At 67.1% G+C, this 114,029-nt stretch carries 101 protein-coding genes and 16 pseudogenes (1 of these 117 cut by a window edge); 67 read left to right on the plus strand and 50 right to left on the minus strand.

The genetic code is table 11. The annotated features are described in order from the left end of the window. Positions 1 to 76: 76 nt before the first annotated feature. Positions 77 to 481, minus strand: coding sequence for a DUF6009 family protein (locus tag FHR33_RS48070; RefSeq protein WP_183662788.1), 405 nt, complete (start codon positions 479 to 481; stop codon positions 77 to 79). Then, positions 478 to 3,096, minus strand: a complete 2,619-nt coding sequence (locus tag FHR33_RS49560) for a phage/plasmid primase, P4 family (protein ID WP_221242725.1) — start codon at positions 3,094 to 3,096, stop codon at positions 478 to 480. Before FHR33_RS49560 ends, FHR33_RS48070 begins: the two co-directional genes overlap by 4 nt. Before the next feature lie 1,284 nt (positions 3,097 to 4,380). Between FHR33_RS49560 and FHR33_RS48085 the strand changes: the two genes are divergently transcribed. The 6 genes and pseudogenes from FHR33_RS48085 to FHR33_RS48110 all read left to right on the plus strand — a co-directional run bounded on the left by FHR33_RS48085 (position 4,381) and on the right by FHR33_RS48110 (position 9,617). Then, positions 4,381 to 5,268 carry an SAM-dependent methyltransferase gene (locus FHR33_RS48085; protein WP_183662794.1) on the plus strand — a complete coding sequence of 296 codons (888 nt, stop codon included), beginning with the start codon at positions 4,381 to 4,383 and terminating at the stop codon, positions 5,266 to 5,268. 159 nt (positions 5,269 to 5,427) lie between these two features. Next, the gene (locus FHR33_RS48090; protein WP_183662797.1) at positions 5,428 to 6,006 is read left to right on the plus strand and encodes an MBL fold metallo-hydrolase; all 579 of its coding nucleotides are present in this window, start codon (positions 5,428 to 5,430) and stop codon (positions 6,004 to 6,006) included. A 733-nt stretch (positions 6,007 to 6,739) separates the two neighbouring features. Continuing rightward, on the plus strand, positions 6,740 to 7,261 hold the full coding sequence (locus FHR33_RS48095) for an ArsR/SmtB family transcription factor (protein WP_221242726.1): 522 nt from the start codon (positions 6,740 to 6,742) through the stop codon (positions 7,259 to 7,261). Continuing rightward, positions 7,258 to 7,794 (plus strand): annotated as a pseudogene (locus tag FHR33_RS53620) (MFS transporter); the annotation flags it as partial. The gene FHR33_RS48095 and the pseudogene FHR33_RS53620, both read left to right, overlap by 4 nt. Before the next feature lie 40 nt (positions 7,795 to 7,834). Then, complete coding sequence (locus tag FHR33_RS48105) at positions 7,835 to 8,422, plus strand: MFS transporter (RefSeq protein WP_183662800.1); 588 nt, start codon at positions 7,835 to 7,837, stop codon at positions 8,420 to 8,422. Beyond that, a complete protein-coding gene (locus FHR33_RS48110; protein WP_183662804.1) occupies positions 8,403 to 9,617 on the plus strand; it encodes an aminopeptidase in 1,215 nt (404 codons plus the stop codon). The genes FHR33_RS48105 and FHR33_RS48110 overlap by 20 nt, the downstream gene beginning before the upstream one ends. Before the next feature lie 474 nt (positions 9,618 to 10,091). Here the strand turns inward: FHR33_RS48110 and FHR33_RS48115 are convergent, their stop codons facing one another. Genes FHR33_RS48115 through FHR33_RS48130 form a run of 4 tightly spaced genes read right to left on the minus strand, consistent with a single transcriptional unit; the run spans position 10,092 to position 14,887 of the window. After that, complete coding sequence (locus tag FHR33_RS48115) at positions 10,092 to 11,474, minus strand: purine-cytosine permease family protein (protein ID WP_183662808.1); 1,383 nt, start codon at positions 11,472 to 11,474, stop codon at positions 10,092 to 10,094. Further along, positions 11,471 to 12,898, minus strand: coding sequence for an aldehyde dehydrogenase family protein (locus FHR33_RS48120; protein WP_183662810.1), 1,428 nt, complete (start codon positions 12,896 to 12,898; stop codon positions 11,471 to 11,473). The genes FHR33_RS48115 and FHR33_RS48120 overlap by 4 nt, the downstream gene beginning before the upstream one ends. Further along, positions 12,898 to 13,869, minus strand: coding sequence for a Gfo/Idh/MocA family protein (locus FHR33_RS48125; protein ID WP_183662813.1), 972 nt, complete (start codon positions 13,867 to 13,869; stop codon positions 12,898 to 12,900). Before FHR33_RS48125 ends, FHR33_RS48120 begins: the two co-directional genes overlap by 1 nt. A gap of 13 nt (positions 13,870 to 13,882) precedes the next feature. Beyond that, complete coding sequence (locus FHR33_RS48130) at positions 13,883 to 14,887, minus strand: TetR family transcriptional regulator C-terminal domain-containing protein (protein ID WP_183662815.1); 1,005 nt, start codon at positions 14,885 to 14,887, stop codon at positions 13,883 to 13,885. Between the two features lie 519 nt (positions 14,888 to 15,406). Between FHR33_RS48130 and FHR33_RS48135 the strand changes: the two genes are divergently transcribed. From FHR33_RS48135 to FHR33_RS48145, 5 genes and pseudogenes are all read left to right on the plus strand, one after another. Next, on the plus strand, positions 15,407 to 15,928 hold the full coding sequence (locus tag FHR33_RS48135; protein WP_183662818.1) for a GNAT family N-acetyltransferase: 522 nt from the start codon (positions 15,407 to 15,409) through the stop codon (positions 15,926 to 15,928). A 254-nt stretch (positions 15,929 to 16,182) separates the two neighbouring features. Beyond that, positions 16,183 to 16,410 (plus strand): annotated as a pseudogene (locus tag FHR33_RS51425) (helix-turn-helix domain-containing protein); the annotation flags it as partial. Positions 16,411 to 16,413: 3 nt separating this feature from the next. Then, positions 16,414 to 17,495 (plus strand): annotated as a pseudogene (locus tag FHR33_RS48140) (IS630 family transposase). Between the two features lie 63 nt (positions 17,496 to 17,558). Continuing rightward, positions 17,559 to 18,017: pseudogene (locus FHR33_RS53730) on the plus strand (transposase family protein); the annotation flags it as partial. Positions 18,018 to 18,048: 31 nt separating this feature from the next. After that, complete coding sequence (locus tag FHR33_RS48145) at positions 18,049 to 18,204, plus strand: hypothetical protein (RefSeq protein WP_183662821.1); 156 nt, start codon at positions 18,049 to 18,051, stop codon at positions 18,202 to 18,204. A gap of 123 nt (positions 18,205 to 18,327) precedes the next feature. Here FHR33_RS48145 and FHR33_RS49570 read toward each other — a convergent pair whose 3' ends face one another. The 5 genes from FHR33_RS49570 to FHR33_RS48165 form a co-directional block, all read right to left on the minus strand. Further along, positions 18,328 to 18,834, minus strand: coding sequence for a pyridoxamine 5'-phosphate oxidase family protein (locus FHR33_RS49570; protein ID WP_221242727.1), 507 nt, complete (start codon positions 18,832 to 18,834; stop codon positions 18,328 to 18,330). Positions 18,835 to 18,874: 40 nt separating this feature from the next. Beyond that, on the minus strand, positions 18,875 to 19,060 hold the full coding sequence (locus FHR33_RS49575) for a hypothetical protein (protein WP_221242728.1): 186 nt from the start codon (positions 19,058 to 19,060) through the stop codon (positions 18,875 to 18,877). A 319-nt stretch (positions 19,061 to 19,379) separates the two neighbouring features. After that, on the minus strand, positions 19,380 to 19,961 hold the full coding sequence (locus tag FHR33_RS48155) for a dihydrofolate reductase family protein (RefSeq protein ID WP_183662827.1): 582 nt from the start codon (positions 19,959 to 19,961) through the stop codon (positions 19,380 to 19,382). Between the two features lie 159 nt (positions 19,962 to 20,120). Continuing rightward, the gene (locus tag FHR33_RS48160; protein WP_183662830.1) at positions 20,121 to 20,696 is read right to left on the minus strand and encodes a dihydrofolate reductase family protein; all 576 of its coding nucleotides are present in this window, start codon (positions 20,694 to 20,696) and stop codon (positions 20,121 to 20,123) included. A 50-nt stretch (positions 20,697 to 20,746) separates the two neighbouring features. After that, complete coding sequence (locus tag FHR33_RS48165) at positions 20,747 to 21,271, minus strand: pyridoxamine 5'-phosphate oxidase family protein (protein ID WP_183662833.1); 525 nt, start codon at positions 21,269 to 21,271, stop codon at positions 20,747 to 20,749. A 79-nt stretch (positions 21,272 to 21,350) separates the two neighbouring features. Here FHR33_RS48165 and FHR33_RS48170 point away from each other — a divergent pair, with 79 nt between their 5' ends. Beyond that, on the plus strand, positions 21,351 to 22,031 hold the full coding sequence (locus FHR33_RS48170) for an HxlR-like winged helix-turn-helix transcriptional regulator (RefSeq protein ID WP_183662835.1): 681 nt from the start codon (positions 21,351 to 21,353) through the stop codon (positions 22,029 to 22,031). Positions 22,032 to 22,671: 640 nt separating this feature from the next. Here the strand turns inward: FHR33_RS48170 and FHR33_RS48175 are convergent. Beyond that, entirely contained in the window at positions 22,672 to 23,322 is a 651-nt protein-coding gene (locus FHR33_RS48175) for a winged helix-turn-helix transcriptional regulator (protein WP_183662837.1), read from the minus strand. 176 nt (positions 23,323 to 23,498) lie between these two features. On the opposite strand from FHR33_RS48175, the gene FHR33_RS48180 reads away from it, so the two are divergent. The 4 genes from FHR33_RS48180 to FHR33_RS48195 all read left to right on the plus strand — a co-directional run bounded on the left by FHR33_RS48180 (position 23,499) and on the right by FHR33_RS48195 (position 27,983). Further along, complete coding sequence (locus FHR33_RS48180) at positions 23,499 to 24,194, plus strand: DUF899 domain-containing protein (RefSeq protein WP_183662839.1); 696 nt, start codon at positions 23,499 to 23,501, stop codon at positions 24,192 to 24,194. Then, positions 24,191 to 25,633, plus strand: coding sequence for an MFS transporter (locus FHR33_RS48185; RefSeq protein ID WP_183662841.1), 1,443 nt, complete (start codon positions 24,191 to 24,193; stop codon positions 25,631 to 25,633). The genes FHR33_RS48180 and FHR33_RS48185 overlap by 4 nt, the downstream gene beginning before the upstream one ends. Positions 25,634 to 26,132: 499 nt before the next feature. After that, positions 26,133 to 26,564: a hypothetical protein gene (locus tag FHR33_RS48190; RefSeq protein ID WP_183662843.1), complete on the plus strand. Its 432-nt coding sequence runs from the start codon at positions 26,133 to 26,135 to the stop codon at positions 26,562 to 26,564. A 1,221-nt stretch (positions 26,565 to 27,785) separates the two neighbouring features. Continuing rightward, positions 27,786 to 27,983 (plus strand): hypothetical protein, encoded by a 198-nt coding sequence (locus FHR33_RS48195; RefSeq protein WP_221242729.1) that lies wholly within the window; start codon positions 27,786 to 27,788, stop codon positions 27,981 to 27,983. Here FHR33_RS48195 and FHR33_RS48200 read toward each other — a convergent pair. After that, positions 27,978 to 28,484, minus strand: a complete 507-nt coding sequence (locus tag FHR33_RS48200) for a pyridoxamine 5'-phosphate oxidase family protein (protein WP_183662846.1) — start codon at positions 28,482 to 28,484, stop codon at positions 27,978 to 27,980. The genes FHR33_RS48195 and FHR33_RS48200 overlap by 6 nt on opposite strands. A gap of 478 nt (positions 28,485 to 28,962) precedes the next feature. After that, complete coding sequence (locus FHR33_RS48205) at positions 28,963 to 29,598, minus strand: winged helix-turn-helix transcriptional regulator (protein WP_183662849.1); 636 nt, start codon at positions 29,596 to 29,598, stop codon at positions 28,963 to 28,965. 68 nt (positions 29,599 to 29,666) lie between these two features. Between FHR33_RS48205 and FHR33_RS48210 the strand changes: the two genes are divergently transcribed. The 6 genes and pseudogenes from FHR33_RS48210 (at position 29,667) to FHR33_RS48230 (ending at position 32,922) form a co-directional block, all read left to right on the plus strand. Beyond that, positions 29,667 to 30,545, plus strand: coding sequence for an SDR family oxidoreductase (locus tag FHR33_RS48210; protein ID WP_183662851.1), 879 nt, complete (start codon positions 29,667 to 29,669; stop codon positions 30,543 to 30,545). A 176-nt stretch (positions 30,546 to 30,721) separates the two neighbouring features. After that, positions 30,722 to 31,036, plus strand: a pseudogene (locus tag FHR33_RS53625) (Gfo/Idh/MocA family protein); the annotation flags it as partial. After that, on the plus strand, positions 31,033 to 31,203 hold the full coding sequence (locus tag FHR33_RS48215; RefSeq protein WP_183662854.1) for a hypothetical protein: 171 nt from the start codon (positions 31,033 to 31,035) through the stop codon (positions 31,201 to 31,203). The pseudogene FHR33_RS53625 and the gene FHR33_RS48215, both read left to right, overlap by 4 nt. A gap of 168 nt (positions 31,204 to 31,371) precedes the next feature. Beyond that, a complete protein-coding gene (locus tag FHR33_RS48220) occupies positions 31,372 to 31,809 on the plus strand; it encodes a MarR family winged helix-turn-helix transcriptional regulator (protein WP_183662857.1) in 438 nt (145 codons plus the stop codon). After that, entirely contained in the window at positions 31,806 to 32,654 is an 849-nt protein-coding gene (locus tag FHR33_RS48225; RefSeq protein ID WP_183662860.1) for an alpha/beta fold hydrolase, read from the plus strand. Before FHR33_RS48220 ends, FHR33_RS48225 begins: the two co-directional genes overlap by 4 nt. Before the next feature lie 130 nt (positions 32,655 to 32,784). Then, complete coding sequence (locus FHR33_RS48230; RefSeq protein WP_183662863.1) at positions 32,785 to 32,922, plus strand: hypothetical protein; 138 nt, start codon at positions 32,785 to 32,787, stop codon at positions 32,920 to 32,922. Positions 32,923 to 33,474: 552 nt separating this feature from the next. Here FHR33_RS48230 and FHR33_RS53630 read toward each other — a convergent pair. The 6 genes and pseudogenes from FHR33_RS53630 to FHR33_RS48260 all read right to left on the minus strand — a co-directional run bounded on the left by FHR33_RS53630 (position 33,475) and on the right by FHR33_RS48260 (position 39,440). Beyond that, positions 33,475 to 33,882, minus strand: a complete 408-nt coding sequence (locus FHR33_RS53630) for a helix-turn-helix domain-containing protein (protein ID WP_350656716.1) — start codon at positions 33,880 to 33,882, stop codon at positions 33,475 to 33,477. Positions 33,883 to 34,202: 320 nt separating this feature from the next. Next, positions 34,203 to 34,500: pseudogene (locus FHR33_RS48240) on the minus strand (transposase); the annotation flags it as partial. Between the two features lie 37 nt (positions 34,501 to 34,537). Beyond that, complete coding sequence (locus FHR33_RS48245) at positions 34,538 to 36,409, minus strand: DUF5107 domain-containing protein (protein WP_221242731.1); 1,872 nt, start codon at positions 36,407 to 36,409, stop codon at positions 34,538 to 34,540. Between the two features lie 16 nt (positions 36,410 to 36,425). Further along, positions 36,426 to 37,205: a carbohydrate ABC transporter permease gene (locus FHR33_RS48250; protein WP_183662881.1), complete on the minus strand. Its 780-nt coding sequence runs from the start codon at positions 37,203 to 37,205 to the stop codon at positions 36,426 to 36,428. 16 nt (positions 37,206 to 37,221) lie between these two features. Next, the gene (locus FHR33_RS48255) at positions 37,222 to 38,154 is read right to left on the minus strand and encodes a carbohydrate ABC transporter permease (protein WP_183662884.1); all 933 of its coding nucleotides are present in this window, start codon (positions 38,152 to 38,154) and stop codon (positions 37,222 to 37,224) included. Continuing rightward, on the minus strand, positions 38,154 to 39,440 hold the full coding sequence (locus tag FHR33_RS48260) for an ABC transporter substrate-binding protein (RefSeq protein WP_183662892.1): 1,287 nt from the start codon (positions 39,438 to 39,440) through the stop codon (positions 38,154 to 38,156). Before FHR33_RS48260 ends, FHR33_RS48255 begins: the two co-directional genes overlap by 1 nt. 230 nt (positions 39,441 to 39,670) lie before the next feature. Here FHR33_RS48260 and FHR33_RS48265 point away from each other — a divergent pair, with 230 nt between their 5' ends. The 4 genes from FHR33_RS48265 (at position 39,671) to FHR33_RS48280 (ending at position 49,802) form a co-directional block, all read left to right on the plus strand. Continuing rightward, complete coding sequence (locus tag FHR33_RS48265; RefSeq protein WP_183662894.1) at positions 39,671 to 40,855, plus strand: ROK family transcriptional regulator; 1,185 nt, start codon at positions 39,671 to 39,673, stop codon at positions 40,853 to 40,855. A 226-nt stretch (positions 40,856 to 41,081) separates the two neighbouring features. Further along, entirely contained in the window at positions 41,082 to 44,534 is a 3,453-nt protein-coding gene (locus FHR33_RS48270) for a DUF8189 domain-containing protein (RefSeq protein ID WP_183662896.1), read from the plus strand. A 128-nt stretch (positions 44,535 to 44,662) separates the two neighbouring features. Then, positions 44,663 to 47,836 carry a discoidin domain-containing protein gene (locus tag FHR33_RS48275; protein WP_183662898.1) on the plus strand — a complete coding sequence of 1,058 codons (3,174 nt, stop codon included), beginning with the start codon at positions 44,663 to 44,665 and terminating at the stop codon, positions 47,834 to 47,836. A 511-nt stretch (positions 47,837 to 48,347) separates the two neighbouring features. Then, positions 48,348 to 49,802 carry a glycoside hydrolase family 43 protein gene (locus tag FHR33_RS48280; RefSeq protein WP_183662901.1) on the plus strand — a complete coding sequence of 485 codons (1,455 nt, stop codon included), beginning with the start codon at positions 48,348 to 48,350 and terminating at the stop codon, positions 49,800 to 49,802. A 437-nt stretch (positions 49,803 to 50,239) separates the two neighbouring features. Here FHR33_RS48280 and FHR33_RS49580 read toward each other — a convergent pair whose 3' ends face one another. Next, positions 50,240 to 50,677: a glycosyltransferase gene (locus FHR33_RS49580; RefSeq protein ID WP_221242732.1), complete on the minus strand. Its 438-nt coding sequence runs from the start codon at positions 50,675 to 50,677 to the stop codon at positions 50,240 to 50,242. Between the two features lie 380 nt (positions 50,678 to 51,057). Between FHR33_RS49580 and FHR33_RS48290 the strand changes: the two genes are divergently transcribed. From FHR33_RS48290 to FHR33_RS48300, 3 genes and pseudogenes are all read left to right on the plus strand, one after another. After that, positions 51,058 to 52,014 (plus strand): NAD-dependent epimerase/dehydratase family protein, encoded by a 957-nt coding sequence (locus tag FHR33_RS48290; protein ID WP_183662904.1) that lies wholly within the window; start codon positions 51,058 to 51,060, stop codon positions 52,012 to 52,014. Positions 52,015 to 52,162: 148 nt separating this feature from the next. Continuing rightward, positions 52,163 to 53,302: an SGNH/GDSL hydrolase family protein gene (locus tag FHR33_RS53070; protein ID WP_183662907.1), complete on the plus strand. Its 1,140-nt coding sequence runs from the start codon at positions 52,163 to 52,165 to the stop codon at positions 53,300 to 53,302. 463 nt (positions 53,303 to 53,765) lie between these two features. After that, positions 53,766 to 54,119, plus strand: a pseudogene (locus FHR33_RS48300) (helix-turn-helix domain-containing protein); the annotation flags it as partial. Between the two features lie 82 nt (positions 54,120 to 54,201). Here FHR33_RS48300 and FHR33_RS48305 read toward each other — a convergent pair. Then, positions 54,202 to 54,654: a group II intron maturase-specific domain-containing protein gene (locus tag FHR33_RS48305; RefSeq protein ID WP_183663221.1), complete on the minus strand. Its 453-nt coding sequence runs from the start codon at positions 54,652 to 54,654 to the stop codon at positions 54,202 to 54,204. On the opposite strand from FHR33_RS48305, the pseudogene FHR33_RS48310 reads away from it, so the two are divergent. After that, a pseudogene (locus FHR33_RS48310) lies at positions 54,610 to 54,849 on the plus strand (transposase family protein); the annotation flags it as partial. The gene FHR33_RS48305 and the pseudogene FHR33_RS48310 sit on opposite strands and share 45 nt — an antisense overlap. A gap of 288 nt (positions 54,850 to 55,137) precedes the next feature. Here the strand turns inward: FHR33_RS48310 and FHR33_RS48315 are convergent. Further along, positions 55,138 to 56,559 (minus strand): annotated as a pseudogene (locus FHR33_RS48315) (ISL3 family transposase); the annotation flags it as partial. 232 nt (positions 56,560 to 56,791) lie between these two features. On the opposite strand from FHR33_RS48315, the pseudogene FHR33_RS48320 reads away from it, so the two are divergent. Next, positions 56,792 to 57,337, plus strand: a pseudogene (locus FHR33_RS48320) (IS5 family transposase); the annotation flags it as partial. 19 nt (positions 57,338 to 57,356) lie between these two features. Here FHR33_RS48320 and FHR33_RS51435 read toward each other — a convergent pair. The 11 genes and pseudogenes from FHR33_RS51435 to FHR33_RS48375 form a co-directional block, all read right to left on the minus strand. Then, complete coding sequence (locus FHR33_RS51435) at positions 57,357 to 57,590, minus strand: hypothetical protein (RefSeq protein ID WP_246453907.1); 234 nt, start codon at positions 57,588 to 57,590, stop codon at positions 57,357 to 57,359. Beyond that, positions 57,515 to 58,594 (minus strand): annotated as a pseudogene (locus FHR33_RS53635) (transposase domain-containing protein); the annotation flags it as partial. The gene FHR33_RS51435 and the pseudogene FHR33_RS53635, both read right to left, overlap by 76 nt. A gap of 235 nt (positions 58,595 to 58,829) precedes the next feature. Next, on the minus strand, positions 58,830 to 59,261 hold the full coding sequence (locus tag FHR33_RS48335) for a roadblock/LC7 domain-containing protein (RefSeq protein WP_183662925.1): 432 nt from the start codon (positions 59,259 to 59,261) through the stop codon (positions 58,830 to 58,832). Positions 59,262 to 60,421: 1,160 nt separating this feature from the next. Next, positions 60,422 to 61,264 (minus strand): MBL fold metallo-hydrolase, encoded by an 843-nt coding sequence (locus FHR33_RS48340; RefSeq protein ID WP_183662927.1) that lies wholly within the window; start codon positions 61,262 to 61,264, stop codon positions 60,422 to 60,424. Between the two features lie 33 nt (positions 61,265 to 61,297). Further along, complete coding sequence (locus FHR33_RS51440; RefSeq protein ID WP_312896115.1) at positions 61,298 to 62,119, minus strand: HAD family hydrolase; 822 nt, start codon at positions 62,117 to 62,119, stop codon at positions 61,298 to 61,300. A 59-nt stretch (positions 62,120 to 62,178) separates the two neighbouring features. Beyond that, positions 62,179 to 62,877 carry an SDR family oxidoreductase gene (locus FHR33_RS48350; protein ID WP_183662933.1) on the minus strand — a complete coding sequence of 233 codons (699 nt, stop codon included), beginning with the start codon at positions 62,875 to 62,877 and terminating at the stop codon, positions 62,179 to 62,181. Positions 62,878 to 63,358: 481 nt separating this feature from the next. After that, complete coding sequence (locus FHR33_RS48355; protein WP_183662936.1) at positions 63,359 to 64,048, minus strand: alpha/beta fold hydrolase; 690 nt, start codon at positions 64,046 to 64,048, stop codon at positions 63,359 to 63,361. A 44-nt stretch (positions 64,049 to 64,092) separates the two neighbouring features. After that, positions 64,093 to 64,740, minus strand: a complete 648-nt coding sequence (locus FHR33_RS48360) for a DUF899 domain-containing protein (RefSeq protein WP_183662939.1) — start codon at positions 64,738 to 64,740, stop codon at positions 64,093 to 64,095. Positions 64,741 to 64,840: 100 nt separating this feature from the next. Continuing rightward, positions 64,841 to 66,454 (minus strand): MFS transporter, encoded by a 1,614-nt coding sequence (locus FHR33_RS48365; protein ID WP_312896116.1) that lies wholly within the window; start codon positions 66,452 to 66,454, stop codon positions 64,841 to 64,843. A 94-nt stretch (positions 66,455 to 66,548) separates the two neighbouring features. Then, complete coding sequence (locus FHR33_RS48370; protein WP_183662942.1) at positions 66,549 to 66,851, minus strand: hypothetical protein; 303 nt, start codon at positions 66,849 to 66,851, stop codon at positions 66,549 to 66,551. Beyond that, positions 66,851 to 67,894: a sigma-70 family RNA polymerase sigma factor gene (locus FHR33_RS48375; RefSeq protein WP_312896117.1), complete on the minus strand. Its 1,044-nt coding sequence runs from the start codon at positions 67,892 to 67,894 to the stop codon at positions 66,851 to 66,853. The genes FHR33_RS48370 and FHR33_RS48375 overlap by 1 nt, the downstream gene beginning before the upstream one ends. Before the next feature lie 216 nt (positions 67,895 to 68,110). Here FHR33_RS48375 and FHR33_RS48380 point away from each other — a divergent pair, with 216 nt between their 5' ends. Continuing rightward, positions 68,111 to 68,257 (plus strand): hypothetical protein, encoded by a 147-nt coding sequence (locus tag FHR33_RS48380; RefSeq protein ID WP_183662945.1) that lies wholly within the window; start codon positions 68,111 to 68,113, stop codon positions 68,255 to 68,257. Positions 68,258 to 68,488: 231 nt separating this feature from the next. Next, a pseudogene (locus tag FHR33_RS51445) lies at positions 68,489 to 68,693 on the plus strand (IS5/IS1182 family transposase); the annotation flags it as partial. A gap of 685 nt (positions 68,694 to 69,378) precedes the next feature. Here the strand turns inward: FHR33_RS51445 and FHR33_RS48390 are convergent. Continuing rightward, the gene (locus tag FHR33_RS48390; RefSeq protein ID WP_183662948.1) at positions 69,379 to 69,720 is read right to left on the minus strand and encodes a hypothetical protein; all 342 of its coding nucleotides are present in this window, start codon (positions 69,718 to 69,720) and stop codon (positions 69,379 to 69,381) included. A 176-nt stretch (positions 69,721 to 69,896) separates the two neighbouring features. On the opposite strand from FHR33_RS48390, the gene FHR33_RS48395 reads away from it, so the two are divergent. Together FHR33_RS48395 and FHR33_RS48400 are read left to right on the plus strand one after the other, a co-directional pair. Continuing rightward, positions 69,897 to 70,097, plus strand: coding sequence for a hypothetical protein (locus FHR33_RS48395; protein WP_183662951.1), 201 nt, complete (start codon positions 69,897 to 69,899; stop codon positions 70,095 to 70,097). A 142-nt stretch (positions 70,098 to 70,239) separates the two neighbouring features. Further along, positions 70,240 to 71,525 (plus strand): annotated as a pseudogene (locus FHR33_RS48400) (IS701 family transposase). 4 nt (positions 71,526 to 71,529) lie between these two features. Here FHR33_RS48400 and FHR33_RS48405 read toward each other — a convergent pair. Further along, on the minus strand, positions 71,530 to 71,859 hold the full coding sequence (locus tag FHR33_RS48405; RefSeq protein WP_183662954.1) for a hypothetical protein: 330 nt from the start codon (positions 71,857 to 71,859) through the stop codon (positions 71,530 to 71,532). Positions 71,860 to 71,983: 124 nt separating this feature from the next. Then, positions 71,984 to 72,325: a histone-like nucleoid-structuring protein Lsr2 gene (locus tag FHR33_RS48410; protein WP_183662955.1), complete on the minus strand. Its 342-nt coding sequence runs from the start codon at positions 72,323 to 72,325 to the stop codon at positions 71,984 to 71,986. Between the two features lie 299 nt (positions 72,326 to 72,624). On the opposite strand from FHR33_RS48410, the gene FHR33_RS48415 reads away from it, so the two are divergent. Further along, positions 72,625 to 72,981, plus strand: coding sequence for a hypothetical protein (locus FHR33_RS48415; protein ID WP_183662958.1), 357 nt, complete (start codon positions 72,625 to 72,627; stop codon positions 72,979 to 72,981). 104 nt (positions 72,982 to 73,085) lie between these two features. Further along, complete coding sequence (locus tag FHR33_RS48420; protein WP_183662961.1) at positions 73,086 to 73,226, plus strand: hypothetical protein; 141 nt, start codon at positions 73,086 to 73,088, stop codon at positions 73,224 to 73,226. Positions 73,227 to 74,474: 1,248 nt separating this feature from the next. Here FHR33_RS48420 and FHR33_RS48425 read toward each other — a convergent pair. The 10 genes from FHR33_RS48425 to FHR33_RS48465 form a co-directional block, all read right to left on the minus strand. Further along, positions 74,475 to 74,780 carry an MFS transporter gene (locus tag FHR33_RS48425; RefSeq protein WP_221242734.1) on the minus strand — a complete coding sequence of 102 codons (306 nt, stop codon included), beginning with the start codon at positions 74,778 to 74,780 and terminating at the stop codon, positions 74,475 to 74,477. A gap of 228 nt (positions 74,781 to 75,008) precedes the next feature. After that, positions 75,009 to 75,368 (minus strand): hypothetical protein, encoded by a 360-nt coding sequence (locus FHR33_RS48430; protein ID WP_183662964.1) that lies wholly within the window; start codon positions 75,366 to 75,368, stop codon positions 75,009 to 75,011. Positions 75,369 to 75,600: 232 nt separating this feature from the next. After that, a complete protein-coding gene (locus FHR33_RS52335) occupies positions 75,601 to 75,726 on the minus strand; it encodes a hypothetical protein (RefSeq protein ID WP_281388596.1) in 126 nt (41 codons plus the stop codon). Between the two features lie 58 nt (positions 75,727 to 75,784). Next, on the minus strand, positions 75,785 to 76,969 hold the full coding sequence (locus FHR33_RS48435; protein WP_183662967.1) for an MFS transporter: 1,185 nt from the start codon (positions 76,967 to 76,969) through the stop codon (positions 75,785 to 75,787). Further along, positions 76,966 to 77,943, minus strand: a complete 978-nt coding sequence (locus tag FHR33_RS48440) for an ABC transporter substrate-binding protein (protein ID WP_183662971.1) — start codon at positions 77,941 to 77,943, stop codon at positions 76,966 to 76,968. Before FHR33_RS48440 ends, FHR33_RS48435 begins: the two co-directional genes overlap by 4 nt. Continuing rightward, positions 77,940 to 78,734: an ABC transporter ATP-binding protein gene (locus FHR33_RS48445; RefSeq protein ID WP_183662974.1), complete on the minus strand. Its 795-nt coding sequence runs from the start codon at positions 78,732 to 78,734 to the stop codon at positions 77,940 to 77,942. Before FHR33_RS48445 ends, FHR33_RS48440 begins: the two co-directional genes overlap by 4 nt. A gap of 2 nt (positions 78,735 to 78,736) precedes the next feature. Next, positions 78,737 to 79,828: a FecCD family ABC transporter permease gene (locus FHR33_RS48450; RefSeq protein ID WP_376773333.1), complete on the minus strand. Its 1,092-nt coding sequence runs from the start codon at positions 79,826 to 79,828 to the stop codon at positions 78,737 to 78,739. Positions 79,829 to 79,974: 146 nt separating this feature from the next. Beyond that, positions 79,975 to 80,229, minus strand: a complete 255-nt coding sequence (locus FHR33_RS48455; protein ID WP_183662980.1) for a hypothetical protein — start codon at positions 80,227 to 80,229, stop codon at positions 79,975 to 79,977. A 46-nt stretch (positions 80,230 to 80,275) separates the two neighbouring features. Continuing rightward, complete coding sequence (locus FHR33_RS48460; RefSeq protein WP_312896118.1) at positions 80,276 to 80,761, minus strand: MFS transporter; 486 nt, start codon at positions 80,759 to 80,761, stop codon at positions 80,276 to 80,278. Further along, positions 80,695 to 81,096, minus strand: coding sequence for a hypothetical protein (locus FHR33_RS48465; RefSeq protein ID WP_183662986.1), 402 nt, complete (start codon positions 81,094 to 81,096; stop codon positions 80,695 to 80,697). The genes FHR33_RS48460 and FHR33_RS48465 overlap by 67 nt, the downstream gene beginning before the upstream one ends. 24 nt (positions 81,097 to 81,120) lie before the next feature. On the opposite strand from FHR33_RS48465, the gene FHR33_RS48470 reads away from it, so the two are divergent. Together FHR33_RS48470 and FHR33_RS48475 are read left to right on the plus strand one after the other, a co-directional pair. Continuing rightward, positions 81,121 to 81,894: a hypothetical protein gene (locus FHR33_RS48470; protein WP_183662988.1), complete on the plus strand. Its 774-nt coding sequence runs from the start codon at positions 81,121 to 81,123 to the stop codon at positions 81,892 to 81,894. A gap of 2,141 nt (positions 81,895 to 84,035) precedes the next feature. Beyond that, complete coding sequence (locus FHR33_RS48475) at positions 84,036 to 84,761, plus strand: MBL fold metallo-hydrolase (RefSeq protein ID WP_183662999.1); 726 nt, start codon at positions 84,036 to 84,038, stop codon at positions 84,759 to 84,761. A 350-nt stretch (positions 84,762 to 85,111) separates the two neighbouring features. Here FHR33_RS48475 and FHR33_RS48485 read toward each other — a convergent pair. Further along, positions 85,112 to 86,679 (minus strand): annotated as a pseudogene (locus FHR33_RS48485) (Tn3 family transposase); the annotation flags it as partial. A gap of 1,174 nt (positions 86,680 to 87,853) precedes the next feature. Between FHR33_RS48485 and FHR33_RS48495 the strand changes: the two are divergent. From FHR33_RS48495 to FHR33_RS48515, 5 genes and pseudogenes are all read left to right on the plus strand, one after another. Further along, positions 87,854 to 89,047, plus strand: a complete 1,194-nt coding sequence (locus FHR33_RS48495; RefSeq protein WP_221242735.1) for an ISAs1 family transposase — start codon at positions 87,854 to 87,856, stop codon at positions 89,045 to 89,047. A 423-nt stretch (positions 89,048 to 89,470) separates the two neighbouring features. Then, complete coding sequence (locus FHR33_RS48500) at positions 89,471 to 89,836, plus strand: LysE family translocator (protein WP_183663011.1); 366 nt, start codon at positions 89,471 to 89,473, stop codon at positions 89,834 to 89,836. An 11-nt stretch (positions 89,837 to 89,847) separates the two neighbouring features. Then, positions 89,848 to 90,689, plus strand: a protein-coding gene (locus FHR33_RS48505; RefSeq protein ID WP_183663014.1) for an IS5 family transposase whose coding sequence is annotated in 2 segments (ribosomal slippage) — positions 89,848 to 90,235 and positions 90,235 to 90,689 — 843 coding nt in all. Because the reading frame shifts where the segments join, the coding sequence is not laid out codon by codon here. 20 nt (positions 90,690 to 90,709) lie between these two features. Further along, a complete protein-coding gene (locus FHR33_RS53640; protein WP_376773338.1) occupies positions 90,710 to 91,000 on the plus strand; it encodes a LysE family transporter in 291 nt (96 codons plus the stop codon). 155 nt (positions 91,001 to 91,155) lie between these two features. Further along, a pseudogene (locus FHR33_RS48515) lies at positions 91,156 to 91,396 on the plus strand (transposase family protein); the annotation flags it as partial. An 81-nt stretch (positions 91,397 to 91,477) separates the two neighbouring features. Here FHR33_RS48515 and FHR33_RS48520 read toward each other — a convergent pair. Next, a pseudogene (locus tag FHR33_RS48520) lies at positions 91,478 to 91,576 on the minus strand (IS5/IS1182 family transposase); the annotation flags it as partial. A gap of 260 nt (positions 91,577 to 91,836) precedes the next feature. On the opposite strand from FHR33_RS48520, the gene FHR33_RS48525 reads away from it, so the two are divergent. The 23 genes from FHR33_RS48525 (at position 91,837) to FHR33_RS48635 (ending at position 113,930) form a co-directional block, all read left to right on the plus strand. Further along, positions 91,837 to 92,145 carry a hypothetical protein gene (locus tag FHR33_RS48525; RefSeq protein ID WP_183663020.1) on the plus strand — a complete coding sequence of 103 codons (309 nt, stop codon included), beginning with the start codon at positions 91,837 to 91,839 and terminating at the stop codon, positions 92,143 to 92,145. Next, entirely contained in the window at positions 92,138 to 95,305 is a 3,168-nt protein-coding gene (locus FHR33_RS48530; RefSeq protein ID WP_183663023.1) for a hypothetical protein, read from the plus strand. Before FHR33_RS48525 ends, FHR33_RS48530 begins: the two co-directional genes overlap by 8 nt. A gap of 361 nt (positions 95,306 to 95,666) precedes the next feature. Next, on the plus strand, positions 95,667 to 96,158 hold the full coding sequence (locus FHR33_RS48535) for a single-stranded DNA-binding protein (RefSeq protein WP_183663026.1): 492 nt from the start codon (positions 95,667 to 95,669) through the stop codon (positions 96,156 to 96,158). A 163-nt stretch (positions 96,159 to 96,321) separates the two neighbouring features. Then, complete coding sequence (locus FHR33_RS48540) at positions 96,322 to 96,948, plus strand: hypothetical protein (RefSeq protein ID WP_183663029.1); 627 nt, start codon at positions 96,322 to 96,324, stop codon at positions 96,946 to 96,948. Between the two features lie 197 nt (positions 96,949 to 97,145). After that, positions 97,146 to 97,700: a single-stranded DNA-binding protein gene (locus FHR33_RS48545; protein WP_183663032.1), complete on the plus strand. Its 555-nt coding sequence runs from the start codon at positions 97,146 to 97,148 to the stop codon at positions 97,698 to 97,700. 195 nt (positions 97,701 to 97,895) lie between these two features. After that, positions 97,896 to 98,492 (plus strand): hypothetical protein, encoded by a 597-nt coding sequence (locus FHR33_RS48550; protein WP_183663035.1) that lies wholly within the window; start codon positions 97,896 to 97,898, stop codon positions 98,490 to 98,492. A gap of 354 nt (positions 98,493 to 98,846) precedes the next feature. Next, positions 98,847 to 99,758, plus strand: a complete 912-nt coding sequence (locus FHR33_RS48555; protein WP_183663037.1) for a sigma-70 family RNA polymerase sigma factor — start codon at positions 98,847 to 98,849, stop codon at positions 99,756 to 99,758. A 213-nt stretch (positions 99,759 to 99,971) separates the two neighbouring features. Then, the gene (locus tag FHR33_RS48560; RefSeq protein WP_183663040.1) at positions 99,972 to 100,301 is read left to right on the plus strand and encodes a hypothetical protein; all 330 of its coding nucleotides are present in this window, start codon (positions 99,972 to 99,974) and stop codon (positions 100,299 to 100,301) included. 333 nt (positions 100,302 to 100,634) lie between these two features. Then, positions 100,635 to 102,074 carry a hypothetical protein gene (locus FHR33_RS48565; RefSeq protein ID WP_183663043.1) on the plus strand — a complete coding sequence of 480 codons (1,440 nt, stop codon included), beginning with the start codon at positions 100,635 to 100,637 and terminating at the stop codon, positions 102,072 to 102,074. 332 nt (positions 102,075 to 102,406) lie between these two features. After that, on the plus strand, positions 102,407 to 102,853 hold the full coding sequence (locus FHR33_RS48570; protein ID WP_183663045.1) for a hypothetical protein: 447 nt from the start codon (positions 102,407 to 102,409) through the stop codon (positions 102,851 to 102,853). After that, positions 102,850 to 103,650 carry a hypothetical protein gene (locus tag FHR33_RS48575; RefSeq protein ID WP_183663048.1) on the plus strand — a complete coding sequence of 267 codons (801 nt, stop codon included), beginning with the start codon at positions 102,850 to 102,852 and terminating at the stop codon, positions 103,648 to 103,650. Before FHR33_RS48570 ends, FHR33_RS48575 begins: the two co-directional genes overlap by 4 nt. Continuing rightward, a complete protein-coding gene (locus tag FHR33_RS48580) occupies positions 103,647 to 104,669 on the plus strand; it encodes a hypothetical protein (protein ID WP_183663051.1) in 1,023 nt (340 codons plus the stop codon). Before FHR33_RS48575 ends, FHR33_RS48580 begins: the two co-directional genes overlap by 4 nt. Positions 104,670 to 104,753: 84 nt before the next feature. After that, the gene (locus tag FHR33_RS48585; RefSeq protein WP_183663054.1) at positions 104,754 to 105,146 is read left to right on the plus strand and encodes a WGR domain-containing protein; all 393 of its coding nucleotides are present in this window, start codon (positions 104,754 to 104,756) and stop codon (positions 105,144 to 105,146) included. Positions 105,147 to 105,198: 52 nt separating this feature from the next. Further along, positions 105,199 to 106,155, plus strand: a complete 957-nt coding sequence (locus FHR33_RS48590; protein ID WP_183663057.1) for an AAA family ATPase — start codon at positions 105,199 to 105,201, stop codon at positions 106,153 to 106,155. Then, positions 106,152 to 108,050, plus strand: coding sequence for a hypothetical protein (locus tag FHR33_RS48595; RefSeq protein WP_183663060.1), 1,899 nt, complete (start codon positions 106,152 to 106,154; stop codon positions 108,048 to 108,050). Before FHR33_RS48590 ends, FHR33_RS48595 begins: the two co-directional genes overlap by 4 nt. A 79-nt stretch (positions 108,051 to 108,129) precedes the next feature. Beyond that, complete coding sequence (locus FHR33_RS48600) at positions 108,130 to 109,200, plus strand: bifunctional DNA primase/polymerase (RefSeq protein WP_221242736.1); 1,071 nt, start codon at positions 108,130 to 108,132, stop codon at positions 109,198 to 109,200. Positions 109,201 to 109,353: 153 nt separating this feature from the next. Then, complete coding sequence (locus tag FHR33_RS48605; protein ID WP_183663064.1) at positions 109,354 to 109,539, plus strand: hypothetical protein; 186 nt, start codon at positions 109,354 to 109,356, stop codon at positions 109,537 to 109,539. Next, complete coding sequence (locus FHR33_RS48610; RefSeq protein WP_183663067.1) at positions 109,536 to 109,994, plus strand: hypothetical protein; 459 nt, start codon at positions 109,536 to 109,538, stop codon at positions 109,992 to 109,994. The genes FHR33_RS48605 and FHR33_RS48610 overlap by 4 nt, the downstream gene beginning before the upstream one ends. A 512-nt stretch (positions 109,995 to 110,506) precedes the next feature. Next, entirely contained in the window at positions 110,507 to 110,878 is a 372-nt protein-coding gene (locus tag FHR33_RS48615) for a hypothetical protein (protein WP_183663069.1), read from the plus strand. A gap of 193 nt (positions 110,879 to 111,071) precedes the next feature. Continuing rightward, positions 111,072 to 111,395, plus strand: coding sequence for a DUF6011 domain-containing protein (locus tag FHR33_RS48620; RefSeq protein ID WP_183663072.1), 324 nt, complete (start codon positions 111,072 to 111,074; stop codon positions 111,393 to 111,395). Positions 111,396 to 111,636: 241 nt separating this feature from the next. Then, positions 111,637 to 112,008, plus strand: a complete 372-nt coding sequence (locus FHR33_RS48625) for a hypothetical protein (RefSeq protein WP_183663075.1) — start codon at positions 111,637 to 111,639, stop codon at positions 112,006 to 112,008. Continuing rightward, a complete protein-coding gene (locus FHR33_RS48630) occupies positions 112,005 to 112,289 on the plus strand; it encodes a hypothetical protein (RefSeq protein ID WP_183663077.1) in 285 nt (94 codons plus the stop codon). The genes FHR33_RS48625 and FHR33_RS48630 overlap by 4 nt, the downstream gene beginning before the upstream one ends. A 474-nt stretch (positions 112,290 to 112,763) precedes the next feature. After that, positions 112,764 to 113,930, plus strand: coding sequence for a hypothetical protein (locus FHR33_RS48635; RefSeq protein ID WP_183663079.1), 1,167 nt, complete (start codon positions 112,764 to 112,766; stop codon positions 113,928 to 113,930). Positions 113,931 to 114,008: 78 nt separating this feature from the next. Here FHR33_RS48635 and FHR33_RS48640 read toward each other — a convergent pair whose 3' ends face one another. Further along, positions 114,009 to 114,029, minus strand: the 3' end of a protein-coding gene (locus FHR33_RS48640) for a hypothetical protein (protein ID WP_183663081.1). The gene runs 405 nt beyond the window's last position; 21 of the gene's 426 nt are visible here — the last part of the coding sequence; the start codon falls outside the window, past its right edge; the stop codon is at positions 114,009 to 114,011.

The raw sequence follows: 114,029 nt of genomic DNA on the forward strand, positions 1-114,029 counted from the left end.
GTTCCGACTGCTCATCGGCCGATGAATCGGCGGCCACGACGCCGGGTAGATGTCCGACGGCGTGGAATCGATCGCTTTAGGCCTTGTCTAGGGTGATCCCGAGTTCGACCATGGCGGGGGAGGGTGGCCCGCCTTCCGAGCGTTCGGTCTTCCTGCCGGGCACACGCGGCGCGAGGGTGTGCGGATCGACCGCTTCGACGGGAGCTCCCGTGCTGTAGAAGCCCTGTGGCTGCTGATCGCGGTCATGCGGCGCAAGCCAGAACACACGCCGGAGGAAGGTCCCCGAGGTCGGTGATCCCTTGGCGGCCGAACCCAGGATGGCATAGCCCACCATCCTGCCGTTGCGGTAGTAGACGGGCTTGCGGCCGCGGCTTGGCAGTCGGTCGAGGGACTGGCGGACGTAGTCGAGGTCGCGGATGTCCTCGAGCCATACCAGCTCGATTTCGTGCGTGAGGTCGTCGGGTGTGATCGAAGCGCTCACCGCTGCAGCTCCTCACTGTCAAGATCGGAGATCAAGCCAAGCCCTGGATAGAACTTGCGAGAGTTCGACAGGAGCATCTCTCTCGGAGAGGCCATCCCCAAGGTGTCGCGCAAGCGGGCTGCGAAAGCCCGAGCCGAGACGGGGGTAGCTCCTTCGTGACCACACCAACGAGTGTAAGCGCTGTAGAGGCTCGCTTGCTCGGCCCGTAGGGTCGGATCGAGCTTGCACGCCTCGGTGATGAACCGGCCGACGACATCTTCTGTCGCCTCGTAGGCGTCGGTCGCCAGCTGCACGCGAGGCGGTCCGGACAGGTCCTTCCCACCCCTCAGATAGCGGCCGGCGCCTTCGATCAGCAAAGCCAGGATGCCCGGTCCTTCTTCCTGAACAAGGATGCGGGCGAGGTTGTCGATCTTGCGATCTTCGGCGACCACTCGCTCGAACGGGATCAGCCGGAGCCGACGCCAGAAGGCGAAACCACCGGTCGTCACCTCGGGACGATGGTTGCCGAGCAGCCAGAGGTGATGGGTGGGGTTGAAACTGAAGAAGTCCTGGCGCATCCGGCGGGCCTTGATCTTGTCTCCGCCGGTGAGGAGCTTGACGCGAGCCTCGTCGAAGCGGTCGCCGGGCTTGAGCTCCGAGCACACAATGACGCGCCGACCGTGCAGCTCCGCCAGCTCCGTCGGATGGCTGTCGAAGGTCTTGGCCATCAGGAAGCCGGGAGGGGCCGCGTCGGCGTAGTCGCCCAGCAGCTGCAGCATCACCTCGACCAGCACGGACTTGCCGTTCTTGCCCTGCCCGTACAGGAACGGCATGACCTGGGCGCCAACGTCTCCGGTGATCGAGTAACCCAGGAGTACGTGAAGGAAGTCAATGGTCTGGCGTCCTTCGTCGTCGTTTCCGAAGGTGTCCTGGAGGAATCGCTCCCATCGGGGTGTGGCTGACTGCTGGGGGGAGACGGTGGTGGAACGCGAGTGCGCCTGCTTCAGTGGATCAGGGGGCGAGATGGCCCCGCTGCGCAGGTCCACGACCCCCGCCGGGGTGCACAGCGCATAGGGGTCGGCGTCGAGCAGGGACGGCGCCAGGACCATGCCCGGAGCTGCCTTGGCCTGCGCCAGAAGGGCGTGCATCCCCGTGGTGGACAACGCGCGCCGCCGATGCCGTCGCAGCTCGGCGGCGCTGTATCGGCCTCGGGGGTCGAAGGTCGCGAGTTGCTCGGCCATCTCGCCCGCTGCCCACACGACGGCATCACTCTCGTCGAGCACCCACCGGTGGTGCGCCCAGCGGAACCAGCCCATGCCAGGGACGTACCGGAAGTCGCGGCCGTAGAGCTGCACGAACAGCTTGGCGTTGCCCCGGTCGGTCAGGCTGTCGGGCAGGAGACCCTCGCTGCCGACGATGGCCGGCTGTTCCGGGCGGCGCGGGGACAGCATTTCGGAGCCCGCCACATCGGACAGGTCGAGGATCTGCTGGGCGGCGACGACCGGGTCGAATTCGTTTCGGCTTTCGGACGGGATCATGGCCGTTCCTGAGGATGGAACGGTCGACGCTGCCCGGCGGCCAGGGCCGGAGTCGATGATGCGCTCGAACCGTCGCTCCTGGCCGGGCCGAGCGTGCTGCGCGGCTCGGGTGAGGATGGCGTGGGCGGTGTCGTGCGTGAGGTAGCCGGTGCCGATCAGCCCGCCGGCAGTGTAGGCGGCGCGGTTGAGCTTCGCGCTGAAGCCGGCTCCTTCCGGCACCAGATGGCAGGCCTCCACGTCCGCGACGAGGCGTCGTAATGCCCGGTCGCCGACAGTGCCCAGGCCGCCGCCGGCCTCCAGCACGGCCAGGCGGGCGCGCGGCGGCACGGCAGGTGTCCTCGGTGCGGGATCCGGGGAGGCCAGGTGCCCCGTTCTTGTCAGCTCGAGGCGCAGCCACGAGGGGAGGGGGGCGGGGTCTCTGCAATCGCCGACGGCAGTGTAGGCGCCGTCCTTCGTACGGGTCCCCGGCGCGATGATGTATCCGCCGGTGGCGCGAACATCAACTTGCCAGGCCAGTCCACGACCAGGTCCCGACCCGGTGGAGCACAGGTACGTCTCGCCGGGAGCCGCCCGATACCACGCATGCATCCCTCCCGAGGGAGTGCGTACCCGCAGGGTGGATTCGTCGTCGGCGGGACTCGGCTCGCCGCGCAGGGCGGCGAGCAGGGCGATGGTGTGGAAACCGTTGGTCAGCCCGGACAGGTTGACCCGGGGATCGATGGTGATGCCAGGCAGGAGGCGCTTTCGCTCGGGGACCGGGGTGGGATGGGCGTCGATGTCGATCACGACCAGTCGGGCCGGTCCGCAGGCCACCCCCACCCCGAAGCCAGGGGTATGTGTCCACCAGGAGGTGATGAGCTCCTGGTCGAGCGTCGCCGCGAGGAACCCGTGACACCAGCGGCCCTGCTTCAGACATGGGCATCCCCGTGTCGTGTGGCCCCGCTCGCTGCACGACGGGCAGTTTCCGGCAGGGGTTTTCGCGCCCGGCCGTAGCGGGTGCACCGGCCACGCCTGACCGGCGCACCACCGAGCAACGTCCAGCGGCCGGGGGAGAGGGAGCGCCGCGCGGGGACGGTGGTAGTCGGAGTGCAGCGCCACGCTTTCCCTCTCTGCCTCTGATCTGATGTCCGGCTGAGTCGCTACCCGTGGGGACGTCGCACTGATGGCGGGTGCGCCTTGCGGCGAAAGTGACCGTAGCGACTGAAGCGACTGAAGTTTGGTCCGGCGTCAAGCCTAGCCGAGACACCCACCTTGGAGAGGCGTCCACCTACGATGGCCGGCATCGTCGCGAAGCGCTTTTGGGCGCTGCTTCCCTCTGAGAGACCAGTCGCAGCACGAGGGGCGGGATTCGGCCGCATCATGAGCGACTGAAGCGACCACAGACGACCACTCATGTTTTGAGACAAGGGGCGGGGTGGGACATCGCTCTGAGGTCGCGTCGCTTCAGCCGCTCAACAGGCGTCCCTTTAGGGCTGACTGCAGCGACTGAACGGTGGAACGGTGCTCTCGCTGCTGCACTATGCCGGTCGCTGCTCGCGGTCGGCGATGGTGCGCTCTGCCCGGGATGGCTGGAGTGAGGGCTCCGCTCACCGAGCCCTTCTTGATCAAAAAGCGACTGAAGCGACTGTAATCCGCTATTGGCTCGGCGGCTGCATGCCAAAAAGTACGACCGGCGCATCTTGTTGGCAACTTGAGTCGCTTCAGTCGCTGCGCCGTCGCGTATGCGGCGATGGGATGTGGTTGGCGGCGGCCCCTTAGGAGGGGGCAGAGTGCCTCGCGAGGGGAGGCCGGCGCCAGCAGGATGACGGATCTAGGCGCTCATCATCTCCCCTCCGGAGTGGGGGATCCATGTCGTCGCGGATCACGGAGCCCCGCTTTGGTGATCACATCGGCGCCAGCAGCCTTCACGAGCGCGACAGCGCCTGCATATGTCATTCGCTCCCCCCGATCCGGTCGAGGAGACGTGGCTTCGAGCGCACTCGGGAGCGCGGTGCTGCATCTCCTCGCGCAATCGTGGATCGCTGGTGCATCGCCGTCATTCATCCCGTGTCAACGTTGAGTAGCGGGCGGTCTCACAGATAGGGACCAGACCCGGGCAGGAAAGGAATCGATGGCGTGACCTACGCGTCCTGTGGGATGAGTCACCCTCGTCCGTAGGATCGCGGCCGACCCTTCGTCGGCAGTGAGCCCCCCGCTGCTACGCAGCGCCACCGATTCTTTTGCTGCTCGCCGGTGGTCTTCATAGCGAGGGCCGGGTCACCCCGTCGCCCGAAACCGACCCGCAGTTAGCGCAGGCGGGGTGAAGCGCCCTCACGCTCAGGCGTCCGGGCGGTGTGCGTTCCATCCGCGCCACCACACGAGAACACATCAAGCAACGGAGAAATGCTCGCTGTGAACGTGCCGATCTTCGCGACGTCAGCCGGCCACCCAGGGTCGAACGTCGGCTACGACCCATACCCGCCAGTTCCTTCCATCCTGCGCCGGCTCGATTTCACCAAACCCAGCGTCGCCCGCATCTACGACCATCTCCTGGGTGGCCGAGACAACCTCGCGGTAGATCGCGCGGCCGCTGGGGCCCTGCTCAAGCAGGCACCCGGTCTGAAGGAGTCGGTCCGTGACAACAGGGAGTTCCTGACGCGGGCGGTCGAGCACCTGGCCGCTCAGGGAATCAGCTTCTTCCTGGACCTCGGCTGCGGACTACCCGCTGCCCAGAACGTCTACGAGATCGTGGCTGGCCGAACCTCTCAGGCGCGCGTCGCGTACGTTGACAACGACCCCATGGTCGTCATCCACGGGCGGGCGTTGCTCGATGTCGACGAGGCCACCACGATGATCGAGGCGGATGTGCGCGACCTAGCCAAGATCTTCGCCGACCCGTACGTCGTATCGATGCTTCAAGAAGGCAAGCCCGTGGCGGTGCTGGCCACGGATGTGTTCCCGTTCGTGGAGGAGGCCGACGACCCCGCCGCGATCATGGCGGAACTCGGCGAGGCCCTGCCCGCAGGAAGCGTGATGGTGCATTCGCACCTCAGCTCCGACGGCCTTGACCAGCGTCAAGTCGCGGCGATCGAGCGGGTGTACGCGGGTACGTCAGCCCGCTTGACGCTGCGCTCCTCCAAGCAGATTGCGGATTTCCTCGGCGATCGATGGCAAGTCGTCGCTCCAGGCGTGACCAACGTGAATCGATGGCTTGAGAATCTCGCGCCGCTGAACGACCCATTAAGGAGCGGGACGTATGTCGGAGGCATTGTCCAGGTGCGTCCTCGTTGACAGGAGCGGGCAGGGGCGCCCAACCGAGGCTCTCTGCCGCAGCGGCCCCAATCTCTGTCCAGTGGCAAGAAAAATGATGGAATAGGCAGAAATACCACTGTCGCTAGCTGTAGATAACCTCCATTCTTTATGGAATCTGAAACATGCGGGAGCAATGTAATGAAGGACCTTCCGGCCGACAGGACGGCGTCGTACACCGTGCTGTACGAGGGGTACGGCAGCGATGGTGTGGCGAGCACGGTCGGATATGTCCAGGACGGCGAAGTCCGCTTGGTGACTGACCCGGGCATGGTCAAGAGCCGGTCGCTCATTCTCGATCCGTTGCGGACGCTGGGCGTGGAGCCCGAGTCGGTGACCGACGTCGTCTTCAGCCATCATCATCCCGACCACACACTGAACGCGGCGCTGTTCCCAAACGCCAGATTTCATGACCACTGGGCGATCTACTTCGGTGATCAGTGGACCTGGCGGGACGCCGAGGGCTACGAGCTCACGCCGTCGATCAAGCTGATCAGGACGCCTGGGCACACGCATGAGGACATCACCACGCTCGTCGGCACTCCGGGCGGGGTCGTGGCCTTCACTCACGTATGGAACGACGCTACGTCCGCAAGCGACAGGCACGCCGTCGATCTTGACGCTCTGCATCGCGGCCGTGAGCGAGTATTGGCGGTGGCCGACATCGTGGTCCCCGGCCACGGTGCTGCCTTCATCCCTGGCATCGACACGCCCCGCTAAATCCTTGGGTCGAGGATCTGATCGCACCTCACCGACGCACAGCCCATAGCTGTTGACTGCATGGCGATCAAGGCCTGGTCCGGCGTTCCCTAGGGACGTGAGTAGCGACCAGGCCAGGCGGGCTCTGCGACGGCCTTGCAAAAGGCTTCGACCTGCAAGGCAACCATGATTCCGAGAAGGCCGGCGAAAGTCGCGATTGCGGTCTTCAGGTCCGTCCTGAAGTAGAAGAAGGCCCCGAGGATCGAGGAGATCGCGGCGCCGATGATCGTCGGTATCCAGTCCGGCGACCCGTCGGCGTGTCACGTCGACCACCCGTCCATCCGCAGTTCGACAGAGTTCAAGGCCGCACCCTAAAGATCACAATCTCAGGGATTGTCTGCAACGTGGCGAACAAACTTCCGAACCCCTCGGCGGCGCGGGCTCCGAGGCAAGGAGGTCAAATGGAAGCCGATGCCACGCCGATCGGGTGGCGGCCTCACGGCGTTGATGTCCGATCTTCCGCCCTCCATTGAGCTAGTGCCTCATACGCGGAGAGCGACCGATCTTGAGCGTGCGGGCAGCGTCCGTGACGGAGACGCCGTCGTCGCCCAAGCGGCGCAGCAGGGCCAGTTCGGCGGGGTCGATGACGCGGGGCGGCCGGTCTTCTTCTTGCCGGGCAGCACAGGACCGGTGGCTTGGCGGCGCTTGGCGGCAGCTATTTCCCAAGGGTTGTTGGATAACATAAAGTCCCAACATGTCTAGGGAAAATGGCGAGGGGCTCGTGCCACTACGCGCTCTGGCCAACCCGTTGCGGATCCGCATCGTGTCCTTGCTCACGGGAGCATCCATGTCGGCCACCGAGGTCGCCGAGGAATTGGGCATCGCGCACGCCTCCGCCAGCTACCACCTGCGTCAGTTGGCCAAAGCCGGATTCTTGCAGCAGGCCGACGGCGCGCCTCAGAGTGGCAAGGGCCGACCGCGACGTCGCTACCGCTACGACCCCTCCAGCGCGGCCCGGCTCGACCGTTCAGACGGCAGGCAACTGCTGCACCAGGCCGTGAGCACCGATCTGGCCCGGCGCTTGGCGCAGACACGCCACCAGCGATTAGCGATGGACGCCGAGGTATGGCTGGACCGATCCGTCTGGGAGGAGATCGTCGACCTGATCGACCAGGCGGTGGCGCTCCTCCACGACAAGGCCAGCCCGCCTCACACCGGCGACGCCGTCAAGGTCAGCATGACGGCCACGCTCCTGGAACTCGACGACCAGCGATGACCGGTCGCCTGCTCACGTGCACAGGCTTCTGCTTCCTGACGATCGGGCTGCTCATCCCGGCCGTCACCGGCCCGCTCGGCCAGAGCGCGAGCATGATCGGCATCTCGCTGGCCGTCACCGCGGTAACCGCGCTGCTCGCCCGCCCCGTGGCCGGATGGTTGAGCGATCACGCCGGTCGCGCGACAACCGTCAGTGCCGGCGCGCTCCTGCTGGCCGCCACTTCCCTTGCCCTGCGCATCACGGACTCACTGCCGCTCTTTCTCGCCGCCCGCGCTGTCGCGGGTGCTGGCGAGGCCTTGACCTACGTCGGTCTCGCGGCCGCTTCCAGCGATCACAAGCGCCCCGGTACGGCGATCAACCATTTCTCCGTCACCGTCAACGCCGGACTGCTCACGGGGCCGGTGATCGCTGAAGTCCTCTATGCCGCCGCCGGCTTCGCCGCGGTGTGGTGGTTCGCCGCTGGCATGGCCGTGGTGAGCGCCGGAGTCGGTCTGTCGCTCGGCGACGCCAGAAGAGCGCCTACGCTGCGCAAACACCGAGATCCCGGCGATCCCCGTCAGCCGCCACAGATGGGTGCACCCCGCAGGCCTGCGCGCCGGCTTTGGCTACCTGGCCTCGGTGTGGGGATACACCGCGTTCAATGGCTTTCTGCCCCTGCACATCGCCGCCTTCGGCGGCGGGGCCAGCGGCATGCACTTCGTCGTCTACGGCTGCATGCTCTTCACCGTACGGCTGGTGGCAGGACAGCGCCATCTGGCCGCGATGGCCCCGCGTCCGATCGCCGCCGCGGCCCTGGCTCTCACCGCAGCGGGGCTGACCCTGCTGGCGGCCTGGCTGTCGGTGAGCGGTGCCCTGTGCGCGACGGCGCTGATTGGTGCCGGACAGGGGCTCGCGCTACCCGCCATCCTCCGGATGGCCGTCGACTCTCTGCCCCTGCAGGAGCGCGGCTCGGCCGTGGCGACCACGACGGCGTTTTTCGACATCGGCTTTCTGAGCGCCGCCCTCGCCCTCGGCGTGCTGGCACAACATCTCGGCTACGCGGCCGGCTTCGCCCTCGCAGGCGCGGTGTCCGCCGGTGCCGCGCTGCTCTTCCTTTCCTTCCCCCACCAACGGCGTGAAGCCTCACGCGAAGGAGTCAACCGTGACCATTCCCCTCACTGACCTGGCTGGCTACGCCGACGTGGTCTTCGACGTCGCCGTCCCCGTGCTGGCCGGCGACCGGGTGCTGATCAACGCGGAGATCGAGCACGCCCCGCTCGCCCGCGCACTGACAGAGGCCGCCTACGCCCGGGGAGCACGCTACGTCGACATCTGGTACTTCGACCCACATGCCAAGCGCTCCCGGGTCCAGCACGCGGACATCGCCACGCTGAGCGAGGTCCCATTCTGGCTCGACGTCCGCAACGACGAGCTCGCACGGTACAGCGGCATCCTCGTCAACATCCGAGGTGCGGTTGCATCGGATGTCCTCGCCGGGCAGGACCCCCTCCGAGCCGGACTGGATCGCATGCCGCACCTGACCTCCCGGCAGCGGCTACAGCTCAACAACCTCGTTCGATGGACCATCATCCCGTACGCCACCCCAGAGTGGGCCCGAGCGGTCTTCGGCGAACCCGATCAGCCCAGGCTGTGGGGCCACCTGCGCCGCATCCTGCGCCTGGACGAGCCTGACCCACGCGCTGCCTGGCACCAGCGCATCACCGAGTTGCTCAGCCGGGCGGAGGAACTGACCAGGATGCGGCTCGATGCTGTCCACCTGGAAGGGCCGGGCACCGACCTGACGATCGGCCTGCTCCCGGACGCCCAGTGGACCGCGGCCCGGCTTCAGGACGTCAACGGACGGGTCTTCCAGGCCAACCTGCCCACCGAGGAAGTGTTCACCACTCCCGACTACCGCAGGGTCGACGGCGTCGTCCGTGCCACCCGGCCGCTCTCCCTCGACGGAACCGTGATCCGGGACCTGGAGATGGTTGTGGCCGATGGTGTGGTGACCGAGGTCCGGGCGAGCAGCGGAGCGGACGTCGTCCGCACCCATCAGGCGACCGACCCGGGAGCGGCCAGGCTCGGCGAGCTCGCCCTGGTCGACGGCTCCTCCCGGGTAGGGGAGTCGGGAGTCATCTACCTGGAGACCCTGCTGGACGAGAACGCCACCTGCCATCTGGCATGGGGAGCCGGGCTGCCTCCAGGCGTGCCAGCCCACCTGCAGTCGCCCGATCCGGCGAAACTCGACGCGGTTGGGGTGAACACCTCCCGAGTACACGTCGATTTCATGGTTGGCGGGCCGGACGTCACGGTCACCGGCCTGGGCCCCGGCGGCCGGACCGAACTGCTGCGCAACGACGTCTGGCAATTCTGATGACCAGTCATTCGACCGCCGCGTCGACGACCCTGGCCATGACGCACTGCCCATTCTCATCTCCGGCCTGAACCGCTACCCGACAGTGCTTACGAGGTCGATCTCGCCGATCTGGACCAAGGGCGAGCACGAGATCACCTCTGCGCCAGACGCTCTCCACCACGCTGGTGCGCGGCAGAACCGACATGGTTCTGGTCGCCGAGATCCTTAGCCGTGCCCGCCTGGAAACCACCCGCCGCTACCGCTTGCCCATCCGACAAGGACAACGAAGACGCCCTCAAGCTGATCACAGTTGATCGCTGACCGTCCATCTGCCTGGGGGAAACGAGCGTCAAGATCGACTCATGGCCGGTTCTACCCGCAGCTCGGCTGGACCTGGAGTCCAGCCTGCGCTCGAGCGCCAGGACCAGATCCATCAGCGTTGATCTGCCGTCGACACCTCAAGGACCTCCCACGAGCACAGTCAGGGGACTGTCAGGCAGCTCCCAAAGCCGGTTGGGCATGGGGTACGCGGCGCCGGGCGAGCGCCAGGTACAGCGGGATGGTGATCGCAAGGCTCACGATCCAACTGATGTCAGCCCCCGCCAACAGATCGGCGACCGGGCCGGTGTACAGCGCCGTGCTCATGAAGGGGATCTCCACCAGCACACCCACCGTGTAGGCCACGAGGGCGGGTGCGTCATACCTGCCGTATCGCCCGCCGTCTGCCCGGAACAGGTCGGCGACTGCGTAGTCGCCCTTGCGGATCAGGTAGAAGTCGATCAGGTTGACGGCCGTCCATGGGATGAAGACGTACTGGAGCATGATGATGAGGTTGGTGAAGCTATTGAGGAAGTCGTTCGACATGAGCGCCGCGCCTGCGGTGGCCAGCACGACGAGGAGCGCGCCGATGCCGGCCCTTCCCCGCGCCGTGGGCAGCCAGTCGGTGCGGAAGGTCTGCACCATGGTCACGACGGTGAGGGTCGCGCCGTAGAGGTTCATGGCGTTGAAGTGCATGATCACGGCGGCGAAACTGAAGAGCACGATCGTGCTCAGCGGCTGTCCGAGTACGGCGGGCAGCCCGGTGAGCGCGTCGCCGTCGACGGAGATGGCGACGATGACGCCGATCCCCATGGGGATCATGCCGCCCAGCACGGCTCCGCCGTACGTCCACCAGAACGTGGACTTCAGGCCCGCGGTGTGGGCGGGCATGTAGCGAGAGTAGTCGGAGACGTATGGCGCGAAGGCCAGCAGCCACAGCGCGCCGATCGCCATCGTGCCGAGGAATCCGCGGGCGGTCGGCACGCCGATGGCGAACACGTCCGCGCTGATGCGGCCCATCACGACCAGCCCGACTATCACCACGGCCAGGGACGTGATCGACACGGCCGTGATGATGTGACCGATCAGGTGGATGAGCCGGTAGCCGATGACCATGACCACGAGGCCGACCAGGGCGAAGACGAGGGCCAGCGGGGTCAGCGGCAACGACGGGAACACCGCGTGTACCGACTGTGCGCCGGAGACGATGTTGGCGGCGTAGATGCCTTCGTACATGACGAGCACCACGACCAGGATGACCAGGCAGCCGCGGACGCCGAACTGACCGCGGCTCTGGATCATTTGCGGGATGCCGAGCCGGGGGCCCTGCGCGCTGTGCAGCGCCATGAACAGCCCGCCGAGCAGTTGTCCTGCGAGCAGCGCGATGATGCTCCACCAGAAGTCGAGCCCGTAGATGACCGGGGGCAGGCCGCCAGTGAGGATCGTCAGCGGCCCGATGTTGGCCGCGAACCAGATGCTGAACAGGTCGCGCGGGCGGCCGGTCCGCTCGTCGGCGGGGATGACGTCGATGGTGCGGTGTTCGACGAAGGCGCTCATGGCAGTGTCCAGGGGGTCGAGGGTGAGCCGAGGTAGGCGACCTTGAGCTGGGTGAACTCGGTGATCGTCTCGAGCCCGCCCTCCTCGCCCTGGCCGGACAGGCCGTGGCCTTCGTAGGGGACGTGGGCGTGATCGCGGTAGGGGCAGTTCGTCCAGACGATCCCGGCGTCGAGGCGGTCGGTCAGGTCGAGCGCCACGTCCAGCCGGTGGGTCCACACTGTGGCGGCCAGGCCGTACGGCGTGCCGTTGGCGATGCGCACGGCCTCGTCGAGGTCGCGGTAGCGCATGACCGACACCACCGGTCCGAAGATCTCTTCCTGGGCCGCGGCCATGGCGGGGGTGACGCCCTCCAGGACGGTCGGTTCGAGGAAGGCGCCGACCGCGGATGGGTTCCCGCCGGCGATGATCGAGGCGCCCTCGTCGACGGCTCGGCTGAGGTGCTCCTGTACTTCGGCCCGATGCTGCTGGCTGATCAGCGCCCCGACCTGGGTCGCCGGATCGAGCGGATCGCCGACGGCGATCCCGGCGGTGGCGCGCAGGAACAGCTCCATGAACTGCTCGGCGATCTGCTCATCGAGCAGCAGGCGAGATCCTGCGGTGCACACTTGGCCCGCGTTGAAGAAGGCGTGGTGGACCGAGGCGCGCGCGGCGCTCTGGAGGTCGGCGTGCTTGGTGACGATGTTGGCCGTCTTGCCGCCGAGCTCGAGGTGGCAGCTCGCGGTGCTCGCCTGCCTGATGCTTCGGCCGATGGCGGTCGAGCCGGTGAACGTGATCTTCTTGACGCCGGGGTGGGCGGCCAGCAGCGCTCCGGTTCCGGCGTCGCCGTTGAGGATGTTGACCACGCCGGGCGGGAAGCCCGCCCGCAGGCACAGCTTGCCGTACAGGATCGAGGTGAGCGGGCTCTGCTCGGCCATCTTCAGTACGACCGTGTTGCCGGTGGCCAGTGCGGGTGCGGTCTTGGTGACGGCGAAGAAGAAGGGAAAGTTCCACGGGGCGATGGCCGCCACGACGCCGTACGGCTCGCGGCGCGAATGGGTGAGGTGACCGGGTTGTTCCGCGTAGGTGGCACCGCGGATGTTCTGTGGGAGGGTGGCGTAGTAGTCGAGGAGGTCGGCGCAGACCGCGACGTCGTCGCGGCAGTCGGAGATCGGGCGCCCGCTGTCGCGCGCCTCGAGTGTCGCGATTTCGGAGGCGTCGGCGCGGATCAGGTCGGCGAGACGGCGCAGCAGGGCGGCGCGTTCGGCCGCGGGCACGTGCCGCCAGGTGTGGCCGGCTCGGGTGGCGGCGTCTACGGCGGCGTTGACCTCCGCCTGGCCGCCGAGCGCGACGGTGTCCAGCACCTCGTCGGTAGCAGGGTCGACGGTCGTGAACGTCTCGCCCTTTTCCGAAGGCCGCTCTTCGCCGTCGATGAGGTGAGCGTTCATCACATGCTCCCGGCGACAGCGACGGGACCACGGGTGGTTAGCGACTCCTGTAGGGCCAGCGCCGCAGCGAGGGCGGCCCGCCCTTCCGGCCCGCTGACCAGCGGCGCCAGGCCGTTGCGGGCCGTCGCGACGAAGCTGGCCGTCTCGGCGGTGTACATGCCGGTGTTCATCGCGTCCGGGTACTCGACGGTCCCGGCGGCGTTGATGACCACGCCGTGGTCGCGTTCGGTCAGGTAGGCGCAGCCGTCCACACCGACGTACGCCAGGGCGTGGTCGCCGTTGGATAGCCTGGCTTGGTCGGGCAGTGCCCAGCTGGTCTCGTGCGCGCCGACGCTCCCGTTGGCGAAACGGAGCGTGGCAACGATCGACGCGGCACCCTCCAGGCCGGGGATCTTGGTTTCCGAGGCCACGCCGTACACCTCGACGATGGGTGAGCCGGTGATCCACTGGAGTGCGTCGAGGTCGTGGACGGCCAAGTAGAGCGGCAGCGTGGTCTGGCCCTGCTGGCGGCGTCCCTCGGAGGCGGGCCAGTTGCGGCGGGTGAAGGTGTGGACGGGAGCGCCCAGCACCCCCTCCATCGCTCGCTGCCGGATGGCCAGGTAGCGGAGGTCGGATCGCAGCGAATGCCCGATGACCAGGCGACCCCCGGGGTCGGCGGCGACCATCGCGTCCGCGTCGGCGAGCGTGGTTGCGATCGGCTTCTCGCAGAAGACGTATTTGCCGGCGTGCAGCGCGGCGATCACCGCGTCCGTGTGCAGCCCGTCGGGGGTGCTCACGAAGACGGCGTCGACGTCGGCCGCGGTGACGATCTCGGCGAAATCCGTGGAGAAGCGAACCCCATCGGGTAGCAGCTCGGCAGCGCCTGGATCGACGTCGCAGCAGGCGGTCAGCCGGGCGTCGCCGATGTCGTTCAGCGCGGCGACGCGGATCCGGCCCATCCAGCCCAGGCCGACGACAGCACAGTTGACCATGATGTTTCCTTCCTCAAACTCGACGGGCCGCGGGGAGCGCGACCCGGAGGCTGTTCTCGGCGAAGTCCCTGACGAGCTCGTGCATGTGCTCGCACGACATCCAGCGGCGGCCCATGACCGCCGCGATGCCGAGACCGTCGAGCAGCCCCAGTAGTTGCTCGACGATGTCCGCCGGTGGGTCCTCGGGGCGAAATTCACCCGAGGCGACGCCTTGTTCGATCACGTCGAAGAAGTACTGCCGGAAGCGGTCTGCCATGGCGGTGTCCGCGTCGGCTATCTGGCCGTGGATGGCGACCCGGAAGTACTCGAACCACAAGATGAACTCCTCGCGTTCGACCCCCGATTCCGGAATGGACAGCAGGATCAGGCGAGCGAGCCGGTCGGCGGCGCTCAATCCGGGGGTTGCCATGATCGCGTCGCGGCGGCCGCACGCCTCGTCGTTGGCTTGGCGTAGCGCTTTGACCAGGATCTGGTTCTTGTTCTCGAAGTAGTAGTGCACGACCCCGGTGGACAGTCCGGCGTGCCTGGCGACCGCTCTGATGGTGGTGGCGTCGAGGCCGTCGGCGACGACTATGGCCCGCGCGGCCTGCAGGAGCTGTTCCTCTCTGCTCTGGCTGACCTCGTCCGGCGCTGAGGTGAGGAGCTTCTCCTGCCAGGCGGGGGCGAGTGCGTCGATTTCGTCGCGGTGCTCGCGCACCTTCTTCAGCAGCCGCCATGCGGTGGCGTAGGACAGTCCCAGCTCGTCGGCCAGGGATTGAGCGGTCACGCGTCCGCCGGAGGCGCGCTCTTTGACGATCGCGGCGAACCATAGACGCAGCGGCGTCGAGGAACCGTGGAAGAGCGTTTTCGCGGTCGGGCTGAGCTGTTCGCCGCAGTGGGCACAGCTGTACACGCGGCGGTTGTGGAGCCGGTGGAAGGTGCGCTCCTCGGCGCAGCGCTGACAGCGGGCGTGCCGGCCGTCCGGGCTGAACCGGACGCGCCACAGCTGCTCCAGGCACGTGTCCTCATCCAGAATCATATCCATCTGACCACGTAATTCTGTGCGAATTGATTGGCTCGACTGGGCTGTAAGAACTCACAGCCCAGCTATACGTGTTTAAATGAATAAACACTTGCTGTTTGTTCAGGACCATAGATTCGTAAGAACGAAAATGTCAAGGTTGGACATATGGCCGATCTCTCATGCGCCGCTTCGTCACAGCCGTTTCACTGATCAACCGAACCAAGACGGGTTGCGTAGGTACTCGGGCGACCAGAGTCGATGTCCAACTGCGCGCGACAGGAGCACGGCAACCGTGGGCTCACCGTAAGACGAAGGGTGTGCTCCGCGAAACGAGAGACGTTGGTGCAACTGACACCGACAAGCGCCGCTCATCCTCACCGACGAGATCACCCAAACTCGGCGCCGACACCGGCTGAGGAAGGCCCGGGAGTTGTCTCCGCTGGATCACTTTGTTGCCCGGGGATGATCTCGTGGTCTGCGCGGGGGAGTATGGGACTCGCCCCGTGCGTCGAGAGAACGAGAAGAGAAGTTGCGATGAGTCAAGCCGGTTACACCCATGGTGACATCACGCTGCGCAGGGGAGGGGCTGAGTTCATCGGTCGGCTGGAGCCACTGTGGCTGGCGCTGCACGAGCACCACAAGTCCGTCCAACCAGGATTCGCGTACTTCTCAGACGAGCGCTCCTGGGAGCTGCGCCGTTCCTGTTATCGGCGTTGGATTCTGCAGGAGGGCTCGTTCATCCTGCTTGCCGAACGTCACAGCCGGGCAGTCGGTTACGCCTTTGTAGAGGTCCAGTCCGGGCCCGACGATACCTGGGTGACGGGTAGCCGTGTCGCGGAGCTTAAGACGCTCTCCGTTGCTCCGGCTGAGCGAGGCAAAGGCGTTGGCACGCTCCTGTTGGACGAAGTGGACGACGAGTTGAACAGGCTCGGCATCGGTGATCTGCTCATCGGGACCCTGGCAGCCAACTCCGGTGCCCAGCGCCTCTATGAGCGCCGGGGACTGCGCCCGGTCCTCATGCACTATGCCCGCTTCTCCGCCGACCCGGACAACTAGGTTGTTGGGAAAGTTGCGCCCGCCCCGTAGCCGTTCGAGCGCGGGAGGCGCCCCGCTGCGTGGTTGGGATCGCCAGAGTATGCCCAGCATGAAGGCGACGCTCCGCCTGGCCATCGCACGCACCAGATGCCGCGGCCCTGCCCTGTGGGCAGACGGCGATGCTTCCCGGGCACGGGACATGGGACCAGCCGCTAGGTCGGCACGGCTAGTGTCATGCGCCTGAAATTCGGCGGATAAGTTCTTATTCTTGGCATATGGGAAATTCAGGCCCGTCGGCCGTAGAGATCAAGTTAACGAGCACGGAGCGAGCTCGGTTGCATGGTCTGACGGTGGATGCGTCGGGACTGGCCGGCCGCGCGCGGATCGTGCTGGCCTGCGCCGAGCCGGGCGCCAGCAACGCGCAGGTGGCACGGGATCTCGGGATGAACGTGGCGACGGTGCGCCGGTGGCGCGCCGCTTACGCGCAGGGCGGGATAGATGCCCTGCTGGACAGGCCCCGAACCGGGCGGCCCAAGGCCGAGCTGACGGTCACCGAGGAAGAACGCGTCACGCTGCAGCGGTAGGCGCGCCGAGCGAAGTCGTCGCAGGTCCTAGCGATGCGGGCGAAGATCGTGCTGGGCTGCGCGGACGGCAAGGACAACCAGCGGATCGCTGCCGAACTGCGGGTGCATCCGGACACGGTCTCCAAGTGGCGCTCGCGCTTCCTGCGGCTGCGGCTGGACGGGCTGATCGACGAGCCGCGACCTGGCCGACCACCTTGGACCAGGTCGAGCAGGTGGTGGTGGCCACCTTGGAACAGACACCGACAGGCGCCACGCACTGGACGCGGGCCTCGATGGCCAAGCGCAGCGGGCTGTCCAAGTCGACGATCGGGCGGATTTGGCGCGACTTCGAGCTTAAGCCGCACCGGGCCGACACCTTCAAGCTGTCCACGGATCCGTTGTTCGTGGAGAAGGTCGTCGACGTGGTCGGGCTCTACCACCATCCGCCCGAGCGGGCCGTGGTGCTGTGCGTCGATGAGAAATCCCAGATCCAGGCACTGGACCGATCCCAGCCGGTGCTGCCGATGATGCCGGGCATGCCCGAGCGGCGCACCCATGACTATGTGCGTAACGGCATCACCAGCCTGTTCGCCGCCTTCAACATCGCTGACGGCACGGTGATCGGCGAACTGCACCGCCAGCACCGCGCCGCCGAGTTCAAGAAGTTCCTGGTCACCATCGACAAGACGGTGCCGACCGAGCTGGACGTCCACCTGATCTGCGACAACTACGGCACCCACAAAACTCCGGCGATCAAGGCCTGGCTGGCCCGTCATTCCCGCTTCCACATGCACTTCACACCCACCGGCTCCTCCTGGATCAACCAGGTGGAGCGCTGGTTCGGCTACCTGACCGATCAGCTGATCCGCCGCGGTGCCCACAAGAGCGTCCAAGCGCTGGAGATGGACATCCGCGCCTGGGTGACTCAGTGGAACGAAGACCCCAAGCCGTTCGTGTGGGTCAAAACCGCCGAAGAGATCCTCGAATCCCTCGCTAAATATTGCCGCCGAATTTCAGGCGCATGACACTAGATGGTTGATGCCAAGGCATAGCTGCGGAGATAGGGCGAGAGTGCCGATCCTCGGTGTGTGAGCAACGAGTTAGACACTCTCGCAACCGCACTGTACGTCCAGATCGATGACGCGTTGAAGGCCCAGCCGCAGCTGGCTCCGTGGCGGCCGAAGATCGGTATCACGCCCATGCTCAGCGATGCCGAGTTAGTCACCCTGGCGGTGCTGTCGGTGCTGCTGGGCTTCACCTCCGAACGGCGATGGCTGCGCTACGCCCGCACGCAGCTGAAGGCCATGTTCCCGTCCCTGCCTGGCCAGCCCGCTTACAACCGGCGGTTGCGCCACGTGTCCGGGCTGGTCATGCACATGATCCGGATGCTGGCCGCCGATACCACGCTGTGGAGCGATGATGTGTGGATGGCCGACTCCACTCCCATCGAATGCGGCCGCTCCCGCGAGACGGCCAAGCGGTCGCAGCTGGCCGGGTGGGCACAGTACGGCTACTGCGCCTCCCACTCCCGCTACTTTTGGGGATTGCACGCTCGCGCAGGGCCTGTCGGATTTCCTGATGCCGCTGACCTCCTCCGTCGGCGCCCTGCTCGCGGGTGTGGTCGTGGCGGCTCTCGGTTACGCCGCGCTGGCCGCCTCCTGGGGTGTCCTCCTGACGGTACTGCTTGCTGGTTGTCGTCGTGCGGTCCCGTTGCGGGACAGGAAGAAGAAATGACCGCGGATCGCGGTCACACCTTCTTTCCACCCGGGTCCTCAGCCACTCCCTGCGCCCGGCACGGGCGCCGGGCTCGGTCATCGGTGTGGTGTCCATGATCATCCTTTCCAGCGGTGGCCGTCGTCAGAAGCGCCAACGGGTGGGCGCGAACTTGTCGCTGGTCGGGAAGCCGAACACGGTGACCGGGTCGACCTCGTAAACGGCGAAGGGGCCCTCGCCCGCGGTCGGCGCCGCGTAGGGGGCGGTGAACGCGGCGCCATCGACGGTCACCGGCCAGTCGTACTTCGCCTTGTACGCGGCGGCGACGCGCTGAAGCCGCCGCGGGTCGGTGACCCGCTTGGCCTTGCCCTCGACCACCAGGTCCAGGTCGTCGCAGGACGTCGCGACCGAGCAGTGGGCGTCGGCGTCGAGGTTGCGGCTCTTGCGGGCGGCCGGGTCTGACGAGAGGTACAGCGCCTCGTCCACCCAGACCGCGAACACGGGCCGCACGTGCGGCCGCCCGCTTGGGTGGTTCGTCGCGGTCCAGTAGGCCCGCGACCCGGCCAGCCGCTCGCGCGCCTCTGCCCACGGCGCCGGCCTGCCCCCGTCGGTGCCCAGCACCTGCGCGGAGGTTGGCTCCTTGACATTCACTGTCGTTGCTCCTCTCGGACTTCTTTTCGGACGGGGAAGATCAGGCGGGGTAGGGAGACGCCGAGCGCACTTCGCGCAGCGCCGCGGCCCACCAGACAAGCTGGTCGAGGGTCGCGTCGACGGTCGCGTGGCACTCGGCTGTCGGTTTCGGCCACGTGCCGTCCGCGCTGAAGTGGGTCCAGTAGTCGGGCAGCGCCATGGTGTCGCGCACGGTCGTGGCGTGCATAAGAGGCCGAGCAGCTTCAATCCGGCGCGCGTACGACAGGCCCCACGTTCGCCGAGGTGCTGGCCCGGCGCGGAGTCCCGCCGGAGGTATACACCGTCCGCATGGGCAGCGACGTCACCGAAGACCAGATCGACACCCATCCGACCCCGAGATCGATGTCCTGCTAGAAATCTACGAGGTGCTCCGCCTGACTCCCGGCAATGGCCGCGATTATCGACAAGATCAGATTTTGTGCTGTCCGCCTGGTAGGCCCTCCAACGCGCATGGCCGCCCAGGCCGAGCGCTCCCGACGATGCCGTATCGCCGACCGCGCCGAAATTCAGGAGGCTGCGCGGTCGACCGGCCGGTACTTCATCAGGACGACTCCTGAGGTGAACGGCTCGGCGGAGATCAGCTCCAGCCGTTGCGGTGGTCGGCCGCCCTCGAACAGGGCCTTGCCGTCGCGCAGGAACACGGGATGTACCAGCAGATGGAACTCGTCGACGAGCCCGAGCTCCACGAGAGACCAGATCACTCCGAGGCTGCCGTAGACCACGATGTCCCCGCCGTGGCCGCGCTTGAGTTCGATGATCTCGTCCGGGTCGACGCGTTCGTGCCTGCGGGTGTTCTGCCACGCCGCGATGTTTCCCGAAGCGGAGATGACGATTTTCTCCATGGTGTCGACCCGTCGGGCGTATCTCCGCACCTCCTCCGCTTCCTCAGGGTCCTGCGCGGCCCGCGGCCAATGGCCGGCGAAGTCGGCGTGCGTGATCCGCCCCAGCAGCAGGCCACCGGAGCCCTCCACCAGTTCCCGCTCATACCTGAGCACCTGCTCGTCGATCTGCAACCAGTCCATCTCGTCTCGCGGACCGGCGACGAATCCGTCGAGCGTCGTCCACATCGACACAATGATCTTGCGCACTTTTCGTTCTCCGTCGGCGCGTTGAACTTGGCGTCTTGCCGGGCCGGTGTTGGCTTCCGAAGTCGTCTGCATGGGTGACCGTCGTCCCGTGCACACAGGCGGGCTGGGGCTGGCAAATGCGACGTGATCCCTCTTGCGGCACCAGGGAGGCGGCGTCGATCAGGTCCGTCGATAGGTGGAGATGACCACTCCGGTCCATGCCGTGGTGGTGTCGGTCAGTTCCAGGTCCATCGGGGTGCCGGCGTTGAACAGCCGCTTGCCGCCACCGATCACGGTGGGGTAGGTCAGCAGGACGAATTCGTCGATGAGTCCGGCGGGCAGCAGCGTGGTGAGCAGCTGGCTGCTGCCCCAGATGCTGATGTGGTCGTGCCGCTGTTTCAGCTGGGCGACCTGCTCGGTGACGTCTCCGCGCAGCAGGGTGGAGTTGTTCCAGTCGACGGTCCGCAGGGTGCGGGAGGCCACGTACTTGGGCTGGCTGTTGAGCTGGACGGTCCGCGGGTCTGCTGGATCGGCACCGGGCCAGTAACTGGCGAACAGTTCATAGGTTCGCCTGCCGATCAGCAGTGCGTCGGCGTCCAGCACCGATCTGGTGGTGCGCTGGTCCACCACCGGGTCGGCGTAGGGCTGGGTCCAGCCGCCGGACTTGAAGCCGCCGTCGCGGTCTTCGTCCGGGAGGCCGGGTGCCTGGATCACGCCGTCGAGGGTGACGAACGCCGTCACAACGATCTTGCCCATTCTCAGATCTCCTTGCTCAGTCGCGTCTGGGGTCTTGGGGGTGCGGGTTGCTATCGGTTGGCGCCGAAGGCGGCCAGGACGGGTTCGGGAGTCCGCTCCGGAAAGCGCTTCTGGAAGTCCAGGACGCCGACCCAGGTGGGGCGCAGTGCGATCCGGACCATCCGGAGGCCCGGCTGGTCGATCGCCGTCAGGTAGGCGGTTCCGGCCTCCTCGCCCATCACCGCGTGCTGAATCGTGGCGTACTCAGGAAGCACTCCTTCCACCTCGGTGAGGGTGACCTTCCCACGCAGCATGAGGGCCTGCGGGGGAGCGTCGGCGGTGTCGATGCAGATCGCCACGTCACGGCGGGCGCGCAGGTCGCGGATCTTGTAGGTGCCGGCGAACGCGCCGATGACGACCTCGCCGCCGTTCCAGAGGAAGTTGACCGGGATCAGCCGCGGTGTCCCGTCCTTACCGGTGTAGGCCAGCCGCGCCACCAGAGTCGAGTCGTTGAGCAGGCGCTGCGCGATGGGGGTGTCCAGCAGTCGCACGTCGCCCTGCGGCGGGTCCGCCGCCTGAGTGTCAGAGAGGCTCATGAGGCCTCAAGCTAGCGAAGCAACTCCTAAAGAACAAGTATCGCTCCTAAAGTGGGATTTCTGCTGTAGTCTGCAGGTTATGAGCGGCATGCGCAGCTATGGAGACCCGTGCGGTGTGGCCCGCGGCCTGGACGTCATTGGCGAACGCTGGGCCCTGCTGGTGGTGCGCGACCTCCTGCTGGGCCCCAAACGCTTCAACGACCTGCACGCCGGCCTGTCGGGCGTCAGCCCGAACGTGCTCACCCAGCGGCTACGCGACCTGACCGAGCACGGCGTCGTACAACGCCGCGACCTGCCACCCCCGACCCGCGTCCGCCTCTACGAACTCACCGACCGGGGCCGCGCGCTGGAACCGCTCGTCCTCCACCTCGGCCGCTGGGGCAGCCAAACCGCGACCGCCCCCGACGGCCTTCTCGGCATCGACTCGATCCTGCTCAGCATCAAGGCAGGCTTCGACCCGACCCGGGCCGCGTATCTCCATGGCATCTACGAACTGCACATCGACGCCGACACCTACTTCATCGAGGTCACCGACGACTCGCTCCACATCAGCCGCGACAGCGCACCCACGCCACCCCACGCCACCCTCACCACCGACCTCGACACCCTCCGCGCCATCTGCGACCACCAGATCACCCCGGCGGCGGCAGTGGACTCGGGCTCGCTGCACCTCGGCGGCGACGAACACGCCAAACAGCGCCTCACAGACCTTCTCTTGGCCTCGTTCATGCCCGCACCCCAGCCGGCCGACATGCCCTGAAGAGCAAGATCATTCTCGCCGCTGATGGCTGTTCCCGCCTTCCTCGCCCCCATCCCCAGGGCCGATACGCGGTGCCGTAGAGCCCGAAGAGATCTTCCAGCGTGAGGCCCTCGACCGGCACCAGCCGCCTGCCAGACGACCCCGGACATGCCGGACGCCGGCGGCCAGGACAGCGCCGATCCTGTCGCCGCGGCGGAGGCGGCCGCGATCGGGCCTGGCTGGTCGCGATGATCGCGGCCGCACCTGATGACGGCTGGTCCGCCCTCGCCTTTGCAGGTCTCACCGGAATACGGGAGACTCGGGCCGCCGAACCTCTGACCTGGGACGTTGCAAAAGGCCGGGCGCTCGTTGTCCAGAAAGGTTACGCATTCTCGGACGTCGAGCCACCTGCACGAATGCCGTCGGAAACCTGTGTCCGAGAAGTCCCTGCCGCTCGGCGGCCCATGCCAGCCGTGTTCCGAAGGCAACCCCCAGTGCCGCGCCTTGGGCAAGTCGATGTCAACGGAGGCGAAGGCGCTCCCGTGGAACCAGACGAAATTCGTGATCTCGGCCAGTGCAAAGGACGGCTTGTTTCCTTGACCTCCCGCCATTCCTCGACCCTGGTCCGGTGGTGGCGAGGTGGGCCGGGGCGCGGCCCAGCCTACAGTCCCACCGCCGCCAGGAACCGTCGGGCTGCCCCGACATCGCCGGCCAGGATCATTCGCCCTGATCCCACCGCCGTCTCCAGATCCTCCTCGTGGTTCACCAGCAGTCCGAGGGTCTTGCGGTCGGTGGTGATGGCCGCGTCGGCGGGCCCGGCCGCCTGGCCTCGCGCCATCTCCGTCAGCCTGCCGCTGATGACGCGCACGGCGAAGATGTCGGCGCCGATGCGGATCTCGTAGTTCGCGCTCCAGTCCGGCTCATCGGACGGGCTGAAGGTCGAGCGCAGCGAGAGCATGAGCGAGTTGGCCCGCATCTCACCAGTGCGGGGCATGATCGGTGTGCGGGAACCCCACAACCCCAGTGCGCTGACGATGGGTGCCAGCTCGGCTCCCCAGTCGGTCAGTTCGTACACCCGTGACGCCGCAGGCGGGGGAAGCGTGCGGCGCCGGAGCACGCCCGAGTCCTGAAGTTCACGCAATCGGTGGGACAACACGTTCGGGCTGATGTCGGGCAGGCCTGCCTGCAGGTCGACGAACCGCTGGGGACCGAGCAGCAGGTCACGGATGATCAGCATCGACCAGCGCTCACCGAGGACGTCCATCGCGAGCGCGACACCGCACCCATCGTCGTATCTGCGTTTTGCCGCCATGCCTCCAGGATAGCTCTCTATAACATTTAGGAGTAGTAGCTACTAAATTAGGAGTATTGCTGTTATCTTCGTTGGTAGAGCCTCCGGGGCGCTGCTGTGTCGGCAGGGCGGGCTGGCGCGTCGTGCCCGGCCTCCCGGACCCCGTGGGGGCGTGACGTCTGGATCAAGGAGATGCCATGAATCTTCCGCCGATCGTGTCGCCTGAGGAGTGGCAGGCCGCCAGGGACGAGTTGCTCCTCAAGGAGAAGGCCCTGACCCGGTCTCTGGACGCACTCGCCGCGGAGCGGCGCAGGCTGCCGGTGGTCGCCTTCGAAAGGGAGTACGTCTTCGAGGGCGCGGAGGGCAGGGCGACCCTGGTCGACTTGTTCGACGGGCGGCGCCAGCTGATCGTCTACCACTTCATGATGGAGCCGGGTTCGGATCACCGCTGCCCGGGATGTTCGAGCGTCGCAGACAACTTGGGCGACATGTCCCACCTGCGGGCGCGTGATACCAACCTGGTGCTCGCGTCCCCGGCGCCGCTGGCCCAGCTCCTGGAGTTCCGGGCGCGGATGGGCTGGACGCTGCCCTGGTACTCGACCCAGCACACCACGTTCAACGCCGACTGTGGTCTGGATGGCGGCTTCGGCCTGAGCGTCTTCCTGCGTGACGGCGACCGCGTCTTCCGCAGCTACTTCACGACCGCCCGGGGCGTGGACCGGCTGCGCGCCGACTTCAATCTGCTCGATCTCACGCCCTACGGCAGGCAGGAGACCTGGGAGGACTCCCCGCAGGGATGGCCGCAGACCCCCGCCTACCAGTGGTGGCGGCTGCACGACGAGTACGAGATCCACACTGCGATGCCGATGGCAGACGGGCAGGCCAGGGCATGAACGGCGCCTCCGCCTCGACGCACCGTCCATTTCGCCCAGGCTGGACGCTCGCGCTGGTGTCCGTAGCCGCGTTCCTGACCTCACTGGACGTGATGGTGGTGGTGACCGCGCTGCCCACCATCCAGGAAGAGCTGAACGCGAGCCTGGCCGACCTGGAGTGGACGGTCAACGCCTACAACCTGGCGTTTGCGTGCCTCATGCTCATCGGCTCCGCGCTCGGCGACCGTTTCGGCCGCTTGAAGAGCTATGTGCTCGGACTCGCGGTGTTCACACTGGCCTCGGCCATAGCCGCGCTGGCCCCCTCGGTGGAGGTTCTCATCCTCGCCCGCGTCCTGCAGGGGATTGCGGCCGGGGTGGCGATCCCGGTGAGCCTCACGCTGCTCGGCGACGCCTACCCACCGCACAAGCGTGGCCGGGCGATGGGGATCTGGGGCAGCGTCTCCGGCGCGGCGGTCGCCGCCGGGCCGGTGGCCGGCGGTCTCATCACCGAGGGCCTGTCGTGGCAGTGGATCTTCTGGCTGAACGTGCCGCTCGGGGTCGCCGCCACGATCCTGGCCGCGGCGCTGATGCGGGAGAGCTTCGGTCCACGGCCGAAGATGGACATCGTTGGCCTGGGGCTGGCTTCGCTCGGTCTGTTCGGGCTGGTCTGGGCGGCCGTCCGGGCGCCTGGGTTGGGTTGGGGGCACGCGGAAGTGGTCGTCATGGCGTTGGGCGGCGTTGTGCTGATGGTTGCCTTCGTGTTCTGGGAACGCCGGGTTGAGCACCCGGTGCTGCCGCTGCGCTACTTCCGGGCGAGAGGCTTCACCATCTCCAACGCATCCGCCTTCTTCATGCATTTCAGCCTGATCGGCTCGCTGTTCATCATCTCGCAGATGTTCCAGATCGGGATGGGAGCAAACGCTCTCGACGCCGGATTGCAGATCCTCGCGTGGACCGCGATGGTGCTGGTCGTCGCCCCGATCGCGGGCCGCTTCTCCGACAGGTTCGGCGCCCGTCCGTTCATCGTGGGCGGTCTGCTTCTCATGGCGGCAGGCCTGGCCTGGCTCGGTGCGGTGGTCGGCACGGACACCGGGTACCTCGTCCTGCTGGCGCCGCTGGCATTCGGTGGCATCGGAATCGCCATGAGCCTGCCGAGCACGATCAATCTGGCTCTCAGCTCGGTGCCCATGGAGGACATGGGTGTCGCCTCCGGTGCCAACAACGCCATGCGGGAGCTCGGAGGTGTCTTCGGCGTTGCCTTCCTCGGCGCGATGTTCGCGGCGAACGGCGGCTACGCCACGCCGGCGGCGGCCATCGACGGTTCTCGAGCGGCGCTGTTCCTGGGCGGTGCGATGGCCCTCGTCGGTATGATCATCGCACTGTTCGCACCCGGCCGCCGCCCAGCCGAGGCAGCGGCTCCGGCGGCCCCGGAACCGAAGGTCGCGAAGACCGGCGGATGAGCTCCGGCCCGTCTCCGGGCTGGGGATGTAGGCGCCAGGCCACGCTGCCACACCGCGAAGCCGTTCGCGTTCTGGAGCCGTCGCGGGTGTGACGGCTCCGCGCGACGGATGAAAAGGGGTCACTGCTGTCTTACCGGGAGCCTCCTCTCATCCGCCACTTCTCCGCGCCAACCCATCGCGATCTGCGCCGTCAGGATGGAAAGAGCTCATTGGTGAAGCGCACCGGACGATCATGCTGACCGACATCGCGCAGGCGCAGGGCGGCGCCGCGCACCTGTAGGTCGCCTTCCGACGTGTCAGTATCTTCGGACTCTAAACAGCTTGGTGCGGCTCGGGCTGAAAGAATGCGAAAGATGGCAGATTTAAGACTTCCTTCGCCCTGGAGAGCGTCCCTAAACTGCCCTACCTGGCCGCACATGGGGGCGTGTGATACTTGCACCACGTCGACCGCGCTCTCCATCGTAGGCGTCCACAGCGATATCTCCCGAGTATCAGAGGAATGATGATGGACCGCTGGAAACCAATCACTCTCATAGGTGGACTACTCGCCTTGACGATGTCGCTGGCTACCCCCGCCGCCGCTAATTCGAACCCGACCGCCTATAACACCAAGACCCAGTATCTGACCAACAGTCCGATCGACTCGATGCCTGGCTCATGTGTTCAGCGCCGGGTCTACCTGGCCAGCGGCCACTATAACTGGGCACTCATCATGAACAAGGCGGTGGACCCCAGGCGTTCGAACTTTTGGGTGGGGGCTGGCTGGTACTCCTGGGCGGACTGTCTCGACCCTATTAGCGGCGGACAATACCTCCATACCTCGACGCTAGATCCCGACAATGCTAACTGGCAGACGGTAGCTGTCTCCGACAAGTGGTTTCTCGGCAAATCGGGCAACACTAGTTGGGGTTCATATCTAGATCCCCAGTGAGATGATCTCTGCAAAAGACATGGAGTGCAGGTAAACAGCTCTCACCGCAAGACGCTCAACCAAGCGGAGGTGGAGTTGACCCGGTTTGGTGGACACCTGATTTATGGAAACCCCAGTTCCTGAAAGAAGGAGTTCGCTGAACCTTCGCGCGAACCGCCCCGATATCCGGGCCATCAGGGGCCTCGAATGCCTCCTGCCAGCGGGCAGGGTCTACGCTGTGGCCCGCGGCCACCGGCTGATCTTCGTTTGTCGACACAACTGACGATGATCAACGGTGGCCGCCTTCGTCCTTACGACGTCCAGCAATACAGGCGGTGGTCCCGCCCGCGGAGACCGTGAGCAAGCCGGGCCAGGTCGCTCAGGAGCTGGGTCGCGATCTCCTGGTCAAACACTTCGCCATCCGCCGCCCGCTCCTGGATCCACAGCTGGCTGACTTCGACAAGCCGGGGCCGGGCCGGCAGCGGCGAGTGCATTCTGAAGGGCTTTGGAGGCAGCGAGGAGCATGGGGCCGTCGCCATCGCCAGGATCCGCGACGACTTCTGGCTCATCAGCACCTCTTCAGCGTCGAAGTTGCCGTACGACAGCGACTCGAAAGTCCCGTCGGGGCCGCCAGACGACCGCAGCCGCAGCTTCGTGACCCGGTGCCACGAAGAACTTGATGATGATGCTCACCGAGGCATGGTGCCTGCCCGACCGCCCCTGGTCCACCCGCTGTCAGCGCGCAGACCGCGATCAGGCAAGCCGCTACCGCCCTCGATCGAGGCAACCATGATCACGATCTACGGCTGGAGTACTAAGCGCCGCATGGCCTGCATCTCTACAGGCCATGCGGTCTCGGTCGCCCCTCGCCGCTCCGACCTGCGGCAACACGTTGAAAAGGGCTCATTACTGGGAGGTCACTGGTGTGAGGTTGGTGCCGTCGCGCCGGGCGCGGTGGGCGACCTGCCGACACTTGTTCGTGCAGTACTTCCGCGGGCGGCCCCGAAGTCGCTGCGGGAGGCGAAGTTCCGCGCTCCGCGCTGCCCGCAGTTGGTCATGTTGGTCGGTCGCCGCTCGAGAAACCACGGGCCCATGCGGGTTGGTCGATGCTTACGCGGGAAGTCGAGGAGCTCGACCAGGTGGCCGCCGTCGTGGACGAAGAGCTTCTTCGTATTGCTGGGATGGCGCAGCTTGATCTGACGGATCCGCTCGGTCGCCTACACGCCCACCAACTCTTCGTGGATGAATCGCATCGAGGTCCAGTTCACGTCCCTGCGGGAGTTCACCCTCAACGGCACTGACCATGGCAGCCACCGCGAGCAGGGCAGCATGATCGGCCGCTACATCGCCTGGCACAACCGCAACAGCGACAACCACCGCCTACGGAAGATCGTCAACAGGGCGAACATGGCCTGGCGCGGCACTAGGTTAGAGTCATAGGATGCCCCCGAGAGGACTGGGGAGGCGGGTCTCGAAGTCCAATAGCCCTACCCAGGTAGGACGTACGGCAATGCGTGCCTGCCTAGTTCCCGGTCGCGCAGCGGATTGGAGAAGCGACGTGGCGGCCTCCTCTCCGAGATAGCGCTTTGCGGCGAGGGCGTACTCATCCGCTACGCCGTCGACCTCGGTTACATTAGCGCGTCCACGAATCGAGATGGCCCGTGGTTGAACGTCATCGGTTCCGATACTGATGTCGACATTCGGGTTCGCGCGGAGTACCGCCACTCGACGGGCGGGATGACGCACGCCGAGCTCAGGGCCGGCGAGATACGTCGTCATCACGATCTCCTCACCTGTCCAGTGGAACCAAGTTGGGACGACCCTTGGCCTGCCATCGGTCCAGATGAGGCCCAAGCGCGCATACAGCTTCGAGGTCAGCATCTGCCGTGCTAGATCAGTATCCAGGAGGCGCAGATCACCTTGCGGCAGTCCGGTAGTCATTAGCTTTCCTGTCTCGCGAGTGTTGTCACGACCACTCACATTAGTTGCTCTTCGTGGTGCTCCGCGATCTCACGGCTCTCGTCCTACAGGAAAATGCAAAGATTTACTCTCCGCATGTAACAAGCGGGATCGGGGAGCGAATATAACTAGTGTGATGCGCCGGAAGTTTCCTACTTAAATGACTGACTAGTTTTCGGTGGTCGGCGGATTGATCTTGGTGAGGTTAGTCGGCGAGGGTTTTGAGGATCTCGTCGGCTGTCTTGGTCTAGGTGAACGCAGCCCTCGGGACCTGGCATCTCGCCCGCCAGATGCCGACGTCACCTCCGGTTGGCGATAGAAGACCGGTGAGGAGAAGTTTCTAACCTCGATTGTTGAGCGACGGGGAAATCTTAGCGGCATGCGACAGGAATGTCGGTAACTCGCTGTAGCGGTCAGCCCAGGTCTTCCCACGTCCAGAGAATGGACGTGCGAGAAGGCCTCAGCCGAGTGCCTTGATCAGGCGGTCGAGCACTCCGCGGTCGCCCTCGACCGACAGCCGGTCGCTGAGTTCCGCCACGGGGATCCCGTCGATCAGCAGCGCCTTGAAGGTGGCGGGATCGGTGCGCAATGCGGCGTCCCAGCCAGGCGGTTCGTCTCGAACGACAGCAAGCTCGCCCTGAGCGATGTGGAGCGTGAAGACGTCCTCGCCGAGCGCTACCACAAGTGTGGCGTGGAGGTCACCGAGCCTGGCCGAGTCCAGATGGCTGCGCAGTGCCAGCATCAGCGAGTCGGCACCCAGGGCCATCGTCGTCTGGACAGCCGAAGTGGCGCGGCCCCAGCGTCCCAGGTGCACCAGCACAGGCTCGAGTTGCCGTCCCCAGTCGGTCAGCTCGTACACCCACGCGCGAACCGGAGCACCCAGCTTGCGTCGCTGGATCACCCCGCCCGAATCAAGGTCACGCAATCGCTGGGAGAGCACGGTGGGGCTGGCGTTGGGCAAGCCGCTCTGCAGGTCGCTGTAGCGCTTGGGTCCGAAGAGCAACTCTCTGACGATCATCAGTGCCCAGCGTTCGCCGACCAGGTCAAGAGCGCGGGCGGCGGCGCACGGGTCACCATACGAGCGGGCTGAAGACACGTAACCATCCTACACGCAACCAAGTTTCTACTTGTTTTTCCGTAGTAGCTGCTACTACTGTAGCAGCTATGATTCTTGTCACCGGAGCCACCGGACTCAGCGGTATGGCCGTCATACGCGAATTCGCCCGGCAGGACGTGCCGGTTCGAGCCCTGTTCAGAAACCCCGGCAAGGCCCAGCGGCTTCATGGCCTGCCAGGCGTCGAACCCGTCCAGGGCGACATGCTCCGTCCCGAATCACTGACTTCCGCCCTACAAGGGGTGAAGCGGGTACTCATGATCTCTGCCGCGCGCGAGCAGATGGTCCGGACACAATGCGCGTTCATCGACGCGGCGAAGGCGGCAGGCGTGCCCCACATTGTGAAGTACTCCGGCAAGGAGGCAGGCGTCGGCTTCAACCTCGACAGCTTCCGCGGGACGCGGGAGCACGTAGAGATCGAACGGTATCTCGAAGCGTCCGGACTGGCCTGGACCCACCTGCGGCCCAGCCAATTCATGGAGTTCTACCTGCCCGGCACCGTGACAGGGGTAGACCCGAGGCGGCGTGAACTGCGTATGCCGATCGGCGACACCCGCCTGTCTCCCGTCGCCGTCGACGACGTGGCCAAGGTGGCCGTCGCGCTAATGCGCTCCGACGGCCACGAGGGCAAGGTCTACGAGATGACCGGACCGGAAGCCCTGTCAATGGAGGACGCCGTGGAACGGATCTCCGAGGCCACGGGAACCAGCTTCCGGTACGTGCCTGTGTCGCTGGAGGACAAGCTGCGCGAGCTCAGAGAGCACGGCCTGCCCGAGCCGACCGTTCAACTCCTGGGCGAGCTGTTCGCCGAGCGCGCCCGCCGGCCCCGCTCGCACCTGTGGCTGGAGACTCACCAGACCTTCCAGATTGAACCCACGCCCTTTGTCGACTTCGCCCGCCGCAACGCCGAAGCATTCCTAGCCGCTTAGCGGCTCGCGGCAACTGCCCTAGTGGAGGCGTCTGATGGGCAGGGTCCACCCGCTCGGCCTCGCGCCTGGACGCGAGGCCGCCGCTGACCACCGACGCCGGGCAGACCGCGCGACTTGGTGGCCGACCGCGCGATCGGTGAGCCGAGGGCGCTCACCGCGGCCTTCACCATCCCCGGCTCCCACCCGGCGACATCCGCTTCCGGCCGAAGCTCGGCGGCGGCGCGCTACTGGACACCTGCGTGTATCCGGTGCGCGCGGCCATGCACCTCCTCGGGACGGACCTGCGGGTCGTCGGGGCCACGCTGACCTACGCGCCCGGTTTCACCGTCGACACCGCGGGAGCGGCGCTGCTGTCCACACCGGGTGTCACCGCGCAGGGGTCATCTTCGGGCTTGACCACGGCTACCGGTCGGTCTACCAGCTGCGGGGCACCGACGGCTGGCAGGCCGTTGAGCCCGGGTTCACCCCAGCCGCCGACCACCGCCCGGTGATCCGGCTGGCCCGGCGCTCTGGCACCGAGGAGATCGAGCTGGCGGCCGACGACCGGGTGACCGCCGCAGTGGCGGCGTTCGCCCGCGCAGTGGGATCGAGCCCTCTTATTGCCGTCGCCGGCGTTCTGGCCTGGCGCGAGTACGGTGGGCCAGGCCTGAATAGATGATCCTGGATTGCCCCGGACGTCGTGAGGAGAAGTGCCGAGGACGAGATCTTCGCCGCCATCGAGGAACAACCGTGTCGCCCAGCCGTGCGGCTCCCCGGATCGCCGCCTGTGTCAGCAAGCTCCGGATCGAGCCTTGCAATGCTAAGTTAGGATGCTAAGTTATAGGACGTGGAACGCAACCTCAGCCTCAACCTGCACGTGCTCGTCGCCCGCCTTGACCGGGCGGCCGACCGGATCCTGCGGGCCGAGCACAACATCTCCTACAGCCGCTTTCTCGCACTGGCCCTGGTAGGCGAGCTGGGCGTCTCAACGCAACGCGCCCTTGCCGACGGCCTGGGTGTGACCGAGCCGTCGGTGAGCCGCATGACCGCCGTACTTGCCACCGAGGGGCTTCTCGATGTCCAGCCCGACCCTGCGGGTGGGAACCGCCGGCAGCTCACCCTCACCGACGGGGGAAAGCAAGTTGTGGCCTCGCTCCGGCAGGAGTTCGAGGAAAAGCTGGCCGCCCTGGTCGCACACAGCGGTGTGCCCTACGCCGAGTTCGCCGAGCACACCGCGACGCTGCTCGCGACGTTGGACCGCGTGGAACGGGAGTCAACCAAATGAAGCAGGCCAACCAGATCCCGCAGACGCATCAGCGCACAGTCTCCTCAACCGACGGCACGCCGATCAGCTATCAAACGATAGGCGCAGGGCCGGGCCTCATCGTGCTCGGCGGCGCTCTGCGAACCTCGCAGGACTACCTGCCGCTGGCCTCCGCTCTGGCCCGCTCCTTCACCGTGCACGTCGTCGACCGGCGAGGACGCGGCGCCAGCGGCCCTCAGGGGCCCCAGTACACCCTGGGCAAGGAAGTGGAAGACCTCCTGGCCGTCCAGGCGGAGACCGGCGCGCGGCTGGCGTTCGGCCACAGCTACGGCGGCCTCGTCATCCTTGAGACCGCACGGTCGTTCCAGGTGTTCGAGCGCATCGCGGTCTACGAGCCCGGAGTTCCCGTCGGCCCCCTCTCCACAGACTGGATGGCCCCTTACCGGGAACGGCTGGCCGCAGGCGATCCCTATGGCGCGTTCGTCCATTTCATACAAGGCTCGGGCGGCGCGCCCGCCTTCGTGTCCAAGCTGCCGTACTGGTATCTGCGGATGGCGTTGCGTGTCGGGTTCCGCGGGCCGAGTTGGCAGCGGATGCGGCCGCTTCTGGAGGCCAACCTGGCCGAGCACGAGCAGATGGCGGGCCAACACGGCCGGCTTGCCGCGTTCGCGGCCGTCACCGCTTCGGTGCTGCTGCTGTGCGGGGGTCGTACGCCGCGCGCGACCAGAGCGGAGTTCGATGCTGTACGCGACACCCTTCCCCAGGCCACACTCGAAAGCGTGCCCGGCCTTGACCATTTCGGGCCGGAAGGGCAAACGGCCCCGGTTGTGGCCGAGCTCACCCAGCAGTTCCTCCTTCAGGTATGAAGAGATTGCTTCTGATCGTCATCGCGGTGCTTGCGTCGTTGTCCGCCTGCGGCCGTCAAGCAGTACGCGACCCGGGTGGCCGCCACTTCCTCGCCCAAGCCGACGAACTTTCGAGGGTTACGACCCAGCGGTGACCGACCCAGACGTGACGATCGACGGCATTCCCTACGCCGAACTGATCGACCTCGGCACGATCGCCAAATCGGAGGGCATCTCCTACGAGGAGGTCATCGACCGCTTCGGCTCACAGTCATCCAACGCCGGGTGATCGACAAACTGAACGCGGAGTTCCCTGACGAGATCTCCGGCGTCAGATACGTCGACGACCAGCGGGGGCTGCGCGTCGGCTTCAAGGGCCCTATCCCGGCACGCGCGATCGAGTTGGCCAGGACCCTCCCCATGGAGGTCACTCTGATCGGTGGCAAGGGATTCTCATCCGAGGAACTCCGGCGGGCCCAGGACACGGTCATCTCCTGGCTCCTATCCCGGCCTGATTGGTCATCGCGCATTCCGATGACGAGACCGGCCAAGTCAAGGTCACACTCCAGCCGAAGGTGATGCCCGACGATGCGGAAGAGTTCAAGCGCAGCCGACGTCGTCGCCACCGGATCCAGCTGGGCTATCCGACGCTCCAACGTCCCCCGCGACGGCACCGCAAGGCCACGCATCCGGCACTGCCGGACGACCTCCTTGTAGCGCCGACACCGTCCGCCGCTGCCTGGACAAATACCGCGACCGGATCGCCTCGGCCAGCAGCGCCTCGACCTCCTCCGGAATCCTGCCACGGCCCCGACCGCCACTCGACCGGCGCGGAAGCAGATCAGAGGCCCCCCGAACCCGCCCGCCACCGCTTCAACAGCCCATACACCTGGCGGCGCGAGATCCCCAGCTCAGCCGCCGCCTCATCCGCTTCCGCGATCCGAACCTGCGGCCCCCGCGCCAACGACCGATCACCTCGGCCCGCCGGACAGCCACCGCCCACTCCTCCGCCGAAGCCGTCAGCACACCCAGCTCCGCCACGCCGTCGACCACGCCGACCTCGCCGCAGTGAACACCAGTACAAGACAAAGATCGACGGTAGCGCACAGGAGTACAGGAATCCGGACTTTCCGAAGCCCTCCGCAATCAGCCCTATCACCGCAGGACGGCAGTGAACACGCCTACGGGAATCGACAGTCTGTCGATCTTGCTTCCGGCTGGTGTCGTAAAACGGAACGATTCTCAACATCCTGCGTGGACATCTCACCCACCGAAACCGGAACGGTGGATGGCGGCACCTCCGCCCGAATCGAATCGCTAACGCCACTGGCCGTTCCGCTGTCGATCAAGCCCCGCGACCACGAACGTTCACCGGCTTGAGTGATCAGGCTGCTCGGGCGAGCGGTCGGCCCCCGGGCGCGTTCGCGGCGTTGGGTGGCCAGCACGTCCCACCGGTCCGGCGGCATCAACGCCACCTCAAGCCGTGGTCGACAGATCAAACTAAAGACACCCTGGTCAGTCGTACGCGGGTCAGACCATGGCCCGAAGCGGCACGCTTTGATCCTCACAGTCGTAGCGCGTGGCCACCGCGCGGAACTGTTTACGCCGGTTGAAGCCCCCTCTCGACCTGGTTGCGGCGTTTGTAGTGGTCGGCGTCGAAGGTGAGTGGGCGCCCACCTGAGCGGCCGCGTCGCTTGCGGTTGGCCTGCTGGTCGCGGGGTTCGGGGATGGTGGTGCGGATCTGGCGGCGGCGCAGCAGGGCGCGGTTGGCCCGGCTGGAATAGGCCTTGTCACCGGTGAGGGAGTCGGGCTTCTTGCGCGGCCGGCCGATACCGCACGGTCGCGGCACGCGGATCCGGCCGAGCAGGGTGCGCTGACCATGAACTTGCCGTGGGCATCGAGACTCACGGGTGCATGCGGAAGTCGTACATCGGCGGGCACGGCTCGTCGGTGCCGAGCGCCCGCTGGCAGTCAGCCCAGAGCCGATGGAGGGAGTCCTCGCCTTCTCGCAGGTCCGGCACCACCAGACTGTCGCGCAGGATGGCGGCGGTGACTTCAGGTCGCCCCGCGGCGATGCCAGCCATGCAGCGCAGCAGCTGGATCCTGCCATGGGCACGATGCGCCGGCGACAGTTCATCCGCCATTCTCAGCGCTTCGTTCGGGCGGCCATCCAAGAGCAGCGCGGTCAGGGTTTCGACGATCAGTTGCCGGAGGTCAGGGGCCAGTGCCAACGCGCTCTGAAGCCGGTCGGCGGCGGTGGCCACGTCGCTGCCGAGCAAGTCGGTTTCGGCCAGGCAGCGTAGCGCCCAGGGGTTGTGCCCCGATGTCAGCCAAGCGGAGCGGGCGCCGGCGACGTCGCCATCCGCGTAGCGGAGCAATCCCAGGTGGTAGTGCGCGTGCCAGTCGGCTGCCGCGACCTCGAGCATGTCGCGCCACGGCTGACCGATCACCGGCGGAGCAGGCGGATCCTGAGCGGGCAGACGGCCGGTTTCCAACAACCGCAGCCATGGCTCCTGCTCGGTTCCCAGCGTCTCGTCCCCAAAGGGGATCGCCTCATCATCGGGTAGCGCCGACGCCCGCCGTTCCAGAGCCCCCCAGCCTGAGCCGCCCCAGCGAATGTCGGACGGGGCGCGCCTGGACATTCGTTCCAGCCGCTGATGCCACTCTTCCAGCATCGCCTCGGGCAGCAAGTCGGCCACAGCCTGCTCTACCGTGCTCCGGGCCTGAGGCCATGGGCCGTGCACGGCAACCGGATCGGCTCGCAGCAGGCCATACGCCTCCGTCCACGACCACGTGCTGCCTGCCGCCATCGGCAGGTGCTCCAGCTGGGTGCGGGCGAGTCCTGCCTGGATCTCCAGATAGCGTGCGTCTGGGCCGTTCAGCCATTCCTGCCAGCGCCTGCCACCTTGGGAAGTGCCCCAGTGAAAGAGCTTGCGACCGCTCAACCGGCGGGTCGAGGTATGGACGAGGCCGCTTCCCTCCTCATCAAGAGCAGCGATCCAGGGGCGCCCGGCGATATCGAAGAAGAAGTCGGCCGCCCCTGCGGTTCGGGTGGTGTAGCTGCGATCCGTACCCTTCCAGTCGGGGTAAGGCACGTAGTGCAGCGTCTCGGTGTAGTCGAAGTGGTAGGCGTGGTCGGCAGGTGTGACCACTCGGATGCCTGCCTCCTCGGGTACGGCGATGTTCGACCACCAGTAGACCGGTATGTCCGTCGTGTGCGGGTTGTGCAGGCTGATGTGTATCAGCAGCGCAGGCGATTCCGGCGGGAGCTGCACGTCCAGTTGCACGATCAGGCGGCGCATCCGCTCGTACTCCCACATGCGCAGGCCCTCGCCCACCCTGGCAGTGTGCAGGGGTTCGCAGGTCAACGGCCAGTGGCCGGTCGCGCCGAGGTTCCACTCGACCCCGCCGGAAAACCATGCACCCCTCAGCGCCAAGTTGGCCGGCTGCAGGCTGGGATTGCGAAACAGCAGCTCGCGGCCGGTGGGCCGGTGCACAAGCGACCACAACCGCCCGCCGAAATCGGGCAGGAACGTGGCGGTCAGCCACTGGTTCTCCAGGACAATGCTGTCCACCGAGCGCACCTGCCGGTTGCGCCCGTAGTCGTCCTGCATGCCGTATGGCAGCAGGCTGAACGGCTGGCCGTAGGCGATGCCGGCGGCCATGGCTGGGTCCGCGGTGCTCGTGTCTGCCCGTACCCCGTTGTCTCGCAGGATCGGCAGCGGACTGGCCGGGCCGGGCTCGGCGATGGGCAGCTCGAGACTCTTTCTTCTCACGCAGCAAGCTCCTTGATCACTTTCCAGTGCCGAGAGTCATGCCCTCGACGATGCGTCGGCCGAGCCAGACGTAGAGCAGCAGCATGGGCAGTACGAGGATGGTTACCCCCGCGAACAGCACGCCGTAGTCGGCGCCGCTGTACTGCTGCTTGGCCAGGAACCCGAGCAGGGCAAGCGGTAGCGTCTGCTTGTCGGTGCTCTGCACGAAGACCAGCGCGAGGAAGGCCTCGTTCCACAGCCCGATGGCGTTGAGGATCAGCGCGGTGATCAGACCGGACCGGGCCAGCGGTAGCATGATCGTCCAGAAGGTGCGCAGCCGGGAGGCGCCGTCGATCGCCGCGGCCTCCTCCAGTTCGGCGGGCAGCGAGGCGAAGTAGCCGGTCAGCAGGAACACGGTGAACGGCAGCGACACCGTGACGTAGAGCAGGAACAGTCCGAATAGGTTGTTCACCAGGGACAGCCGTTCCATGAGCACGAACAGCGGTATCACGATGACCTGGACCGGAACGCCGATGCCAAGCGCGAAGTACAGGGTGAGCGAGGCGGCGGCGCGCCCGATGCTGCGCCCCAAGGCGTACCCCGCGGGCGCGGCGACGACCACGACCGCCGGCGCGGCCGTTGCCACCAGCACCAGTGAGTTGGCTGCCGCTACGCCGAAGTCGGCGCTTCGCCAAGCTTCGGCGTAGTTGTCCCAGGCGAAGCTGGGCCAGGCGAAGGGGCTGGCGAAGATCTCGCGGTGCTCGCGCAGCGAGGTGATCAGCATCCAGGCCAGGACGGCCAGGTTTACGACCACCATCAGCCAGATGGCGCTTCTAGAACTGAATCGGATCACGGCGCATCACCCGGCGCAGGAGGAGAACGAACACGACGACGGACACCAGCGTGATCACCGCCGACGCCGACGCGTAGCCGAAGCTGTAGGCGGGCACTCTTCCGCCGAAGGTCTGGCCGTAGATGAACACCGCGGTGTTCCAGGTGTGAATTGGCGGCAGGTCGTTGGAGGTCCCGCCGAAGGCGTAGATGAAGTCGAAGACCTTCAGCGAGGAGATGGTCCAGATGACGGCGGAGATGGTCACCACGTCCCAGGTCAAGGGCATGGTGATGTGCTTGAACTGCTGCAGTGGCCCGGCTCCGTCGAGCTCGGCGGCCTCATAGAAGTAGCGGGGGATCCGGTCGGTGGATGCCATGAGGATGGTGACGTAGAAGCCGGTGTTGGTCCAGATCAGTCCGAGGAAGATGACCAGGAACAGGTGGTCGCCCAGCCAGTTGGGTGCATCGAGGCCCATACCGCCCAATGCCGCGTTGACCAGGCCGTCGGTGGAGAAGAGGAAGCCCCACAGCACCGACAGCACGATCGGCGCGATGATGTTCGGGAAGAAGATCACAGACCGAGCGAACCGCCGGCCGGTCATCGCGCGCATGCCCAGCAGCAGAGCGAAGCTGAGCAGGAAGACCAGCACGCCGCCGGCCAGCAGGATGGCCAGTGTGTTGCGGAAGGCCGCGAGGAACACCTCGTCCTCGAACAGCAGCGTGAAGTTGTCCAGCCCCCGCCAGCGCATCTCGGTGACGCCGTCCCACGCGTGCAGGCTCACCCAGAACGAGGCGACCGTCGGCCCGACGAAGAAGATCGTGTAGAGGACCACAGCCGGCAGGGCGAGGACGAGGAAGGCCCGCCGCCGCTGCCGGGTGATCGTGGGTCCCTGGCCTCGGTGGACCGTGGTGTGCTCTCGGACGAGCACGGCCATCAGGAGTTCTTCTTCCAGAACTCGGCCTGCTTCTCCCCGAGCCTGGTCACGAACTCGGTGGCGGTGATCTTGCCGCTGAGGAACTCCGTGTGCACCGGCTCGAACACCTCGATGGGGTAGGTGCCGAGGGTGTCGAGGCCCTCGTAGAAGGGGGTGACGGGCTTGTCGTTCAGTTGCCGGGCGATGTCCGCGAGCTGCTCGGGCGCGGGGATGTCGGGCCGGGTGGTGATGTTGAGCGCGACTGTGGCCAGGCCCTGCATGCGCTCCTTCTTCATGAAGGACACGATGAAGCGCTCCGCGGCCGCCCGGTGAGCGGCCCGCTTGGGCACTGCGAAGCCGATGACGGCGGTCTGCACGGCGCTCGCGCCGGGGAAGGGCAGTGCGCGGTACTGGAAGTCCTGCGGGGCGGACTTCTGGGTCTCGCTCGGGGCCCAGCTGCCCATGAGTAGGAAATCGGCCTGGCCGGCCGCCCACTTCTCCTGCATGGCCGGGAACTTGCTGCCGAAGGAGCCGGGCGCGAAGTACCCGCCCTTGGCCAGCTTCTCGATCCGTGCCAGGGCCGGGCGCAGCCGCGGGTTGCTCCAGGCGCGGCCGGTCTTGTCGGTGGCCAGCTCTCTCACCTTGCCCGAACCTAGTTCGGCGCCGAGGGCGTGGACGGTCCACAACGCCGCATACGAGCCGATGTCGCCGTCCAGCGCCAGCTTGGCCTTGCGGCCGTCCAGCATCGCGACGAAGTCGTCCCACGTCGCCGGCGCCTTGGTGGCCAGGTCGGGGTGTTTGGCGCCGTTGTAGAAGATGCCGTAGCCAAGGGCTTCGTAGGGCACCAAGAACGGTTTGCCGGCATTATCGATGATCAGGTCACGGTAGCGGCCCGGGCCGACCTCGGCCACCGTCTTGCCCTCGCCCGGCACTTGCGCGGACATGACCGCGGACAGGTCATGATGCTGGCCGTTGGCCACCATCGCGCCCCGGATGCTGTTGCCGTCCTGGTCGACCAGGTCCGGGACGTCGCCCGAGCGGAGGGCCGGGGTGAGCTTCTGCAAGACCTTGCGCCCCTGCCATTCCACCTTGACCTGGATGCCGGTCTCCTTGGTGAAGGCAGCGATGGCTTGTTTGATCACAGTGGCCTGCGGTTCGTTCTCCTCCCACATGCTCCAGTAGCTGATCGGCGCCCCAGGTTCAGGAATTCCCATTCTGGTGTTCTCGGTGCCGCCGATCCCGCAGGCCGAGACCGTGACGGCGACGACGGACAGGATGACCATGGTGCGGGGGAGACGATGCGACACTGAACGACGCATCATGGATCACCTCTATCTGTGACGGGCCGGCAGGCGGTACGGACGCCTCTGTTCGCGAGCGGTCGGGGAGCGTAGATGGACGACGAGGCATGAGGCGAAGTCATGGACGTTCTCGCCTTGGCCGAGACGGGGAGCGGCGCGCCGGACGTTGCCAGGAGGATCGCACGGAAGGCCAGAAGGAATCAATACCGAAGAAGTCCTTCGATAATATGGCGGACATGGTGACCAACGGGGCCGATCTTGGGCGGTTGCGGCGCATCAACGAACTAGCGGTGATCGCAGCCGTGCGAGAGTCCGGTGACCTGCGGGTGGCGCAGATCGCCGAGCGCATCGGCCTTGCCAGGACCTCGGTCGGCGAGGTGGTCCGAGGGCTGGTGGGCCATGGCTGGCTGGAGGAGAAAGTGCCCGTGGCCGCGGGGCGCGGGCGGCCGGCGCACCGCTATCGCTTCCGCGCCAGCGCGGGGCACGTGCTCGGCCTCGACATAGGCGCGCACAACGTACGTGCCATGCTCGCCGACCTTGACGGCACCGTGCTGGCGACCGTGCATCGTGTCAGCGACCCGGCCATGCCCCGTCAGGAGCGGTTGCAGACCATCGACAGGGCCGTGAGCGACTGCCTGCGACAGGCCAAGGCCACCACAGAGCAGGTATGGATGAGCGTCGCCGCCACCACCGGCTGGGTCGATCGCGAGGGCCAGATTCTCATGTCAGGTTCGATCCTCGATTGGGCGGGCGTCGACCTCGCCGGCCACTTGCGGGCCCTGCTCGGCGCCCCCGCACTGGTCGAGAACGACAGCCGCCTCGCCGCCCTGGCCGAGCACCGCCGTGGAGTCGGCCAGGGGGTCCGTGATCTCGTTCTTCTGCAGGCCGGCCGTCGCACGGGCCTGGGCATTCTCATCGACGGCCGCTTGCACTGCGGCTTCGGTTACGTGGCCGGTGACCTGTCGATGCACCGCGCGCTCAAATGGGAGCCGGCGATCGAATACCTGCTGTTCTGCGACGCCTCCCCAGCCACGGGGCCGACCGGCGACGCGGTGGCCGACGTGCTGGTCGCCGCCGCTGAGGGGCACGCGGGCGCACTGGTGGCCGTGCGCCGCTACGTCCGAGAGATGGCCATCGCGGCAGCCGCCATCGCCTCGATTATCGATCCGGAAGTCATCGTGCTCGGCGGCTCCATGTCCAAGCATGCCGGCCTGCTGTTGCCACTACTGAGCAGCGAACTGGACCTGTTGTGTCTGCGCACTCCCGAACTGCGCAGTTCCAGCCTCGGGGCCGATTCCGCCGCCCTCGGGGCCGTGTGCCTGGCCCTGCAGCACCTCGACGCCGCGATCCTCAACGAGCACGGCGGGCCTCTGGGGCCACTGCGTCGACCTGAAGCATTCTCAGCCGCATCTGACGCTTGACGCCCTTCTGACTGCGGAGCTTAATGTAAGGACTCCCTCAATAAAGCGTACGAGAGGGGCCGGAATGTCCGGTTCGCTTGAACGTTCTTCACCCCCTAACCACCCCACTCGCCGACAGCTCGTGGCCGGACTCGCCGCAAGTGTCACCCTCCCTCTCCTGCCCTCTCGTTCCGCTCGGGCAGCGATGGCCGCTCTGACCGTCTGGCTACCTTCGTCCACTGACAAGGTGCGCCGTGACCGGGCGATCCCGGCCGAACGCGCCACCCGGATCTCCTTACAGGCGGCGCGTAACGAGTACGAGTCCGGCCAGATCATCGTGCGCACCGCTACGGGCAGCGTCCAGATCGGCGTGTCTAGCACGTCGTTAAGCGGACCTGGCGGCGCCACGGTTCCCAACTCGCTGATCACCTTCTACGAGCAGCGCTACGTCGAGGTACCTCGTTCTGAGGACAATCCGAAGTACACCGCCGGCTGGTATCCCGACGCACTCGTGCCGATCACCCCTGGCGCGACGATCACCGTGACCGCCTCGCAGAACGCCGCCTTATGGTTCACCGTCAAGATCCCCAAAGGGCAGGCACCCGGCGTCTACTCCGGCACCATCACGCTGACAGGCGGCGACGCCCCCTTCACGATCCCGCTCAGCGTGGACGTGTGGAACTTCGAAGTGCCCGACGCACCCAGCTTCGACACCTCGTGCGCCATCTGGTACCCCCAGGTCGGCGCCGCACACGGCCTGACCTGGGGCACTGCGGCCTACGACCAGATGATGCGCGCGTACTGGGACTTCCAGACCGGCTTCCGCCTGGCGGGCGCCGACATTCCCGTCCGCGGCAACCCGGGCCCGCCCGTGCCCGGCTACCCCCCAGGCCCCGGACCGGACCCCAGCCCGGCGGTGTTCCTGGCGCACGCCGAGGAGCACCTGGCCGACCCGCGCATCCGCAAGTACCGCATCCCGCTTTACACCACAGGCGACAACGATCGCGGCTTCCAGACCGACACCTCCAAACTGCGAGAGGTCGTGGCAGGGCTGCGGGCCAAGGGACTGCTCGAGCGCGGATTCTTCTACTACGCCGACGAGCCGATGAATGACCAGCACTACCAGAACGTCAAGAACCTCTTCACGTTGGTCGACACCATCGCCCCCGACGTGCCCCACGTACTGACCCTCACCGGGCCGCCCCGGCAGGACCTGCTCGACTTCGTCCGAGCCTGGGCGTTCGTCGTCACCGCTCCGAAACCCGAACTGCCCAACGTCGTCCAGGCCCTACGGTCCCGAGGCGATCTGGTCTGGTGGTACACCGCCTGGGGCCACAATTATCCGACGCCGAGCGTGTTCATCCACGACAGTCTCGTGGGCACCCGCCTTCTACCCTGGATCCAGCAGTACATGGGCATCGAGGGCTACCTCTTCTGGTCGACCACGGTGTTCGGCACCTACGACGGCACCACCTACTACCGCTCCAGCCAGAACTGGCAGGACCGCTGGACCAACCCCAACCCGCTCTGGGACTTCTCCGGTGACGGCTTTTTCCTCTACCCGGGCAAGCAGGTGGGCGTCAACGGACCTGTCGGCTCGATCCGCCTGCACGGGCTCAGGGAAGGCTTCGAGGACGCCGAGTATCTCGTCCGCTACGAGAAGCGCGCCGTCGCCATCGCGCAGGAGTGGAACGTCGCCTTCGACGCCAAGAGCGCCTTGCACTCCTACCACGACGTCCTGCACGAGTGGCTGGAGCCCTACCAGGACGATCCCGCTCTGTTCGACCGCATCCGGGCACAGGTCGGCGCCGAGGTCGCCCAGCTGCACGGCGCCGCGCCAGCACTCGTCCACATCGGCAGGCCCACGGCGCACCACGTCCCCGTCACCGTGCACACCGCACGGGGCGCCACTCTCAGCATCGACGGCGTCACACGAACCCGGGCCGGCGGCAACGCCATCTCCGACACCTATGAGCTGATCCTCGGCCTCCCCCAGGGCAGGAGGGACGTGTCGTTGGCGGTGACAGCCAACGGCGTCACCAGCCGGTTCAGCCGCACCATCCAGGTAGGCCCGGTCGCCACCCCTCACGAAATCATCATCAACAGCTTCGAGTCCGACGTCGACGTCGGCCGCGTCAAGCCGACCAACGTGAGCATCACCCGCTCCGACCAGCACGCCACAGCGGGCCGCTCGTCGGCGAAAATGGTGTTCGCCGCGAACGTCGACAACGCCGGCGCGTTCTTCTACACCCGTCACGCCGACCACCCCGAATGGTCCATCGGCCGCAACGACTGGTCGACGTTGGAGGCGGTGGAGATGGACGTCTACAACGACAGCGACGACCTCGTAGTCATGCACCTCAACTTCTATGACCCGGTCCACTTCGGGGGAGACAACCCCTTCTACCTGTCGCCGCGTGAGCGGCACGCGGTGCGCGTACCGCTCACCAACCTGCCGAACAACCTGGCCGAGATCACCTCGATGGAGCTGCGGGCACCCCGTCGTGCCCAGCCGCTCACCTTGTACGTGGACAACGTGCGCTTCACCCGAAGCCGCACCGGCCTCCCATCGCCCGGCACCTGGCTACGACAGGACGGCCGACGGCGGCTGACACTGCACGTGGCCAGATCCGACGGCGGCATCGCGATGGCCCGGCAGACGGGAGCCGATCCGGCCGGCTGGGAGTTCACCAACGCCGCCGACGAGGGACTGCGCGGACCCGTGGCCGGCACGGTGGCTTCGGCCGTCGACCCGGGTGCCCGGCTGAACCTGATCGCCACCACCGGTGTCGGCCAGCCCCTCCAGTGGAGCCGCGAGCAGACGCCGACAGGGACCTGGCGGCGCTGGCTGCTCGACCTCACACCCGATAACGGAACCCGGCCGAGTCTCATGGGACACCCGGCCGCCGCGCTGGACGTCAACGGACGGCTCACCTACTGCTCCCGCACGACGGACGGCTTCCTCATCCTCGGTCAGCAGGACGCCCCCGGCAGCGAGACGTGGCGGGCGACGTACCTCACCAGCACCCGCGACGGCAGCCGGGTCAGGGTCGCCGGCGATCCCGCGCTCATCCAAGATCCGAGCGGCAAACTGACGTTCTTCGCGCAGGGCATCGGCGGGCAACTCCTGCACGGATGGCAGCTGACCCCCGGCAGTGCGCAGTGGAACAGCGACTTCCTCCACCAGAACGGGACCGGCGCGGCGGCCGTCATCACCGGCAGGCCCGCCGTTTCGCAGACCATCTCGGGACGTCTCACCTTCCATGCCCGCGATACGAGTGGCCGGATGGTGCACGGCTGGCAGTCGACCCCCGGCAACGGCCCGTGGCGCTGGGACTTCCTGCCGCTGACGACGAACGTCGACGACGGCGGCACCCACGTCACCGTCACGATCGCCGGAGATCCTGCCCTGACGCTGGACCCCAGCGGCCGCCTGGTGTACTTCGCCAGGACGGCCGACGGCCGGGTGTTCCACAGCTGGCAGCGCTACCCCGACGAGGGGCCCTGGGACGCCACGATCATCCGGACGTCGGGCTCGCCGATCACCGTGGTCGGCGATGGAGCGGCTGCCCAGGACATCACCGGCAGAGTGCACTACTTCGCCCGGACGGCCGCCGGCACGCTCCGGCACGCCTGGCAGGACGCACCCGGACTCGGCCCCTGGCACGCCGCCGAACTCGGCAGCGGCATCGCCACCTGACCTCAAACCGCAGCCTCTCTCCGGAAGCGCGACGCCAAGCCTCCAAAGCCAGGGAAGGAACCATGGGCATCCCATCGTTGAAACGTTTCACAGCCCTAGCGGGCTTGGCCTGTCTGCTCATCCCACTGTTGCCCGCCACCGTGCAGGCCGCCGTGCCCGTCGCGTGGGTGCAGAACTCCGCCGACCACGCCTTCTCCACCAGCACCCCGCCCGCGCATCCCGCGACCGCGATCGCCCTGTACGCGGCCCGAGGCGAGTACGAGGCAGCGCAGATCCTGTACCGGCCGTCCACGGCCGCAACCGGCGTCTCCTTAAGCGCCACCGCGCTGAGCGGGCCCGGCAGCGCCAGCATCCCGACGAGCGAGATCACCGTCAGACGGCAGTACAACCATCCGAACGTGGTCATGCACGGCGATAGCATCTGGCTCAAGGAGTACGAGGTGCCGCCCGCCGGCGGAACCTCCTTCTACGACGCTCTCGTCGACAACACGCCGATCTCGGTGGACGCGAACTACGCCCAGGCCTACCACTACAGCGTTCACGTCCCCGCAGGGCAGCCCGCCGGCGTCTACACCGGCTCGGTGACCGTCAAGAGCAGCGGCGGCGACGTGATCATCCCGGTCTCGGTGCGGGTCTACGCGGTGACCGTGCCGCCGGCCAACCAGTCGACATTCAAGCAGAACAACTGGTTCGCCTCGGTCGGATGGGATTACAAGGGCGCGGAGCTGGCGATCCCCGAACAGTACGCCGACGCCGCGGCCTACAGCCCCAACTGGTGGAAAGTCATCGCATCCCTCGCGAGGAACCAGGCCAAGCACCGCAACAACGTCATCTACACCGACTTCCAGGCGCTGCTGATCCCCAACACCACAATCGACGCGGCGGGCAACTACAGCTTCGGCTGGGCGACGTTCGACCGGTTCGTAAAGCTGTTCGAGGACGCCGGCGCCATGCAGTACATCTACACGCCAACCCTCCTGGAGCCGCACCCCAACAAAGACGTGGGCGGCAAGCGCCCGCAACTGGAGATGCTCAAGCGAGGACCCGACGGCAAGCCGCAAAAAGTACTGGTCGACCCGAACACTCCCGAGACCACCGCCTACCTCAACAAACTCTTTCCCGCACTGAAGGCCCATCTGGACGCCAAGGGCTGGACCGACAAGTTCTACATGAGCGCGCTCGACGAACCGACCGAGGCGGCTCAGGTCACCGCCGCCACGTGGTTCTACGACATCTACACCACCTACTTCCCCGACCCGCTGACCAACGAGGCCCACGGCTATACGTTCCTCCCGGGCGCGGCCGAGAACATCACCACCTTCACGCCGTACACCGACAACTACGAAGACCACACCGGCTACTGGCAGGACCAGCGACTCAAGGGCAAAGAACTGTGGCTCTACGTCTGCATCGTGCCGCAGGACTACCAGGTGAACCGGCTCATCGGCATGCACCTGGCCAAGTCACGGCTGCTGCCCTGGCTGGTCTGGAAGATCGGTGGCAAGGGCTTCCAGCACTGGGGCTGGAACTACTGGGCATACAAGCCCGACGACATCTTCCGCGGTTACGACACCTTCGACGGCCCCCAAACCGGCGACAGCTACATCGTCCGGCCCGACAAGGCGCGCTATGACGTCTACGACAGCGTGCGCAGCGAGACCCAGCTCGACGGTGTGGAGGATTACGAGCTGCTCAACCAGCTCGCGGCCGACAAGCCCGTGACGGCGCGGGCGATCGCCGACACGGTGGTCACCGATATCGCGACCTTCGAACGGTCGGGCCAGGCGGTGACCGAGCGGCACAAGCAGATCCTGGACGCGCTCGTTTCGGCGGACGCCGAGCCGCGGTTCCCGTACGCCGACGACTTTTCCGACGCCTCCTCCGCCAGGAACTGGCTCGTCCCGATCAATCGCGCGAGCGGTCAGCAGGAGAGCTCCTGGTCGGTCACCGGCGGAGAGTTCGTGCAGCCTCAGGTCGGCGCCGGCTGGGATAAGGCCGTCGTGAACCTCAAGGGCCGCGCCTACCGTGACGTCGCGGCCTCTGCCGACCTCAGGATCACCGGCGTGAGCAACACCGGAGGCCAGACGAACTGGGCAGGGTTGATGGTCCGCAACCTCAGCGGCACCGAGATGGACACCGGCTACCTCGTCGCCCAACGCAACAACGGCGAGGTGTTCATCGTCCGCAGCGAGACCACGCTGGCCAGGGCCAACGTCCCGGGCTACGTCCCCGGGCAGGGCTCCAGGCTGCGCGTTGTCGCCAGAGGAGACACCATCACCGTCTATGCGGGCGCGAACGCCGCCCCGCTGCTGACCGTGACCGACAAGGCCTACCAGGCCGGCGACATCGCCTTGATCACCGGAGGTGCGGCCGCTCGTTTCGACAACGTCAAGATCAACCCGGAGACCAACCCGGCGGAAGGCCGCTCGATCACCGCGAGCAGTTCGTACGAGGGCGACGGCTGGAGCCCCCACGGCGCCGTCGACGGCGAGCGCGGTTCGGTCGCGGGCAGGATGGGCTGGAGCAGCCACGCCGACCTGACCACCAACCACACCGAGTCGATCACCGTGGACCTGGGCTCCGCCAAGCCGATCAGCCGGGTGGACCTGTACCCGCGCGCCGACGCCGGCAACGTCGGGCGGGGCTTCCCGGTCGACTTCACCATCCAAGTGTCGACCGACAGATCCAACTGGACGACCGTGGCCACGCGCACCGGCTTCACCACGCCTGGCGCGGGCGCGCAGACGTTCCCATTCCCGACGATCGATGTGCGCTACGTGAAGGTCGAGGGAACCAAGCTGAACCGCGACCCGAACAACCACTACCGGATGCAATTCGCCGAGATCGAGGTGGCGGGCGGCAATCTGGCCGCAGGCCGGGCCGTCACCGCGAGCAGTTCCTACGAAGGTGACGGATGGTCACGGACCGCCCTCACCGATGGGCAGACCCGCTCGGCGCAGGGCTACTCCATGGGGTGGAGCAGCCACGGAACATCCACGGCGAACGCCACCGTGGACCTCGCCGGACCCACGCGCTTCAGCTCGGTGGTCCTACGCCCGCGCACTGACGGAGAGGCACTGGGGGCGAGCTTCCCGGTCGACTACACCCTGCAAGTGTCGGACGACAATGCCACCTGGACCACCGTGGTGACCAAGACGGGCCAGACGCGTCCCGGAATAACCGGCGAAACGTTGTCCTTCACTCCGCGCACCGCGCGCTACGTGCGGATAGCCGCGACGAAACTCTCCACTGACCCAGTCGGCGACCAGCGGCTACAGCTCGCCGAGCTGGAAGTCCGCTGAAGACCGTCCGGCCGGGGACGTGGGCGGCGGCCCGCGCTCCCGGCCGGACACCGCTGGACACCCCTGCGCGAAGCAGAAAGACATCGTTCGCCTGTCCCAACCAAGCGGCTGCTCAATCGTAGAGCGTGTCAGTCTTGCGGAAGCCGTGCAGGATGCCCACGAGCGGGTGGGCGACCTGGCGCAGGGCGGGCTAGCCGGTGCCACGGGCCCGCTGTTTGTCGTAGTGGGCGCAGCCGCCGGGCGAGACGCGGACCACGGTCGGCCTAGGTGATCAGGGCGACGATGAGCCGGTCGTTGCGCACTTAGCGGGCCAGGGCGGTCTTCTTCTTGCCGAAGGCCGGGTGATCGCGCTGCATGCGGGGCGGGCACGACTTCCCATCAGCGACCCACTCTTCCGCCCTGCCGACAGGGGCACGACTTCTGCAGGACTCGATGTCCAGGACCAAAGTGCTCCCCTGCCGACGACCACTACCCACTACGGAGTCTGCCGGATGGCTCACTCCCAGAAGTCATGAGGATCATCATGGGCCTCTTATCCCGAACAGGGGCGGCCTGGGCGGCCCTCTGCCTGCTCCTGTCTTCCCTGTCCGTCCCGCCCGCTGCCGCCGCGGAGCGGCACGGCCTGCCTGCCCCGGCCGTCGCCCAGACCTTCCGCAACCCGCTGAACCCCAGCGCCGACCCCAGCCTGCTCTACCACGAGGGCTCTTACTACCTGGCCACCACCCGCGGGGACCGGATCGGCATCTGGAGGTCGCACAGCCTGGCCACGCTGCTGGCCGCGCCCGAGCACGTGGCCTGGCAGGATAACGACCCGTCGCGCAACATCCAGATGTGGGCGCCCGCCTTCCGGCAGGTCGGCTCGCGCTGGTACATCTACTACACCGCCTCCGACGGCGTGGACGCCAACCACCGGATGTATGTGCTGGAGTCGGTCGGGAACGGCCCGATGGGTCCATACACCTTCAAGGCAAAGATCGCCGACTTCGGTGAGTACGCCATCGACGGTGAGCCGATCACCCACAACGGCCAGTCCTACTTCGTCTGGAGCGGGCCGGGACGGGGCCAGGGTGGACCGGCGCAGCTCTACATCGCCCGGATGAGCAATCCCTGGACGGTGACGGGAGAGCGGACGGCGATCCCCGCCGACGGCGGCTGCAGCGAGGTGCGGGAGGGCCCCACACCGCTCTACCGCAACGGCAGGACCTTCCTGACCTACTCCACCTGTGACACCGCCAAGCCCGACTACCAGCTGTGGGTGACGAGCATCGCCTACGGGGCCGACCCGATGGTAGCCGCCAGCTGGGTGCAGCACCCCGGGCCGGTGTTCTGGCGCGACGACGCGGCCGGCGTGTGGGGCCCGGGCCATCACTCCTTCTTCCGCTCACCTGACGGCACTGAGGACTGGATCGCCTACCACGGCAAGAACACCAGCGCCTACACCTACTCCTTCCGTACGACCCGAGCGCAGAAGTTCAGCTGGAACCCCGACGGCACCCCGAACTTCGGCCGGCCCCTGCCCCTCGGGACCACCCAGCAGCTGCCCTCAGGCGATCCGGGCGCGCCCACGGCCGCGATCAACGACTTCGATCTGGGCACCGGCCAGAATCAGGTTCAGTACAGCGCGACATGGCAGTCAGGGTCAGGCTGCGGGAATCAGTGCTTCCAGGGCAATGATCATTGGACTGGCCGGGCGGGCGCGACTGCGACGATCCGCTTCACCGGCACACAGGTGGCTCTGCTCAGCGTGCGCGACTGGGGCAACGGCATCGCCGCGATATCCATCGACGGCAGCGCTGAGCAGTACCTGGACTATTACAGCGGCATCCGCGTCGGCGAGGAACTCAATTACCTGAGCCCGGTCCTCCCGGCGGGGCCGCATACACTGCGCATCCGGGTGACTGGTGCCCGGAACCCTGCCTCCGGCAGCACGGTGATCAGTCTCGACCGCATCGAGGTGTACGGCTGAAGCGCCTCGGGGCGGGGCCGCTGGCACCCAGGCGGGCGAAGTGGCGCGTAGATGAACTGCCGAGGCGGGCACGGCGTGCCGTCCCGTCGGCATGGCGCGCCACGAAGGCCGACCTGTGTGGCGTCCGGTTGATCACTCGGCCATCTTCTGCGCAAGCCGGATCGCGGGCTCTTCACCCTGCTCTGGGGCAGGCCGGTGCGGGGCTGCTGCGCAGCGTCCAGGGGCCGGAAGAGCACGACGTTGCCTCCGCAGATGGCCTCCCAGCAGGTCGGCAGAGGCGGCTAGGGCGCGTAAGATGATCTTGAAGGCTAGTGTGACAGGGGGGCAACGGACAAACAACCGCTGTTGAGCGTCACGAGATGTCAGTGGGAGACGACACCAGCTGACAGTGGGGACGGCGCGAGTTGTCAGTAGTTCCGTCACTATCCGTGGCGGAACTACGTGTCAGCTTTCGCCGGTGTCGTCGAGCTCCACCAGCCACGAGGCATCGGTCGGGCGTGATTCGTCGATGTCGCTGCTGTACAACAGCTCTTGAAGATGCTGCTCATCGTCGAGGAACGGTCGCAGTATGCGCCCCGCCCGCCGTGTTCAGCGCCCGGCCCCCGGCCCTTGGCGGCCAGCCGGACCGAGCTGACCTCGGGCAGCTCGGCGGCCAGCCGGGCGGCGATGCGCGGCGTGGCGTCGGTGCTGGCGTTGTCGGCGACGGTGATGCGGAAGGCGTACGGGAAGTCGTGCCGCAGGTGCTCGTGCAGTCTGCGGACGCATGGCTCCAGGTCGATCTCCTCGTTGTGGACCGGGACGACGACGTCGAGTACGGGCGCGGGCGGCGCGGGCGTCCCGGCCATGCCGTGGGCGCCGAGTGCTGAGATGCTCATGCGATCACGTTCCGTGGTCGGTCTTTCCGTGGGACGTGGCGATGCTGTGGGCGGGCTGTGAGGTCTCAGCCGGTCAGGTCGTAGACGGTGACGCCGCCCACGGTCGTCGGGGTGTACGTGGCGGCGACCCAGGCGGCGATCCGCGCGGCATGCCGATATCGCGATTCTGTCTTTTGAGTGGTGGCGCGGAAACCAGCACGACTCGAAATTGTATTAGGTGGCAGGAATCACCCGGTATTGGCAGAAATAGAGCTCCAATGGGTGTTGCGCCTTTCGCTCCCTCTACGTAATGGGCTCACCCGTGCTGCTCGGCAATGGCCGGTATTGCGCTGGGAGTGAACTGATGAAGTCGACCACGCCGCATGGTCAAAAATGGGCAGATGCGAACATTGGTTTTAGGTGGTACGAGGTTCCTGTCCAGAGAGATCGCCCGGCAGGCGCGCGATCGCGGGCATGAGGTGGTGTGCGCGGCCCGTGGGCTGGCGGGCGATCCGCCGGCGGATGTCGAGTTCGTCAGGGTTGACCGCAGCGAGGACGGTGGGCTGGCTCCGGTGAAGGGGGAGTTCGACCTCGTTATTGACGTCGCCAGGCATCCGAGCCTGGTTCGGCGGGCCGTTGCGGAACTCGCGGGGCGCGTCGGGCACTGGACGCTGGTGTCATCGGGCAACGTCTACGCCGATCCAAGCCAGACCGGCCAGGCTCTACATGAGCCGCTGGCAGCCGATGCCGATGAGACCGATCCGGCGAACTACGGCCCGGCCAAGGTAGCGTGCGAGCAGATCGTCGGTGACGGAGCTCTCCTGGCGCGTGCCGGGCTGATCGTGGGTCCGGAAGACCCGTTCGACCGGTTCGCCTACTGGGTCGACCGGCTCACCCGTGGCGGGCTTGTGCTCGTGCCAGGGTCTCCTGACGATCTCGTTCAACTCGTCGACGTACGAGATCTGGCCAGCTGGGTGCTCGATGCGGCGGAGCGAGGGCTGACCGGGCCGTACGACGCGATCTGCATGCCCTTCGGCAGGGGCAAACTTCTCACGGAGATCGCCGAGAGCCTGAATGTGCAGTCCGAGTTTGTCTGGGCTGATCAAGAGTTCCTTGTCGAGCAGAAAGTGGCGCCGTGGATGGGGCCACGATCACTGCCGATGTGGCTGCCGTTGCCGGAATACGCTGGTTTCATGGCCCGCGACACCTCCGCCACGCTGGCGGCAGGCCTGCACATTCGCCCGCTCGCCGATACAGTCCTCGACACCCTTGCCTGGCTGCGCGAGTCCGGCCACTCAGTGAGCCGTGCCGGCCTCACGGCCGTAGAGGAGAAGGAACTGCTTCGCATGCTCTCCTGATCCGGCCCGGCTCGACGTAACGCCCTGCTATCAAGGCGCGAACCATCACCTCGGCCCTCATGTCGATCAACACCGGACGATGAACTGCGGAGCCGCAGGTCTCCCGTACATCGTTCACTGTGCCACACCCCTCCGAGAGGACCTGCCTGTGCAATCCGTCCTGCAAGCGGCGCTCGCCTGTGTCGTCGGCGCTGTGGAGACGACCACCGACCCGTCCGGTGTCACCTTCCACCGCTCGTCCAGTACGGTGCGAGCCCGTCTCGACGACATGGGTCTCGACTCCATGAGCGCCGTACCCGCCGGGATCCGGATGGAGGCCCTCACCGACGCCTCAGCTCTGATCCTCGATGTCCAACTCACCGAGTTCCTCATGCTGGGCGCGACCTCCTCCGGCAGCGCCTTCGATCTCGTACTGGACGGCGAGTTGCGAGACCCGGTGACCACCACAGAGCAGACGCTCGTCGTGATAGACCCCGTCACCTGGACCATGGAACACCAGCCGACCGGCCCTGCTACCTTGCGATTCGACCTTGGCGTATCCGAGGTCGAACGACGAGTCGAGATCTGGTTTCCCGCCGGAGCGATGCTGAAGCTGCTGGATGTCCGGATCAACGACGGGTCATCCCTGCGACCAGCACCGACCGCAGGTCCGCTTTGGGTGCATCACGGCAGCTCCATCAGCCAGTGTGCTGAGGCTGATCGCCCCACCGGCACATGGCCGGCGATCGTCGCCCGATCGGCAGGCCGATCCCTGCTCAACCTCGCCCTCGCCGGGCAGTCCCACCTCGACCAATTCACCGCCCGCACCATCCGTGACCTGCCCGCCACCGCGATCAGTCTCGAACTCGGCCTCAACGTTCTCAGTACCGACTCCATGCGCGAGCGAGCCTTTGTCTCGGCCTTCCACGGCTTCCTCGACACGATCCGCGACGGCCACCCGACCACACCCATCGTCATTGTGACTCCGATCATCTGCCCTATCGCCGAGCACCACCCCGGCCCCACACCCTTAGGCCGCGACCAGCAGATCCGCGTCATCGAAAGGCCGGCCGACCTGACCGCTGAGGCGCTGTCCCTCAGCCGGATCCGCTCCCTCCTCCACCAGCACGCCGCCATCCGCCGCAAAGAGGGCGACACGAACCTCCACACCATCGACGGGCTTGCCCTCTTCGGCCCTGGTGACGCTGGGGACCTAACAGATGGCCTGCATCCCAACGCGAGCGGCTACCGCCGCATTGCGGAGCGCTTCCTGCCTCTCGCATTCGGGGGCGACGGGCCGCTCCGGTGACCGAAAACCGTCACTTCAGGATGCCAGCCACCTAATCGCCAGGGTCTTGTGCGTGGCTTGGTCGCCGCAGTTCAGGCGGACATCCAGTTCGGCGGCGCAGTCTTGTCAGTGCTGACGAGGAACTTCTTGAACTCGGCGGCGCGGTGCTGGCGGTGCAGTTCGCCGATGACACGTCTGTCGCCGATGTTGAAGGCGGCGAACGGCTGGCGATGCGATGACGAGGTAGTCGTGGTGCGCCCGCTCGGGCATGCTCGGCCATCACCGTCCGCACCGGCTGCGACCGACCCAGCGCCTGGATCAAGGACTGCTCACCGACGCACGGCACTTCCGCGTGTTCCGGCGGGTCGGATAGATCCCCACCACGGCGACGACCTTCTGGCGCGAACAGCGGATCGGCCGACAGCTTGAACGTGCTGGTGCGGTGGCAGTCGACCAAGATCCGATGCCCCAACCGGGAGCCTCGTTGCTGTCTTATCGTGCCTCGATTCCCCTGTCCAACCACACCCTGACCCGCCTGGCCGACCTCATCCGCACCCAGCGGGCCGAACGCTGCTCCCGATGGCGGAAGTTAGACCCGGTCCGGCAAGCGCTGCTGGTCCTGGCCCACCTGCGCAACGGCGACACCTACACACGCCTGGCCGCCGGCTTCTCTGTCGGCACCACCACCGCCTGGCGCTACGTCCAGGAAAGCGTCGAACTGCTGGCCATCCTGGCCGACGAGGTGCAGGCCGCCGCGGCGCGCGCGGCCTGGCTGGCCTACGCCATCCTGGATGGCACCCTCATCCCGATCGACCGCCTGGCAGACGAGCGGCCGTACTGTCGAGTCGGCACGGAGCGCGGTGCTGGTGTTGCCACCGGTCCGTTTCTCCGTGCCGCTCACCGAACCCGGCGTGCGACTCTCACCGCACCGGGCTCTCCACGGTCCGTGCCGTTGAGGCGTGGTTCGCGGGCCAGGGGGTGGGGATCGTGTTGCCCCGGTAGCGGTAGCGGGTGACCGCGACCGATTGTGGGGCGAACAGTTCGGCCCCGTTCGCTGTGAGGGGTTTCCACCGGCCGTCGTGGTCGGTGAAGCGTCGGCGTAGGTCTTTCCAGCTCCAGCGGTGCCGTGTCATCCACCAGCTGGTGACCCGCCACCACACGAAGCGGTCGAGGGACTTCAGCGTGGTCTTGCACACCGCATGCTTGAAGTAGTTGACCCACCCGCGCAGGATCTGATTGATCCTCCTCAGCACGGTCCCCGGGTCCTGCTGCGACGTCCTGTTCGTGAGGGCACGGATCTTCTCCTTCACCTGCCGGATCGGGCGCTTGGCGATGAAGGCACGATCCGGACACCGTTCAAACGACATCGCCATCGGCCCGGGCTCTCCCGCAGGCGAGACGTCAACCGCGCCCACGCCCGCATCCGCGCCATCGGCGAACGCGCCGTCGCGATCTTGAAGAGTTGGAAGGTGCTGACCAAGCTGCGCTGCTGCCCGCATCGGGCGACCGCACTCGTGCAGGCCATCCTCGTCCTGCAGCTCATCGAAGAGGGCCGCTACTCAGGATGAAAAGGGCTCATCGAATGACCCGTCACCGGACCGTCGCAGGTGACCACCGCCGAAGCCCGGGCATGGGTCCTGGAACACCTGGACCGGCCGGTGACGCTGCCCCAGCTCGCCGGCTGGGGCGGGTTCGCCACCTCGTCCCGCTTCCGGCGGCGCTTCCGCGCCATCATCGGTGTCTCACCTGCTGCCTACGGCCGTACCTCCACGTCGTCCCTTTTCACTAACACTCCAAGGCAGTTGATCAGCAAGTGGCTCTCAAACCGACCGACATATGGCTCCCGGTTCCACCTGCATAGCCAGAGCGGCGTTCACGGCGTCGCGGTCGAGTTCGATGCCGTTGGCGAAGCCGTGCAGGTGAGGCAGATCAGCGGCGCGGACGGTGGTGATCCAGGCGGTGAGCTTGGCGTCGTTGCCTGCAGTTGGGGTGAGGAGTCCGGCGAAGCTGCGGACATGGTGGGCGAGTTCGGCCAGTTCGGGGCAGGCGGCGGTGAGCTCCTGCACCAGCTGGGTGTCGCTATCGCGCAGCCGATCGGGGTGGGTGAGCAGGAGGCGTGCCAGGCGGCGCGGGGTGATGACGGGCCGTTCTCCTTCGGCTCGGCCTTGGGTGATGTAGCGGTAGAGCAGGTTGAGGCTGCCGGTGTAGCCGAGTTCTTTGATCTCGCGAAACAGCTGCTGGACTGCAACAGCTGAGTCGGCGGCGCGCCGCTGCCGGAGGTGATCGCGGTAAGGATCGACCAGAGTGGGGCGATAACGCGGAGCGCGGCGCAAAGCCTCGGGCTTCTGGGTGCGGGCGTAGCGCTTGACGGTGTTGAGGGACAGGTTCAGTCGGCGGGCACACTCCAAGAGGCCGACGCCCTTGTCCAGTAGGTCGTGGATCTGCTGCCAGCGTTCGCGGGTGGTCTGTTCGTGGACGCCGGCGGGCCGGGGCGGGTTGACCGTGGCCCAGCAGGCGCTGTGGGAACGAACCTCGGCGAGGGTCTTGTCACAGAAATTCGCCCACAGGTGCCACCGGTCGCCGACCTGTACCGCATCCGGCAGGGCACGTCGAATCGCCTCGCCGTAGGCGCCCGACCCGTCGCGGCAGACGATCTCGACCCCCGAGTGGGATCGCAGCCACGTCTCCAGCACATCGGCACCGCGGCCGGGCAGAACATCGATCCGCTCGCCGGTCTCGGCGTCGATCAGGATGGTGGCATAACGGTGACGGCGCTTGAGAGCGAAGTCATCGACACCCAGCACGCGCGGGACCCGCAGCGGGGGCAGCGGCAGCCGCACCAGCAGCCGCAGCGCTGTGGACCTCGAGATCGTGACGGACAGAACCGCCGAAAGCCGAGCACCCGCACGGCCGGCCAGCTCTTTGACCACTGCCCCGAGTTGTCCGGTGAGCCTGCTGGTTCGACGCTGGTAGCGCTCGAGCAACCCGGGCACCTGCTCACGGAACGTCTGCCGAGGGCATCCCCGCGCCGGGCAGAGCAGACGCCGTACCTGTAGCGACACCACCACCGGCCGCCCGTCGACCGGGACATCGGCGACCGTCCGGCTCGTGTAGCCGTGCACCCGACCGGTCAGCGCCCCACACGCCGGGCACGGTACCGGCTCGTCGCGCGTACGGGCCATGACCCGAATAAGGTCGTCCTCGTCCTCTACTCCCTCGATGACCAGGGCAGACAGACCCGCAAATACCACACCCGTGAGATCGTCGATCTTCAGCACGGCCCAGCCTGGCAGGGATCACTCAGTGCCACCACCGATTACGGGCCAGACCCGTTGTTCTTACAGTCCCGGTGACGTTGTCGGCTGCGCGGCGATAACGGCGGCCCGGCTCGCCCATTCTCACTCCGAGCGGATCAGGCGGGACGTGGCGCCCCTAGGGCGCGTATTGGGTCGTGATCAATGTGTCGATTCGCCCTCACGGTGAGGCCTGGACCGGTAGAGCGAGCGGGAGGAGCGACGACGTGTCCGGCGCCGGCGAAAACTCCGGCTGAAGGCCGCCCTGCTGGGGCGCTCCAGGGGCGGGCAGAGCAGCAAAGTTCACCTGGCCGCCGACCGCAAGTGCCGCCCGTTGGCGTTCGTGCTGACCGCGGGCCAGGCCGCGGACAGCCCACAGTTCATCCCCGTGTTGGGGAAGATACGGGTCCGCGTCCCCGTCGGTCGTCCCCGCACCCGGCCGGACGCGGTCGCCGCCGACAAGGCCTACTCCTCCCGCGGCAACCGGGCCCACCTGCGCAGACGCGGGATCAAGGCAGTGATCCCGGAGAAGAGAGACCAGGCCGCCAACCGGAGGAAGAAGGGCTCCGCGGGCGGTCGGCCTGTCAGTCACGACGCCGACCTCTACAAGGAGAGGAACACCGTCGAGCGCCTGATCAACAAGCTCAAGGCCTGGCGAGGCGTAGCGACCCGATACGACAAGACCCCAGCCAGCTACCTCGCCGGCCTCCATCTGCGCGCCTCGATGATCTGGGTCAAGGACCTCACCCGGACCACCCGTTGATCACGACTCGATACGCGCCCTAGGTGGGCGGCGTCGTGTTCGGCAACCCACCGCCAGCGGCTGCAGCGGCCGCGGCCGCCGTCGTCAGTGCTCGCCCCGAGATCGCCAACGCAGCGGCCAGGCGCTCACGCTCGCCGTCGTCCAGGCCGTGCTCGCCGAACTGGCGGGACAGCAGCATCAGGTGAGCGGCGAAGCGGGTGCAGGCGTCGACGGTGATGTCGACTGGGTCCCGGGTCGGGCGGTCCGCCGACACAGGGGGAACTGGGGGAGCGGGGCGGGATCCTTCCAGGTGCGAGTGCGCTGGAAGGAGATCTTGTTCTCGCGTAAGTACTGGCGCAGCAGCTCCCGGCCGACCACGACGATGCGGGTGGGGTTGTCTGCCAGGCAGGCGAGGAGTTTGCGGATACTCCACCGGGTGAAGGGGCATGCTCGAGTCCGACAGGGTCGCCTGACCGCAGTATCCGCCCCTGCATGATCGCGTGGCGGAGCGCATAGTAGGCCGACTCGTGTTCCCATCGCTGGTGGTAGAGGCTGACCGGGGCGGCGGCCGGGTAGCGACGAGCGTCGGTCAATGTGGTGGCCAGGCGGTAGGTGCCGGCGAAGGTGGTGCCGTCCGCGCAGGTCACCGTCACGCGGGCCTCGATGATGCGGATCTGCAGGGTGCCGATCACCGATAGATAGGAGCCGTCGGCGAGCGGGGCCAGGATGGGGGTGCGCCGGTTGCTGCGCAGCCGGCCCAGGACTTGCGCCTCGGTGGCGGCGACCTGGGCGAGGAAGACGTTGCCGTCGAAGCCCTTGTCCCATAACACGAGCACGTCCGGCTTCAGCAGGTGCAGCAGGCGCCGGGCATCCGGTCTCGCCTTCGCCGGTGGGGCCGAAGACCGCGCCGATCAGGGCCCTGGTTCCGGTCTCGACGAGCGTCATCAGCTCCAGCAGGGGGTAACCGCCATGGCCGGGGCTGCCGAGCCAGGCTCGGTTACGGGCGGTGTCGGGGGCCTTGAGCGAGCTGCAGCCGTCGAAGGAGACCGTGCGGTAGGGGCCGAACCGCACTCCGGGAGTTCTGGGCTGGGCCAGCGGCCCGCACAGCACCTCGAACAGGCGGCGCATCGGCGCGCCGCCCACCCGGCGACGCAGGTCATGCAGAGCTTTGGCCGTGGGCGTCACTACCGGCAGTGCGGTCAGCGAGGCCGTCAGCTTCCGCCATCCCACCAGGTATCCGACCTCCGGGAACAGGCACATCGCCAGCAGGAAGTAGACCCCGACACGCGAGGCACCACGAAAGCCCTAACTACCTGGCCTTGACTCCGGCCCCGGCTTTGGGGACACAGCGCCGTCATCCCGCAGCTCGACCTTGCCCGTGGGGCGTGCGGTCGCCATCGGCACGGTCATCCCGTGTAGGCGGGGGAGCCCAACGCCGGCGCCCCGATCTCCTGCCGGGCCCACGCCTACCTGCGGCGGTTGGTTGAAGAACGCTTATTGATCGCCCGTGGACTCAGCCGGCGTGGTTGCTGTTCGCTCCGGCGAGCGTCTCGACGGTGCGTGCAGCCGAGGTCAGATATGAGCCCACGCGCGCGACGAGCATGGCCATCTCGTAGGCGATCAGGCCGATGTCCGCAGCCTGATCGCAGAGTATCGCCAGGCAGCCCCCCTCCCCGGCCACGCTTATGATGAGGAACCCAGAATTCCACTCCACCACCGTCTGCCGAACCGCGCCGCCACCCACGAGCTCAGCGGCGCCCCTGGCAAGGCTCTGCAGCCCGGCGGCCACGGCCGACAGGTGCTCGCCGTCGGTTCGCTGCAGCGCCGCCGAGGAGGCCATCAACAGTCCATCGGAGGAGAGTACGATGGCGTGCTCGGCCTCGTTGATCCGGCTGATCAGTTCATCCAGCAGCCAGTTCAGCCCTGCGCTCGCGCTGGTTGTCACGTATCGTCTCCCGACCGATCGTCTTGCATGAATCCGGCCCACTGCGGATCTAACATCTCGACCATGTCAGAGGGCGCTACACAGCGGGGGACGTACATAGTCCATATGTTCCAGCTCAGCCGGTTCCTTGCGTATCCATTGTGGCGCGAAACGGAAGGGGCAGCTTCAGATAGCCCTGGGCTTCGCAAAGTTGACCGAAATCAGTGGGTTTCCTGGCGGTTTACGCCCCATAGGCTGTATGGGGTGGCTCCTTGAGCTCGCTGGACACATCTCACAATGAGCCCCTTTCATCCTCGGGCGAGTTCGTAGTTCTGCAGGACAGTGACCCCGATGAGCAGGCTGGTGCCGTGTCGACCTGGATTGACTGGCGCTACGAGAAGGGAACCGAGCCGCCCTACCGGGAGAGACCGTGAGGATCGCGCCGAGTGGGTCGCAGCCCGCCATCTGCACACCAAATCCGCAGGCATTAGTGCCTTTTGTGGCGGCAAACCACCATATGTCTCATTGGCGATCTTGCTGATCTTGATGGGTGCGTTGGTGTCGTGCGGTCGTTGCGAGGTCCCCGTTTGACGAGCAACCATCACTACGTACCAGGGCCGAGGAACAAAGAGACCCGGAAGGAGACACGGCCGAACAGGCCGGCGGACTGTTACATGACGCCGACCTGAGCGGGACCAGCCGGGCGCGTTCAGCGGCCGATCCCGGAGCTTACAAGTGCTTCTGGACCCGGTCCATCATCGCGACCAGGCGTCTTCTGTCGTGGCGTGCCGACACAGCGTCGACATACTGGGCATAGTTGCCACTGGCGGGGCGGTGCCCCCCACGAGGTTGCGCACGCCGGGGAACGCAAGCCGACGATCGAGAAGCAAAGCTATCGTCTGCCCTAGAAGATATACCAGACAGAACTCTGTTTCTGTTCGGTCTAAATTCGATGCTTGAGGCCGAAGCGGCCAGGGCTTAATGCCCCTGCAGAGTGCACCTTCCACGCAGACCCGCCGAAGGCGTCGGATCGGCCGCCTTCTTCCTGAGCGTAAAGCGTGTCGTGTGAGCTCGACCTGATGGCGCTCGATCAGCCGCGCTACGTGGTCGTCAGCGGTGTTCTTTGTACAGTCCCGCTCGCCATTGGACCGCCCCCCAAGAGGAGCGCTTGAAGGCCTCCACTATGGCCCCGTTAGGGGGTGGCCAGTTTCGGCAGACAGGCCCGAGCGGAGAGCTGTGATCGCAGTGAAGACGCGGGGGTCGTGGGAGCAGACGATCTCCACGTTGGGGTCGGTGTTGAGCTGGGTGAGCCGGTGGTGGTTGGCGGCGATGGCACCGGGTTCGATGGCGGCCATCTGTTCGAACTGGCGGAGCTCCGGCCGGGGTTCCAACGGGCGTCCGGTGTGGTCTGTGAGGTTCGCGCTGCTGCCGTCGAACATCGCGTCGCCGGCATGAAGGAGCAGCCTGCCATCTCCGACGTCGATGGCGACGGCTGCGTGGCCTCGGGTGTGGCCGGGCATGGGAATGAGCGCGAATCGGTCGTCGAGTCCGTTGACCTGGTAGGCGCCGGTGAAGCCGCGCCACGGCTCCCCTGGGCCTTCGTAGGCCGACATGATGGGACGATGGGCCCATTGGGCTGGCCGGTAGCGTTGCTTCTCCATCTCGTCCGGGATGATCATGGCGGCCCGCTGTTCAGCGGCGGTGGTGTGCACGACTGCGGTCGGGAAGTCGGCCAGTCCGCCGATGTGGTCGAGGTCCATATGGGTCAGCACGATGTGTTTGACATCGTCAGCGGTGTATCCGAGCGACCGGATCTGGGTGATCGCGGTTTCGGCGGGTGAGCACGCCGGGTTCAGGAGGAGGCGGAGCGGCCCGAGCCGCCCGGTGGGGTCGGCGAGGTCGGCGGTGCCGAAGCCGGTGTCCACGAGCACCAGGCTTTGGTCGGTTTCGACGGCCAGGACGTGGGTCACGAGTTGGATGCCCTGGGCATCCATGGTGCCGCAGTTGAGGTGGTGTACGCGCATGTGTCGCGAGTCTCCTGACGCTAGAGGATGTGCTCAGAACTGGAAGTTTCGCCGCCGATGTGTGATCCCGGTGTCTCCTGCCGAGCCGGGTGGAGTGACATCCGTGGCCTCATGCCTGAGGACACGCGGCAGCTCGCCCAGCCCGTTGATGATCGCGTCGGGGCAGGCGGCCTGGAGGCGGGATTCCGCACGATAACCACCGGTGACGGCGATGGCCATATAGCCGGCGGTCCGGGCGCAAGCTATGTCGTACTCGGTGTCCCCGACGTAGACGAGCCTTGCGTGATTCGCGCGGTGGGCGTCCAGGTGTGCGATCTTGTCGTCGGCGTCGGTGACGACGATGTCCAGGTAGAAGGCAAGCCCGGTGCGGTCAAGGTCGCGTTGAACGGCCGAGGCGGCCGCGGCGGAGACGACGCCCACACGGGCGCCGGCACCGCGCAGGCTCCGAAGGAACTGCTCCGCCCCGGCGCGAGCGGGTGCCTCGCAGTGGCGAGAGCGCGGTTCCACTCCTCGAGCGCGATGTCGGAGTCGGCGACGCCCAGGTCGGTGAGGAAATCGAGCAGAGGCAGGCGGAACCGGTGGAGAAACTCCGTTAAGGACAGGAGGGCTATGCGCCTGCTGGAGAGGACACCATTGGTGGCGGCGTGCGCGCGGAGGGTGTCGTCCATGAGGGTGCCCTTCACGTCGAACAGCACGAGCATGTCGCTGAGGTGGGTCATGAGGTGGAGAAGCTGCTTTCGAGGAGGGGAAGTTCGGCGGCGGTGCCAAGGAAGCGGTCGTCGAGACCAGCAGATCACCGGGGTCGCAGGAGGCCGTGACCTGCTGGCCCGCCGACGGCGCCCGCGCGTCGTCCACTCAGACGGCGAAGCCGAGATCGAGATGAACGACATCGCAGGGGCCCGGACGCCGGCTGCTCAGCTGGCGTCCGAATACAGCCGAGAAACTCCGCCGGCCAGGTTCGACTGGACCTGCCGTGCGTCCTCGTCGGCGAGGATCTCGACGGAGCCTTCCTCCAGCGCGTCGAGCGACAGCGCGGCGACCACTGCGGGATCGCTCTTGGGAGCATCGACCGACGCGACCATGTCGGTGTCCAGGAAGCCGACGTGCAAGGCGGCCACGCTGGTGCCCTGTGCCGCGAGTTCGAGTCGCAGAGCATTGGTCAGCGACCACTGCGCCGACTTAGCCGCGGCGTAGCCGCTGTATCCCGGATAGGTCACCCATGACAGCACGGACAACACGTTGAGGATCGTGCCGCCGCCGTTGTCGGCCAGTTGCGGGGCGAACGCACGGCTAACCGCGAGCGTGCCGAAATAGTGGGTCTCCATCTCCAGGCGAATGTCTTCCAAGGAGCCATCGGACACAGACGCACCCGTGTATGAACCCGCATTGTTGATCAGCAGCGATACTCCCGATGTCTCCTCCGCCGCGGCGGCCACCGACGCGGCGTCCGTGACATCGATCGTGATCGGGATCACGCCAGGCACATCGAGCGAAGCGACGTTCCGGACACCGCCGTACACGATGGCGCCCCGGGCCACGAGCTGCTCTGCGAAACGCCGACCCAACCCGCGGTTGGCGCCGGTAACAAAAGCCGTGCTTCCGGCTATCTTCATTGATTCTCCTAGGCTTGATGGTGGCTCCGGCCTGGCAATTCGACAGACCTCGATAAGCCGACCGTGTCGTCTCCCTCGGAACTGCCGGGGTGCCCTGCAGCGGCCCTTGCCGAACCGACACAGAAGTGGTCGCTCCCTGTCGATCGTCGTAGTTCCGCCCCCTCTACAGACTCGGCGGCTCGACGAAAGGAATCGGATGAGCGGTGATGTCCAAAGAGTTTCGGCCCAGGTCCCTTGGTGATCTTGTCGGGTGATACAGGCGGTTCGGGGCGGGTGACGGATCCGGTGGGCGGTCGGCGCGCTGACATCGGCCGTGGCGCTGCTGGACCCGAGGCGGATGGCATGGGCGGCAAGGATCTATGTCATCCAGGCGCAGATGGCGGATCTCGCGGCTGGAGGCGCCGTGCAGCAGGGCGAGAACGAGCGGAGCCGACCTGAGCACCACCGAAGAGGACGTGCCGGCACGTGCTCCGCTCCCGCGCTAACGCACCTCTACGCGGTACTCCTCCAAGCGGTCGGCCACTTCCTTGGTGTGACCAAGCATCGGGCAGTGGTCGCCGGGCATCACGTCCGGCTCGATGCCCAGCCGGTCGCGGGCGACGCGGCGCATGAACTCCAGCGGGAAGAAGCGGTCGTCGCGCGCCAGCAGGACCTTGGTGGGCACGTTCGGCCACGCCTCCAGCGGCCACGGTGGCCCGAACGGGGTGCCCGACTGGTCGCGCTGCCTGGTGAGGAACTCCGTCGCGATCTCGTGTGGCGTGTCGTGCAGCACGAGGACCATCGGGTCGTCGGCCGCTTCGGGGCTCAGGCCGTTCCGCTCGTCTGCTTCGCTCCTCGCCTCGGGATAACCGGTGTTGCCCCACCAGTCTCCCGGAGCCTCGCCCGGCAACGGGATCTGGGCCTGGAGCATGACGAGCAGGTCTGCCGAGAGTCGTTCGCACACGAGCGGCGCAGTGAAGCCGCCGAACGAGTGCGCGACCACGACGACGTCATTCCGGTCGCCCACGGCGTCGACGACGATGTCCGCGTACTCCGCCAGCCCGGCGGAGTCGTCGTCAGACGGCAGGTCGACCGCCACCACGTCGTGTCCCCGCGCGCGAAGTTCGGCTTCCAACAGGTGCCAGCACCAGGAATCGACAGCGGCGGCGTGGATCAGGACGTAGGTGGCCATGGTTGGAGGACCTCCGGGGTGGTGGGCGGGACGGACGGGTCGGGTCACGCGTGGTGCTTGTCGTGGTGGCGCCACCACTGCTGCGGGTAGTCCAATTCGGCCTCCTGCCTGCCCAGCGGCGTGAGGTCGAGGTAGTTGTACGTGTTGATGAGGATGTCGCCCCCGCGGGAGAACGACGAGTAGGTGTGGAAGACCCGCGAGCCGTCGCGCAGGAACACGCTCAGGCCGGACGACTCGCCACCGTCGGCGTTGGTGACGCTGAAGTCCTGGTTGAACCGGGTACGGAACGACGAGTACCACGGCGTCGTCCAGCCCATCCGCTGCCGGAACGGCTCGATCTTCGCCAGCGGCGCGCGGGACACGAGCACCAGTGACGTGTCGCGGCCGTGCAGGTGCGCCGGGTGGCCCAGGTTGTCCACCTGGAGTGAGCAGCCGACACAGCCCTCGTCCCAGTCTGGGTGGAACATGAAGTGGCGCACGATCAGCTGCCTGCGGCCCTCGAACAGGCCGAGCAGGCTCACCGGGCCGTGCCGTCCGTCGAACTCGTACTCCTCCACGATTTCGACCATCGGCAGGTCGCGCCGCTGGGCGCTCACCTTGTCCCTCATACGGGTCAGCTCCTTCTCCTTGGCCAGCAGCTTCTCGCGGGCCACAAGCCATTCGTCCTGTGAGACGACATCGGGAGGGGTCATCAGCGTTCTCTCCTGGACTCTCGTTGTCGATCTGGAACTGGTCGCACCGGGGCGCACGGGAGACGTCGCTCCCCTGCTCCGGCACGGTGCGGCCGGGTCGTCACGTCGCGCGGATGGCCCCTTCGGGTGCCCCGGTGTCCTGGGAACCGTCGGCATCCTCGTCAACGGACTCCTCGGCGGCGACCTCGACCGCGCCGGTCGGCGGAACGTGCCGCAGCGTGGTGACCGCGAGGAGCGCGAGACCGGTGAGGAGGACCGCGCTGACGATGGCGACGACGTTCAGCCCGGTGGTGAACGCGTCGCGGGCTTGCGTCAGCAGCACGTCGGCCTGGTCGGCGGGAAGCTGCCGGGCGGCCTCCGCCACGCCGACGACGCCCCGCTGAGCGGCCTCGGACACCTCGGCAGGAGTGGCCGCGCTGGCCGTGTTGGCGAATTGGGCGCCGTAGACGGCGGTGGCGATACTGCCCATGACCGCGGCTCCGAGTGCCATGCCCAGCTCACCGCTGGTCTCCGACATCGACGCGGCCGATCCCGCCTTCTCCGGCGGCGCCGAGCCTAGGATGAGGTTGGTGGTCAACGCCGCCTGCGGCCCGGAGCCCGCGCTGGCGATGGACACGCCGATCACGACGATCACCAGACCGCCCACGGCGCCCACCTGCGTGAGCATGAGGTAGCCGAGGGCGGCGACGATGAGTCCCACCGCGATGACGTTGGCCGGTCGGAACCGCCGCGCGAACGCCGGCGCCGTCATGGCGGCGATGACCATCGCGAAGCCGGAGGGCACCATCAGGAGACCCGCCTGCAACGGCGAGAGCCCCGCCACCGTCTGAAGGTACAGGTTGACTACAAGGATGGTGCCGCCGCCGATCGCGGCACCGAACAGCATGATGACCAGTGCGCCGGTGAAGGACTTGTTGGCGAACAGGCGCAGGTCCATCAGCGGTTCGGCCAGGCTCCGCTGCCGGATCACGAACACGACGCCGAGCGCCAGGCCGACGACGATGGCGCCCACCGGCACCGCGCCCCAGCCGTCCTTGGCGAGCTCCTTGATGCCGTACACAACCGGCAGGATGACGCCCAGGGACAGCGCCACGCTGAGCGGGTCGAGCTTGCCCGCCTCCGGGGTCTTGAACTCGGGCAGGAACATCGGGCCCAGCACGAGCAGCAGCCCCATCACCGGCACCGCCAGCAGGAACACCGAACCCCACCAGAAGAACTCCAGCATGGCGCCGCCGACGACCGGGCCGAGTGCCATGCCGCCCATGAAGCAGCTGACCCAGATGCCGATGGCGGTCCCCATCTGCCTGGGGTCGCGGAACATGTTGCTGATCAGCGCCAGCGTCGACGGGCTCAGAGTCGCGCCGGCGATGCCCATCAGCGCCCGGGACGCGATCAGCATCTCCGTGCTGGTCGAGACAGCGGCCATCACCGACGCGAGGCAGAAGGCGACGGCCCCGGCCATCAGCACCTTGCGGCGGCCGATGCGGTCACCGAGCGTGCCCATGGTGATGAGGAATCCGGCGATCATGAAGCCGTAGATGTCGATGATCCACAGCTGCTCGACGCTGCTGGCGCTCAGGCCGGCGCTCAGCTGTGGCAGCGCCAGGTTCAGCACGCTCAGGTCGACGGACAGGAGGAGAGTGGGCAGGGCCAGCACCGCCAGCCCGATCCACTCCCTCCTGCCGGCGCGCGGTGGTGCCTCGGCAGAAGTCACGGTCTCAATCCTCTCGTCGTCGGGGCGACCCACGCCCGGGGCCGCACCCGTTGTGACGGGAGGTCGGCGGAAAACTGATCGGTCGCCGTGGGGCTCAGGCCCTATCGGCGTCCCGCCGGGACACCGCGACCAGCACGACCGGCTCGTCCCGCGTGTTGCGCATGGCGCGCACCGGCAGGCCGTCCAACCACATAACGTCACCGGTCTCGCAGACCCGGCCGCCGCCGGCGGAGTACACCAGTTCGATCACGCCGTGCTCGACGAGCACGATGGCGTCACGCCACTCGGCACCGTCGTAGGCGTGCACCCCGCCGGGAGCCACCACGACCACGTGGAGCTCGAATGCGGCCGGCAGCCTCCGCCCCAGGAAGGAGATCGGTTCCCCCTCGTCGCCCATCAGAGCGTCGGGGGCAGACCGAACGCCGGGAACAACCGTGGAGCGAAAGACGTGACCTCCACCACCACTCCCCCCTCGATGCGGAGTACGTCCAGACCCAGCGGCACGTAGTCCCCGCCGTCGCCCGCGCGGACGTAGGCCGCGACCGCAGGCTGCCTGTTGGCCGAGGTGACCAGGTGCTTCAGGTTGCCCAGGGCGTTGGGTCCGACGAGGCTCGGCGCCCAGCTCGCGATGATCGCGTCCCGACCCTCGTACCAGGCGGGCTCCGGTGGCATCGTGAACCGCGCGTCCTCGCGCAGGAGTGCGGCGAGCCCGTTCAGGTCGGCGCGCTCGGTGGCGTCCATGTAGCGGTGCAGCACCGCGCGTTCCTCCTCGCTCGGGTCGCTGGTCGGCGCCCAGTCCAGCCTGCGCTCCGGCAGGTGCTGCTTCAGCGTCGCCCTCGCCCGCTGGAGCGCGCTGTTGACCGAGGCCACACTGCTCTCAAGCAGCGCGGCGGTCTCGCTCGCGGGCCAGCCGAGCACGTCGCGCAGGATCAGCACGGCCCGCTGGCGAGGTGGCAGGTGCTGGATCGCAGCGAGATAGGCCAGCTCGATAGTCTCCCTCGCGACCACCTCGGAGTCCGGCTCCGCATCGACCGGGGCCGCCAGATCCAGCAGCCGGTCCGGGTACGGCTGCAACCAGGGGATCTCCGCCTGGGGCAGCGCCGAGCCGATCGGCCGCGCCACGTGCGCCGGATCGGGGTTGCGGGGATGCCGCAGGTGGCTGTCGAGGAAGTCCAGACACGCGTTCGTCGCGATGCGGTACAGCCACGCCCGGAACGTGGAGCGCCCTTGGAAGCTCTCGCGCTTGCGCCATGCGCGCAGGAACGTCTCCTGCACGAGGTCCTCAGAGTCCTCGAACGAGCCGAGCATTCGGTAGCAGTGCACCTGCAGCTCGTGACGATGCGCCTCGACGGCTCGGGTGAACGCCGCCTCGTCCCCCGCTTCCACGGCGACGAACGCGTCGCCCACCGCCCGGCCCGGCTTGGTTCCGCCCGTGTGCACGATGGGTCCACCGCCCTCCTGCTGACCTGCTGACAGTCCTCAAACAGTAAGACGGTCACGGGGGCGACAACTCATCGTTCACCCGTCCGGCGGGGATCATCACCGCAATCGTGAAGGTGCGGCGCCCTTCGGCCGGCAACCACGATGCAACAGAACCGGACGGAGCAGCGCACGGGCGCGACGACTTTCGCCGGGCGCCTGGCGGGGAGCGAGCCGATGAGCACGGTCGACCTGTCGAGCAGCGCGTTCAGGGCAGCCCCCTACCGCTACGCGGTCGCGCAGTTCACGTGCGGCGCCAGCCTCGGCCAGCTCAGCCCGATCGACTACGAAAAGACGACAGGTAGCCTGAAGTCTGCCGCCTGAAACCGGTGTCCACGTTGTGGGGGAAGCCCCAAGGCCAAGTAGTTTAAAGGGCCCCACGATCCACCGGAGCTCACGCTCTACGTTGCCCCCTGGCTGTAGCCATAGGAGTCCCGGTACTACTTTGCGGCTCGCCGGGGCTTCAGGAGTTCCAGACCAACCCGACGCGAACCGTCGCCATCCCACGCAAGATCACTCTCATCGATAACGGCTGTTCCCCGGTTCCTCAACCCCGGAGTGCGCGACAGTCCCCGGCACAAACCCCGGCGCTTGTACGTCGCCCGCGGCTACGACACCACCGTCGTCACCTGCACAAGCGAGGGATCACGCCGGTCATCGCCCTCCACGGCATGCCGCACGGCTCCTGGGCATCCAGTGGGTGGTCGAGCGGACCTTCGCCTGGCTCCACCAGTTCAAACGGCTACGTGTCCGTTACGAACCGTGCCTCATTCGGAGCAGGAACGACGGCTGTTCGGCTCGGGAGTTCGCCAATGGCTCCCCCACAGGTCATGAAGTTTGGGCGGTACCGGCGGTGGGCATGCCTGCTCGTTGTAGACGCCTCGGTACTGCCACTTGTCCAGGCCGGACCTGGTCCAATAGCGGGGTCGTGGTGATGGTGATCACGTAGTATTGATCGCTCGCCGGGGCATCGCCGTAGATCATTCCGTAGTAGATGAGTCCTCCACCGAAGTCACCGGCTTCTGCTGAAGAGTTCGCGGCGCGGACATCAGTGATCAGCTTCTGGCGGATGTGCCGGGTAAAACTGAGAGACGTTGCCGTACCGGCGGGCTTCCGCTCCGGCAGTTCTTCCTCTTCCAGGTTGTGTGGGTGCCGGCTCGCTCTCGGCGTTCAGCTATGAGGCCGTCCCCTGAAGAGATGTGGCCTTCGCCTGCGGGGACTCACACACCCGCCCGGAACTCCGGATCGAAACGCCGCCGCGTGACTGTTGCCACGATCAAACCTCTCGCAGCTATGCCCTGGCATCAATCATCTAGGCAACAACGCTGGGTCGTCGAGCAGACATTCGCCCTGCTGCACCACTTCGAACGACTGTGAGCGGTCTGCGCCGACATCCACGACGCCTTCCTCCAGCTGGCCTGCGCACTCACCTGCCAGGCGACGCATCACCTTATTGCGTTAGAAGCTCCTAGGCCGTAAGGCTTGATGTTCAGCCGGTTGATGTCGTGGATGTCAGCGTAGTCAGAGCCCAATATCTGGTCGATATGACGAAACCACTTGGCGATGTCAGAATCTAAGTGAATGTCCTCGGTGATCGATTCAGCCTGCGCACGATCAGCCCAAATAACCAAATCGACCCAACTGCCGTCGTCCAGCCTTGCCAGATAGGCGTCCATGTATATCGGATGCCGCAGCCGAATCGCACGAACCATCGCTGGACGTTCAGCGAGCATAGCCTGCTCGGCACCCTTTTTGACTGTGAACCGGACGATTTCGATAGCGTACATGTGAAAAGCATTCCCAGAAGAAAATTATGCTAATAACTCTAGACGATTTGCAACATGCAAACGCCGATCTCAACGGGGCGCATGAGGTGTTTAATACGCGTACCCTCAGCCTCGTCTGCGCACTCATCCGCTGGAGACCGTTCAACTTTTGCGTTAGAACTTCCAAGGCCAAGCAGATGGCGTACCCACTCGGCCATCCTGCGGATGCCGTCGCCTGCCTCGATGGCGTGCACGCAAATAAAGTTGAAATCTATGGTCAGTCACGCGGCTGGGGTGAGCAAGAGGAGATCCAGCCAATCTTCGACTGCTTCCTGCCGATAACTCAGCTGATCCCCGAGGACTACCACTGGCGGCGCTGGAGCAACGGCAGCGTCTAGTACTCCAGCCGTAGACGACGATCTTCCTGGTGGAGGCATGTAGACATGCGAACGGCCACCGCGATCATCGACTGTTGTGCTGACAAACGAAGATCGTGCGGTGGCCGCAGACCGTAGCGTAGCCGCCCAGCGATGGCAGTTGATGTTCGATGAACTCGTGAGCCGGATCGCCGGCAGGTTCTCCCGGGCCGAGCCACGGCGACGAGCCCGGGCCATGCTGCTCGGGCTGCTGGCGGAGCTACCGCGCTAGAACTGCTGGACATTGGCCGAACATGCCAGGGATGCCACTCCGGACGGGATGCAGCATCTGCTGTCACGGGCGGTCTGGGACACCGACGCCGTCCGTGATGACCTGCGCGACTATGTCGTGGGACACCTGGGGCAGGCCAGGGCGGTGCTGGTGGTCGAGACCGGTGACCTGAAGAAGGGCAGCGGCACGGTCGGGGTGCAGCGCCAGTACACCGGCACGGCGGGGCGGATCGAAAACAGCCAGGTCGCGGTCTTCCTCGCCTACGCCACCGACGCCGGACACGCCTTCATCGATCGAGAGCTGTACCTGCCACAGGCATGGACGGCCGACGCCGAGCGGTGCCAAGCCGCGGGAGTTCCGGATGGGCGGTCTTTCGCGACCAAGGGTGAGCTGGCGACCCGGATGGTGGCGCGGGCGTTGGATGCCGGGGTCGGTGCGTGCTGGGTGGCCGGTGACGAGGTGTACGGGCAAAGCCCACACCTGCGTACGGAGCTGGAGGAGCGCCAGGTGGGCTACGTGCTCGCGGTGGCCTCCAGCCATCGCGTCACCACCGGCGCGGGCCTGCGCAGAGCTGACCAGGTGACCTTCCAACTGCCGCATCGGGCCTGGCAGCGGTTGTCGGCCGGCGCAGGCGCCAAGGGCCACCGCTTCTACGACTGGGCCTTCGTCAGGATCGACCCTGAAAGGCAGGGCCGTCACTGGTTGTTGATCCGCCGCAACCGGCGGACCAGCGAACTGGCCTTCTACCGCTGCTACTCCCCCGCCGCGGTGCCGTTGGCCGTGCTGGTCAAGGTGGCAGGCCGCAGGTGGACCATTGAGGAGTCCTTCCAGAGCGGCAAAGGGTTGACCGGTCTGGATGAGCATCAGGTTCGCCGCTGGAGATCGTGGCATCGATGGACCATCCTGGTCATGCTGGTCCACGCATTCCTCGCTGCGGTAGCCGCCTCCGAACGCGCGGACCAGCAACCCGATACCGGACTGACTCCGCTGACCCTCGGCGAGATCAGGCGCCTGCTCGTTCGCCTGTTAACCGGCGCTGCTCCCACCCTGGCAGATGTGCTGGGCTGGTCCTACTGGCGACGACGCCACCAGGCCCGGGCCCGGATCAGCCATTACCGGCGACAAGCCGCTCAAGAGACATGATCAGCATCTGCGACTGGACTCGTCGTAGGTGGTGACGGTTCAACGCATAAGGTCGCTGTCGGTGACCCGACGTTGACCGACGTCCACCTTGTAGCGGGATGCCTGGTGCAGGCGGACACGGAGGGTGGCGCAGCGGGCAAGAACCAGGTCACGGTTCTTGGCGTCCTTCAACCATGCCGGAAGTCGGCTGGCCAGGCTTCCGTTGCGGTTAGGTTCCCGCTCACGGATGAATGCGCGGACATATCGCTCCAGGAAATCCAGATGCTCGGCGTCATAGGCCCACAGCACGTGATTTCTGCATGGCGTCTGCAGCCACAGCTCGAGTCCGGCATAGCAAGCCGCGTCTTCAAGCTTGTCTACGACAGTCACGCCGTAGTCATTCGCGCGACTGGTGCGGACATGATCGATGCCCTCATTGGCAGTTCACTCCTGGCCCTCGCCTACTCTCCATAGCGCGAAAGCCTCCTCCGAAGAGGGGGTCTTCGCGTCTGTCCTAGTGAGCGGCCTCGTACTGCTCGACCACGGCAGCGGAGATACGGCCACGCTCGCTGACCTGGAGGCCGTGTTCCTTGGCCCATTGGCGGATCTCAGCGGTCTTCTCCCGGCTGATAGCAGCGCTGCCGCGTGAGCCACCGCGGCCGACTCGAACACCGCGCTGCTGCACGACCTTCCGCGCCTTAACGATGTAGGGAGCGAGAGCTTTCTCCAGCTTCTCGCGGTTGGCTCCCGACAGGTCGATCTCGTAGTTCTGGCCGTCGAGAGCAAACTTGGTGGTTCGCTCGGCAGCAGTCCCATCAAGATCATCAATGAATGTCTCTACGATCTGCCTAGCCATTGATCGACCCCCAATTCGGTGTGCTAAGACCAGCTCAGCTGCTTCTCCAACGCTATACCGTGCGGGCATAGCGGTAATCCGGACTTCGACAGCCATCGGCGTGTTGCACGAACCCTATACCGGTAGGAGCGCTTGAGAGCAGACGACTTCAGCATTCTCGTGCGCTGCTTCTTTTAACAAGCTCGAGCAGTCGTCATGACCACCAGTGGCCATATGGCAGGGGCGCTGCCCACCTCCGACAAGGCGCAGGCCGCCAAATACAGCGGAAGCAAGACAGCCGGCGACCAAGAGAGGGCCACATGAGGCGCGCCACCAACGCGAACCCGCAATTGAGCCGCGGGTGGTTGATCCGCCGGTATCTCCTCGATCGCGCGACGGTCGAGAAGATCGCCAGCGAAGCCCGGTGCGATGAATCGACGATCTACCGGGCCCTCACCCGGCACGGCCTCAAGCACCGGGGGCGCCGGCGCCAGCAGCAATTGAGCGTGCTGATATACCGCTGGGTCGCCAAGCTCGGCCCGATCCTGCTGGCCATGGCCAACGGCTTCTTCTTCCTGCACGCGTGGACCGGCCAGGCACTCGCCCACGCGGCGGACGCCCACCCTGTCCGCGCCTGCTCATCGCTGCCATCTCGCCGCCTTCCCCCGACTGGTTAGAGCGACCGAACTGTCGATCTACAGGCCATGGGGGAGAACGCCATGGGCCGACGCCAAGCTGCTCCCGCGGAGGCCGGCGGCGCCCCCTTCTGGCAAGGGACGCGATGACGCGTGCCGCACGGTCTACCGCCCTGACCGCGACCGGCCTGCTCGAGGGCATCCTGGCCGGTTGCGTGCTCACCGCCTGCGCGATAGCCGGCCAGCCTGCCGACGTGTACGCCGCGGTGGCCGGCCGATCCACCTGACGTTCGCGTTCCCGATGATGGCCATCATGCTGGTGGTCCGTCGCCACCGCGGTACTGCTCACATTCGGCTGCCTGGCCACGGCAGCACTCCTCCGGCCGGGTGGGAGCGTCGTCGGCGGTGCACAGCTGGCGGAACCGCAAAGGGACAGGCCAGGGTGAGAACTGGCGGGAATCAGACGAAACCAGCTAGGCGCCACCAGAGGACCAAAGACCGGGAAAGCTGTCCAAGCTAGTGGCGGCCGGGTTCGAGACGCGTTCGCGGATCAACCCGCCTCCGCGAGGCAGGCCTGATCACAATACGCAGGTGTGGCCGGATCTCCACGAAGGTTGGCAGTAGAGCGTCTCGATCATCTTTGCTTCAACTGGCAGAGTGTGCGCTGACAGTACGGGTTGATCGGCCGTCGGGAAGCCTTCTGCGGGTCATACCGCCGACCATCTGCTGGTGCGGCCGAGTCCGGGCCCGGCACTGGGCGACGGCCTGCCCGACCACAACCGCCCCGGATCCGGATCTGCGGTTGAAGAGTCGTCGGCTTTGCTGTCCGGACACTCCTGGAGTCCAGGTCGGCCACCATGGCTACCGTGATCCAGAGGGTGGCGAGGCTCCCCTGCAGGCGTGAGCCAGTGTGGTTCAGCGAACAGCATGAAAGCGAATGGCCGTGATGTAGCGGCGGTTGGCAGAAAATCGACTTTTCGAAGGGTTGGCAGAGCTGGATAATAGGGCGTCGTAAAGCGGGGATTCCTGCTGCTCAAGCCGATACGAAAAGCCGAATCGTACGCTGGCGGCTTACCAGAGCATGCCGGCGGCGGGCAGAAAGAGAATAACGTGGGCTCGATAGCCAGAAAGATACTCAGTGTCGCCGTGGCTGCTGTCGCGATGACGCTTTCGACCACGAGCGGCAGCGCCAATGCCGCTGTCAAAACGGCTCCGGTCGCGGACAACACGAAGTCTCAATTTCTCGGGGCTTACCCGCACGCGGGTCTGGACAATGCCCTTGTGAAGCGTCGAATCTATCTGGCAGCGGGGACATACTCATGGTCGCACACTCCTAACACCTGCTGGCGCAGTATCTACCTAGGCGCAGGATGGTATACGTGGCTTGACGTTCTTGTGCCAAGTCACGGCTACTATGTGCATAACGCATACCTCGACCCGGACAATTCTAACTGGGCCACAGCGCAGCTCACCTGCAACTGGCATCTCAGTAAAACCGGTACGACTCGTTGGGGTTCCACTCTCACTCCGCCTTTCTAGACAGGCCCGTCTACAGAGGTGACCATCGCCGCGCCCGCCGCGGCGATCACCCTGGTGCCCAGCATGAGGCCGAAGGTGGGCGAGAGCGCCGTCAGCGCGTTTCCTGCGGCGAGCACGCCGAGGCCGATGAGCAGCAGCCCCCGCTTGGACAGCTTCGCGGTCAACGCCGCCAGTACGGGTGAGAGCAGGGCGTAGGCCAGGGCGAAGACGGTCATGAGCTGGCCGGCGGCCGACGGCGAGATGCCCAGGTCGCCCGCGATCGGCAGGACCAGCCCCGCCGTGACGAACATGCCGGTGCCCACGGCGCATCGCGGCCCGGCTGGTCATTACCAGCGGCGCCAAGAAGGGCCGGCATCCCTCCCCGGCAACGGTCATGCGTATGCTGCGCGACCACGACCAGCGGACCGCTACCTGATCGGTCCAGAGCCCCAGCCCCCGTAAAGACACCGTATAGATCAAAAGCAGCGGCCCCATGATCACAGAGGAAACGGTCCGTCCGTCCGCCGCCTGGCCCTCGATGCCCTCAGCGATCAGTCGCCGTTAAAGCACAGCTGAAGGCCCGGCGTCGCCAAGCAAGCCGTGCTAAGCCGCTGGAGTTCGCGCACCATCTGCTGCTCCGATTCCTCGTGGGCGACCTTGGCCAACTGGGGAAGCTCGACAAGAAGCGAACGGACCTGGGCTTCATCGAATATGACGTATCCATGTGGGTCGATGCGGTCGATGGTGGGGGTGCGCCCGGAGTTGTACACCCGGCCGAGCAGCTGCGGCAAAAGCCCGTCCCAGTCGATCACCTGCTCAAGGACGGTGAATACCGGCCGCTCCTGGCGCTTGCCCTTGGCCAAGGGCCGAGCAGGAGGTTCATGGCGGAGCAGCTCGACGTTGATTCCCACGCGCTTGAGGCTACTCATGCATCGATCGCTGTATCGCAGCATTTGATCGACGCTGTTGCTGATTGCTCTGCGTTACATCTAAAGGTGCGCTGCTCGACAACGTCTTCGCTCAGCGAGTTCAACACAGAGGGTTACCCGTGACCACTCACGTGATCACGGACCCACTTCGTCTTTCAATTCGCCAACAGTGTCCCGTAAAGGGGAGGGGCAACGCCGCGGTGGTCACGAAGGCCTACCCCAGGCGGATCGCCTCAGCGGCACGGCGGCAAACCGGATAGACCGGATCGCCATCGGCGTCCAACCCCTCCACCAGGCGGTCGTCGATCACTACGATCTCCCACTCGCTCGGCGCGACCATGCCCAGCACCAGCCCCGGCAGGTGCTGGACCCGTGGCTGAGCAGCGCGCCGTAGGCGTCTACTGAGTCACTACGTTTCGGGAGAACCGTCGGGAACTCGGGGCCAGGGCCGCGACGGCCGGGCCCAAAAAGCACACGACCGCGCACACCGCCAAGACGGGCTTCCAGCCGAAGTTATCGATCGCGGGTGCGAGAAGGGCCAGCCCGACGGGGGCAAAGCCGTACGACACCAGGAAGTCCAGGGACGACACACGTGCCAGGAGCCTGGGTCGCACCTCTCGTTGTGCGGCGGTGAACCAGGGCACGTTGAACAGCTCGATCCCGACCCCGGCGAGCGCGTACGCGACCAGCACCACCACCGGATGCACCGGCGACAGGAGGCTGAGGGGGACGAGGCCGTACAGGGACAATCCGGCGAGCGCCGCCCACCCCTGAGCCCGCGGCCGCCAGCGGGCCATGAGGACGGCACCGGCCAGCGCACCCAGGGTGTAGGCGGTCATCGCCCCGGCCAGCACGGCTTCCGTCGAGTAGTGATCCCTGCTGGCCAGAGGGAGCGCCACGCCGGTGACGGAGTAGCCGGTGAAGATGACGGCCGCCAGGGCGCCCAGACCGGCGAGGAACCACGGATGCCTGCGCGCCTCGCCGATCCCTTCGGTGAACTCCGTCCAGAACCCGCCGCTGTAGGCGCTGGTCGTCCCGGTGCCGCGTGGGGGGAGCAGCGCGGCCAGGAGCCAGAGGACTCCCGTGCCGATCAGGAGCATCCAGATGTCCAGCGCCAGCGCCAGCAGTGCCGTCATCGCGGGAGCCACCAGCGTGGTGACGCGAACCGCCAGGGTGATGGCGGCGTTGGCCTGCTGGCGACGCCCCTCGTCCACGATTTCGGCGGTGAGCGCCTGCAAGGCGGGGCGAGCTGCGCCTTGACCGGCCCCGGCGATCGCAGCCGCCAGGCTCATCAGCACGACGGACCGGCCGAGGCCGTACGCGATGAGGGGGCTGGCGGTCGCGGCGGCCAGCCCCGACGTCAGCACGACGGCTCGGCGGGTGTAGCGGTCGGCCAGGACGCCGCCCACCGGCACGGCGATGAGGAAGCCGACCGTTCTGGCGGCCAGGACGATGCCGAGTCCGGCCGCCGTCAGCGTGCCGTCGAGTACGGCCAGCCCCAGGATGAACGGCAGCGCCCACGTGGCCAGGCCGGAGGCGGTGGTGCCGCACCAGAGCCGTAGAAAGGGAAGGTCTTTGATCACTTGGGGAGCTCGCGCAGATACTTGGCGAAGCCTTCGAGCCCGTCGACGATGCGGGGCCCGCTGATGCCCTCGTTGTAGTCGAGGATGTGGAACCGGTCGTTCACCACCGCGGGCAGCTTGCTGGTGGTGGGGAACTCCTTCAGGAACTTGATCTTCTCGGCGGCGGGCTTGTCGCCGTAGTCGAGGATGACGATGACCTCGGGCTTGGCCTGGACGACCGCCTCCCAGGTCACCTCGCTCCAGCGGGCGTCGAGGCCGGAGAAGACGTTCCTGCCGCCCGCGAACTGGATGATCTCGTTGGGCGGCACCTGGGCGCCGGCGGTGAAGGGCTTGTCGGTGCCGGAGTCGTACAGGAAGACCGGAACCGGGTCGCCCTTGGGCGCCTGGGCCTTCACGGCTTCGACTCGCTTGCGGTAGTCGGCCACCACAGACGCGGCCCGGTCCTCTACGCCGAAGATCTTCCCGAGCCGCTCGAGGTCGGTGTAGAGGCCCTCGAAGGGCGTGACCCGCTCGGGATGGCCCGGATAGTTGAAGCACGACTCGGCGTGCATGAAGCTCTGGATCTTCAGGTCGTCCAGGATGGCCGGGGTGATGCCGCGCTGGTCGCTGAAGCCGGAGCGCCAGCCGGCGACGACGAAGTCGGATTTGGCCTCGACGACCAGTTCGCGGTTGAGCAGGTCGTCGCTGAGGAACTTGACCTTGGCGTACTCCGCTGCCCAGGGCGACTCGGTGACCGGCGGGTTGGCGGGTGGCATCACGTACCCGTGGACGTGCTGGGTGAGGCCGAGGGCGAACATCTTGTCCGCGCTGCCGCCCTCATAGACGACGGCACGGCGTGGGGTCGTGTACTCGACGTCCTGTCCGCACCTCTTGACCGTGACCTTCCTGTCAGCGGCGGCGCCTTCCACCTGCGCGCCGCAGCCGCTGAGCAGAAGGACGGCTACCAGGAAGGGGGCGGTCACGCGGCTGTTCACGGGGTTGTTCCTTTCACGGGGGTTACTGAACCCAGGTCATAGAGCACCTGGGGGACTTTGGTCAGCGGGTGGGGGACCACTCGCGCCTCGACGCCGAAAACGTCGCTGAGGAGGGACTCGGTGAGGACGGTGTCCGGGGGGCCGAACGCCACGAGGCAGCCCTTGGACAGCACTGCCAACCGGTCGCATACCGACGCGGCGAGGTTGAGATCGTGCAGGGTGATCAGCACGCTGAGGCCGGAGCTCCTGAGTAGCGACAGCAGGCGGATCTGGTGATGGAGGTCCAGATGGTTGGTCGGCTCGTCGAGGATCAGCAGCCGGGGCTCCTGAACCAGGGCGCGGGCGATCAGCACCCGCTGTCGCTCGCCGCCGGACAGCGACAGCACGCCCCGATCGGCCAGGTGGAGCACCTCCATCTGTGCCATGGCGTCGCGGCACAGCTCCAGCTCGCGTGCGCTGAGCGCCTGGTTGCCCGACAGGTGCGGGGTACGGCCCAGCGCGACGACCTCTCGGACGGTGAAGTCGAGGTCCGCCCCGCCCTCCTGGGTGAGCGCCGCGACGATGCGGGCGCTGTCGCGCAGCGGCATGTCCGTCAGCTCCGCGCCGTCGATCCAGACGGCGCCCGTCGTCGGGCGCTGCGCCCGGTACACGCATCGCAGGGCGGTCGTCTTCCCCGAGCCGTTGGGGCCGATCATCCCCACGATCTGCCCGGGCTCTACGGTGATCGACAGGCCTTGGAGCAGCCTCGCGCCGTCGATGGATACCGAGATGTCATCGATCAGCAGGCTCATCCTCAGCGCCCCCCGAACAGATAGCCGCGACGGCGCAGCAGGATGACGAAGACCGGAACGCCCACCAGGGCGGTGATCGCCCCGATGGGAAGTTCACGCGGCGCGACCAGGGTCCTGGCTACGAGGTCCGCCCACACCATGAAGATCGCGCCGACCAGCGGAGCGATCGCGAGAACGCGGACATGCGCGGCGCCCACCCACAGGCGCACCAGGTGCGGCATGACCAGTCCGACGAAGCCGATCGCCCCGCTGACGGCCACCATGGCGCCCGTGGCGAGCGAGGTGAGTACGAACAGCCGGCGGCGTAGCCGTACGCTGTCCACCCCCAGGCTCGCTGAGGTCTCATCACCCAGGGCGAGGACGTCCAGCATCCGGCCGTGGCGGTGTAGCAGCACGATCGAGACGATCGTCACGACGGCTACCACGGGCAGCGCGCCCCAGGAGGCCGCGCCGAACCCGCCCATCGACCAGAACAGGATCATGCTGGTGGCCTCGCCGTCCGGGGCGAAGTAGACGATCACGCTCATGACGGCCTGGAAGCCGAACGCCATGGCCACCCCGGTCAGCACCAGCCGCAGCGGCGACAACCCTCCGGAGTTGCGGGAGGCGAGATAGACCAGCGTCGAGACCAGGAGCGCCCCCAGGAAGGCTCCGACCGACACCGCGTAGATCCCCATCGCTGCCATGGCGCCGAAGACGCTGACGAGTACCGCTCCCGCCGAAGCACCCGAGGACACCCCGAGGACGAACGGGTCGGCCAGCGCATTGCGTACCATCGCCTGGATCGCCACGCCGACGGCGCTCAGTCCTGCCCCGACCAGAACGGCGAGGAGCACACGAGGAGTCCGGACCTGCCAGATGATCTGGTAGGCCGTCACCTCGTCGGCAGTGATCCTGCCTCCGGTCAGCGCCGCCCACAGGTAGCGGAGCGTCTCTCCAGGTGACACCGCGGCGGCGCCGAGCCCGATGGCCAGCAGGACCGACACCACAAGAACGCCGGTGAGGATCACGCAAAGGAGCGGCACGTTGATCGCCGCTGCCCCCGCCGGGGGATTCGGGATTTTCTGGCCGTCGATCCGGGATGGCTGCTGCACGTCCGGGACCGGAGGTCCCCCTGCGCCGGACAAGTTACGGACACCCCCAACAACGATAACGGTTTTCGTGACCATAGCATGGTGGATATCAGGCACAGCCGAGACCGATCTCGCCAGGTCACGCGTCACGGATGTCCTTGACGCCGCTAATGCAGCGTCGCCATGCGGGTACGTCGTGCGGCGGGCGACACCCATGCCAGGACGAGCGCGGCCACGGCGGCCCAGAGTGCGGTGAGGACGGGCATGAGGGGACTGATCTCGTACAGGGCGGCGCCCAGGAGGGGGCCGACGATGAAGGTGGCGCCGATGGTGGCGTTCACGAGGCCCGAGATCGAGCGCTGTTGCGTGGGTTCGGCGACGAGGGTTGATGCGGCGGTGAAGCCGGGGATCGCGAGGCCCAACCCCAGGGCGAGCAGGCCGAAGGATGCGGAGATCAGCCAGAGGCTGTCAGCGAGGGCGAGCAGCGCTGGGGATGCCGGCGCGGAGCAGGCGCAGGACCGGCCAGCCGAGCGCCGGAACCGCGCCGCCCTGCACCGCGACGAGTATCAACCCGGCGGTGAACAGTGAGATGCCCACTGCGCCGGCGGTCTCCTGCGGCCCGAGATGAAGGCGGTCGACAACCAGGAAGCCGAGGATCACTTGGACCAGGCCGAGGGACAGGTAGAGGCAGAAGCTGATCGCGAGGAGCGGCCACAGCCGGGCGTCCCACGGGCGCAACTGCGGGCCGCCGGGTTCGGACGAGGCCTTCGCGTGCGGGGGGCGTACGGTCGCCAGAACCCAGACGGAAAGGAGCAGGCACAGGACGGCGGCGAGGTAGAGCGGGAGCATGAGCGACACCACGGCCAGTGCGCCGCCTCCGGCGGGACCTAGGACGAGGGAGACGCCTTGCGCCGCGCCGACCATACCGGTCGCACGAGTGCGTTCGGCCTCCATGGTGGCGTGGCGGCCGTGCCGGCGACCGCCAGGGCGGCGACTCCGGCGCCGAAGAGGACACTGCGGGTGACGAGCATCAGGGCGAACACGACGGGCGTGGGCATCGCGCCGTCGAGACCGATGGCGGCGACGATCGCGAATCCGGCCAGCCCTGTGGTGGCAAGCCCGAGCCCCGACAGCAGGACCAGACGTAGTCCGATCCTCCGTAAGGCGTGTCCCCGCAGCAGGCTGGCGATGGTCAGGGCGGTGGCGGCGACGGTGATGACCAGGCCCAGCTGGGTCTCGGTCAGCTTCAGCTCACGTGAGAGCGGTGCCAGGACCGGGACGAGGCTCATGAGTGGCTACGGCGGGTTGCCAATATGTTGCGCAAGCCTGTCGGCCTCAAGGCCCACAGCGAACTGCTTACCGCCACAGGCTGGCTGGCGCTGCTAGTGGGGTGTCTGGAGTACGACATGGGCCTCAGGACTGCGGCAGAAGTGACCCGAGCTGCAGCTCACAAACTCGGCGAAGAAGCAGGCAACACCGAGATCATCGGGTGGTCGCATGAGATGTCGGCCTGGTTCGCCCTAACACAGGGTCGATACCGCGATGTCATTGCACCGGCCTGTGCCGCACAGGACGCGAGCCGTGACCACTCCGTCGTCGTCCAGCTCATCGCCCAAGAGGCTAAAGCTCTGGCTCGAACCGGAGACTCCCGCAAGCTGCGCGAGACTCTAGAGCGTGGCCGTGCGGTTCTGGATGGTTTTCCCGTTCCGGAGCGGACCGACAATCACTTCATCGTTGATCCCGCCAAATGGGATTTCTACGCTATGGACGCTTACCGGTTGGCAGGCGAGGACTCTCTCGCGGTCATGCACGCGAACGAAGTCATCGCGAGTGCGGTAGCACCCGATGGAACTGTTCGTGCTCCTATGCGTATGGCTGAAGCCAAACTTACTCTTGGAGTGGCGGCAGCACGTGGCGGAAATCTCGAAGAAGCCATCACTTTGGGCCGCGAAGCGACAATGGCCGGACGGAAATCGCTTCCTTCTCTCCTCATGGTCGCGGGGGAGCTGGACGCCGTACTGGAACGTAGCTTCCCCGCTGAACCGGAGACCGAGAAATTCCGCGAGCTGCTGCGTTCGCTCCGTTAAGGCTCGCTCGCAAACTCCGCGCGTGATCTCGGCCGCTTCCCAGGAGGCTGTGAGAACTTTCTTCTCAAACTTAAAGCGGCCCTTACCGGGCCGCACGCGCCGCCGGCTCGGCGCGCGCCGGCGCACGCCGCTTGAGCTCTGTGCCCGGCACGCAACACGCCGGTCGGCTGGCGCGGACGAGAGGACAGGGCCGCAGAGCTGCAGAACGCACTACAGGAGTCGACGGGGCCAAGCTCATCAGCGCATGCGCATGTAGGCACGGGGTTGGGCTTACGGCACGCCTCCGGCAGGGGCACTCTGGACTCCGGGAAGGCGGGGCCCGGGCGCATTCGCGACGACAGAAAACCTGCCCTCAATGGCAATAATCCCACTTTCGGATCTCAACTCCTGCCTGATAAAATTGGTTAGATACAACACACGGCCAACAAGCCGATAATGAAATCAAGTTTCATGACATTCTCGTACATGCGCTCAAGAGAGGGATGTTTAATGAGAAAGGCCATTCGAAACGCAACGATGGCCGGCGCCTTCTTGACTACGATGTTCGCCGGGACGACCGCCGCCGACGCCCTATCGCCTGTCTCGCCAAAGCCTCAGACCGGAAAGCATTGCGTTACTGTTCTAAAGAAGCTTAAGCCAGGGCAAACTGAATCTGAGATTGTGTCACACCAATGTTCCGACAATAAAGAGGCGTTGGTAATGCCTAGCGCGGCGCTGGTCCTCGCTGAATTGTATGAACACATCAATCATAAGGGAGCCTCGTGGTTGCTCGTAGGCTATGATGGATCATGTGATTCATCGGGCTACGCAGTCCCCGATATCGGCTGGTTGTGGAGTAATGTCGCGTCGTCTGCCAGGACGCAATATGAGTGTAGTCGCCTAGAGGCATACGACCTTCCGAGTTATCGCGGAGCCAGCCGCGCTTGGCAACGGCCGGGATCCTGGCTGATAACAGTGCCGGACATGGGCGACTTCAACGACAAGCTCACGTCCTTTAGAGTGAAGCGGGTCTAGAGGCGTAAGACCTATGCTCACTCTGGCCGCTCGTCGCGCCATCCTCACATGAGCTGGGAAACACACAACTCGGGTCACGCGGTGTCAGTAATTGTTGTGCCGAGTACACCACCAAGACGGTGATGAGCAGCGGAATCAATGCTTTGCGCACCAGAAGGGGCCCTTCTCCGGTAATTCGCTCATGTGGCTGGCGTGGCTTGGGGCGTGGCGCGGGATCTCCGTTGCTTCGTCGCAGTCGATGGCTTCTGGCATCGAGCGCGTTCACCGAATCCCGCGGACCCACGATCACCAGCGGTGATGTGGTTGCCAACATGCCCAGCTGAGGGACGAGGTCCTCGTGCGTCGTGCAGGTGATGCAGCCGTGGGCGCGCTGCACGTCGGCCAAGCCCAGCACGCGTGTCGACTCGCGGAGGGTACGCCGGACGAGTCCGTCGGTGTCCTTGCTCAATCGTGGTGGAGGGCGAGCGCGCCGAGATGGTCGGGGAGGAGCCGCGCGACGGTGGCGGTGCGGGCGGTGCCGTGGAGGGCCCGCGGCGGCGGTGAGCACACGACTCCATATCAATAATGAAAACCATTCCCATGCTATGGCGCAGCTTTGCAAGGAGAAGGGGAGCGTTTGCGGAATGGGATGCGACCCGTGATCGAGCGCGTGCTCCTAGAAGGTCACGGCACGTGACGATGCTGTGGCTGCTCGCACACCGCGCATACGCCGTACACTTCTTCGGCTCTGAAACCCTCCACAAGGTTCCCTTCCGGTCGTTCTGCCGAACCCGTCCCTCCCACGACTCCCGGTCGTCGAAATCGTGGTAGCCGTAGGCGTCCCGAATCATCCACGCGGGCTCGTAGGCCGTCTTCGGCCGCGAGCCCTACCGGCTGACCCGCTCGGCCAAGGGCGAGTCGGCCGCGATCTTCACCGCCGCCGGCGACGTGCTGTTCACCTCCGAACCCCGCGAGGCCGTGCGGCGCATGGATGAGCATCATCGATTCGTACGGGTGGACTGGAACCGACCGGAACGCCGCCGTCCAAATACGGGTCATGAGGTCTTTAGGTCCTCAAGGGGACAGTGAGGCCACAGAGACCTTAACGGTCCCAGGCATACCTTCACTGGTCGGTGTAGGCTCAGCCGATGCGTCAAGCTCTATGGCAGTTGGCAGGCCGCGTCTGGTGGTATCCACACGACGAGGATCCCGACAATATCCAGGGCGGCGTCGCGGTCATCTCCGACCCCGCGGGCAGCGTCGTGGTCGACGCCGGCAACAGCCCGTCCACCGCGCGCCGGATCCAGGCGGCCATCGAGGCGGCCGGGCTCCCCGCCGCCCGGCGCCTGATCTACACCCACCACCACTGGGACCACGTCTGGGGCGCGTGCGCCTGGCCGGAGGTAGAGATCATCGGCCACCGCGACGGCGCGCGCATCCTGGAAGTCGAGGCCCAGCGTCCCTGGAGTCACCACTACCTGCGCGCCGAGGTCGAGGCCAACCCCAGGCTCGGACCCAGCTTCCGGGGACGCGCATGGGCGATGCCCTCCTGGGAGGGCTTCACGGTGGTGCCGCCGCACACCGAGTTCGACGACGACCTCACCCTGCCAGGTGGCATCGAAGTGCGGCACGTCGGCGGGCAGCACGCGGAGGACTCGACCATCGTGGCCGTCCCGGACGCCGGCGTGCTGCTACTGGGCGACTGCTTCTACTCACCTCCGCTCCACCTGCGCCAGGCGGGCGACGGCTACGCCGCCGACCTGGCCGACCGGCTGATGTCGGAGTATCCGGAGGGGCGCTACGACTGGTTCGTCGACAGCCACAGCCCGCCACGGTCCCGGCAGTCCCTGCGGGACCTGATCGTTTCCGGCTGAGACAACCGGCCGAAGCCGCCGGCCAGGTCATGGACGCGGCCGCGCTCGGCGTACGTCGGAGGAACCACGCCTACAACCGCCAAGCCGAACCGTTTAACCGACCGCACCAAGATCCCAAACGATCGTGGTCAAGCAAGCCGGTGCGCCTTGGCCGTAAAAATACCCGATGGTACCGCCCCGCAACGGCAGACGCCGGGCCGTCCGGTGCGGGCGCGCCTGGGTCGCCATGATCGCCTCACGCAGTTCGCGCGCCGGGCCCCTGGTCCGGCGAATAGTCGCAGGCCAGAGATGGGTTCGTTGAATTTTCCGCGATTGCTACGAGGCCCCCATCTACCCCGCGATGCTCGGAGTCAGCCCGCACCGAGGGCGCCGAGGGCGCCGATGCTCAGCCGGGCGTTCAGGTCGAGGCGGACCTCGCCGTAGGGGCGCACATGCAACCAGAACAGCGGGGTCAGGCCGCGCCGGTCGACCGGGGTGAGCAGGGCGGCCCACTCGGGTTCGGCGAGCACGTCCTGCAGCATCAGAGTGTTGACGTAGACCAGGGCGGCCTGCAGGATGCGCAGGCACAATGCCGTCATCTCGACCTCTACGCGCCGGTTGGTGGAGATCTCGCCGCCGCGGCCGTAGCAGATCACCGCGTTGGCGCGATTCCACGCCTCAACCACGTTCAGCCCTTCCTCAATCTCCCGCTGCAGATCGCGGTCGCGTAGGTGCCGGGCCACGAAGGGGGTGCGCGCCGCACGGCCGATCTCCAGCATCGCCTGATAGGCCGGGGTGAGAGGCGGTGCGGGTGAAGCGCGACAAGATGGCCTCGGTGGAGGCGGTGCGGGTGCGGACCGCGGTGGCGTACTTGATGACCTGGTCGTAATTCTTAGCGATGATGTCCCATCGGATCGGCCGGGTCATCGCCGGCGCCAGGTTCGCATAGCGGGCCATGTCACCGTAGTCGACCTGGTAGAGCTTGACCCGGTTGATCTGCTTGATGCGCGGCAGCAAGTCCACGCTGAGAAGTCGCGTCACCCCGAAGCCAGGCTCCGACTCCCCGTGCAAGTCCACGTAGTTGCCCTCGACCCTCATGGTGGTGCCCTGCCGAATGGCGCGCTCCACCATCGCGGCGACCTCGGAGGCCGACGCCTTCAGCGTCTGGGAGTGCACGACCACCGACCCGCGTTCGACTTGCCAGTACACCAAGATCCCGCGACCGCCGTAGCGCGAGTGCCACTCGGTGAACAGGTTCTGATCCCACGCCCGGAAGTGGGTGGAGTCGGAGGCGACCGCGGTCGAGCCCTGCCCCCACATGCCGGCGTCGCGGGCGGCGAAGGTGGCGTTGGCGATCTCGACCGCGATGGTGCGGGCCACCTCCGGGGTCAGGTAGCGGCGGCGCACGTAGCGCAGGTCCTCCTCGCTGTGGTCGTGGGCGCCGGAGATCACCTGCCGGATGCCGCAGTTGGTGCCGTAGGCGTAGATGACCAGCATGAGCTGTTCGGCGAGCACTTCGGGGCTCATGTGGCCGCTGCCGGTCGCCGCGGTCACCTTGGCCAGGCAGCCGGTGCGCAAGATCGCCTCCTTGAGGATGTCGATCAGCGGGACCGCGCTCCACCGTCTGGCCACCTCATTCTTGATCCGGCGCAGGTTGCGCGGCTCAGGGGCGGCCTCGATCGGGGTCAGCTTGATCGCCCCGGGCCTTGCGGTCGCTGATCTCCACCCAGGCCAGGGAGGGCAGCGCGTCGTTGAGGTCGGCCAGGGCGGTGGTCATCTCCTCCCGGAGACTGTCGCAGAACTCGGTGGGGTCCAGGGGTTTGCGCAGCTCGCGGTAGTGCTCGGCGCGGCGGGACTCGTAGTCGGCGGGCAGGTCTTCGTCCGGGTTGCGCCACCGGTCGGCGCCGACCACCCAGATCTCCTTGCAGCGCAGCTGCTCGCCACTACCGCGGCACCCACTTCGAGGTCACCCCGCACGGCCCACCTGCGCCTCGACCCCAGCATGGGCCAAGCGTCCTCTGCGCCTCGCGCGAGCTCACCAACGTCGCCCGCGTCACCGGTAGCGTGCCCGACCTGGCGAGCCTGCGGCCAGGCATCTACATGGCGAACTGAGTTCTTCGGCGCAGGACCTGAGTGGGCTGTTGTCTACGGAGAGCGAGTCACTTCGGATAACCGTGATCCATCCGGCAAACAGGAAAAGGCCCTGCTCGCAGGCCCTGACCGGGAGGCGAGAGAAACTCCAGCGAACTCAATATGGCCGAAAACAGCCAAAGAGTGGCCGATTCACTTCTTTCGTATACCTGTCAGACGCCCATAGAATCGCAGCCAGACACCTGCAAGGACATTGCGGCAATAGCCCGCAGAGAGCGATGGCCAATGATGAAGCGACAGAAACTCCGTACTCTCAGCGTCGCCCTTACCGGCGGGGTGCTCGCCTTGACGGCGTCAATGACGGCACCGGCTGCGGCAGCCGCCGCTGAGACGGCGTACAACACCAAGACTCAGTTCCTGGCCGCCACCCCGAACGCTGCGAATCCGCCTTCGTGTGTGGAACGCCGAGTCTCCCTGGCGAATGGTGTCTATGAATGGGGGCAGGTCAGATACGACGGTCTCTATCCGCTGAAGCCGGAGTTCTCTCTGGGGGCAGGGATGTACACCATGAAAGACTGCCTTAGTCCCACAGGTGGGCTTTCGGGATTCTACCACCACACCACCACACTGGACCCCGACAATGCGGGCTGGCCGACTGTGGAGCTAGCAAGGGATTGGCGCCCTAGGCTGGACGGTACTTACAGGTGGGGCTCTTATCTTGACCCGTCGTTCTGAGCCCCAGGTCCCTGCCGCCGGACTCGCCTGTAGAATTCGTGCGACTCCCGAGCTGATATCGCCGTGAGGGTTAAGAGCTGTTTCTTAGATCTGCTGACCAGATCAGCGCTTGTTCGGCTCGGCGACGCCATTCCAGCACAGGGCCGAAGCGTTCTCGTCTGACGGGACACGCACGGGCTCGATGACGCCGGGCGGTTGAGGGCACCCCGGCGGGCAGATGGCAAACGCGACCCCTGAAGATCGTTGGGTGTCTACGCCAGTCGATCAAGAACAGGGGCCGCGTTCGCGTGCCATCATCCCCGATCGACGTGCTCTCCCGCCACCTGGAGCACGTCACCGTCACCGACCCACCGACTGACCTGCCCACGCTCGCTGAGCTCCTGGACACCATCCCGGATCCGCGCAGCCGGCGGGGCCGCCGCTACCGGCTCGGCCCCCTGCTGGCGTTATCCCTGCTCGCCGTGCTCGGCGGAGCAACCTCCCTGGCCAAGATCGCCCGGTTCATCGCCGGATACGACCCCGAGCTGCGCGCCCGGGCCGGCCTGCCCGGCACCGTGCGGCTGGCGGCCAGTACCCTGGGACGGCTGTTCTCCCGGCTGGACGGCGACGCCTTCGACACTGCGACGTGCACCTACCTGGCCGCGCTCGCCGACTGCGGCCCGCACTCCACCATCGACATCCGGCCCCCGACCCGGACGACGCTCACCGGCCTGGCCGTGGACGGCAAGACCCTGCGCGGCAGCCGCACCCCGGACGGTGTCATCCATCTGCTGGCCGCCACCCGCCACGACACCCAGGTCGTCGTAGCTCAGCGGCAGGTCGAGGCCAAGAGCAACGAGATCCCCGCATTCACACCCCTGCTGTCCCACCTGGACCTGACCGGCGTGGTGGTCACCGCCGACGCCCTGCACACCCAGCACGACCACGCCCGGCAGATCGTCGCCGCCGGCGGCCACTACCTGTTCATCGTCAAGGGCAACCAGCCCACGCTCCTGCGCCGTCTCAAGGCCCTGCCCTGGCGCGAGGCCATTCTCAACGACCGCACCGACGAGACCGGGCACGGCCGCCGCGAGATCCGCCGCATGAAGCTCTGCACCGTCCGCCCGGGCCTGCCCTTCACCCATGCCGCCCAGGCGATCCAGGTCAAACGCCGCCGTACCGACCACCGCACCGGCAAGACCACCATCGTCACCATCTACGCCGTCACCGACCTCTCACCCGGGCGCATCACCCATCCCCAGCTCGCCGCACTCATCCGCGGCCATTGGAGCATCGAGGCCCTGCACCACATCCGCGACGTCACCTACCGGGAAGACGCCTGCCGCGTCCGGAGCGGCACCGCACCCCGGATCCTGGCGACTCTGCGCAACTTGGCCATCGGCCTGGCCCGCCTGATCGGCTGGACCAACGTCGCCGCCGCCATCGACCACTACCGCAGCCACCCCGCCGACGGGCTTCAGCTACTCGGGTTCACAACATGAGAATGCTTTGGCCTTGCAGTCGGCCCCAACATCCTGCACTGGTCACGCTGGCGACGACGCCATCAAGCCCGCGCCCGAAAAAGCCACTACCAGCGACGACACCTCAAAGATCGATAAGTGCGGCAGGAGTACTAGCCAAACGGCGATGGCAGGAATACGACCTATTTTGGCGTTCACCGAGCTTTTTCATCGGCTGCACAGGATAGAAGATTATGCTTAGGAGAAGCTCCTTTGACTCGTGGCGTGCCTGATTCATCCCATGCCGTCCGACCGAAACAGCGTCCGCCTGGACCCGATTCGCCCTTCGGTATCGATCTTGGTGGTGAGACCTCGTACTCTTGGCGGAGCTGAGGACCTTGCGGGGAGCGCTTCCCGAAGTTCTTGGTCCGTGACACCACTCCAGGACAGAGGAAGGGAAACTAGATGACAGGCCTTATTGCCTACGTCGGCATCGTCGGCGCGGTGCTCCTCGGCGCTGCGAGTCCTGGTCCAAGCTTTATCGTCGTCGCGCAGACGGCAATGAGTGCCTCCCGCCGGACGGCACTGAGCGTCGCGATCGGCATCGGCCTCGGCGGACTCTTTTTCGCCTCCCTCGCCTTGGGCGGGCTCGTCACGCTGTTTTCGCTCGTCGACCCGCTCTACGCGATCTTGAAGGTTCTTGGCGCCTGCTACCTCCTCTACCTCGCGTTCCGGATCTGGCGGTCCGCGCGAGAATCGTTCACCTTGGAGAACGCATCAGCACACACCAGCGCTCGTTGGGCAATTAAAGGTCCTAACAAAATGATCTAGAGCCGTGTCCCATGGGATCGCTGATCGTTGATCTCGGCGTGAAGAAGGGCGAGCAACTGCCGTGGATTGTGCCGGACAGCCTGTGGGAGCGGATCGAACCTCTACTGCCGAAGGTAGAGCGGCGTCATCGACATCCCGGCCGTAAACGGTTGGACGATCGGCTTGCTCTGCAGGGCATCTTGTTCGTGCTCTACACCGCGATCCCGTGGGAGTTCCTGCCCCAGGAGCTCGGCTTCGGCTCGGGCATGACCTGCTGGCGTCGGTTGCGCGACTGGCACCAGGCCGGCGTGTGGGACAGGCTGCACCAGCTGCTGCTGGCCGAGCTGCACGCCGCCGGCCAGCTGGACTGGTCCAAGGCGGTGGTCGACAGCTCCCACGTCCGGGCGCTCAAGGGCGGCCCAAAACCGGGCCGAGCCCGGTCGATCGCGCCAAGCCGGGCTCGAAACACCACGTCATCACCGACGGAGGCGGCATCCCCCTCGCCGTGTCTCTGACCGGCGGCAACCGCAACGACGTCACCCAGCTCATGCCGCTGATCAAGGCCATCCCGCCGGTGCGGGGTCGCGTAGGGCGGCCCCGCAAGAGGCCCGACTGCCTGTACGCCGACCGCGGCTACGACCATGACAAGTACCGCCGCCTGGTCTGGCGCACCGGCATCAAACCCATCATCGCCCGCCGCGGCACTCCGCACGGCTCTGGCCTGGGCATCCACCGCTGGGTCGTAGAACGCACGATCGCGCTCCTGCACTGGTTTCGCCGCCTGCGAATCCGCTGGGAGATCCGCGACGACATCCACGAAGCGTTCATGACACTTGCCGCCGCGATCATCTGCTGGCGACGCCTTGTCCGCTGATCTTTCTGTTAGGACCACTTATTCGTGGCGCCGTCGTCCAGCTGAGCAACCCCAAGGCTGCGATCGTCTACGCAAGCGTGTTCGCTGCCTTGCTCCCCTCTTCTCCCCCTGTCTGGCTCTACATCGCTCTGCCGCTGAGCATCTTCGTTGTCGAGGCCGGGTGGTACTCGCTCGTATCGCTTGGCCTGTCGCATTCGCGCATCCGAGTGCTCTACGCGCGAGGCAAGAAGTGGGTAGACCGGGCCGCGTCCGCATTCCTGGCCGCGCTTGGCCTGCGACTACTCCTGACTGCCTCCGACCGAGGGATCTGAGAACGATCATGCACTCTCTGGACGCGTGATTCGCGCTTTGCATCCGTCAGTGGTGATGCAATGAGCTGTTCTATCCTCGGTGGGGAGGATGCTGATCACAGCATGATCGAGAGGCCGGCGTTCGCCTGAGGACCTAGAGAATCCCTGGTAGACGGGTGGATCACCACAATCAACACCGTCATCACCAGGGCTCTGTTGCTTTCTCTCGTGCAGCCGTCAATTTATCGCTCAACGCTGAACTACGTGGCCGGCCTCATCCGCCGCCACCGCAAGGCCATCGGCTCCACCTGGCGGCGGCTCAAACCCGCCCGGCAGGCCCTGCTGGTCCTGGTTTACCTCCGCAAAGGCGAGTCACTCACCGAGCCCGGCGCCGGGTTCGGCGTCTCTGTGGCCACCGCAGGCCCAGGGTCTCCGTGGCGATGTGCCGCTTCCGGCCCTTGATCTTCTTGCCGGCATCGATGCCCTGAGCCCTTTTCGTCCTGGGTAACGGCTGTCTTCGACGAGCTGGAGGACGAGGATGGCCTGCACGAGCGCGGTCGCGCCATGCGGGCAGCAGCGCAGCTTGGTCAAGTTCTTCTCCGGAGCGGACGAAGGACTGAGACGAGAACTCGATCGCGCGCACCTCGGTTGTCGTCCGCGTCCGCCAGGACGATCGGCATGGCACATCTCACCCTCGCCGTATGGCAGCCAGGAGTGCCGATGAACGATATTTGTCAGCCTTCCCCAGCTCCGATCTGCCAGAGCAGTCCAGCAATGCCCGTCGGCCGCCAGCTGGAATCTTGACAAGGATTGTTAAGACTGGTGGCGCATGGCGCAAAACCGCTATAACGGGATGCATGATCCCCGACGAGGAGTCTCGACCGCTGATCGTCACCGGTGAGCTGGCCGAGCAGGTCAACGAGATTGCCGGTGCGGGCTTCTCGGCCGAGCCGATGCTGATCACCACCGCCGAGGGAGCTACCGCCTACGTCATCTCCGACGAACTGGCGCAGTTTCTCGCCCAGGCGATGCGGGAGCACGTGCTTCAGGTGGCCGGGAGGGAAGCCATTCCGGTGTCGTTGGCCGAACTGGAGGAGCTGGCGGGGATGCCGCTGAGCCAGGCCAGCGACAGCGACCTGGGAGCCGACCGGAGCCGCGATGGCTGAAGACCGTCAGGTATCTCCGTGGTCGGACGATGGCAGTCAGCAACGAGGCTGGGCCGACCAGCAAGCCGGCCTGTACCTCACCCCGGACCAAAGCCTGGTCGACGATGACGCGCGTAGCTTCAACCGCGGCACCGCGTTGGAGTCTGACCGCAGCTATCGTCCCGCGCCCAAAGCAACCCTGACCTGGACGCCGCGCCGTGACCTGATCTGGGAACCCGGCAGCCAGCAGGACTTGGGCCGCCTGGCCACCGATGACGCCATCCAGGCGATCATGAGGGTGCAGAGTCTGGTCTACGACCTGCCCGACAGCCAAGGCCCGGTCGCCGGTGACCCCCGTACCTTGGGCAGCCGCTGGCACGCCGCCGACTTCGCGACCGTCACCCTGGACATCGACGGTGATCGCCGGCGGCTGTTCGACGCCAAGCTGCGAAGCGTGCTCAACCCTGCGAGCATCAGCGTCGTCTCCACCAGCCAGCCCCTGCGGGGTGAGCTGCGGCCGCTGCCGACCGAAACAAAGGAACAGATCCTCAGCGATATCAACGACCTGGCGACGGCCAAGGTCAAAGACCTCGAGGAGCGGACCAAGAACGGCTTGCAGGAAACGATCGACGCTCCCGGCGTCCAGGGCTACCTGTTTCGGGCGCATGTGAGCGACACCCATGACCTGCTCTACCACTACAACTCCTCCGCGTGGCCTGCCGCCCGGGCCTCCAACGAGAAGCCGGACGGCACGGCCTACTCCCAAGGTCGCCGCCCCGAGGTGCCGGTGGGCCGGCCCGCCATCCACCTGCTGGGCATCGTCGACGCTGAGATGCCCGCCGCGGAGGTCCGCGACCTGGTCCGTCAGCGCACCCAGTCCCAAGTACCCGGGCGGGTGCTGTATCGCGTGCTGGGCGCCGACCAATCCCCCACCGGCCGGCCCGCCGTGCAGGTACTGGCCATCAGCGACACGCCGCTCAGCGAGGAGGCGGTACGCGAACGAGTGACCGCGCTGGCGGAGCGAACAGCTGAACACCAACTGGCCACCGGCGCCGACAAGCCCCTGCCCTACACCGCGCCCCTGCACAACGCAGCTGGCATGGTCCGGGCGGGCGCCGTGATCAAGCCGGTGATCGGCAACAGCGCCAGCCACCGCAGGACCAACGGGCTAGCCCCACTTCCCAGCCGTAGGCCTGCGCGACCCGAGCCGAGAGTGCTGGCCGACTTCGAGCAGGCCGTCGCCACCAGCCTGCCCTCGACGCGTGAATTCGAACTGCGCTTCACCCCGGCGGCCATGCAGGAGTTCACCTCCCTGCCGCCTGGCCGATTCAAACTGGCCGTCAAGAACGAGCTGGTCTCGCTCGCCACCGCGGGGCCGCAGCCCGGAGACAAACGCCGCCAGCCGCCGGCCGACGCCCCGCCCCCCATGCCCGGCAGCGTTGCCGCCGCCCGCGAGCACGACCTGACGGGGCTGCGGCCGCGCTATCTCACCCCTGGCGAGGGCCAGCCGCCCACCCACCAGATCATCTACGCCATCGTGCGCAACCCGCTCGCGCCCCGCGACGGCGGCCACGTGCAGCCGTACGCGCCCGGCGAGGAGATCGTCCCTCAGTATGAGGGATACGAGGCGGCCGGCCGCACCGAACCTGTCAGCAAGGACACCCCGCCGAAGGCCGGTCCTCGCTTGGCCGCGCGGGACCTGTCGGACTATCGGCCCACCCTGCTCGTCGCGGGCATCCTGCCCTGGCCGGAGCCTCGCGCGGAAGAGATCATCGCCAGCCGCCTGCCACGCCGTGCCCACGTCCACCGCGCGCAGCTCACCGGCAATCGCGGGCTGACAGCAGTCCTGCCGACCCGGCCCAAGGACCAATCGGAGACGCTCTCCAAGAAGACCACCGCCCTGGTGCAGACCGCCGAGGGCCCGCTCAGGCTTCCCGCCCAGCTCAGCGGCGAAAGGCGGGGAGGCGACCGCGTCGAGCTGCAAGTCGGAGAACGCTTCCTGCGCCTGACCATCGACGACCTGGAAGCCGGTCTGACGCAAGGGCGCGACCTGCCCGCAGCGGGCCTGCGGATACGTCCGGCCAGGTCCTCCACGGTGCAGTTCGAGTTTGTTGAGCAGGGCCAGGCACGAACCTTCCTCCTGCAGCGTAAGCCGATCCAGGAGTTTCTCACCGCACTTCGTCACCACGACAAGGAAGGCGACCAGCAACGCGCCGAACGGCTGCACGACGAGGTCGACCAGCAGCTCAAGGACGCCCAGCAACCCGGACAGGTGGTGGCGGCGAACGCCGAAGTGTTCGTCCGCACCTCCAACGGATCGCGCTCCCACACAGGGCAGCTGATCAGCCACCCGACCGAGAAGGGCGATGACCTCAAGCTCTCCATCCGCAACGGGCCGGTCCTTGATCTCGGCCAGGATCTGCAAGCCTTACAAGCCGCGCTGGACAAGCCGGTCATCGTGCCCGATGCCGGACTTCGCATGGCTCCTTCACCCGAAGGCGCGTGGATCCTGTTTGAGATGCGCACCGACGCAGGGCGCGCCGTGGATTTCGCCATCCGCCGCCCGACCGTGGAGAGCTTCCTGATCGACGCACAGAGCGTGCGCGACACGCTCACCACCGCCCCCTCCCGCCCGCCACGAACCCAGAGGCGGTGCAGCACCGAACCCGCGCCCGACGCGCTACGCACCGAACTTCTCGTCAGGCAGAGCCCCACGGCCTCCGGCCAGGACGACTTAACCCGCCTCCACCTCAGCTGGGAGAAATCCCAGCCCACGCTGGTCAACCTCAACCTGGAGATGCACGAAGGCACCATCCAGGCGCCAACGGCCAAGCTCGCAGCCAGCCTGCAGAGCCCCGTCGAGGTCGACGGGCTGCGCCTTCAGCCCAGCGGCGACACGATCATCGCGGCCTGGCCCGGCCAAGCCACGAGCTACCACATCCCTCGCGACACCCTGTCCCGCTTCCTCGACGACCTCTCCGGCCGTCGGCCGGCCGTGCCCGCTCCCCACGAACGCAGGCCCGTCCAGGATCGGGCCAGAGTCGGGAAGCAGCGGGCAGCCACGTTGCGCTCCAGCACGTCGAAGGACGCGCCGTTGCCCAAGCAAACCAGCAGTAGCGCCGAACCCGCCGTGCGCCGTACCGGGGAGCCCACCCGGGTCCGCACCCCGGTGCGCAGCTGATCAGTCATCACCACGTCGACGGTGGGGCGGCCCCTTCGAGGCCGGCCCACCGTCATGTGAGAGGTGATAGCCGAACACGCCCAGCCTGGTGGCCACGGGGTTCCCATCCCGACCTGGGGCATTCGACAGTCACGGCGAGCAGGGCCGCAAGAGGGGGGCCAGCCGCCCTTACAAGATTTTTTGCGCCCTTCGCCGTGGTCTCCAACAAGTTGGGTCGAAGGGCGCAAAAAATCTTGACGGACCGGCGGCTGGCCCCCCTCTTGCCCCCCTCCAGCCCGCCGTGACTGTCCCGGATGCCTTGTCGGGACGGGAACCCCGCAGCCACCAGGCAAGCACCCAGCCGACGCCGCAGGAGGACATCATGGCCATTGGCGACACCGTCATCACCATCATCGGCAACCTCGTCGACGACCCGGAGCTGCGCTTCACCCCCACCGGTCAGGCCGTGGCGCGTTTCCGCATCGCCTCCACTCCGCGGTTCATGGACCGCCAGAACAACGAGTGGAAGGACGGCGAGAGCCTCTTCCTGACCTGCAACGTATGGCGAAACCAGGCGGAGAACGTCTGCGAGAGCCTCCAGCGCGGCATGCGGGTCATCGTCCAGGGGCGGCTCAAGCAGCGCTCCTACGAGACCAAGGAAGGCGACAAGCGCACCGTCTACGAGATCGAGGTGGACGAGGTCGCCCCGTCGCTGCGTAACGCCACCGCCAAGGTCAACCGCGCCTCCCGGCAGGGCGGCGGCCGCGCCTTCGGTGGTCTCACCGACGACCCGTGGGCGTCCGCCACGCCGGCCACGCCTCAGGGCCACGGCGTCGAGAACGGCGCGTTCGAGGACGACGAGCCGCCCTTCTAACCCTCCCGCCCAGTCGAAGAAGTCCACAGGTTCCGCCGCGGCGACACTCACGGTGAGTGCCGCCGTCTCTTCGCGCCTCCTCAGCGCTACGGCCGACTCCGGTCGCCTCGCTGAGGAGGCGTGCCGCGTTCCAGACCTTCACCAGGGGAGACTCGTTATGTCATTGCGACGCCTGCGCCTGCTGTTCGCCATCACGACAGCAGTTGCCGTCCCCGGCGGGATAGCCGCCACCTACGCCTTCGAGGGCTGGCGGATCGCCGCCGTCACCTGGGCGGCTATCGCCGTCCTGAACGTCGGATGCCTGGCCCTGCTGCATCGAGACTGTGGATGCGCGCGCGTTCGGCTGCCGTTTCTCGAACGCCTGTTGCTTCGCCGCAGCGACCAGGATGAATTCCGCTTCATCACCGTGTGGCACAACACCCACCACGACCGGCTGAACGGATGGAAGCCCGACCACCCCATGACGGAGGCCTTCACTTTCCCCGCCCTGGACTTCTTGAGGCGCGGCAGCAAGGACACCGGCTACGACCTGGATGAGGTACACGCCCGCTTCGCCCACACCGGAGATCCGGGCCAGGACATTCTGCTGGCTACCTACCAGGAAGCTGGCCTGCGGCCGCTCCAGGACGGCGACGTGATCGAGATCAGCGGCACCCCGCAGGTGGAGCAGTGCCCGGCGAGCTGCACGGCCTGGACCAGCGAGAGAACACGCCGCTGGCGCGTTGGCCCCAACGGCTGGATCCCTGTCACCGAACCCCTCACCTTCAGCATGGACAACAGCCCATTCTGACCGCCGCCCATGCGGCCCCAACGGGGCCCGGCCGCTCCCGCTCACAGGTTGAGCGGCCGCTCCACCTCAGTGCCGCGATGTCGACCGTCGCGCTAGCTCAGCCCAGGCCCGTCAAGAGGGCCCCCGCAGGCTGCGCCGCGACACCTCCGGCCACCCCCCACTAGGCACAAACCCAACCCGAACGTGAGAGGAACGTCATGGCATTCGAGACGGCCATCACCGTCACCGGCAACCTCGTCGACGACCCCGACCTGCGCTTCATCTCCCCCAGCGGCCACGCCGTGCTGCGATTCCGCATCGCCTCCAACCCGCGCTTTCAGGACCGCGACACCCACGAGTGGAAGGACGGCGACCCCCTCTTCCTCACCTGCAACCTCTGGCGTCGGCCCGCGGAGAACGCCGCGGAGACGCTGCAGCGCGGCATGCGGGTCATCGTCCACGGGCGGCTCAAGCAGCGCTCCTACGAAACCGAGGAAGGCGACAAGCGCACCATCTACGAGGTGGAAGTCGACGAGATCGGTCCGTCGCTGCGTAACGCCACCGCCACCATCGCCAAGAACCGCAGCGACCGTGACCCCGGCACCCAGGAGTGGCAGAACGCCACGCGCACCCGGCCGGAACCCACTCCGGAAGCCGCGGAGCCTGCCCCGCCCGCTCCCGCGCTCGCCCTGGTTCCCGGCTCCGCCACCAGCCCGGCCGATGACCCCCGGGCCGACGGCATCGAGCACGCCGCCCACCGGATGGCTGGCTGATCCACCGGCTTCACTCTTCGCCTGTCCAGCACCCACTCGCGGGGCGCCGGACAGGCGAAAGCTCGCGCCCGCTGGAGGCTTCGCACCCCAGCGGGCGCTGTTCGTTCTGCCCCGTACTGAAGGAGACCTCCAATCCACACTCCGCGCAAACACACGGCGATCGATCTGTGGTCGACCATCGGGCTGCCGCTTCTGATGGTGCTCAACCACCTCTACGACGGCCATTGGGTCTTTGCCGGTCTCTGGGCCGGGTTGGCCTTGGTCTTGGGCACATTGGAGTACGGCCTCTCACACCGACCGTCCGGCCGCATCGCCATCGCGCACGCCGCCGCACTCACCGCCACGGAGACGACCCTCAGGTCCATCGCTTGCGGGTGGAACCGCCTGCGCGGCAGGCGGATCACGACCTTCACCCTGTGGCACAACCAGGACCCTGACCGGGGCGCAGGCTGGCAGGCCCACCATCGGATGTCGCGAGTTTTCACCAGCGAGATCCCGGTATCACAAGACGTTCTCTTCCAGGCCTTGGACAACCTCCATGCCCGTTTCTCCTCGGTCGGCCCCCGCGAGAACGCGGATTTGGAAGTGGACCTCTACCAGCGCGCTTCGCTCCGTCCGCTGGAGCTCTGCGACGTCATCGAACTGTCCGGTGCGCCGCTTCCCCTGGAGAACGAGCTCGTACCGGCAGAGCTGTGGGCGGACAGCCGGCGTCTGTGGCGACGACTGAGCAATGGCTCCTGGAAGCCTGTGTTCACCACCCTGGCGCAGGATGCGAACGAACCGCTGCTCTGACGAGCAATGCCCCCTCTGGCCAGGCTTCAGCTCCGCCCTTCGCGGGGCTGAAGCGGTCACCCACGCTCCAGACGGTGACCTCCTCTGCCATGCGATGTGTCCTACGCATGTCGTTCCGCCGACGCGCTCACACCCCGCCCGGCTGGCCGTCCTGCGTTCCGTTGCGGTACGGCGCCGCGTCGCGCACCGCCCTCGCTCTTGCCCAGGCATGGAGCTCGCGGCGACGCCCAGCGGATCATCAGCGTCCGCTCTGACTCCGACGGCGGACGCACCCTGCACCTCGACCACCCCGCCATACCAAGACAGCGGTTCGCCACTCAAGCGACCTGGCCGATGCCGCCCCCCGGAGACGCCATGACCAGCGCCACCATCAACGAAACCCCCGACGCCTCGCGCCACTACCTCCACGATCTCGACCACCTGCCGTCGCTGACCGCCGAGGAAGAGATCGAGTACGCCAAACGCATCGAAGTCGGCCTGTACGCCGGAGAGCTCCTCGCCGCCAGCCCTGACCTGGAGGAGAGCGCCCGCACCGAACTGGAAACGCTACGCGCCCAAGGCGAGGCCGCCAAGCAGCAGATGATCCTGCGCAACCTGAGCCTGGTTGTCGACATCGCCAGGACGACCCGCCGCAAGGTCCTCCCGCTCGAGGACCGGATCGCCGAAGGCAACCTCGGACTCATCCACGCGGTCGAGAAATTCGACTATGCCCAGGGCAACAGGTTCTGCACCTACGCCACCTGGTGGATCAAGCAGAAGATCAGCCGGAGCCAGAACAACACTGGCCACATGATCCGCTTGCCGGACCACGTCCACGACGTGCTCAACAGCGCAGATGCGACCGCCCGGGCTCTGGAGGCCGAACTCGGCCGCGAGCCGACTCTGGCCGACGTCGCCGCCGAGACCGGCATAGCCGAACAGGACCTTGCCCAACTCCGGCAGGTGCGCAGCCGTCCGCTCAGCCTCAACAAACGCGTGGCCGAGGACGGTTCTGAGCTGCATGAGGTGCTGGCATCCCCAGCGCCCGACGTCGCAGACGCCGTCGTCGAGCGTGACCTGATTCGTGAACTCCTGACGGCACTTCCGCCCATCCAGGCGCAGGTCCTGGCGCTCCGCTACGGCTTGGCCGACGGTCACCCCTGCTCGTCGGCCCAGGTTGCCCACCACCTTCAGCTCAGCCGCCGACGCATCATCCAACTCGAAGGCCAAGCGCTGAAGACCTTGCGCGGACATGACCTCGCCGCGCTCCTGGCCGACCGCGACTAACCCGTCTTCATCTGGCACGGATGGCTCCCCGGGTTGGCCGCCGCCGAGCAGCATGCCACGGGCCCGCCCGCTGCGGAAGGCCAAGCCGCGCTGCGCGCGGTCGCCTACGGCGAGCCTTCCGCCGCTCCGCGGGACCCGCAGACCGGCTCGGTCGCAGGCGGCCCACCTCCAGGAGCCGCCTCCGCTCCACCTCGGGAGGCCACCATCAGCACCTTGCCGCAGCTCACGACTACGCCCCATGACCAGGTCGCCATCACGATCTGGCACAGCCGCACCAGCCGCTTCTCCACTTGGAACCTGAGCGACCCCATGGAGAAGGTCTTCACCTTCTTCATCCCGGCCGAGGCCACCCACGACCCCGAGCTGGTGCTGGAAGAAGCCTTCGAGACCTTCAACATCGGCCAGACCGCGCTGGCTCGCGACTACTTCTCCCGTCGCCTTCGCACTCTGTCGGTCGGTGACGTTGTGGCCATCGGCGAATCCGCCTGGGCATGCGACTCCGTCGGCTGGCGCCTCCTCCGGCAGGCGACCACGGAGGGCTGAGACCACCGGCGGCATTCCCCTTCTCGCCGCTGCCGGAGCGCCGGCAGCGGCCCGTACCACGATCACGGAGCTCGACGATGACACGAACCCAGACCACCAGGCGCCGCACCACCCACGCCCCGAAGCACGACGTTCCGGCCGCATCCGAGAAGGATCCGCTGGCCGGGGCCGGACTACCCCGCACACGCGTGGATCCCCCGCTCGCGCATCGAGGCCAACCCGAACAACAAGCGCAAGGACTACGACCTCAACGACGACTTCCTGCAGACGCTACGGGACGGCGACGGCCCGGAGATCGACTTCATCGTCTTCCCCTCCCCGGACACTCCGGGCATGTTCCGGCTCCACGACGGTCACCGTCGCTGGTTCGGTCTACAGCGCATCGAGGAGCTGAACGCCTCCGAGGCGCAGGAGGCAGGCCAGCAGCCGCCGCAGGGGGAACCGGAGGAGGAAGAGCGGGAGCTGGCCTACGCGTGCCGGATCAAGCCGGAGCTGACGCACGACGCGGTGGGGCAGCTGCTGGGGCAGGTGCGAACCGGTCGGCACGCCAAGGCGCTGAACGACCGGGAAACCGCCGCCGCCCTGTTCGAACTCGCCGAACAGGGCGTCACGCGCGAGATGCTCAAGCAGGCCACCGGCTGGTCGGCGCAGAAGGTCGCCCAGGGGATCCAGGCCGGGGCGCTGTCGGAGGCCAGCCAGGCCGCGATCGCCGAAGTACGGCCGAACTACACCCCCGACCTCAGGGACTACGAAGCCTGGTGCCAGCTCCAGCACGACCCCGACATGGAAGCTGAAGCGCTCGCGCACATGAAGAACTCCGGCATGTATCCCGAGCATGCAGCGAAGCTGGTCGTCCGGCAGCACCAGGAGAAGGCCACCTTCGAGCGGCTGCTGGCCGAGCACCAGGCGGCCGGCATCACGGTCACCGACGGACAACTGCCGGACGGGGCCGTAGAGCTCTACTCCCTGCCCCGTGACGACGACGGCAACGCGATGACCGCCGACAAGCATGCGCAGTGCCCTGGCCACGCGGCCTACTTTCCCTCGCTGACCAGTGCGAGCTACTACTGCGCGACGCCGTCCCTGCACGGCTATCAGCCCCCGGCTGGGCAGCCGCAGGCCAAGGCCCAGCTGCCGATGAAGAAGATCCGCCAGGGAAACACCGAATACCGGCTGGCGGTCGAGGAGCGCCAGAAGTTCTGGAAGGGCGCGCTCCGCAGCCGAACGGATCCCGATCAGCGGGTCCTCCGCATCGTGGTAGAGCTTCTCGAGTACGAGATGCCCGAACCGCTGCGGAGCAAGTTCGGCCAGATCCACACCACGGACACCTACAAGGACCTCGTGGGTCCTGTCGCGGACAATTGGATCGCCAACGCCCGTACGGCTCAGCTGACCTGGCGGCTGTTCGGGCGGTACGTCGCCACCATGGAATGGTGGATGGGCCAGCGCTACTCCGACTCGCTGTGGCGCCTGGACCGCAGCATGGCCAGCAGCCGGCGCGATGCGGCCCGATGGCTGCGCATCGCTGAGCAGCTCGGCCACACGCTCGCACCAATCGAGAAGGCCATCGTCGCCGGCGTCCAGTACCTCGACGACACGGCGGCCACCAACGACCTGAACATCGACGAGTCGGCGGCCGCGGACCCTGCCGAGGACCAGGCCGAGAACTTGGGAGGCGACCTCGAGGAGGAGGCGGATGAGGACTCCGACGAGGAACTGGATGAGGACCCGGACGACTCCGATGAGCTGTCGGACGTGACGACCGCCGCCTGAACGAGCCGACTTCCCGCGCAGGAGCCACTGCCCTGCTGAGCACGCTCGTCAACCAGCCAGGCTGAGGTGACCCTGCCATGCCGCAGGCCTGCCTGACGCACGCCCATCACCCAACGGCCGGCGCACCTGCAGCATCGGGCCAAGCCCCCCAGTGGCGTCGAGAACCCCTTGCGCGCTTGTCCCTGCGGCAGGGCCTTCTCGCCGGTGTCGAGAGCGCCCTTGGAACCGTCCCCTGGCTTCTGGCAGCCCACATCACGAACCCTGTTGCGAAAGGACCCCTCTGCCATGTTCAGGCAGCACGTCTGCCGTCCCCTCCTCCCGGAAGAGCGGCCATGAGCGGACGCAAAACGGCCAAGCCCCCGCCCGCCACGATCGAGCTGGCCCAAGACCCCGATGCCGTGGCCTCGCTGGAGCTGATGCGCCGGGTGCACCTGGCGCTGGAATCCCTCGACCCGCACCGTCAGAAGATCGAGAAGCTAAAAGCCGAGCTGAAGGCCGAACAGGAAGCGCTCAAAGCCCAGGAAGACAAGCTGCGCCAGCCGATCGACCTCGTGATCAAAGCGCTCCAGCCGCGCCTGGGCGCCGACGGCGTCGGCACCTTCAACGGCGTCCCGGTGGTACGCGGCCACCTGAAGCCGGGCAGCCGCAAGTTCAAAACCGACGACTTCTTCCGCGCCCACCCTCATCTCGCGCCGATGCGGGATACCTACACCTCCATCGGCGAACCCAGCTATGACGTCAAGATCTTGCCTGGCGCCTTTCCCGGCAGCTCGCCATGACCGTGATGGCCGCGCCCGACCCCTTCACCACGCTGTGCGCCGACATCGACCAGATCATCGGCTACGCCAGCACCCACCAGCCCCGCTCCCTGCAGCAGCAACTCGGCCCCTCCGACCTCGGCAGCCCCTGCGACCGACGTCTCGGCTTTCAGCTGGCCCGGATACCGCCGTGCAACTTCCCCTCCAAATGGGAGGCCTACATCGGCACCGCGGTGCACGCCAAGCTCGCCAGCGACTTCGCTCTCGTCCCGCTGCCCGACGGATCACCTCGCTTCCTGGTCGAACAGAAGCTGCCCATCGGCCACATCACCCCTGACGTGCTGGAAGGCACCAGCGATCTGTACGACCGCCTCACCGGCATCGTCTTCGACTGGAAGATCGTCGGCAAGGACAGCCTGGCCCGCTACCGCCGCCACGGGCCAGGCCCCCGCTACCGCATCCAGGACCACACCTACGGATTGGGGTGGCGTCTTCGCGGCTACCCCGTCCGCGCAGTGGGGATCGGCTTCCTGCCGCGCAGCGACCGCTACGACAAGCGGCTCTTCTGGCACGAGCCCTACAACGAGGCCATCGCCATGCACGCCATCCAACGCGCCAACGGCATCGCCGCGGCGATTGTTCAGTCTGGTCCGGCCATCGTGCCCCAGCTGCGGACGGCCGCCGACGACTGCTTCTTCTGCCCCTGGTTCAAGACCGGAACTGGCGACCTGACCCGCGCCTGCCCCGGCGATCTCGACCTTCCCCGCCCTTCCCGCCCGCTGGCGGACCTGTACCCCGCACCCAAGGAGCTGGCATGACCATGACCCCGCCCGACCCGCTCGCCTTGCTGCACGCCCCCTCCCACCCGGCGGAAGCGGCACCGGCGCCGGTGTACTACCCGCAGCCCGCAGAGGCGGGCGCGGCGACGCCCTACCCCGCCTATCCCCCGTCGACCGGATATCCCGCCGCCGCACCGGCGTCGTACGCGCCCGGCTATCCCGCCGCGCCCGGCGCTGCGGTTCACCCGGCGCAGGCCACGCCCGCCGCCTCGCCGTATCCGGCCGGAGTACCCGTCTACGGCTCCGACTACCCGATGCACGCCGTGGAGACCGAGTCCCACCGGCCGCCGGACGCGTATGAGTTCCTCATGAACGGCTGGCCCTCGGTCAGCTTCGATCACCCTGTCGGATGCACCATCACCGGCAAGATCATCCGTAAGCCCGAGGTGGTGCAGCGCACCGAGTACGGCACGAACCGGCCCATGTTCTGGCCGGACGGCCGGCCTCAGTGGCAGCTGAAGATCGTCCTGCAGATCGAAGAGTTCCGCACCGCCAACGATCGAGGCATCCGCGTCCTGTACGCCCGCTACCGCCTCAAGGACGCCATCCGCGCGGCCGTCGACGCCGCTCAGGTCGACTTCCTGCACATCGACGGCACGCTGACCGTCACCTACATCGGGGATCTGCCGCCGCGGCAGGCGGGTGCCAAGCCGCCGAAGGAATTCGCCGCCTGGTACGTCCCGCCGGTCGACGAAGGAAGCGCCGCGCTGACACCGCCGAGCGTGCCGCCGATCAGCGCCAGCGCGGCGCAGCCTGGGCCGGAGCTGCCCGCGCCCTCCGCCCAGCCCACGCAGCCCGTTTCGCCCGCACCGCCCGCGCCGGCAGGCTACCCGCCTGTCGGCACGCCCGCGCCCGCTCCTGCCTGGTCCGGCCAGCCGCTCCCACAGGCAGCGCCCCTGCAGCCGGCGGCTGTCCAGCAGCTCCGGCCCGGCCCGACACCGCTGCCCACGCAGGTTCCTCCGGCCCAGCCCCACACCTACGCGCGCCTGGCGGCCTAACGCCCTCACCCCGCCGCCCTCCGCCCGGTCTCCAGGCCGGGTGGAGGGCGCCACCCGGCACGCCACACCAAGGAAGGAGCGCTGATGCAAACCAAGGCCATGGGCATGGAACTGACCTTCACCGACGACAAGAGCAACAAGTTCTACCGCGTGATCATCGTGCGCGGCGCGGTGATCGTCTTGTTCGGTCCCAACAACGGCCGCTCCCGGGGGCAGGCCAAGGTCCACCCCTACCCGCAGGCAAACGCAAACGCCCTCATCAACGCGGCACGCGACCTGGCCACCGCCAAAGAACGAAAGGGCTACACGATCTCCCGCGACCTGGTGACCTTTCTCGTCGAGAGCGTGGATGTCCTGAGCTGCACCGACGGCGACAAGGACCGCAAGGACGCGGCCATCACCCGGATCGTCACGCAGTTCCTCGACGCCTCTACCTCCGCCGGAACCTCGCCCGCTGGAACGACGCCAGCGGCTTGAGCCCGGCCTCGCCCCCGCCCCTACCCGACCAACGCCCGGAGGTCTGTCCGTCATGTCCACACCGCTCGTCGATCAGTTCACCCGCGCCCGCAGCCAGATCGACAACGACTTCTTCAACCAGGGCATCGCCGCCCAGCCGGCATCCCCGCCGCCTTTGCCGCAGGTCGGACCTCAGCAGCGGCGCAACGGCGAGACGCACTACCCGCGCCAGATGGCCAACCATGAAGACCTCGCTCTGCTGCGTACGGCGCGCGACCTGCGGCAGCATGTCCTGCTGGGCGGGCCGCCCGGATGCGGCAAGACCGCCTCGGTCGAGGCCGCCTTCGACTCGCTCTTCGACCCCGCCACCAGCCCGGGGCTGCAGACGCTGATCGGCACGGCCGAGACGACCGTCGGTGACCTGCTCGGCACCTACCTGCCCGACCGAACGCCCGGAGTGGCGCCGGGCACGTTCACCTTCGTCTACGGCCCGCTGACCATCGCGGTGGCCTACGGCCTGCCGCTGCTCATCGACGAGATCACGCTGATCGACCCGGGCATCTTGTCGGCCCTGTACGCCGTCATGGACGGCCGCCCGCACCTGCTGCTGCCGGGGACCGACATCCCCCCGGTTCCGGTGCAGCCCGGCTTTTGCGTGTTCGCCACCTACAACCCCGACGCGCCCGGCTCGATCCTCAGTGAAGCGCTGGCCTCCCGATTCGCCCACCACTGGCAGGTCGGCACCGACTGGGACCTGGCGCTGGAGCTGGGGGTGCCGCCGGAGATCGTGCAGGTCGCCCGCAACCTCGACGGGCAGCGCCTCGACCGGAACAACGGCCTGCTCGCCTCACCACAGCTTCGTGACCTGCTGATCTTCCGCGACCAGGTCCCGCAGTTCGGCGTCGAGTACGCCGCCGGCACCTTGGCCGCCAAGGCCGCTCCGGAGAACCAGGACCAGATCCTGGAAGCCATCCAGATGATCTACCCCATGGCCAGCATCACCCGCCTGGGAGGCAGGTACGGCCGATGAGCCTCATCGAGGACCCCGCCGCACAGATCACTGCCCCACCGGCGAAGCGGAGCCGGTGGGGCAAGCGGCTTCAGCCCGCCCTGTCGCCCGAGGAACAGGCGCGTGATCTCGCCCGCGCCCGGCTGATCGCTCGGCTGAACCAGATCATGCTGCCGGTGACGGGCCGCCCGGACGTCCTGGCCACCATGGTGTGGGGAGCGCCGGACAACACGCCGCCGGCGTGGTACGACCCCGCCACCGCCACGATCACCTTCAACGCCGATCAGGTGATCCTGAACGACGCTCATCCCGATCAGATCGACCCCACTCACCCCCTGCGCCGCTTCGACCAGCCGGTCCTGATCGGCGTGAGCGCACACGAAGGCGGGCACGCGCGCTCGGAGTGGGACCTGAAGGCCATACGCGACCGATCGCCTTCGCCTCGCGTCATGGCGATCGCCACCTACCTGCTGGAGTCGTGGGCGGAGGCCGGTCAGCTGCGCGCCACCCCCGGCGCCGCCCCATGGCTGCGCACCGCGGCCCGGCACATCCTGCAGTTTCCGCCCACCGACCCGGACGCCGATGAGGACTATAAGCGTGCCCGCGCGCTGGTCGCCGCCCTTCTCGTCCTGGCCCGCGTCGACGCCGGCGTCCTGCAGCCCGGCGACACTATCGCCGTGGAAAGCATCGTCGTGGCCACGCTGGGCCAGCCCACCGTGGACGACCTGCGCGCGTTGTGGCAACAGGCTCTGGCGCTGGAGGACGGCGACGTCGAAGGCCTGTGCGCCATCGCGCAGCGCGTCGCCGACGTCATGGGCTGGCAGGACGAGCCCGACGACCACCCCGCGATGCCGGGCCTCATCTGCCACAGCGGCGGCGCCGCAACCGGCTGCCAAGGCGGAGGACTGACCGGCGGCAACGGACCTGGCGGCAGCGGCGACAGCCTGTTCGACGCCGTCTCCGATCTGGCTGGGGCGGTCACCCAGGACGCCACCGATGAGATCCAGGCCGAGCGTGAGGCCGCCTGGCAGGCCAACCGCCCCAACCCGCACATCCTCGCCGCGCAAGCCGACGAGGCGTCCGAACGAGCTGCCGCCCGCCAGGCGGCGCAGATCTTCGCTGATCCCATCACGTGTGACAGCAGCGGCCCCTTGCAGTCGCTGCGTGCGCCGACCGCGGCTGAACAGGCCGCGGCCGCCCACCTGGCAGAGCAGCTGCGGCTGGCCGGACACCGGTCCGCCGCGGTGGCATGGGTTCCCCACGACGCGCCGCCCGGACGCCTCGACCCGCGTCAGGCGATGGCCGCCGCGGCCCAGCGCTCTCGAGGTCTGCCGGTCACGGCCAAGCCGTTTCAGCGGCGACAACGCACCCGCATCCCGCAGCCGTTCCTGCGGATGGGGTTCGCCGCCGACGTGTCGGGATCCATGGGCAACACCGCGGACGCGTTGGCCTGCGCGGCGTGGATCTGCGCCCAGGCCGTACGTTTAATCGGCGGCCGGACCGCGGCCCTGGCGTGGGGCAGCACCGTCACCCCGCTCATCCGACCAGGCGCCTCACCCAGCCACGTGCCGGTCCTGTCCACCCCCGAGGGAACGGTGGTGCTGCCCGAGGCGATCCGCGCCCTGGATGGAGCGCTGTCGCTGTCGGAGTCCGGCAGCGGCGACGCCCGCCTGCTGATCATCGCCTCCGACGGCGACTTGGCCGGATCCGACGACGACGACGAAGACCCCGCCGTCATCTCACAGAGCCTGGTCGATCGGCTGCGCCGCCACGGCTGCGCGGTCCTATGGCTCTGCCTGGACGGCCGCCCCCGCGTCCTGGACGGCGCGGTGCCGGTTGAAGCCCACGACCCGGTCAGCGCCGCCCGCGCGATCGGCCAGGCCGCCGCCGAGGCCCTCCGGCGGGCCGGCCGGTGACCCACCTCGGGAGCCGTGATGCCGCCTCGTTCCAGCTCGGCGAGGCGGCATCACGGCCTTCACTCCCAAGGAGCCGCCGATGGCAACCAGCACCTCTGGCATCGCGCCGCTGACCATCGCCCGCTGGTGTGCCGGCAACGGATGGCCGGTTCATCCGCTCGCGCCCGGCGCCAAGATCCCCGCACGCAACTGCCGCACCTGCCAGGAAACCGCCCACGACCCACGAGAATGCCCCTGCATCCGCCAAGGACGCTGGTGCCACGGCTTTCACGCCGCCACCACCGACACCGCCCGCATCCAGCAGTGGTGGCGACGCAATCCGCGCTTCGGAGTGGGCGTGGCCTGCGGGACGCCGTCCGGCCTGATCGTCATCGACATCGACACCCACGCCGACCTGCTGCCCACGCCGGAGCAGATCCTGCCCGGCCTGATCCCGCCCGCGCACGTCGACCCGGTCGAGGTGGCCACCGGCTTCGACGCCCTGAACCTGCTGGCCCGCCATCGCCACGCCAACAGCCCCGCACACGACACCTCCACCATGCGGGTGCGCACCCCCTCAGGCGGCCTGCACGTCTGGTACCAGCTCGACGGCGAGGACCGGTTTGCCTGCTCCACCGGCTCCAGCCCCTCGCGCGGCTCCAGGCCCGTGCGAGCGCTGGCCTGGCAAGTGGACGTGCGTGCCAGCGGCGGCTACATCATCGCGCCCGGCGTCACCACCCGCGCCGGCCCCTACACCCTGCTCGGCCGGACCCGCCGCCCCGCCGCCCTGCCGGCCTGGCTGCGTCACGACCTGCTCCGCACCGGACACCGCCCCCGCGACAACCCTCCACCCACCAGTGGCCTTCGCCCGCTACGCGCGGACACGCCAGACTCAGCCGGGCTGCTGGCCCTGTCCACCCTCCTGGCCGACGTGGCCGGATGCGCCGCCGCCGCCACCGGCACCGGCTTCGCCGACAAGCTCAACCGGGCCGCCTACACCGCCGGCGGCCTCGTCGCCGCCGGACGCCTGCGCCACGACGAAGCCGAACACGCCCTGAGCCAGACCGCCACCCACGCCCGGCCGCAGCAGAGCCGACGGATCGCGAACATCATCCGCTCCGGCATGAACGCAGGCCTTCGCCACCCGCTTCAGCCCGACCATCACCGCTAGAACGCGCGGACGGCGGACACCTCCCTCACCGGCCGCAGCCCGGACCCAACAGCCAGCCGGCCCGAACCGCAGCCCGGCCCACCCGGCCTGCGCCGCCTTGCCAACCCCCGCACGCCAGGCGTGCAGGGGTTGCGCGACAACCAGGAGACGACCATGTCCATCCCCCCTGAAATCACCGCCGAGGAGGTCCTCGCCATCGCCACCACGCTGTCGCGCCTCACCGACGCCGACGTCGACACCTCCCCTCTGGCAAGACTCGACGAGATATCCGAGGACGAAGCCGTCAAGGTGATCGACGACATCTTCTGCGAGATCCTCTACGACGGATTGGACGGATGAGCCGCCGCGCCCCCCGCCGCCTGGCCAGCCGCTCGACGCAGGACAGCCTGATCACGCCAGACGAGCCAACCGGCCTGGCCACTGACGCCGCCCGGGGAACGCTGACCCACCCCGACCGAACCGGCCGACAGGCCATGCGCGAGGCAGGCGTTCACTACCTCAACCTCAGCCGGGGCCAGCTGTGCGCCGGGCACGTGCCCAATCCCCACTTCCTGCGGCTGCAATCCACCTGGTGCGAGCAGAAACGCTGGGCCGACATCCTATGGACGCTCGGCCCCGACTTCTACATCAACTTCGCGCGCGGTCCGGTGACCGTCCACGACGTGAGCGAGCGGCCCCGCACCACCCGAGCCTGCTGGCAGGGGCTGGCGTGGGTGCGCTTCGCCTGCGAACGACTGTGGGAAGGCCCCGAACACCCGGCCATCGGCCGCAACGGCCAGGACATGACGCCGTAGTTCACCGGGGAACTCGGCCGCCTCGACGACCGCGTCAGAACCTTCGTCCGCTACTTCCGCAGCCACTACCAGGGCCGGCCGCTGAGCCTCGACGTCTGCTCCGGCCTATCCACGCAGACGGCCGACGGCCCCGCCCTCCTCGCGCAGCACTGATCAGCGGGCCATCCGACACTCCTCGGATCCATCTCGTTCCGTGCGCGATACCGCGCTCGGCTTGCGGCGCTTCGCCGACCTGAGCCCCCCCTCCACGGTCACCGGAATGGAGACCTTGTGCATTCGACCACTACGTCCGTCCTGACCAGCTCAACCAACGAACTGATCTACACCGTAAAGAAGCCGGTCTCCGGCAAGCCGGCCCTTATCCGGCGAGACCGATTCCACGCCTGCCTCCTGCCGGGCCGGCTCCACCTCACCTACACTTCCAGCCCACCGGGGCCTGGGCGGCCACCTGGCGGGTTACCGGTGAGGCGGCCACCTCCAAAGGCATCGGGCTGAACCACCAGGCCACCCAGATGAGCACCGACCTCCCCCAGGACGAATGGCCGGACTGGATCATCGCTGAGATCGCCACCTACCGGCCCCCGACTCTGCCGGAGGCTTCCGCACTCGCCGTCCTCGGACCGCTACGTCCCCTCCTGCTGCCTCAGACCCTCCTGGAAGGCGTCATCGCCGGACTGCGCGCTGCCGTGGCGGAGTACCGCGATCGCAGCGGATGCCCCGACTGCCGCCGCACCGGCGAGATCTGCCCAGAGCACTTCGCCGACGAGCAGCGTGCTGCCGCTTGGGCGGCCGCCGAACACCTCCTCGCCGCAACCACGCGGCCCGAGACGGGCCCGGATCAGCCTCCTCTCCCGATCCGGGCGGCCCAACCGACCCCGTCCTGAGCGAGCCGAGGCACTCCCAGCCAACAACCTCGACCCCACACCATCGTGACGGCCCGCAACCGCACTGTCCGGCTGCCCGGCCTCGAAGACGACCCCGGGATCCTCCAGCAGGGACCGGCCGCCTTGCATCGTTGCGGCCCCGCTCCCTCCCGGGGTCGCCACCCCCTGACACCCGACCAATGAAGGAAGAAGCATGCCCACGACCACCGTGGAACCCGGCGTCTACACCAAGGACGGCCAGGTATACGAAGTGAAGCAGAGCCGCCGCTTCGCCGGTTCGCTCACCATCAAGAGGCTGGAGGTGTCGCGCGGCAAGCTGCGCCGCCGCCCCTCCCCCATTCGCGTTGAGGATCTGTCCTCATCCGACGCGATCAGCGAGGAGCAGGCCGCCGCGTTCGGTCACGAGCACGGCATCTGCGCCTGCTGTGGGCGGGCGCTGAGTGACCCCGAGTCCGTCGCGAAGGGCATCGGGCCCGTGTGCCTGGCCAACCTGCGCAGGATGCGAGGCGCGCGATGATCCCCGGTGAGGTCAAGGTCGGAGACCTCGTTGGTTATCTGCTCAGCCCCAGCATTCGCGGCGTGCCGTCCAGGTCGAGGTCACGAAGATCGAGCCCGCGCAGCACGGCCTGCCGTGGCTCACGGTTGCCCTCACCAGTCACTCGCTCAATCCGATCGGCCGGGGCTACAAGGTCGGCGCCGAGTTCCGCACCGTCAACGATCGCGGGTCTGAACTGGTGCCGTGGCGCGAGCCCCACGAGGTGGCATTGCCGCGCTACGACGTGGCCGCCAAGGGCCGAATCGGGGTGACCCTCCCGGCCGACCACCCCTACACCCACCTCGCCAATCACACGCTGACCCTGGAGAACGTGCCGAGGTCGCGACTGACTGCCGTGTGCGAGGTGCTCAACGAGGTGGTGCGCGCCGGCTTCGAGTCGTACGCGGAGGCCCATCACCACCGCACCTACACCTTCAGCCAGAGCACCGGCGAGGTGGCGTGGCGATTCACTCGCGACATCGACCCCGACTGGCCGGCGCCGACCGTGCTTCTCGGCGGGCTTCGGCCGAAGTACACGGCTCGCCTGATCGCAGAGGAATGCACGCGAGCCTTCGACCTGGGAGCGGTGTCATGACCCTGATCGCCATCGACCCCGAATGGCTGGCACAGGCCCAGCGCGCCCACCATCTGCTCACCCAGCGGCAGCATGTGATCACCAACGCGCTCCGGCGCCACGCCGAGGCCATGTCCGAGGCGGCGGAAGCCGCGCGCGCCAGCCACGCAACAGGAGCGGACACATCCCTGATCAGCAACCAGGGGTTCGCCCAAGCGGCCAGCATGCTCGCAGACACCGCCCAGGCGGAACGCGAAACGGCCGACGAGATCGACGACTGGATGGCTGCAGGCGCTCCATGAGCTTCCCCGGCCACCGCTTCGCCCACGACCTGACGGCATGACACCGGGCCCCGACCTCCTCCCCGGGAAGAGGTCACCACCCCATGAACGCTCTCGGCCACTGGCCCGCCGCCGAGGCCATCCCCGTCGTGGTCGCCGCCCCACCCCACGCTCGCGCTAGACAACCTGGCCACGCGCCAATCCCCCGAGGAGGAGAACCGGCGGCGGCTCGCCGTACGGCACCAGGCCACATGGCAGGCCCTCGCTCACACCCCCGAGGGGTCCAGCCGACCCCGTCCTGAGCGAGCCGAGGGACTCCACACCAAGAACCTCGACCGAAGCAGTGGCAAGCACACCGCGCCCCCAACCTCCGCCGCACCCCGCACCCGCGCCCCCGCAGGCAGGCCAGGTGCCCTGCGGGCTGCGGCGGCTTCGCACCGCACCGCCCTTGCGTGCCCCGTGCGCTCTCTCCGCGGCTACGACTGCGAGGAACCCATGAAGATCGTTTTGTCCTACGGGCTCGGCGCCGACAGCACCGCCATCCTGCTGCGATGGCTGACCGAGCCCGAGACCCGCGGATTCTCTCTGGACGACCTGATCGTCATCACCGCGCAAACCGGTGACGAGCACGTCGATACGGCCATCCTGGTCGAACAGCACATCTACCCGCTGCTGGCCGAGCACCGCATCCGGACCGTGCAGGTCGCCCGCGGCGGCCGATACGAACGCGACGGCATCGTCGTCCTGGACGACACCCGCGAGCCGATCCTGTGCCTGACCTCCGGTGGACCGTACACCCTGGCCGATGAGATGGAGCAGAACGCGACCGTTCCGCAATCGGGCAACCGCGCTCACTCGATCAAGTTCAAGGGCTGGGTCATCGACCAGTGGATCGCGGCCAACCTCGGCACGGACGAACCGTTCGTGCACGTCATGGGCTACGAAGCCGACGAGCTGGATCGTATCCAAGGCGACAGCGACAAAGGCCTGCCCAATCGCCTGCCGACCTATCCTCTTCTGTCCTGGTCCTGGGACCGCGATGCGTGCGAAGCGTTCATCCTGTCCGTGCTTGGTGTGCGCTGGGCCAAGAGCTGCTGCGTCCGCTGCCCTTTCGGATACGCGCAGGGCAGCCGGGACCGTACGGTGCTGCGGCTGCAGCGCAATCCGCACCAGGCGGTCGGCGCGCTCGTCATGGAGTACCTGGCGGTGGCGGTCAACCCGCGCCAGGGCCTCCTGGCCGGCAAACAGCTCTACCACCTGCTCGCTTCCACACCAGGCTCACAGGACCTGCTGGCCATGTTCGAAGACCGCCTCGATGAGCTGCCGTGGGCGATCTACGAGGTCAGACGCGCCTTCTCCGCCAAACGCGGGGACGCGATGGCGCGGGGCACCACCCGCCGCTCTCTGCGGCGGCTCGTCACCGGCACCCGGGCTGAGATGGTGGCCGAGATCGCACGAGCTGCGCACCTGCTCGGCCGCCGTCTCGACAGCGACGGTAGGCACTACCGCGTGTGGGCCCGCGAGCGGAACCTGCTGTTCCCGTGCGTCGAGCAGGCGCTGGTCGCGGCACCGGCGCTGGCCCATGACAAGACGCACCCCACCTTCGACAAGGCCTGGCAAGCCGGCCTGCTCGGACCCCGTCAGCTCGCGCTGGCGCTCTGAACGCACGCGCGAGAGCCGCTACTCGGCTCCGCCGGCGGACGGTCCGAGCAGCAGCAGGACCGCCATGGCGGAAGGTGACTACCAGGTCCTCCCCGCGGC

The organism is Nonomuraea dietziae, assembly GCF_014195505.1.
Lineage (GTDB): Bacteria > Actinomycetota > Actinomycetes > Streptosporangiales > Streptosporangiaceae > Nonomuraea > Nonomuraea roseola.

What these genes read in the sequence shown, in the direction of transcription:
- FHR33_RS48085 (WP_183662794.1), top strand. Translation starts at nt 4,381, where the DNA reads ATGCTCGCTGTGAACGTGCCGATCTTCGCGACGTCAGCCGGCCACCCA.
- FHR33_RS48090 (WP_183662797.1), top strand. Translation starts at nt 5,428, where the DNA reads ATGAAGGACCTTCCGGCCGACAGGACGGCGTCGTACACCGTGCTGTAC.
- FHR33_RS48095 (WP_221242726.1), top strand. Translation starts at nt 6,740, where the DNA reads ATGTCTAGGGAAAATGGCGAGGGGCTCGTGCCACTACGCGCTCTGGCC.
- FHR33_RS48115 (WP_183662808.1), bottom strand. Translation starts at nt 11,474, where the DNA reads ATGAGCGCCTTCGTCGAACACCGCACCATCGACGTCATCCCCGCCGAC.
- FHR33_RS48120 (WP_183662810.1), bottom strand. Translation starts at nt 12,898, where the DNA reads ATGAACGCTCACCTCATCGACGGCGAAGAGCGGCCTTCGGAAAAGGGC.
- FHR33_RS48125 (WP_183662813.1), bottom strand. Translation starts at nt 13,869, where the DNA reads ATGGTCAACTGTGCTGTCGTCGGCCTGGGCTGGATGGGCCGGATCCGC.
- FHR33_RS48130 (WP_183662815.1), bottom strand. Translation starts at nt 14,887, where the DNA reads ATGATTCTGGATGAGGACACGTGCCTGGAGCAGCTGTGGCGCGTCCGG.
- FHR33_RS48135 (WP_183662818.1), top strand. Translation starts at nt 15,407, where the DNA reads ATGAGTCAAGCCGGTTACACCCATGGTGACATCACGCTGCGCAGGGGA.
- FHR33_RS48145 (WP_183662821.1), top strand. Translation starts at nt 18,049, where the DNA reads ATGCCGCTGACCTCCTCCGTCGGCGCCCTGCTCGCGGGTGTGGTCGTG.
- FHR33_RS49575 (WP_221242728.1), bottom strand. Translation starts at nt 19,060, where the DNA reads ATGCACGCCACGACCGTGCGCGACACCATGGCGCTGCCCGACTACTGG.
- FHR33_RS48160 (WP_183662830.1), bottom strand. Translation starts at nt 20,696, where the DNA reads ATGGGCAAGATCGTTGTGACGGCGTTCGTCACCCTCGACGGCGTGATC.
- FHR33_RS48165 (WP_183662833.1), bottom strand. Translation starts at nt 21,271, where the DNA reads ATGAGCCTCTCTGACACTCAGGCGGCGGACCCGCCGCAGGGCGACGTG.
- FHR33_RS48170 (WP_183662835.1), top strand. Translation starts at nt 21,351, where the DNA reads ATGAGCGGCATGCGCAGCTATGGAGACCCGTGCGGTGTGGCCCGCGGC.
- FHR33_RS48175 (WP_183662837.1), bottom strand. Translation starts at nt 23,322, where the DNA reads ATGGCGGCAAAACGCAGATACGACGATGGGTGCGGTGTCGCGCTCGCG.
- FHR33_RS48180 (WP_183662839.1), top strand. Translation starts at nt 23,499, where the DNA reads ATGAATCTTCCGCCGATCGTGTCGCCTGAGGAGTGGCAGGCCGCCAGG.
- FHR33_RS48185 (WP_183662841.1), top strand. Translation starts at nt 24,191, where the DNA reads ATGAACGGCGCCTCCGCCTCGACGCACCGTCCATTTCGCCCAGGCTGG.
- FHR33_RS48190 (WP_183662843.1), top strand. Translation starts at nt 26,133, where the DNA reads ATGATGATGGACCGCTGGAAACCAATCACTCTCATAGGTGGACTACTC.
- FHR33_RS48195 (WP_221242729.1), top strand. Translation starts at nt 27,786, where the DNA reads ATGAATCGCATCGAGGTCCAGTTCACGTCCCTGCGGGAGTTCACCCTC.
- FHR33_RS48200 (WP_183662846.1), bottom strand. Translation starts at nt 28,484, where the DNA reads ATGACTACCGGACTGCCGCAAGGTGATCTGCGCCTCCTGGATACTGAT.
- FHR33_RS48210 (WP_183662851.1), top strand. Translation starts at nt 29,667, where the DNA reads ATGATTCTTGTCACCGGAGCCACCGGACTCAGCGGTATGGCCGTCATA.
- FHR33_RS48225 (WP_183662860.1), top strand. Translation starts at nt 31,806, where the DNA reads ATGAAGCAGGCCAACCAGATCCCGCAGACGCATCAGCGCACAGTCTCC.
- FHR33_RS53630 (WP_350656716.1), bottom strand. Translation starts at nt 33,882, where the DNA reads ATGTTGAGAATCGTTCCGTTTTACGACACCAGCCGGAAGCAAGATCGA.
- FHR33_RS48250 (WP_183662881.1), bottom strand. Translation starts at nt 37,205, where the DNA reads ATGGTGGTCGTAAACCTGGCCGTCCTGGCCTGGATGCTGATCACCTCG.
- FHR33_RS48255 (WP_183662884.1), bottom strand. Translation starts at nt 38,154, where the DNA reads ATGGCCGTGCTCGTCCGAGAGCACACCACGGTCCACCGAGGCCAGGGA.
- FHR33_RS48265 (WP_183662894.1), top strand. Translation starts at nt 39,671, where the DNA reads ATGGTGACCAACGGGGCCGATCTTGGGCGGTTGCGGCGCATCAACGAA.
- FHR33_RS48280 (WP_183662901.1), top strand. Translation starts at nt 48,348, where the DNA reads ATGAGGATCATCATGGGCCTCTTATCCCGAACAGGGGCGGCCTGGGCG.
- FHR33_RS49580 (WP_221242732.1), bottom strand. Translation starts at nt 50,677, where the DNA reads ATGAGCATCTCAGCACTCGGCGCCCACGGCATGGCCGGGACGCCCGCG.
- FHR33_RS48290 (WP_183662904.1), top strand. Translation starts at nt 51,058, where the DNA reads ATGCGAACATTGGTTTTAGGTGGTACGAGGTTCCTGTCCAGAGAGATC.
- FHR33_RS48305 (WP_183663221.1), bottom strand. Translation starts at nt 54,654, where the DNA reads ATGGCGATGTCGTTTGAACGGTGTCCGGATCGTGCCTTCATCGCCAAG.
- FHR33_RS48340 (WP_183662927.1), bottom strand. Translation starts at nt 61,264, where the DNA reads ATGCGCGTACACCACCTCAACTGCGGCACCATGGATGCCCAGGGCATC.
- FHR33_RS48350 (WP_183662933.1), bottom strand. Translation starts at nt 62,877, where the DNA reads ATGAAGATAGCCGGAAGCACGGCTTTTGTTACCGGCGCCAACCGCGGG.
- FHR33_RS48355 (WP_183662936.1), bottom strand. Translation starts at nt 64,048, where the DNA reads ATGGCCACCTACGTCCTGATCCACGCCGCCGCTGTCGATTCCTGGTGC.
- FHR33_RS48360 (WP_183662939.1), bottom strand. Translation starts at nt 64,740, where the DNA reads ATGACCCCTCCCGATGTCGTCTCACAGGACGAATGGCTTGTGGCCCGC.
- FHR33_RS48370 (WP_183662942.1), bottom strand. Translation starts at nt 66,851, where the DNA reads ATGGGCGACGAGGGGGAACCGATCTCCTTCCTGGGGCGGAGGCTGCCG.
- FHR33_RS48380 (WP_183662945.1), top strand. Translation starts at nt 68,111, where the DNA reads ATGAGCACGGTCGACCTGTCGAGCAGCGCGTTCAGGGCAGCCCCCTAC.
- FHR33_RS48390 (WP_183662948.1), bottom strand. Translation starts at nt 69,720, where the DNA reads ATGTACGCTATCGAAATCGTCCGGTTCACAGTCAAAAAGGGTGCCGAG.
- FHR33_RS48395 (WP_183662951.1), top strand. Translation starts at nt 69,897, where the DNA reads ATGGCGTACCCACTCGGCCATCCTGCGGATGCCGTCGCCTGCCTCGAT.
- FHR33_RS48410 (WP_183662955.1), bottom strand. Translation starts at nt 72,325, where the DNA reads ATGGCTAGGCAGATCGTAGAGACATTCATTGATGATCTTGATGGGACT.
- FHR33_RS48415 (WP_183662958.1), top strand. Translation starts at nt 72,625, where the DNA reads ATGAGGCGCGCCACCAACGCGAACCCGCAATTGAGCCGCGGGTGGTTG.
- FHR33_RS48420 (WP_183662961.1), top strand. Translation starts at nt 73,086, where the DNA reads ATGACGCGTGCCGCACGGTCTACCGCCCTGACCGCGACCGGCCTGCTC.
- FHR33_RS52335 (WP_281388596.1), bottom strand. Translation starts at nt 75,726, where the DNA reads ATGGTCGCGCCGAGCGAGTGGGAGATCGTAGTGATCGACGACCGCCTG.
- FHR33_RS48445 (WP_183662974.1), bottom strand. Translation starts at nt 78,734, where the DNA reads ATGAGCCTGCTGATCGATGACATCTCGGTATCCATCGACGGCGCGAGG.
- FHR33_RS48460 (WP_312896118.1), bottom strand. Translation starts at nt 80,761, where the DNA reads ATGGAGGCCGAACGCACTCGTGCGACCGGTATGGTCGGCGCGGCGCAA.
- FHR33_RS48465 (WP_183662986.1), bottom strand. Translation starts at nt 81,096, where the DNA reads ATGAGCCTCGTCCCGGTCCTGGCACCGCTCTCACGTGAGCTGAAGCTG.
- FHR33_RS48470 (WP_183662988.1), top strand. Translation starts at nt 81,121, where the DNA reads ATGTTGCGCAAGCCTGTCGGCCTCAAGGCCCACAGCGAACTGCTTACC.
- FHR33_RS48475 (WP_183662999.1), top strand. Translation starts at nt 84,036, where the DNA reads ATGCGTCAAGCTCTATGGCAGTTGGCAGGCCGCGTCTGGTGGTATCCA.
- FHR33_RS48500 (WP_183663011.1), top strand. Translation starts at nt 89,471, where the DNA reads ATGACAGGCCTTATTGCCTACGTCGGCATCGTCGGCGCGGTGCTCCTC.
- FHR33_RS48525 (WP_183663020.1), top strand. Translation starts at nt 91,837, where the DNA reads ATGATCCCCGACGAGGAGTCTCGACCGCTGATCGTCACCGGTGAGCTG.
- FHR33_RS48530 (WP_183663023.1), top strand. Translation starts at nt 92,138, where the DNA reads ATGGCTGAAGACCGTCAGGTATCTCCGTGGTCGGACGATGGCAGTCAG.
- FHR33_RS48535 (WP_183663026.1), top strand. Translation starts at nt 95,667, where the DNA reads ATGGCCATTGGCGACACCGTCATCACCATCATCGGCAACCTCGTCGAC.
- FHR33_RS48545 (WP_183663032.1), top strand. Translation starts at nt 97,146, where the DNA reads ATGGCATTCGAGACGGCCATCACCGTCACCGGCAACCTCGTCGACGAC.
- FHR33_RS48550 (WP_183663035.1), top strand. Translation starts at nt 97,896, where the DNA reads ATGGTGCTCAACCACCTCTACGACGGCCATTGGGTCTTTGCCGGTCTC.
- FHR33_RS48555 (WP_183663037.1), top strand. Translation starts at nt 98,847, where the DNA reads ATGACCAGCGCCACCATCAACGAAACCCCCGACGCCTCGCGCCACTAC.
- FHR33_RS48565 (WP_183663043.1), top strand. Translation starts at nt 100,635, where the DNA reads ATGTTCCGGCTCCACGACGGTCACCGTCGCTGGTTCGGTCTACAGCGC.
- FHR33_RS48570 (WP_183663045.1), top strand. Translation starts at nt 102,407, where the DNA reads ATGAGCGGACGCAAAACGGCCAAGCCCCCGCCCGCCACGATCGAGCTG.
- FHR33_RS48575 (WP_183663048.1), top strand. Translation starts at nt 102,850, where the DNA reads ATGACCGTGATGGCCGCGCCCGACCCCTTCACCACGCTGTGCGCCGAC.
- FHR33_RS48580 (WP_183663051.1), top strand. Translation starts at nt 103,647, where the DNA reads ATGACCATGACCCCGCCCGACCCGCTCGCCTTGCTGCACGCCCCCTCC.
- FHR33_RS48585 (WP_183663054.1), top strand. Translation starts at nt 104,754, where the DNA reads ATGCAAACCAAGGCCATGGGCATGGAACTGACCTTCACCGACGACAAG.
- FHR33_RS48590 (WP_183663057.1), top strand. Translation starts at nt 105,199, where the DNA reads ATGTCCACACCGCTCGTCGATCAGTTCACCCGCGCCCGCAGCCAGATC.
- FHR33_RS48595 (WP_183663060.1), top strand. Translation starts at nt 106,152, where the DNA reads ATGAGCCTCATCGAGGACCCCGCCGCACAGATCACTGCCCCACCGGCG.
- FHR33_RS48600 (WP_221242736.1), top strand. Translation starts at nt 108,130, where the DNA reads ATGGCAACCAGCACCTCTGGCATCGCGCCGCTGACCATCGCCCGCTGG.
- FHR33_RS48605 (WP_183663064.1), top strand. Translation starts at nt 109,354, where the DNA reads ATGTCCATCCCCCCTGAAATCACCGCCGAGGAGGTCCTCGCCATCGCC.
- FHR33_RS48610 (WP_183663067.1), top strand. Translation starts at nt 109,536, where the DNA reads ATGAGCCGCCGCGCCCCCCGCCGCCTGGCCAGCCGCTCGACGCAGGAC.
- FHR33_RS48615 (WP_183663069.1), top strand. Translation starts at nt 110,507, where the DNA reads ATGAGCACCGACCTCCCCCAGGACGAATGGCCGGACTGGATCATCGCT.
- FHR33_RS48620 (WP_183663072.1), top strand. Translation starts at nt 111,072, where the DNA reads ATGCCCACGACCACCGTGGAACCCGGCGTCTACACCAAGGACGGCCAG.
- FHR33_RS48630 (WP_183663077.1), top strand. Translation starts at nt 112,005, where the DNA reads ATGACCCTGATCGCCATCGACCCCGAATGGCTGGCACAGGCCCAGCGC.
- FHR33_RS48635 (WP_183663079.1), top strand. Translation starts at nt 112,764, where the DNA reads ATGAAGATCGTTTTGTCCTACGGGCTCGGCGCCGACAGCACCGCCATC.